We start from the raw sequence: 110942 nt of genomic DNA, 5'->3' as shown, positions 1-110942 counted from the left end.
ATCTGCTCGGCTCCTTGGGGATTCGTCAGGACGCTGGCTATCTGCTCCGAAAGCGTTTCGACCGCAAGTTTCGGTTCCGGAATGACGATGGCAGCCCCCGCCTGGGAAAGCCCCTTGGCGTTGGCGCTTTGGTGATCCTCGGCGGCCGCGGCATAAGGGATCAGGATCGCGGGCCGCCCGATCACACTGATATCGGCCACGCTCGAGGCCCCTGCACGGCTGATGACCAATTGCGCCTCGCTCATCCGGCGCGGCACGTCCCGAAAGAAGGCCGCCACATCGGCATCGATACCGTGCCCGGCATAGAAGTCCGCCACCCGCGCGCCGTCTTCTTCGCGCGCCTGATGGCTGACGCGGATATTGCGCCGCAGCGCATCGGGCAGCGCCGCGATCGCCTCAGGCACCACATCGCTGAGGATACGTGCCCCCTGACTGCCGCCGATCACCAGCACCGACATCGGATAATCTCCCGGCGGAATATAGCCCGCCGCCTGCCGCTCGAGCACCGCCGCGCGCACCGGGTTACCGACATGCACGCCCTCGACGCCTTGGGGCAAGGCGGTGGGCCATGTCCCACAGGCCACCCGGTCGACCTTTTTGGCAAACAGCCGATTGACCCGGCCCAGAACACCGTTCTGCTCATGCACCATGCGCGGTACCCTCAGCAGCCATGCCGCCCCGAGCGCCGGAATGGTCGGGTAGCCGCCAAAGCCCACCACCACGTCGGGCTTGTCGCGCAGCATCCTGAGGCTTGCCCCCAATACGCCCCCGAGAATATGGGCTGGCGCCAGAAGCTTGTTGATCACCCCGCCGCGCGCGAAGGTGGCACTGGACACCTGCTCGATCTCGACGGAATGGGGAAACCCCCCGGTATAGCGCGCCCCTCGCGCATCCGTGCTCAGCTTGACCCGCCAGCCGCGCCGCAACATCACCTCCGCCAGCGCCTGCGCGGGAAACATATGCCCCCCGGTGCCACCTGCGGCGATCACCAGCAATGGCCGCCTGTCCGTCACGTTCCCACCTCGCCCCGATGGATGCCCCGGCTCATCTGCCCCGCCCTCTCAGGATATCACCGATCTCGCCTTGCGCGCGGGTCCGCGTGAAAGCAAAGAGCATCCCGATCGCGATGCCCCCCGCGATCAGCGACGAGCCGCCATAACTCACGAAGGGCAGCGTCATGCCCTTGGCCGGCAGCAAGCGGACCGCAACGCCCATATTGATCATCGCCTGCACGCCGAACATCACCACGAGCCCCGTCCCCGCCAGCCGGATGAACGGATCGCGTTCACGCACCAGACGCAACAGGGAGCGCACGACGATAATCCCGTAAAGCGCGATGATGCACAGCACCAGCACAAGGCCGTATTCCTCGGCGGCCACGGCGATGATGAAATCCGTATGCGCATCTGGCAGCGACCATTTCACCTCGCCCTCGCCCACACCGACCCCGAAAAAGCCACCTTCGCGAATGGCATTGGTGGCAAAGCCAAGCTGCGTGTTGGGATCGACATCCGGGCTGAGAAAGCCGTCGATCCGGCGCGCGAAATGCTCGGAATTCGAATAGGCGAAACTGCCCGCCAGCACCGCGCATCCCGCCATCCCCAGAAGCAGAAGGATCGGTGCGCCCGCAACGAAATACATGACACCCCAGCCGAACAATACCAGACAGGCCTGTCCGAAATCCGGCTGCATCGCCAGAAGCGTCACGATCACCAGCGCCAGGCAAAACGACCATGTCAGCCCCGGCGGCCCGTTGATGTCCTGACTGGCCGCCATCATCCACGCCGCCACGACCACAAATCCCGGCTTGAGAAATTCCGACGGCTGAACGCTGGCAAACCCGAGGCTGAACCAACGCACCGCGCCCTTGCCGAAATCGGTGCCGAAAAACGGCAGCAGGCACAGCGCCACGAACGCGACCAGAAACCCGAGCACCGCAAGGCGCCGGACCAGATGCGGGTTCATCATCGAGGTCAGCAACATGGCGCTCAGAGCAAGTGTTCCGAACAGCGCTTGTCGCTCGACATAATGAAAGGGCGAAAACCCGTTCTTCTCGGCCAGCGGCGGCGAGGCCGCGAGCCCCAGCAAGATACCGATCCCGAAAAGAATGAGAATGCAGGACATCGACCATTTGTCGATCGTCCGCCACCATTTGGGAAGTACTGGCTCCGTTTCCCTGACCGGGATCGTGCCATAGACCATCTCTGTCATATGAACCGCCGCAACTGCCTCATGTCCGCCCCTTTCTAGGGGTCTTGGCCACTACTCTAGCAGCACAACCGCCCCGTGGGAAGCCATCTTGGCGTATCCCGGCGCTTCTTCTGGCCTCAAATATCCCCGCCGGAGGCATCCGCCATCCGCCAGACCGCATCGCAGCTGCGAAACGGATTGACCCCGCCTGCCTCATGGGCCAATGCACGGCACATGAAGGTCAAAACGCTCATTCTGGGGGCCGGCGCGGCTGGCATGATGTGCGCGGCCCATGCGGGGCCGGACACATTGGTGATCGATCACGCGAAGGCCCCGGGCGAGAAGATCCGGATTTCGGGCGGCGGGCGATGCAATTTCACCAATCTGCATGCCGGTCCGGACAATTTCCTGTCCGACAACCCGCATTTCTGCAAATCGGCGCTGAAACGCTATACGCAGTGGGATTTCCTGGATCTGGTCGCCCGCCATCGCATCGCATGGCACGAAAAAACGCTTGGCCAGCTCTTCTGCGACGGAAAATCCCTTCAGATCATCGACATGCTGCGCGCCGAGATGGACCGCGCGGGCGCGCTGCTGTGGTTGCGCAGCGCACTTGCCGATCTGTCGCATGACGGGAGCGCCTTTCACGCGCAGATCGACCATGAGGGCAGCCGCGTGATGATCGAGGCGCGCAACCTCGTGGTGGCCACGGGGGGCAAGTCAATCCCCAAGATGGGTGCGACGCGGCTGGCCTATGACATCGCCGCGCAATTCGGCCATCAGGTGACCGACACGCGGCCCGCACTGGTGCCGCTGACCTTTTCGGATCAGCGCTTTGCCGCGATCTCGGGCGTCGCCGCACCGGCGCGGGTGTCGAACGCGCGCGGCAGCTTCGACGAGGCGGTGCTGTTCACGCATCGCGGCCTGTCCGGCCCCGCGATCCTGCAAATCTCGTCCTATTGGCGCGAGGGCGAGGAGATCGTGATCGATCTGGACCCCGAGGCGCGGCTTCTGAACGATTTGCGCATGCAGCGTCAGACATCCGGGCGCCGCAGCGTCGCAAATGAATTGGCGAGACATCTGCCCACACGGCTTGTCGATCACATTGCACCGGAAGTGTTACCGAAAGGTAACCTTGCCGATCACTCCGATATGGTCCTCTCCGGGATCGTGGATCATCTGCGCCATTGGCGGCTGAAACCCACCGGTTCCGAGGGCTACCGCACCGCCGAGGTCACACTTGGCGGCGTGGCGACCGACGGGCTGTCGTCTCGCACGATGATGTCCGAGACCGTTCCGGGCCTTTATTTCATTGGCGAGGCTGTCGATGTGACCGGCTGGCTGGGGGGCTATAATTTCCAGTGGGCCTGGTCCTCGGGCTGGGCCGCGGGAACGGCGATTGCATCCCGCTGACCCGGGTCAGAGCCGCGCCCTGACCTGAGCGATGAAATCCTCGCCACGCTTTTCGAAATTGTCGTATTGGTCGAAACTGGCCGCCGCCGGAGCCAGAAGCACGGTCTCGCCCGGCTGGGCGTCGGCCATGGCACGCGCGACGGCGGTTTGCATCGTGGTGCAGGTCTCGGCCTCGGTCCCGGTCAGCTGCAGAGCGAACTGCGCCGCGTCCCGCCCGATCACATAGGCCTTGAGCACATTGCGCAGGCCCGGCTCCAGCCCTGCAAGCCCGCCTTCCTTTTGCAGACCGCCACAGATCCAGCGGATATTGGCGAATGCGTTCAAGGCCTTAAGCGCGGAATCCACGTTGGTGGCCTTGCTGTCGTTGACGAAGGTGACGCCGTCTTTCTCGGCGATCACCTGGCTGCGATGCGGCAGGCCCGCAAAGCTGTGGAAGGCCCGCTCGATCACCTTGGGCGAGAGGCCCAGGCTGCGGCAAGCGGCATAGGCGGCGCAGGCGTTCTGGTGGTTGTGCTGTCCCGGCAAGCCCTTGATATCACGCAGATCTATGGCGCCTTGCTGCTTGCCCTTGCGGTATTCGCTCAGAAACCCCTTGCGGGCAAAGACCGACCAGCCCGGCCCTGCCAGCTTGCGTTCCACCGAGATGCGGATGACCCGGTCATCGCCCGGAGCGGTGGCAAGCTGGCCTGCCATGAACAGCCCCTCAGGCTCGTCGATGCCGATCACGGCGCGATCCGGGCCGCCTTCGGCAAAGAGCCTCCGCTTGGCCGCGAAATAGCCGCCCAGACCCGCGTGCCGGTCGAGGTGATCGGGAGAAAGGTTCGTGAAAACAGCGACATCCGGTGTCAGAGCCCGGGCGAGTTCGGTCTGGTAGCTGCTGAGTTCCAGAACCACGACTCCGCCATCGCCCGGAGGGTCGATATCCAGAACGCCGCGGCCGATATTGCCGGCCAGTTGCACGTCCTTGCCCGCCTCGTGCAGGACATGGTGGATCAGGGCCGAAGTGGTTGATTTTCCATTGCTTCCCGTCACCGCGACCACGCGGGGCGCCACATCATGAACAGCCCAGTCCGCGCCGCCGAGAGAGGCGAAGAAAAGCCCGATGTCATTGTCCACGGGCACACCCGCCTGCAGCGCGTTGGCGACCGCCTTGTTGGGCTGGGGATAGAGATGCGGGATACCGGGGCTGACGATCAGGCAAGCGATGTCGTCAAACGCGCCATCGCGGGACAAGTCCTTGATCTCAAACCCTTCTTCGGCGGCCATATCGCGCGCCTCAGGGTTGTCATCCCAAGCCAGAACATGCGCGCCGCCAGCCCGCAGGGCACGGCCCGCCGACAGACCGGACCGGCCCAATCCCAGCACCGCGACGCGCTGCCCGTCATATCCAGTTACCGGTATCATGGCTGTTCCCTTGCTGTCATCGGCGCGCAGATTGCCCCCTCGGGCCGGGCTGTGCAAGCGGCTTTGGGGGCCGTTTTCGGCCTTCGGTATCACGTCGGTATAACGTCGGTATTGCGTCGGTGCGAAGGTCGGTGCGAAGGTCGGTGCGAAGGTCGGTGCGAAGGTCGGTGCCGAAGAGGCGGCACAGGACCGCATTCCACCCCGGTCAGCGCACCTTGAGGGTCGCCAGTCCGATCATCGCGAGGATCAGCGCGATGATCCAGAAGCGGATGACGATCTGCGGCTCGGCCCAGCCCTTCTTTTCGTAGTGATGATGGATCGGCGCCATCAGGAACACCCGCTTGCCGGTTCGCTTGAAATAGAGCACCTGAACGATCACGCTCAGCGCCTCGACCACGAACAGACCGCCGATGATGCCCAGAACGATCTCGTGCTTGGTGGCCACGGCAATCGCGCCGAGCGCGCCGCCAAGGGCCAGCGATCCGGTATCGCCCATGAACACCGCCGCCGGGGGGGCGTTATACCACAAAAAGCCAAGCCCGCCGCCGAACAGCCCCGCCGCGAAGATCAGGATCTCGCCGGTCCCGGGCACGTAATGCACATCGAGATATTCGGTGAAATCCACCCGGCCCACCGCATAGGCGATGATGCCGAGCGCGCCGCCGGCGATCATCACCGGCATGATGGCCAGCCCGTCCAGACCATCGGTCAGGTTCACGGCATTGGCGGAGCCGACGATCACGAACATGGCAAAGGGAATGAAGAACCAGCTAAGATTGATCAGCACATCCTTGAACACCGGCAAGGCCAGTTGATATTGCAGCTCGGGCGGGTGATACCACGCGGCCCAGACCGCAGCGACCGCCGCGATCAGGAAGCCGAGCGCCAGCCGAAGCCGCCCCGGCACGCCGGTCACATTCTGCTTGGACACCTTGGCGTAATCGTCCCAGAAGCCGATCGCGGCGAAAGACAGGGTCACGAAGAGCACGATCCAGACATAAGCGTTATCTAGCCGTGCCCATAACAGCGTGGACGTGACCAGAGCGCCCACGATCAGCAGACCGCCCATGGTGGGCGTGCCCGATTTGGCCAGATGCGTTTCGGGACCGTCGGCGCGGATCGGCTGGCCCTTGCCCTGCCGCTTGCGCAACACGTTGATCAGGGGCGGACCGAAGAGGAAGCCGAAAAACAGCGCGGTCAGGAACGCGCCGCCTGCACGGAACGTGATATAGCGGAAGAGGTTGAAGAAATCCCCGCCATCCGAAAGCTCGGTCAACCAGAAAAGCATAGTACCATCCTTACACGTCCGTGGAGGCCGAGGCACGACCCATCTTGCGGATCGCGGCAACGACCCGGGCCAATCCCATGGAAAGCGACCCCTTGGCAAGCACGACATCGCCGGCATCCAGATCACGCGCCACATTTGCAGCCATCTCGTCGGCGGTTTCGGTCCAGCGGCCACGTTTGCCGTCGGGCAGCGCCTCCCAGAGGTGGCGCATCAACGGGCCTACGCAATGCACCCGGTCAATCAGCGCCATCGCGGGATGCTCGGCCAAGGCGGCATGCAGCGCCGCTTCGGTGCGACCAAGCTCTTTCATGTCGCCCAGATAGGCGATGCGCCGTCCCTTGGAGACCCGTCCCATGTCGTTGCTGGGTACGGCGGCGGCCAGCACTTCGAGGGCGGCGCCAAGCGAGGCGGGGTTGGCGTTGTAGCTGTCGTCGATCAGTTCGACCACCACATGCGCATCGACGATGTCGAGAACGATCCGCTCGCGCGCACCGCGCCCTGATCCCGGCTGCCACTGGCCAAGCGATGTGACGACCTTGGCGCGGTCAAGGCCAAGCGCATGGGTCACCGCCAGCACGCCCATGGCGTTGACCGCGAAATGCCGCCCCGGAACCATGATCTTGAACAGCACCGGACTGCGCCACGCCCGCCCCTCGGCCACGGTGCAGGCGTTCTTGAGCGTGATGCGCGTGACGCGGTGATGCATGGCGGGGCTTTCGCCGAAGGACAGCAGATGCGCGGCATGGCGCGCGGCGGTGTCGGCGAGGATCGGGCTGACGGCAAGATCGCCATTATAGACGGCGGTCCCCCCCTCTTCGAGCCCTTCGAAGATCGAGGCCTTTTCGCGCGCGATCCCCTCGAGGCTTTCGAAGGCCGCCAGGTGGGCGGGCGCCACGGTGGTGACCATCGCCACATGCGGGCGCGCCATGCGCGACAGCGGCGCAATCTCGCCGGGGTGGTTCATGCCGATCTCGATCACCGCGAATTGGGTGTCGGCGGGCATCCGCGCCAATGTCAAAGGCACGCCCCAATGGTTGTTGTAGCTGGCTTCGGCGGCATGGGTGCGGCCATGCGACGAGAGCACGTCGCGCAGCATCTCCTTGGTCGAGGTCTTGCCGACCGAGCCGGTGATCGCGACGACGCGCGCCTGCGTGCGCGCCCGGGCGGCGCGGCCCATCGCCTCGAGCGCGGTCTGCACGTCATCGACGATCAGCAGCGGCGCGCGTGTGGCATCGACACCGGGCGGCACATGGCTGACCAAGGCCGCGGCGGCGCCGTTGTCGAGCGCCTGAGCCACGAAGTCATGCCCGTCACGCGCCGCCTTGAGCGCCACGAATAGATCACCGGGCCTGAGCGTGCGGGTGTCTATCGAGACGCCGGTTGCCTCCCAGTCGGTCGATGCGCGCCCGCCGGTGGCGCGTGCGGCCTCGGCTGCGGTCCAGAGCGTCATGCCAGCCCCCCGTCAAGCGCCGAGACCGCGACGCTGGCCTGTTCGCAATCATCGAAGGGAAAGACATCATCGCCGACGATCTGCCCGGTTTCATGGCCCTTGCCGCAGATCAGAAGCGCGTCCCCCGGCCCCAGCATGTCGACGCCACGAAGGATCGCCTCGGCGCGGTCGCCCACATCGGTCGCCCAATCAGAGCCGCCTGCGTCGCGCACGCCGGCCATGACGGCGGCGCGGATCGCGGCGGGGTCTTCGCTGCGCGGGTTGTCATCGGTCACGATGACCAGATCGGCGTTTTCAGCAGCAGCCGCCCCCATCAGCGGTCGCTTGGCGGTGTCCCGATCGCCGCCTGCGCCGATGATCGCCACAAGACGGCCCATCACATGCGGGCGCAGGGCGCTCAGGGCGGTGGAAATCGCATCCGGCGTATGGGCGTAGTCCACGAATACCGCAGCACCGTTGCGGCGGGTGGCCGCGAGTTGCATCCGGCCACGCACGGTTTTCATATGGCGCAGGGTGTCGAACACCCTGTCCGGATCAGACCCGGCCGCGATCACGAGGCCTGCGGCGAGCGCCACGTTTTCCCCCTGAAACCCGCCCATCAGGTTGAGCCGGATCTGATGGGCGCGGCCCTTCCATTCAAAGCGCAGATCCTGCCCGGTGGGGGCAAAACGCTGCGCCTGAATGTGCAGATCACTGCCCGGCTTGCGCCCGACGGTGATCAGATCCTGCCCGCGGGCGCGGGCGATCTCGGCCATGGCGGGGCCTTTGGGGTCGTCGATATTGATCACGGCCACACCGTCTTCGGGCAGGACACGGGCAAAGAGCCCGGCCTTGGCGGCGAAATACGCGTCGAAACTGGCGTGATAATCGAGGTGATCCTGACTGAAATTGCTGAAGCCCGCCGCAACCAGACGCACCCCGTCCAGCCGGCGCTGTTCCAACCCGTGCGACGACGCCTCCATCGCGGCATGGGTGATACCTGCGGCCGCGCAGTCTGCCAGAACGCGGTGCAGGGTGATCGGTTCGGGCGTGGTATGGGCCAGCGGCGCCTCATAGGCGCCTTCGACGCCGGTGGTGCCGATATTGACCGCGTGATGGCCAAGCTCGCTCCAGATCTGGCGGCAGAAGCTGGCGACCGAGGTCTTGCCGTTGGTGCCGGTCACGCCGACCATGATCTCGGGCTGCGCGCCGAACCAGAGAGCGGCGGTATAGGCCAGGGTCTGGCGAGGGTCTTCGGCAACGATCAGGGCGGCGTCGCTTTCAGCCAGCACATCGGCGGCGATCCGCGCGCCTTGCGCATCGGTCAGGATCGCGGCGGCCCCCATGCGCAAGGCATACTGGATGAATTCCGCGCCATGCACGCGGGTGCCGGGAAGGGCCGCGAAGAGCGTGCCGTCGCGCACCTGCCGGCTGTCCACGGCAAGCCCGGTGATGTCGGCGCGCCGCCCGCCCTGAGCGGTCAGGCCAAGATCCGTCAGTGATTTGCGCTGCCCCGCCACCATGTCGCCCCGCGTTCCGGCTTAATTCGATGTGAGCGTTATACCAGCCAGTTCGCCGGGTTCAATCTGCGGTCTGAGCCCCAGAAGAGGCGCCACACGACGGATGATTTCAGCCGCGACAGGCACGGCTGTCCAGCCTGCGGTGCGGCGCGGCTCGTCGCCCGAGGTCTCTACGGGTTCGTCCAGCGTGACCACGAGGACATATTCCGGGTCATGCGCCGGAAAGACGCTGGCGAAGGTGGCGAGCACCTTGTCTTCGTAATAGCCGCCGCCGCGCGCCTTGGGCTTGTCGGCGGTGCCGGTCTTGCCGCCCACCGCATAGCCGGGCACTTCGCCGAAGCTGGCGGTGCCTTCGGTGACCACCTTGCGCAGCATGTCCATCGAGACGCGCGCGGTCTGCTCCGAGATGACCTGCGGGCCGGGTTCGGTCGTGGTCCCGTGCAAGAGCGTCGGGGTGACCTTGCGCCCGCCATTGGCCAGCGTCGCATAGCCCGCCGCCAGATGCATGGGGCTGGTCGAGATGCCGTGGCCATAGGAAATCGTCATGGTCGAAAGTTCGGACCAGTTGCGCGGTAAAAGCGGCTGCGCGCCATCGGCCTCCACGATCTCGACGGGGGGCGGATCGAGAAAGCCGAGATCCTTGAGGAATGCCTTCTGACGCTCGCCGCCGATCATCTGGGCGATCCGGGCAGTGCCGATATTCGAGGATTTCACGATCACCTTGGTGACGCTCATTTCGTTGCCGTAATTCCGGAAATCGCTGATCCGGTGCTTGCCCCAGCGAAGCGGACCCTTGGTGTCGATGATGGTGTTCGCGTTGACGAGCCCCATATCGAGCGCCTGCGCCACGGTGAAGATCTTGAGCGTCGAGCCCAACTCGTAGACGCCCTGCACCGCGCGGTTGAAGAGCGGGCTGTCGGTCGGATCGCCTTCGGTGGGCGGGCGCGGCCGGTCGTTGGGATCGAAATCGGGCAGCGAGGCCACGGCGACGATTTCGCCGGTCTTGACCTCCATCAGGATCGCCGTGGCGCCCTTGGCATTCATCAGCTTCATGCCGCCATAGAGCACGCGCTCGACCGCCGCCTGCACCGACAGATCAAGCGACAGCCGCAGCGGTTCGTGGCTTTGGGCCGGGTCGCGCAGACGGGTGTCGAATTCCTTTTCGATGCCGGCCACGCCGATGACTTCGGCGGCATGCACGCCTTCACGCCCGAAACTGGCGCCGCCCAGAACATGCGAGGCCAGCCGCCCGTTGGGATAAAGCCGCATCTCGCGCGGGCCGAACAAAAGTCCCGGCTCGCCGATATCATGCACGGCCTGCTTCTGTTCGGGGCTGATTTTTCGCTTGATCCACAAGAACTTGCGCTTGCCGGTGAAGTCCTTGACCAGCCTTTCGCGATCCAGATCCGGGAAGATGCGCACCAGCTCGTCGGCCGCGCGCTCGGGATCGACGAGTTGTTCGGGTTGGGCATAAAGGCTGTGGGTTTCGAAATTGGTGGCGAGGATACGCCCCTTCCGGTCGACGATATCGGCGCGCTGCGCGACGATCTGCGCCCCCGCGACCGAGCTGCGCGGCTCGGTCGGTTCGCTATTGGCCAGAACGCCCATCCGCCCGCCGATCAGGACGAAGGACAAGGTGAAAATGATGCCCAGAACGAACAGCCGCCCCTCGGCGCGCTTGCGCGCGCGGTCGCGCATCTGTTCATGGCGGATGCGGATATTCTCGCGCTCGATCGCGTCGGGATTTTCTCCTTTCGAGCGGGCCTCCAGAATGCGGGCGAGCGGACGAAGCGGCGTGCGGATCATGGGTGGGCCTCGGTTTCGGAGACTTCGATCGGGTCAAGGATCGGCAACAGGGTGTCGTCGGGAGGGAAGGCCACCTGATCGATCCGGCCGAATTGATTGGGCTGCAGCGGCAAAAGACCCAGCCGGTCGAAATTGATCTCGGCCAGTTCGCGCAGACGATCGGGCCGGTTGAGATAGGCCCATTCGGCATTGAGAACGCGCAGGCGCTGGCGGGCATCGCTGATCTGGGTCTGTAGATCCTCGGCCTCGGACAGCGCCTCCTGGGTTTCGTAATTCTCGTGATAGGCCCAGAAGGCAAGGCCGATCACCGACAGTGCAGTCAGAATGAAATACAGGCTGCGCATCAACGTTTCCCCTTGAGCAATGGCATCCCGATAGCTTTGCGATCAGCGGGCGTGGCCGCCGCATCGGTGCGGATGGCGACCCGCAGCTTGGCGCTGCGCGAGCGCGGATTTTCCGCCAGTTCGGTCTTGTCCGGGCCGATGGCCTTGCGCTGCGAGACATCGAATTCGGCCGGTTCGGGGCGCATGGCGGGCGCGTGGCGGCTGCCGCCTCCGCCACCTGCGGATTTGGCCTGAAGAAAGCGCTTCACCATCCGGTCCTCGATCGAATGAAAGGTGACCACCGCAAGCTTGCCGCCGGGTTTGAGCGCGCGTTCGGCCGCCTCCAGCCCGGCGACCAGTTCACCGAATTCATCGTTCACCGCGATGCGCAACGCCTGAAAGCTGCGGGTGGCGGGATGGACCTGCCCGGGCTTGGGCCGCGGCAGGCAGGATTCGATGATCCGCGCCAGATGCAGCGTCGTGTCGATATCACCCGAGGCACGCTCGCGCAGGATGGCCCGCGCAATCCGGCGGCTGGCGCGCTCTTCGCCATAAAGATAAAGGATATCGGCCAATTCACCCTCATCGGCGGTATTGACCAGATCGGCGGCGGACGGCCCCTGTTGGCTCATGCGCATATCGAGCGGGCCGTCCTTCATGAAGGAAAACCCCCGCTCGGCGCGGTCAAGCTGCATCGATGAGACGCCCAGATCCAGCACCACGCCATCGACCTCGGACGCATGGGCATCCATGTTCGAGAATGTGTCCTGCACCAGCACGAGACGGTCGCCATAGGCCGCACCCCAGAGCGCGGCCATTTCAAGTGCGAGCGGATCGCGGTCCACGCCGATCACGGTTTGCGCCCCGGCCTCGAGCAGCGCGCGGGCATAGCCGCCGGCACCGAGCGTGCCGTCGATCCAGACGCCCTCGATCGGGGCCACCGCCTCGAGGAGCGGGCGCAACAGAACGGGGATATGCGGGGCGGAAGAATCGGGGGCTTGGGCAGCGGCAGCCATCCGTCACGCCCCTTGCGGACCGTCCAGGAAGGACAGCGGATCGACATCCTCGGGCAGCTCTTCGAGCCATTGTTCGGTGCGCGCCAGTTCTTCGGACTCGTAGGTCTCGGGCTTCCAGATCTGGAACGTGTCGCCCGCGGCGATGAAAAACGCCTCGGTGTCGAGCGCGATTTTCTGGCGCAGCTTGGCGGGCAGCACGAGCCGGCCCGTTTCGTCGACATTGGTGGGATAGGACTGCCCATGGAAAAGACGCTGCAGCATCCTGCGCTCCATCGAGCCGCGCGGCAGCGCGTCGATCTTGGCGTCCACCTCGGCGATCGCCTCCATCGTGTAGCATTCGAGATAATTGCGGCGGTGATCGCCATAGACGATGACCAGCTCGGGGTTCAGACCTTCGGTCCAGTTGGGGTCGGACGCTTCGAGCACACGGCGAAACGAGGCCGGGATCGACACCCTGCCCTTGCTGTCCACCTTGTGCTGGCTCTCGCCTCTGAACCTGCGAACCACTGTCCCGTCCGCCTCTCTGATGTCCCCCGAATGTCTCGCCCGGGTCTTGAAGCCCCCTGAAACGAAACGACGGATTGAGCTGCTGCCACTGCCCAATCCGCCGCCCTCGTCCCGACTTGCGGGGTGTCCGACTGCGCGCGCCACCTGGGGGGATGTCTGCTCGCCCGCGCGCCGGATCTCGTGTTTCGATGAAAGCGGGGCCTGTATGAAACCTGACTTGGGATTTTTTGTTCGGGGTCTTTTGTCCGCCCCTGATTTCCCGTCCTCATCGTGAGTTAAGGGATGCCATGGGAATTCATGGAAATCAATAACTTTTTGAGGGAAAAAGGCACATCATCTTGAGTGAGCACCCTGCCCCACTCAAGATGATGTGTCTATTTCGAGGGTTTAAACGCAGAACCTAGCTATTCCTAAGGTAATTTATACTAAATATGGTATTCGAGCTTGTGTTGAAACTTTTCCCACGATTTCCCGGAGATTCCGAAATATTTTGCAATCCGCCCCCATTGAGCGCCGCATCGCACCGCAAATCACCTGCGATTCACGCCGCAAATGCCCGTGATTCGGGGTTTACCCAAGGTTCTCCCATGATTTCCCGCAGATCAGGCCCATGGTTTCCCATGGCCCATCATCTCCCATCCTGGCCCGGATGACAGGCCCGCGCGCATGTGGTCGCCGGCCCTGTCAGGCCGGCTCACCCTCATCGAGCCACTTGTACATGACCAGCGCATCGACGAAACCGGCCTTGGGATGGGCAAACGCTCCCGGCAAACGGCCAATGGTGCGAAATCCCAGATTGTCCCACAGGCCGATCGCGGCGGTATTGGTCGCGACCACCAGATTGAACTGCATCGCGAGATAGCCCAGTTTGCGCGCCTCGGACTGGGAATGCAGACACATCGCGCGCGCCACGCCGCGCCCGCGCGCTGCCTGAGCGGTCATGTAGCCGCAATTACAGACATGCGCCCCACCGCCGGCCTGGTTCGACTTGATGTAATAGGTGCCGACGATCTCGCCGTCATGTTCGGCCACATAGCAACCGCGAGGCTGCCGGATCCACAGGTCAAGCGCGCGCTCGCGTGTCAGGCCAGGATCGATCGCATAGGTTTCGCCTGCGCGGATCACCCGGCGCAGGATCGGCCAGAGCGCGTCCTCGTCGCTGTCGCGCACAGCGCGGATCACCAGATCGTCGCCATATGTCACCGAAGGCTCCTCCCGGGCGGCTGCCCCGTCACGACCATATCCGGCAACCGCCAAAGAGCAAGCCGCGCCGGACCCGGCACCTCCCTTGCGGGACCGGGCCGTTTTCCGCTCAGCCGCGCACCACGAACACCGACACTTTGGCGTGCTCGGCGATCTTGCCGCCATTCGAAGGCCAGACATAGTCGAGGATATTGGGCATATGGCTTTGCATCACGACGATATCGGCACCCGTGTCCCTGACCGCCTTGAGCAGCACATCATCCACATCCGTGGTCGGATCATGCGCGATCACCATGTCGGCACTTGCCTCGAAGCCATGCGCCGCGCCCTGGTCCCGGGCAAACGCCTCGAGCTTATCGCGGTATTCCTCGGGTGTGTGGGCGGTCGAACTCGGGGTCGAGCTGGTCGCCCCTACGAACACGACCGATGCGCCATAATGCTTGGCCAGATCGGCCGTCACGGCCAGGGCTTTTTGCAAATCGCCCTGATGGGCCAGATCAACAGGTGTCATGATCTTCTTGAACATAAAATATCCTCCTTTCGCGCGGCTGCCGCTCGGGATGGGCCTGAATATGGCCCGCAGCGCACCGCACCGACCGGGGGCCTGCGGCGGGTCCGCAGGATGCCCCTTGGAGCAACGGTAACGTGGCGGCGGCCCGGAAATCAATCAACCGAGCCGCAAGAGGCGCCGGAAACGGCAGGACCGCCCCCGGCGCCATCCATCATCAGGCGTTCACATCGACGACCACACGGCCTTTCACCTGGCCTTTCAGGATATCGCGCCCCAATTGCGGCAGATCCGACAGCGTCGCCGGCTGGACCATCGCCTCAAGCTTGGCCATCGGCAGATCGCTGGCGATCCGCTGCCAGGCCCGCAAACGTGCCTCATAGGGCTGCATCACGCTGTCGATCCCCAGAAGATTGACCCCGCGCAGAATGAACGGCGTGATCAGCGCCCCTTCGATCGCCGCCCCACCCGCAAGGCCCACCGCCGCGACGGAACAGCCGTATTTCATCTGCTTGAGCACCCGGCCCAGCATGACGCCGGCCACCGCATCGACACAGCCGGCCCAAAGCTCGGACTCGAGCGGCTTGCGGGTCGCCTCGGCAAACTCCTCGCGTGCGACGATCTGCGTGGCGCCCAGATCCTTCAGATACCCGGCCGTCTCGGGACGTCCCGTCACCGCAGCCACCTCATACCCCAGATTGGCCAGGATCGCCGTGGCCACCGACCCGACACCGCCGGCCGCGCCTGTCACCAGAACCGGCCCGTGATCCTTGCGCAGCCCGTGATCCTCCAGCGCCATCACCGACAGCATCGCCGTCAAACCGGCGGTGCCCACCGCCATAGCCTGGCGCGTGTCCAGCCCCTCGGGCAGCGGCACCAGCCAATCGGCCAGCACGCGCGCCTTTTGCGCATAGCCGCCCCAATGCGCCTCGCCGACGCGCCAACCGGTCAGCACCACCTTGTCGCCGGGCTTGTAGCGCGCATCCGTGCTCTCTTCGACCGTGCCCGCGAAATCGATCCCCGGCACATGCGGGTATTTGCGCACCAGCCCGCCGCCCGGCCCGATGCACAAACCGTCCTTGTAATTGACCGTAGAATACTCGACCGCCACCAGCACTTCCCCATGCGGCAGATCGTTTTCGCCGATCTGCGCCACCGACGCCGATGTCTTGCCGGTGTCCTCGTCCTTCTCGACGATCAATGCATTGAACATGCTGTTCTCCCTTGCGTTGCGCAGAGGCTTCCCCCTGCTTCTTCTGGCTTCAAATATCCCGGGGAGCGCGAGGGGCTCGCCCCTCGCTCCCACGCTTGCAACCGCCGCTCAGGCCCAGAAGGCCTCGCGCACCTCCGCCTCCCGTATCCCGTCGGGCGCCTGGACCTGCAGCCGCGTGCCGGCATCCCAATGGGTCATGCGCACCATGCCGATGGCCACGTTGGTGCCGAAATCCGGGCTCCAGGCCGCCGAACTGATCCGCCCCACCGGCTTGCCCTGTGCCAGAAGCGGCCACCAGTGATCGCAGGGCGGCACTTTCGGACCGTCGATCGCCACGGCGCGGATCTGCTGCACCGGGCCTTCCTTGGCCACCCGCAACAGCGCATCCCGTCCGATACAGCCAATCGCCGTGTGGGTGTTGCAGAACCGGCCAAGCCCGCATTCATGCGGTGTGTTGTCATCGGTCATGTCATTGCCATAGCTCAGCAATCCACCCTCGATCCGCTCGATCAGGTTGGGACAGCCTGCATGCACATCCATGCCCGCCCCCGCCTCCATCAGCGCATTCCACAAGGGCATCCCGATATCCGAGCCCTCGACATAGATCTCGAAGCCACCCTGCTTGGAATAGCCCGATCGCGCGATCACCATGTCGCGGCCCTGGAAATCGAACACGCCGAAGCGGAAGAAGCGGATATCGCGCACATTGTCGCCAAAAACCGCCGCCATCAGATCATCGGCGCGCGGCCCCTGTACCGCCAGCGGCGACACGTCCGGCTCGTCCACCAGCACATCCAGCCGCCAGCCATGCGCCGTGGCGCGCACCCAATAGAGCAGATCGCTGTCGGCGATCGAGATCCACCACCGATCCTCGGCCAGCTTGACCGCCACCGGATCGTTCAGCATGCCGCCCGTCTCGTCGACGATCGGCACATAGAAACACTGTCCCGGGGTCATCCCCCGCAGATCGCGCGGCGTCAGCATCTGCATCAGCCGTCCGGCATCCGGCCCGCGCAGCTCGACCTGGCGCTCACAGGCCACATCCCAGATCTGCACCGCCTCCTTGAGATGGCGGTAATCCTCTTCGATACTGCGAAACACCGTCGGCAGCAGCATGTGGTTATAGACCGTATAGGCCTTCACGCCCGCCGCCTCGACCCCTTCGGAAAAGGGCGTGCGGCGCAACCTGCGCGACAAGGACAAAAGCGGCGCGGACATCAGTCACTCTCCTTGGGCATGACGAACGGATCACATGGCAGGCAGGGCCATCAGGCCCGGGCGGATCATCAGCGCGGGCCTTTCCAGTCGATCTGGCAGATCTCGGCGCTGCGGCCATCGAAATCCCAGACCCGGCCAAAGGCACGGACCCGACCCTTGGTGGCGGTGGCCACGGTGATGTCGGGGCCCATCCAGTATTCCGTGTTGGTCACCACGATATCCTCGCCATTATGGCCCGAGACCGGAACGACCTCGCCCTGGATCTTCTTGCCCACCATCAACCGGCGTGTCTTGCCTTCGGTTTCGAACACCACCGGCGCGCGCTCGGCGCCCAGAAACTCGCTGACCAGGATGCTGAACAGCCCCGTGGTGCCGCGCGCCTTGCCGCTGAAGATGTCGACCAGCGCGGTATAGGCGTCATCGCTGGCGCGCTCGTCGATATAGGCGGCGGCCTTCCAGTTGCCCCGCGCCATCAGCCCCGGGATCTCCAGCATCAGCCCGACATTCAGCCCCGACAGATCGGTGTCGCCATAATGCCCCTCGTCGATGCGCACCCCCGACCAGGCCTGGCAATAGCCCTCGGTCGGCGGATGCTGACCAAGCGAGACAACGCACGGGCAGAACACCGTGCAATTGCAGTTCAGGATGAGTTCCCCCTTGATCGCCCATGGCACGGTGCCATGGCCCGATTTCGGCGCACCGGGCATCCGGTTGTCGATCTTGGCGGGTGTGTCCAGTCTGTCAGCGGCCATCTGCGGCCCTCCCTTTGCTCAAATTCCGGCGCCAAGCGCCATCCAGCCCGCCGCCGCCAGCAGCACGACCCCCAAGGGGCGCGTGAGCCAGCGGCCAAGATCGGGCAGTTTCTCGATCACCATAACCACCGTCGCAAGGCCCATGAACGCGAGGTTCATGACCCCGCCCACAAAGGCCAGCGCCATCAGCGCCCAGCAACAGCCAAGACAGACCGCGCCAAGCCGCAGACCGTTGCGCCACGGTCCCTCGTCCCAATGCTGCATGAAGAACGAAAGCGGCGCGCGGCACTTGGCCAGACACGCCTCCTTCAGGGCGCTGAACTGATAGCCCCCCGCCAGCGCCAGCAGCCCCGCCGACAACCAGCCCGAGCGGCTGTCTCCGAAGGCGCTGACCAGATCCGCCCGGAACAGCGCCATCTGCGCCGCGGCCGCCACCACCGAAAAGCCCAGCCAGACCACAAGATACCCCGCGAGGAGCCTTCCGAAGCGGGTCTGGCCACTATGGCCAAGCTCGTCATATGTGGCCAGCGCCGGCAGCGCCGTGGGCGCCATCATCGCCGCCGACATCAGCGCCCACATCACGGTGATTCGCGCAAACCCCGCCGCATCGGGGGTGACCACGCACAGGCTGGCCAGAAATTCAGCGCCGTAAATGCGCCCCGCAACCCGCAGATCAGACGGCAGCGCCATCACGTAAAGCGCGCCCCAGGCCAGCAAAATCAGGCCAAAGAGCATCAGCCAATGCCCCCCTGTCATCTGCCTGATACGTGCCGAAATCATGCGCCCCCTCCGCGACTCGATGCTTGCGCCAAAATTGTCAGACATTTAAATGTAAGACAAATGAAAATTGACCCCTCCAACAAGGCCGACCTCTCGGCCCAGATTGCCGAAGCGATCCGCGACGCCATCGTCGAGGGCCGCATGATCGTGGACGAGCGTCTGCCCTCCGAGGCCGAGCTTGCCGACCAGTTCGAAGTGTCGCGCCCCACGGTGCGCGAAGCGCTCAAGCGGCTGGCGGCGCAATCGCTCATTCGCACGCAGCGCGGCGCGTTCGGCGGCGCCTTCGTCAACCGGCTCAGTTATGAAGGCGCCTACGGCCAGCATATCACCACCTCCACGCTGCTTTTGTCGATGAACGCGGTCAGCTTCGAGACCGCCTGCGAGGCGCGCTACGCGCTCGAACGCGCCTGCACACCGCTGGCCTGCGCGCGCCGCACCGCCGATCACCTGGCCACCATGCGGGCCGAAATCCACCGCCAGGCCCAGCCGGGCCTGTCGGATGAATCCTTCTGCGCCTCGGATGTGGCCTTTCACCGGGCGCTCGTGGATGCCGCCGGCAACCCGGTGCTCAGCTACCATCTGGCCGGCGCGGTCGAGGCGATGCAGCCCTTGATGAACATGATCACCTTCACCGCCCGCTCGCGTGAGGTGATCGAACATCTGCACACCCGCATCGCCGACGCGCTGCAGGCGCAGGACGCCACCGCCGCCGAAACCGCCCTGCACGAGCTCGAGGCCTATACGCTCACCCTCGGGCGCGACGTGATGGCCGCCCATGCCCGCAAATCCGCGCCTGTTTCTTCTGGCTGAAAATATCCCGGGGGGTGCGGGGGGCTGGCCCCCCGCCTCTGGCCCTCAGCGCGCAGCACTCACTCCTGCAGCGCCCGCGCCTCGTCGACCAGCAGCACCGGAATGCCGTTGCGAATGGGATAGGCAAGACCCGCCGCGGTACTGACCAGCTCTTGCTTGTCGGCATCATAGCTCAGCGTGGCCTGTGTCTGCGGGCAGATCAGCGCCTCCAGCATCCGACGGTCGAACCCCGGCCCCTCCGTCGTCCCGGTCATTGCATGATCTCCTCGTCATCGCCGCCGCGCAGGGCATATTCGATCAGCGTCACCAATGTTTCGCGGCGCGTGCTCAGCGATGGCGCCTCAAGCAGCGCCTGCTTGTCCTCGGGCTCGAACCCCAGAAGCATGGAAAGCGAGTTGATGAGCAATTCGTCATCCGCCTGCTCGAGCGACTCCCAATCCGTCTGCAACTCGCGCGACCTGAAATAGCGGTTCAGCAGATCGAGAAACCGCGCGCGGTCGAAACAGGTGTCGGGCTCCGGCGGGCTCATGTCCCGCTCGAACCCGCTCCACGAGACACGGGTCCGGCGGTAGGGCTGAAAGCCTTCGACCTCTTCGAGCACACGAAAGCGCGAAATGCCGGTCAGGGTGATCATGTATCTCCCGTCCTCGGTTTCGGAAAACTGCGTCACACGGCCGACACAGCCGATCGTATGCAGTCCCGCGCGGTCGCCATCGCGGCCCGGATTGGGTTGCACCATCCCGATCAGACGTCCCGGCGTCTTCAAGGCGTCATCGAGCATCGCCAGATAGCGCGGCTCAAACAGGTGCAGAGGCAGCCGAGAGCGCGGCAGAAGCAGCGCACCGGGCAGCGGAAAGACGGGGATCACCTCGGGAAGATCGGCCTTGTTGAACATGGGTTGGAACTAGCCCACGCCGGCGATCAGGCAAATATCATCGAGCTCAATTTTCGCCGACCGTTCAGAACAACGGGATCATTCGGTTTCAGGGCCTCGAAAATGGTGAACAACTGCTGCTTTGCGGCGGCCTCGTTCCACTCGCGATCACGGCGGAAGAGCTCCAGCAATTCGTCGACCGCCTCGGCGGTCTGACCGCTCGCCTGCAGGGCCAGCGCCAGATCGAACCGGGCCTGATGATCCTCCGGGGCGGCGTCCACACGGGCGCGCAAGTCACTGACCGGGCCGGCGTTGGCGGCCTGTCGGGCCAGTTCCAGCTGCGCATGGGCGGCTTCCAGTTCCGGCGCCTTGGAAATCTCGGCCGGTGCGCCGTTCAGGATCGCCTCGGCCTGATCCAGATCATCGAGCGCGATATAGGACCGCACCAGCCCGCCATAGGCGGCGGCGTTCTGCGCGTCTTCCTGAAGGATCGCCGCAAAGGTCTGCGCCGCATCCGCCGCGGCGCCCTGCTCGAGCATCTCTTCGGCGGCGGCCACGGCCTCGGCCAGCTCATCGCCCGGTGCCTGACCGCCCGATGCGGCGATCACACGATCGATGAAGGCCTCAAGCTCCGACGGCGGAACCGCCCCCTGGAACCCGTCGATCGGCTGGCCTTGCCAGAAGGCATAGACCGTGGGGATCGACTGCACCCTCAACTGCCCTGCGATCATCTGGTTCTCGTCGACATTGACCTTGACCATCTTCACAGCGCCGCCTGCCTTGGTCACAGCCGCCTCGAGCGCCGGGCCAAGCGTCTTGCACGGACCGCACCACGGCGCCCAGAAATCGACGATGACCGGAACGGTCCGGCTGACATCGACAACCTCGGCCATGAAATCGGCCTCCGAGACATCTTTAATCAGATCCTGTGCGGACGGCGCCTTGCCACCAAGTTCGATCATGTCGCGGACTCCAGCTTGTTGCGATCCCTATAGGGCCTAAATGGCGCAGCGAGGATGGTGTTGCAAGGGGGGACCCTCGTATCGGGGACTGCGCAACTGTCCGTGCCGCATCATCCGGACGCGACCATTGCCGCCACGCGTGCCCAGGGCGGGCAGCAATCCTACCGTGGCAGGTTTGCCGCCCTGAAGGACAAGACCCCTGGCAATCGTACACAGACAATATTTAACATTGTCCGCCCTTCTGAAACTCTTGTTGCATGGCAGGAATAAAATATAAGTATGGAAAACCTTACCTTTGGTCACCTTGTCGCGCCAGACGCGGTGTTCAGCAGTCGAATGTCGCGAAAACCGGGGCGTGATCACTGGGTTGGTCCCACCCGCGCGCGGCGCGCAACACGCGACTTGAATGAAACGCCTGCCCCAAATCTGCCGAGGCCCAGACATGATCCAGCCGCCGACCCTTGTCGGCGGCGTCCCAGTCTTTGGCGCGGTAGGACCACCAACTGTACAACTGGCCCTCGGGAATGTCGCTGCGGGTGACGTCCACCCAGCCGCCGGCCTCCTGCACATCGCCCAGATGCGCGACTTCGATGGGAGTGTGGCTGACCACCTTGAGAAGTTGCTTGTGCGACCAGACATCATCCTCGCGCGGGGCGATGTTGAGATCGCCCACGAGGATCGCCTTTTGCGGGCGCCCGTCGCGGAACCAGTCGCGCATGCCGGTCAGATAATCCAGCTTCTGGCCGAATTTCTCGTTCTTGTCGCGATCCGGGATATCACCGCCCGCAGGCACGTAGAAATTATGGATCACCACGCCGTTTTCCAAACGCCCCGCCACGTGCCGTGCATGGCCCAATGCGGCGAAATCCATGTCGCCCGCATCCTCGATCGGCAGTTTCGACAGGATCGCCACGCCGTTGTAGCCCTTCTGCCCGCGCGCCACCATGTAGGGGTAGCCAAGGGCTGCAAAGCTCTCGGCGGGGATCTTGTCGACCGGGCTTTTGCATTCCTGCAGGCACAGGATATCCGGCGCTTCCTCGCGCAAGAGCCTCGCCACCAGCCCCTCGCGCAGACGGACCGAATTGATGTTCCATGTGGCCAGCGTGAATGCCATCTGTCGCCCCTTTCGTGGTCATGTCCCGGTTGCCTTGGTCTATACCGCGGCGGGGCCGGGATGCCACCCGCATATCGCCCGGGCGCTGCCAAGGGGCACAAAAAAGGCCCCGGCGCGAAGCCGGGGCCAGTCCAACAGGGAGGTTGCATGTGATAACCCGCACATGCGACGGGATTGGGTTCAGGATGCCGCAACGCGCGACCGCCTGCATTGATCTGGGTCAATATCAATCAACCCTGCAGGTTGCGTGCCGGTGTCACATCAAAAGACGATAACCGCCCGATTCCGTGACCAGCAGACGCGCGTTCGAGGGGTCCGGCTCGATCTTCTGGCGCAGGCGGTAGATATGCGTCTCCAGCGTATGCGTCGTCACACCGGCATTGTAGCCCCACACCTCATGAAGAAGCACATCGCGTGCCACAACGCCATCCGGCGAGCGATACAGGAATTTCAGGATATTGGTTTCCTTCTCGGTCAGGCGGATCTTGCGGTCGCTTTCGTCGATGAGGATCTTCATCGCGGGCTTGAACGTATAGGGTCCAAGCTGGAAAATCGCGTCCTCGGACTGCTCGTGCTGACGCAACTGCGCACGGATCCGCGCCAGCAGAACCGGGAACTTGAAGGGCTTGGTGATATAGTCATTGGCGCCCGCATCAAGCCCGAGGATCGTGTCGGCATCCCCGTCATGGCCCGTCAGCATCATGATCGGCGCTTTCACGCCCTGCTTGCGCATGAGCCGGCACAATTCGCGGCCATCGGTATCGGGCAGACCGACATCGAGGATCACCAGATCATAAATGCCGTCGCGCGCACGGGCCATCGCATCCGCGCCGGTGCCGGCTTCGAAGACGTCGAAATCCTCGGTCATCACGAGCTGTTCGCTCAGCGCCTCGCGCAGATCCTCGTCATCGTCCACCAGAAGTATTTTCTTGAGCTGTCCCATCACAATCATCCTCGCGCTGTTTGATCACAAATGCGCCCGAAGATGCCAAAGAGCAAGATTTGCAACATCCCCTTCACGCCCACGTGTTGGGTTGCGAGGGAATATTTCATTTCGTTTCAAAAAGCCCTACATCTGTCGGGCCGAAATCTGGAAAGGCCCGCCATGACCCTTGCCCCCGACCTGATCGAAACGCTCGCCCGGGCCAGAGCCGATCTGCGCATGGGCGTGCCCGTGGTGCTGCAGAACGAGTGCGAGGCCGCGCTGGTCCTGGCTGCCGAAACGCTGGATGCGCAGCGTCTGGCCGATCTGCGCGCGCTTGGACAGCAGCCGGTTCTGGCGATCAGCGCGCGACGCGCGCAGACGCTCAAGGCGCGGGCCTATGACGGCGATCTGGCGCGGGTGATCGTGCCCCCCGATGCCAGCCTGTCATGGGTTCTGGGGGTGGCCGATCCCGCCGACGATCTGAAGACCCCTATGAAAGGCCCGCTGATGACGGCGCGCGACGGATCGGCGGATCTGCACCGTCTGGCGCTCGATCTGGTGAAATCCGCGCGCCTCTTGCCCGCGGCGCTGATGCTGGATCTGACAGCCCCCGAAGCGTTTGCCGAGGCCCACCACCTGACCCGGATCCCCGGCGTGGAAGCGGCAGCGCTCATGTCGCGGTCAAGCCCGCTCGATCCGGTGGTGAGCGCCCGGCTGCCGCTGGCCGTGTCCGAGGCGGGCCGGCTGCATATCTTCCGTCCCGAAGATGGCGGCGAGGAGCATTACGCCATCGAGATCGGCCAGCCCCGCCGCGACGCCCCGGTTCTGGCGCGGTTGCATTCGGCCTGTTTCACCGGCGACCTGATGGGCAGTCTGAAATGCGACTGCGGCCCGCAATTGCGCGGTGCCCTCGCCCAGATGGGCGCCGAGGGCGCGGGCGTACTGCTCTATCTCAATCAGGAAGGGCGCGGCATCGGCCTTGCCAACAAGATGCGCGCCTATAGCCTGCAGGATCAGGGCTTTGACACGGTCGAAGCCAATCACCGGCTGGGATTCGAGGATGACGAGCGCGATTTCCGCATCGGCGCCGACATTCTCAAGCGGATGGGCTTTTCGTCGGTCCGACTGCTGACCAACAATCCCGGCAAGATCGCCATGATGGAGCAATGCGGCGTCACCGTGTCCGAACGCGTGCCCCTGAAGGTGGGCGAGAACAGCCATAACCGCGCCTATCTGGCCACCAAGGCGGCGAAATCCGGCCACCTGCTGTAATCCTGCGGCGTGGTGCCAATCTGAGGCGGGGGCCTCCGGCGGGGATATTTGAGGCCAGAAGAAACGCCGATTGCGCCGCGCCAATCGGCCGGGGTCAGACCAGTCGCGAGGTTTCCAGCGCGGCGCGGATGAAATCCGCGAACAGCGGATGCGGCGCGAAGGGTTTGGATTTCAGCTCGGGGTGGAACTGCACGCCGATGAACCAGGGGTGATCCGACCATTCCACGATTTCGGGAAGCCGGCCATCGGGCGACATGCCGGAAAAGCACAGGCCGACCGCTTCGAGTTTTTCGCGATACTTGATATCCACCTCGTAGCGGTGGCGGTGACGCTCGTCGATCGCGGTGGTGCCATAGACCCCGGCCACGCGGCTGCCTTCTTTCAAGGTGGCATCATAGGCGCCTAGGCGCATGGTGCCGCCCTTGTCGTCCGAGACGTTGCGCTTGACCTTTTCGTTGCCCTGCACCCATTCCTTGAGGTGATAGACCACGGGGGTGAAGCGTTTCTTTCCGGCTTCATGGTCGAATTCCTCGGAGCCGGCATCGGTCAATCCGGCGAGATTGCGCGCCGCCTCGATCACCGCCATCTGCATGCCGAGGCAGATGCCGAGATAGGGGATCTTGCGCTCGCGGGCGAACTGCGCCGCCTTGATCTTGCCTTCGGTGCCGCGCTCGCCGAAGCCGCCGGGCACGAGAATCGCATGGAAGCCCTCGAGATGGGGGGCGGGATCCTCGGTATCGAAGATCTCGGCATCGACCCATTGCACGCGCACCTTGACGCGGTTGGCCATGCCGCCATGGGTCAGCGCCTCCTTGATGGATTTGTAGGCATCCTCGAGCTGGGTGTATTTGCCGACAATGGCCACCGTCACCTCGCCGTCGGTATGGTGGATGCGGTCCACCACATCGAGCCATTTGCTGAGGTCGGGCTTGGGCGCGGGAGAAATCTGGAACGCGTCGAGCACCGCCTGATCGAGCCCCTCGTGATGATAGGCAAGCGGCGCCTCGTAGATCGAGCCGAGGTCATAGGCCGGGATCACGTCGGATTTGCGCACATTGCAAAATAGCGCGATCTTCTCGCGTTCCTTGTCGGGAATGGGCTGCTCGGAGCGGCAGACAAGGATATCGGGCGCGATGCCGATGGATTGCAGCTCCTTGACCGAATGCTGGGTCGGCTTGGTCTTGAGCTCGCCACTGGCGGCAAGATAGGGCAACAGCGTCAGATGCATGTAGATGCAATTGCCACGCGGACGGTCATGGCCGAACTGGCGGATCGCCTCGAAGAAGGGCAGCCCCTCGATGTCGCCCACCGTGCCGCCGATCTCGCAGAGCATGAAATCGACCTCGTCATCGCCGATGGCGAGCCAGTCCTTGATCTCGTTGGTCACATGCGGGACGACCTGGATCGTCTTGCCCAGGTAATCGCCGCGGCGCTCTTTCTCGAGCACGTTGGAGTAGATGCGCCCCGAGCTGACCGAGTCGCTCATCCGGGCAGGCACACCCGTGAAGCGTTCGTAATGTCCCAGATCGAGATCGGTTTCCGCGCCGTCATCGGTGACGAACACCTCGCCATGTTCGAAAGGCGACATCGTGCCGGGATCGACGTTGAGATAGGGATCGAGCTTGCGCAGGCGGACAGAGAAGCCGCGCGCCTGCAACAGCGCGCCCAGTGCCGCCGAGGCCAGCCCCTTGCCGAGTGAGGAAACGACGCCGCCCGTAATGAAAATATACCGTGCCATGCGCTGGCGATCCCCCGTGAGTGTCAGCCTGATATCAGGCCAGTTCAGAGCCCTGTCCAGCCGGATTCGGCCATGGCATCACGGGACTCGACATATAATGGATTCTCGCGACATGCGCAAGCTTACCGCAAGATGCTGTTGCGGCTGTCGGCCATTCATCAAGCCATTGTGGTCAGTCGGCTGTCGGCGTGAGCGGCGCGGTATCGTCCGCAGCCGGCGGCAGCAGATCGCCGCCCGTGCCGGGCAGAACCGGATCGGCCGGCTCTTCGCGCAGCGGCGCGTCGGTGATCCGGTCGAGCACGGACGACCCGCCCGCCTTTTGCGCCGCCAGAACAGTAAGCGTCAGCGACGTGATGATGAAGGCGATCGCCAGGATCCAGGTGACCTTGCCCAGAGCCGTGGCCGCGGCCCGGCCGGTCATGGCGCCGCCACCGCCACCGCCCATGCCAAGCCCCCCGCCTTCGGAGCGCTGCAGCAGCACCACGCCGATCAGGGCGAGGGCCAGAAGGAGATGCACGGTGAGGACGACGTTTTCCATTGAGGGCGGCCTTTGTCGGATACGGGTGGTGGCGTCTGACGGGCTATCTATGCAATTCGGGCGCACCCCGCAACCCGACAATCGGCCCACACCCGCCAGACGGTGTCAATTTGCTGTTTCACGCAGCCGCGCGGCCCGCTATACCGGCGCGGGTTTCGTCCGAAGACCATCACCGAGAGGATCATCATGGCAAATGTCGTCGTCGTGGGCGCCCAGTGGGGCGACGAGGGAAAAGGCAAGATCGTCGACTGGCTCAGCCAGCGCGCCGATGTGATCGTCCGCTTTCAGGGCGGGCACAATGCCGGGCACACGCTGGTGATCGACGGCAAGGTCTACAAGCTCAACGCCCTGCCCTCGGGTGTGGTGCGGGGCGGCAAGCTGAGCGTGATCGGCAATGGCGTGGTGCTCGATCCGTGGCACCTGGTGAAAGAGATCGCGTCGATCCGCGACCAGGGCGTCGAGATCTCGCCCGAAACACTGATGATCGCCGAGAACACGCCGCTGATCCTGCCCATCCATGGCGAACTGGACCGCGCCCGCGAGGAAGCGGCCTCCAAGGGCACCAAGATCGGCACAACCGGGCGCGGGATCGGGCCGGCCTATGAGGACAAGGTGGGCCGGCGTTCGGTGCGGGTGGCCGATCTGTCGGACGAGGCGACACTGGTGGCGCGGATCGACCGGGCGCTGCAGCACCACGATCCGCTGCGGCGCGGCCTTGGCATCGCCCCGGTGGACCGCGACGCCCTGATCGCGCAGCTCAAGGAGATCGCACCACAGGTCCTGCCTTTCGCGGCGCCCGTCTGGAAGGTGCTGGGAGAACGGCGCAAGGCCGGTCAGCGCATCCTCTTCGAAGGCGCTCAGGGCGCGCTTCTGGATATCGATTTCGGCACCTATCCCTTCGTCACCTCCTCGAACGTGATCGCGGGACAGGCCGCCACCGGCGTCGGGCTGGGACCGGGATCGATCGATTACGTGCTGGGCATCGTCAAGGCCTATACCACCCGTGTGGGCGAAGGCCCCTTCCCGACCGAGCTTGAAGACGAAGACGGCACGCGGCTCGGCACGCGCGGGCATGAGTTCGGCACGGTCACCGGCCGCAAGCGCCGCTGCGGCTGGTTCGATGCGGCCCTCGTGCGCCAGACCTGTGCGACAAGCGGCGTCAACGGCATTTCCCTGACCAAGCTCGATGTGCTCGACGGGTTCGAGACGCTCAAGATCTGCGTCGCCTACGAGCTTGACGGCCAGCGGATGGACTACCTTCCGACAGCCGCCGATCAGCAGGCCCGCTGCCGCCCCATCTACGAGGAAATGCCCGGCTGGAGCGAGTCGACCGAAGGCGCGCGCAGCTGGGCCGATCTGCCCGCCAACGCGATCAAATACGTGCGCCGCGTCGAAGAGTTGATCGACTGCCCCGTTGCCCTACTTTCCACCTCACCCGAGCGCGAAGACACGATCCTCGTGACCGATCCGTTCGCCGATTGATCCGATCCACCCCGAAGCGGAGGGCATATGCAGCTGAGCTACAAGGCGCGCAAGCGCTGGTCCCTGGTGATCCTGCTGATCGGCCTGCCGCTCTATATCGTGGCAGCCGTCAACCTGGTCGATCTCTTCGACCGCCCCCCGCTCTGGGTAGAGTTCGCGATCTATGTGGGCCTCGGGTTCTTGTGGATCACGCCGTTCAAATTCATCTTCAAGGGCATCGGCCAACCCGACCCCGACGCCCCGCCCGAGGACGAGGGACGCTGACACCTGCCTGTCCCGCGCGCGTCCTGCCTTGCCGCCTGCGCGATTGGCTCATGCGTCCGTGATCTCGCATCCCGGCGCTTCTTCTGGCCTCAAATATCCCCGCCGGAGGCCCCCGCCCATGACCTGCGCGCCGCCGCAGGACGAAGACCGCGGCTCAAACCCGCACACGCCGGCAAGCGCGCGGTCCCGGGCAAGGCCTCTCCGGCTGGGACCGCTCAGCGGGGTTTGCCTGATCCGGGCGCGCGCGGAGCGTTCCATCCGCGCCAGACGCTGACGATGCGGAACCCCGCCGTCATCACCACGCCGATCGCCGCCGCCCAGCCGGGCGGAAGCGCCATCATATCTCCCGCGACCACGATGACCGCCCCGATCAGCGCCGCCAGCGCATAGACCTCTTCGCGCAGCACGCGGGGCGGCTCCGCGACCAGCATATCGCGCAGCGCGCCGCCACCCACCGCCGTCACCACGCCCAGAATGACAGCCGGCAGCGGATCAAGACCGGCCTCCAGCGCCTTGCGGCATCCGCTGACCGCAAACAGGCCCAGACCAAGCGCATCGAGCAGCATCACGGGCTTGGCGAGCCGTTCGATCACACGGTATCCGACGAACGCGGCGCCAGCCGCCAACGCGGCGGCTGCGATATAGCGCGTGTCGCTGAATGCGGCTGGCGGTGTGGCACCCAGAAAGACATCCCGGATCACGCCTCCCGCGAGGGCCGCAGCGATGGCCAGAACCAGAATGCCGAAAATGTCGAAGTCCCGGCGCACCGCCAGTGTCGCCCCGCTCAGACCGAAGACGAATGTTCCGACCAGATCGAGCATCAGACCAAGCGAAACATCATCCATCCAAGCACCTGTCATCCTCAATGCGGGGGCGCGGTACGGCGCCCGACAGGGGGCGTGCCGCGTCCTGAATGCAGCATCGTCGCCTCACTCGCGCCTTGGACAAAAGGATACGCCGAAGGCTGCAGCGCCAGCAACCGGCATCCGCAGGGCGGCACATGTTTGCTCGGCGCCGCCCGCCCCTTTGGGTGGCGCACAGGCAATGGCGGCCAGCGTCAGGAAAACGCTGGCCGCCGCAATCATCACCGAAAGGCCATTGCCCATCGCGTGCGATCAGTTGGACCCGACGATGTTATGCTCGGGACCGAAGGGAAACCCGGTGATATTCTCCGCCCCATCCTCGCCGATCACGAGGATATCATGCTCTCGGTAGCCGCCCGCGCCGGGCACCCTTCGGGGATCATGACCATCGGCTCCATGGACACGACCATGCCGGGCTTGAGCACGGTGTCGATATCCTCGCGCAGTTCGACCCCGGCCTCGCGCCCGTAATAGTGACTGAGCACGCCAAAGCTGTGGCCATAGCCGAACGAGCGGTATTTCAGCAGGTCCCATTCGCGATACATCTCGTTCAGTTCGATCGCGATATCCATGCAGCGCGCACCCGGCTTCATAAGCTTGAGTCCGCGACGATGCACCGCCACGTTCTTTTCCCAGACATCCAGGCTCGCATCATCCACCGAGTCGCAAAACAGCGTCCGCTCCAGCGCGGTGTAATAGCCGAAGATCATCGGAAAGGTGTTGAGGCTGAGGATATCGCCCGATTGCACCACCGTAATCCTGTCGGACGCCGAATATGTGCAACAGCTCAATGCCGCAGGCTATATCGAGCCGCTCGATGCCGCCGATTACGCCTTTGACGATTTCTTCCCCGAATTTCAGAAATTCCCCGGCCATTGGCAGGGCGACACGCTCTATTCGGTGATCACGCGCTTCGGCTTTCTGGGTGTCGCGCATAATATCGATGTTCTCAGCGAAAAGGACGCCGCCAGCTATTCGGTCTTCGCCGACCAGCGTGTGACCGGCAAGGTCGGCCATTTCGACTGGCATCTGCCCAATCTCGGGCAAATGAGCCTCGCCGCCGGCAATACGTCCGCCTATGACATCGACGATGCCGGCTGGGACAAACTGCAAGAGGCCACGATGGCCATGCGCGGTCAGGTCGGCGGGTTCTTCGACTATGGCGGCACGTTCTCATTGCTCAATGACGGGCAGATGCTGGCCTTTGCCGGGATCGGCGACTGGATCACCGGCGTGCTGGAAAAGAACGGTGCCAAGGTCCGCACCACCATCCCCGAAGAAGGCGGCCTGCAATGGACCGAGTCCTTCTCGATCGGCAAGGGCACGGCCAATTACGAGATGGCCCGCAAATGGATCCAGTGGATCACCTCGGCCGAAGGACAGGCGAAATCAGCCGACATGGCCGCCTATCCCGCATTGGTGCCCAACAAGAAGGGCTGGGAGATGCTCAACGCCGACAACCTCGCCGAAGCCAAGCGCCAGAACATGGTTCTGGGTACCCGCAACGCCATGGACATGATTCGCGAGGGTCGCATCCAGTATCGCCAACTGCCCGTGCAACAAAGCCTCGAGGACTGGAACGACTTCTGGTCCGACTACAAGGGCGCCTGACCCGAGTGATGCCGGGCGCCCGTCTCGCGGCGTCCGGCGGCCTCGTCCCTGCCCCAGTGAAAGCCCGAACACATGACCCGATCCCGCCCCAGCCTGTTTTCGCTCGTGTTGTCCTTGCCGCTGCTGATCTGGCAACTGGCCTTCTTCGCCTTTCCGCTGCTGTTCCTGATCGCCATAAGCTTCTGGAGCGTGCGTAATTTCCAGATGACGCCGGATCTGAATTTCGGCAACTGGGAGCGCATTCTGACACGGGGCACCTTCTGGGACGCCTATGCGCGCTCGGCGATGCTGGCCACGGCAAGCGCCGTGCTGACAGTCGCCTTCGCCGCCATCAGCTTTGCCTACAAGGAGCGTGGAAAATGACCGGCAACCGAAACCGTCTCATCAATGCAGGTCTCAAGCTTTATATCCTGGTCTGCGTGCTCTTCATCTTCGCGCCGATCCTTGGAAGCTTCGTCTTTTCTCTCAACTCGGATCGTTTTCCCTCGCTCCCACTCGGGGAAGTCTCGACCGAGTGGTATCGGCTGATCTGGGAAGATCCCTTCGTCTGGGCCGGGTTCTTCAATACCGTGATCGTCGGCCTGATCGTGGCGGTGATCGCCACGGTGCTGGGCTTCGGCGGAGCCTATACCGATTTTCGCTACAACTTTCTCGGCAAGAAGGTCTATCTCGCCCTCTCCCTTCTGCCGCCCACGATCCCGGTGGTCATCTTGGGGCTTGCGATGCTGGCCTTTCTTTCGCGGGTCAACCTTTCGGACAGCACCGTTTCCGTCATCATCGCGCATGGCGTCATGTGCAGCCCCTTCGCCATGGCGATCATCCGCCTCCGCCTGTCGCAGATGGACCGCGACCTCGAAGCGGCGTCGTGGAATCTCGGCGGCAATGAATGGGCCACGCTGCGCCATGTCATCATCCCCTTCACCAAGCCCGCGATCCTTGCCGCGCTGTTCATCACGATGGCAGTGTCCTTCGATGAATTCGCGGTAGCCTGGTTCGTTTCCGGTCTGAACGAAACGCTGCCCGTGAAAATCCTCGGCTTTCTTCAGGGTCAGGTCAGCCCGCGTATCAACGCGATCGGATCGCTGGCGTTTCTCAGCTCGATCACCCTCATCATCCTGGCGCAGATGCTGTTGCGCAATGCTTCAAAGGACAGGCCATGAACATGCGTTCCATCATTCAATCCGACGCCATCGTGAAGCTTGAAGGCGTGGTCAAGAAATTCGGCGACTTCACCGCCGTCGAGCGGGCCGACTTCGAGATCGGGCGCGGCGAATTTCTGGCGATCATGGGCTCGTCAGGCTGCGGCAAGACCACGACCTTGCGGATGCTGGCCGGTCTCGAGGACCCCACCCAAGGCAATATCTATCTTGATGGGGTGCGCGTGAACGGCAAGGCCACATGGGACCGCGACACGCCGATGGTCTGGCAAAGCCTGGCGCTCTTTCCGTTCCTGACGGTGCAGGAAAACGTCGAATTCAGCCTCAAGATGCGCGGCGTCGCCAAGGCCGAGCGCGTCACCCGCGCCCGCAAATGGCTGGACAGGATGCAGATCCTGGAATTCGCGGACCGCAACATCGCCCAGCTTTCCGGCGCCCATCATCCCGCAATGTGCCGCGTTCTTTGCGGTCAAGCCCACCACAGGCGTTCGGCATTTCGCCTTTCACCTGCGGCGGTGGGGTCGGTGCGGCCGACATGATGCTCGACCGGATCGAAGCCGATTACGGCCGAAGCTTTGCCGATGTGGTCGCCGACATGTGCCTGCACACGCAACGCCGCGCCCAACGCGCCCCGCAGCGCGCCTCGATCAGCAATGCACTCGACAGCCGCAACCCGCTGCTTGTGCGCGCGATCAAGGCGATGCAGGCCAATATCGAAACACCCGTGAGCATGGATGACCTGGCGGAGGCCGCAGGCTGTTCGCGCCGACAGATGGAACGCCTGTTCGTCAAATACCTGCATCAAACGCCCTACCGCTATTTCCGCGATCTGCGTCTGGATCATGCGCGCGGCCTGATGCGCGAAACCGATCTCAGCGTGACCGAAATCGCCGTGGCGTCGGGCTTCACCTCTCCGGTGGTGTTCACCAAAAGCTTTCGGGCGCGTTTCGGTTATTCACCAGCCAAAGGGCGCAAGGCTGTCTGACCTTTCATCCGGGGCGCGCGGACACGCGCCCCCTCACCGATCCCCGGATTTGAACCGCAAGAATCGGCGTGGCACGCCAAGATCCATCACCGGGCTCAAAAGATCGCGCCACAGGCTCGGATCGGAATTGTAGCTGGCGGTCTCGGTCACACGATCAAGCCGCAGCGTATCATCCAGAAGCGTGCTCAGAATCTTCTCGTCCAGCACATAACGGCCCTGCCGCCCCTCCAGCCGATCCGCCTCCTGATAGGTCAGCCATTTCGCCAGCGTCTTGCGGCTGGCCACGTCCCGGCCCGGATCCACCAGGTAATACCCGCTGTTCACCCGGCGCACGATATTGTCCAGCAAGACCGCAACAGGCTGATATTCCTTGGAAACCTGCCGCTTCGGGATATAGTTGAAGCGCTCGGGGTCGCCATTGAAGAACGCCGTGAGCGCCGATCCCAGATCAATGCAGGCCTGCGCCATGACCCATCCCATGACAGCTTCGGGATACATCGACCAGTCATACCGCCGCGCCAGATCGCGCAGCTGCGCGGGGCTCGCCTGCCAGGCCATGGCAAGGTGCTCGTCCTCTGACCCTGTAAGCCAGTCGAACTCCTCAAAATTCTGCATGAAACCGCTCCGCAAGCTATAATGCCATGTCACCCGGTGACAGTCGCGTTTAGATTGTCCCCGGATATCGCAATTTCTTGGGAGCAATTGTGTCCGTTCTGAGGCCATTCCGAAACAAGCGTAATATTGCCGGTTTTCTCGCCATGCTGGCGCTGGCGGGCCCAGCCCGGGCAGATGCGGCCCTGATAAACACGGCTTATGCCCTTCTCGAAGTCGAGCTTGACGCCAAACTTGATTTCGAGACCCTTCCGCGCCGCGCCGAGCCGGGCATCCGGCTGGATGCTCCCATGCGCGAGGGCCTTGTTTGGCTGGGCGAACGGCTTGCAGGCCAGCAGGTCACAGGCGCGCCGCATGACATCTTGCAGGGTCCCCCGACAGCGCCGCTTGCGATCGCCGCGGGCCTGCCGGGTGCCGCGCTTTCGGTTTCGCATCACCGCGGATTTGGCTCCAACGCTCTGTTTCCACTCGGCCCCGCCGGGTTTCCCGCGCTCGCCGCGCGCGGCGAAGGATCGGTGGCACTTCTCTTCGATCACGGCCAGCGCGCCATCGGCCTGCGCATTCACAGCGATTACGCCGCCCCGCTTGGCGCCGCGCAACCACAAGGCACACTCACCCTCGCCTTTTACCGGCGCGACGGCGCACTGATCGGACAGGTCCGCCGCCGGCTGGAAACCGGCATCACCGAGCTGGGCTTTCGGCGAGGCGACGGTATGGCCGATATCGCCGCGATCACCGTCACGAATGACGATCCGGGCGGGATTGCCTTGGACGATATCCTCTATCAAACTGCGCCCATGGCGTTTTGACAAAAAGGGATTTTTCATGCCGAAAGGATATTGGGTCGCGCATGTCGATGTGGACGACCCGCAAGCTTACGAGACCTACAAAGCCGCCAATGCCGCGCCCTTCGCAGAATACGGCGCGCGCTTTCTGGTGCGTGGCGGCCCCTGCGAAACCCGTGAGGGGCAGGTCCGCGCCCGGACCGTGGTGATTGAATTTCCCAGCTATGCCGCCGCATTGGCCTGCTACGACTCACCGGGGTACCAGGCCGCCAAAGCCCTGCGCGACCCGGTCTCGACTGGCGATCTGGTGATCGTCGAGGGCTACGGGGAGTGACATCTTGAACCGATTGCTGGCCGCCCTGCTCGCCCCCAAGCCGCAACCCCTGCCGGAACCGGACGCCAAGCTGGCGCTCGGCGCGCTGATGGTCCGCGTCGCGAAATCCGATCATCTCTACCGGTTCGAGGAAATCCGCCGCATCGACCGTTTGCTGTCCCGCGTCAACGCGATCGGCCCGATCGAGGCGGCCAAGATGCGCGCCACCTGCGAAAAGCTGGAACATGCGTTTCCCGATACCGGGGCGCTGGCGCATCTCATCCGCGAAGCCGTGCCCCACGAGGCGCGGATCGACGCGCTCGAGGCCCTGTGGGAGGTGGTTCTGTCCGACGATGTCGGCCAGGACGAGGAAATCGCCGTCATCCAGACCGCACAAGAGGCTCTGGGCCTGTCCGAGGCCGACAGCGACGCCGCCCGCGCCCGTGCGCTCGACGAAACCCGATAGCCCTTTTCGCCCCCGACACGAAAGCCTATATTCCCCCCATGTTCGCAGATCTTCTCAAAAAGCTCGTCCAGCCCGAACCCGAACCGCTTGACGACGCCGACGCGCGCCGCGCCCTGACCGCCCTTCTGGTGCGTCTGGCGCGGTCCGACAGCCATTACGCCGCCTCCGAGATCATCCGCATCGACCGGATCATCTCGGCCCGGTATCATCTGGACAAATCCGCCGCCGCCGCCCTGCGCGCCGAAGCCGAGCAACTGGAATCCGAAGCGCCGGACACCGTGCGCTTCACCCGCGCCATCAAGGACGCCGTGCCCTATGACGAGCGTGTCGGCGTGATCGAGGCGCTGTGGGAAGTCGCTCTGGCCGACGGAGCGCGCGATCAGGACGAAGACGCCCTCGTGCGGCTCGTGGCCAACCTCTTGGGTGTGAACGACCGCGACAGCGCCCTGGCCCGCCGCCGGGTGGATCAGCGCCCCTGATCACAGCCTCGGCCATGCCGAACCGCCCCCGGACGGTGGCAGCAGATGACCCGTGCGCCGTGGCGATCGGATCGGCCCAAAGGCGAATTGCGGACTCGTACGAAATCGCCTGCATGTTCGTACGAACCGTCCTCATCCCGCCCAATCGCACGCCGTCACCGCCCGAAGCGGCATGACCCAACGTCAAAACGGTGCCCAATCGGGCATATCTTTCGTTTTGCAAGTTGCAACATGCAGTTTTTTCTTTCTACTTTCGGAATGACGCGGCCCAAACGACGGACCCAGCATTTGACCAAAGACACGCCTGTCATAGAAATCCGCAACCTTCACAAGGCCTACGGGGCGCTTGAAGTGATCAAGGGCGTTGATATCACCGCCCACCGCGGCGACGTTGTCTCGCTGATCGGATCTTCGGGGTCCGGGAAATCCACCATCCTGCGCTGTGCAAACCTGCTCGAGGACAGCCAGCAGGGCGATATCCTGTTCAAGGGCGAACCGGTCAAGTGGGCGGGTCAGGGCCTTGATCGCCATCCTGCTGATTTCAATCAGGTTCTTCGCATCCGCACGAACCTGTCGATGGTCTTTCAGCAGTTCAATCTCTGGGCGCATATGACGATCCTGCAGAACGTGATGGAAGCCCCGGTGACCGTGCTGGGCCGTGACCGCGCCGAAGTCGAACAGGCCGCGCGCGCCTATCTCGACAAGGTGGGCATCAGCGACAAATGCGACGCCTACCCGGCGCAGCTATCGGGCGGCCAGCAACAGCGCGCCGCGATCGCCCGCGCGCTCTGCATGGAGCCCGAGGCGCTGCTCTTCGACGAACCCACCAGCGCGCTCGATCCGGAACTCGAACAGGAAGTGGTTCGCGTCATCAAGGATCTGGCCTCGGAAGGCCGGACCATGATGATCGTCACCCATGACATGAAGATGGCGGCGGATGTGTCTGATCACGTTGTCTTTTTACATCAAGGCCTGATCGAGGAAGAAGGCGCGCCCGATATCCTGTTCAAGGCCCCAAAATCCGAACGCCTGCGGCAGTTTCTCAACTCGACAATGGCCGCGTAAAACATCAAGAAACGGGAGTAACCATATGAAAAAAATCATCCTTTCCACTGCAGCACTGGCCTTTTCGGCCAATCTCGCGATGGCTCAGGACGTCGTTCGCCTCGGCACCGAGGGCGCCTATCCTCCGTGGAACTTTCTCAATGACGCGGGACAGGTTGACGGCTTCGAGCGCGAGTTGGGGGACGAGCTGTGCGTGCGCGCCCAGCTGACCTGCGAATGGGTCACAAATGATTGGGACAGCATCATTCCCAACCTCGTCTCGGGCAACTACGATGCGATCATCGCCGGCATGTCGATCACCGACGAGCGTGATCAGGTCATCGACTTCACCCAGAACTACACGCCGCCCGATCCCTCGGCCTATCTGGCAATGTCGGAAGATGTCGACCTGACAGGCGGTGTGATCGCCGCGCAATCCGGCACGATCCAGGCCGCCTATATCGCCGAGCAGGGCGCCACGCTGGTCGAATTCGCCACGCCCGAGGAAACCATCGCCGCCGTGCGCAACGGCGAGGCGGACGCGGTTCTGGCCGACAAGTCGTTCCTCACACCCATCGCCGAGGAAGACGCCGAGCTGATGATCGTCGGCCCCGATGTGCCCCTTGGCGGTGGCGTCGGCATGGGCATCCGGGAATCGGATGCCGAATTGCGCGACACGTTCGATGCCGCCATCCAGTCGATGAAGGACGATGGAAGCCTGAACGAATTGATCACCAAATGGGACGTCTCCTCGACGTTCTGATCCTCTGATGGGCCGGGCATAGCACCCGGCCCTCCCTCGTCCCGCTCCTCAGACCGGGGCCGACCCCTGCAGGATGCACCGGCATGTTTTCCTACTGCACAGACCCCCAAACGCTGTCAGGGCTCACATGGCTGTCGTGCTACCTCACGACCGGCAAGCACATGCAGTTCTATATCTCCTTCGGGGTTGTGCTTTTGCTGCTGGCGATCACCGCACCCACGGCGCTGCTGTTCGGCTTCGGCGGAGCCGCGGCGGCACGGTCGCGGATCTGGCCGGTCAGCTGGCTGGGCAAGGGCTATATCGCCATCGTGCGCGGCGTGCCCGACATCGCCTTCTTCATGTTCTTCGTGATCGCACTGGATCAGGGCTTCGAATGGATGCGCCACCAATTGCTCTGCCCCGATTGGGATCAGCCGATCCGACAGGGCAGTGATTTCGTGGTCTGCACCCAGGCCAAGCTGCCGCTCGGCAATGCACCGCAATGGATCCATGAAATATACGGTTTCTCGCTCGCCGTGCTGACCTTTGCTATCGTGTTCGGCGCCTTCGCGGCCAATGTGCTCTACGGCGCCATGCGCGCCGTGCCCCAGGCCCAGCTTGAAACCGCCGCAGCCTACGGGATGACGCGCCGCCAGATCTTCTGGCGTATCCTGGTGCCGCAGATGTGGGTCTATGCACTTCCCGGTCTGGGCAACCTTTGGATGGTGCTGATCAAGGCAACGCCGCTGCTTTTCCTTCTGGGAATCGAGGATATCGTCTACTGGGCGCGCGAACTGGGCGGCACGGCCAATCCGCGCTTCACCGACTATCCGCATGGCGACTGGCGCGTTTGGTATTTCCTTGCACTTCTGGTGTTCTATCTCGGCTTTACCCGGATTTCCGAGGTGTTTCTCGAACGCCTCATGCAGAAACTGACCCATGGGCAGGCCACCACCGGCGGCGACGCGCAGCGAAAGGCCGCCGCATGAGCTGCTGGCAGACCATTCAGGATTACGGCCTGCGCAGCCTCGGCATCGGCGAACGTCTGCTGCCCCGCGAAGACTTCACCCTTTGCGAGCAAGTCACCCTGATCGGCTCGGGCCTGTTGTGGAACATCTATTTCGGCACGCTGGCGCTGCTTGCGGGGTTCTTTCTGGCAACCGCGCTGGCAATCGGCAAGGGCGCGCGCAACCGCGCAATACGTGTCGCCAGCACATGGTTCATCTTCATCTTCCGTGGCTCGCCACTCTTCATCCAGTTCTTCTTTGCCTATTTCGCGTTTCTGTCGCTCAAATCCGTGAGCCCGATCTTCGATCCTTTCACCTCGGCCTGGGCCGGCGCGCTGATCGTGCTGTTTTTCAACACCGCCGCCTATTCCGGCGAGATCTTTTACGGCGCGCTGCGCTCAATCCCCAAAGGCGATGTGGACGCCGCCGACGCCTATGGCTTTTCCGGCTGGGCGCGCTTTCGTCGGATCATCTGGCCTACCATGCTGCGCCTTGCCTGGCCCGCCTATACCAACGAGGCGATCTTTCTCTTTCACGCCACGACACTGGTCTTCTTCTCGGGTTTTCCCGCCTGGCAGCAACGCGGCGACGCGCTTTATTACGCCAATTACTTCGCGGACAAGACGTTCAACCCCTTCGTGCCCTACCCGATCCTCGCCGGCTACTTCATCCTGCTTACCCTGGTTATCCTCGGCCTGTTCGGCCTGATCAATAGCCGTCTGAACCGGCATCTCCCCAAAGAAGCGCGGCGACGACTCAAGCTCCGGGTCAACATCATCCGCTAACGTGGCATTGGGGGCTCTGCCCCCAAACCCCCGGGATATTTCCGGCCAGAAGAAACGCGCGCGCGGCGCGTCTTTCATCGTTCCCCAAATACTCCTGCCGGGGGGTATTTTTCTTGTGTCATAGGTTCTCAAGGGGTGACGGTGGATTTTATATTCGTTTAAAATCAATATTTTAAACCAAAATAGCAGCTCAGAACGAACCGGGCAGTGCCAAGCCAGAACGTTTACACCACGGAGGATATTTTCATGGCAAAATCATATGCATTTACAGTCGCTCAACTCAAGTCTCTGCCGTTAGACCAGCATTGCGATAGGGAGGGTCTTTGGGATCATTAGCGGGCCGATAGCGGAGTACAAAGGATCTTTCGCTTCAATCTGTGGGGCCGATCAAAGGTTGGACTGCGAAGAGGGAAAAATTCTCTGGTCACCTGACCCGGGACAAGACGGTTTCACGAACATTTCCTGTGAGTTCGAACGGTACCGGCCGCTTGGTCTTGCTCTGGATCAACAAGCGCTCTCAATGATCACTCTGCGAGGTGGAAGCCCCGGAATTCTTTTACCGTCGACAGGCAAAGCAATGTCTTCATCTGAGCCACTGAGGGGATCAGTGTCAGCCTGTCACGATACAACTTCTCGTAGTCTTCTGTATTGCGAGCCGCTACCCGGATAAGGTAGTCGAACTCGCCCGAAATCAGATGACATTCAAGAACCTCTGGCATTTCATGAATGGCCTCCTCAAACGCCTGAATGTCCTCACGTCGCTGACCGACCAGCTTTGCCTCGATAAAGACCTGAATTTCCAACCCCACGAGCTTGCGGTTGAGGCGCGCAGCATAGTGCGAGATCTTTCCATCGGCCTCAAGCATCTTGACCCGCCTGTGACAGGCTGAGAGCGACAATCCAACCTGTTCGGAGAGGCGCGCCATCGAGATTTGCCCGTCTCTCTGAAGAATGGAAAGAATGCGCATATCCAATCGATCCATGAGAAAATTTCTCTCTACACTCATTATCATTAACAATATTTCCAGAAAATTTCCGAACTCGCAAGAAATAAAGGAACCTTTATCGCCCCCACCCGGCTACCCTGAAGATGTCCTTAAAACAGACAAAACAACCAAAAGGGAGGGAACAGATGTCCCATAAAATCGTCGTCGGATACGACGGCAGCGACAGCGCCAAGGCCGCGTTGTCATTCGCTGCGGACCTGACCAGGGCACAGGGCGGCAGCATTGTCGTTGCCCACGTGCTGGAATGGTCTCCGTATTCATTTCTGACGCCAACCGAGCTGGAAGAACGGCACAAACGCCGTCGCGAGGAACTGGAGCGCGCCGAAGCCGCGATACTCGCCCCTGCTGTCGAGGGCCTCAAAGAAAGTGGCTTGGAAATTGAAACCGCGCTGAAATACGGCGGCATCGCCGCAACGCTCATCCACATCGCCAAGGACAGCGGCGCCGATCAAATTGTCATCGGTCGTAACGGGGAACCCGGTCTGACATCTCGTGTGTTCGGCTCAGTTGCCATCAGTCTGGCACAGGCCGCACCTGTGCCTGTCACCATCGTGCCGTAAGCGGACAGGACATATCATGAAAAACCTATTCAAGCCGGCAGCGCTTGCTGCTCTGACTTTGCTGGTCGCATCCGCTCCGGCAATGGCTCAATCACTGGACCAAACCATCAATGAAGGCTTTGCCAACGCGACCGGTTGGTTCGTCAACTTCATCTTCAGCCCGTTCCCCGGAACCACATTCCCGTGGATCGTTATGTGGTTGGTGATCGCGGCGACGGTCTTTACGCTCTATTTCGGCTTCATCCAGTTCCGCGCCTTCCCGCATTCGATCTCGCTGGTCAAAGGCGATTACTCCGACCCCAACGACGCTGGCGAGGTCAGCCATTTTCAGGCGTTGGCAACCGCACTCTCGGGCACCGTCGGCCTTGGCAACATCGCCGGTGTGGCGGTCGCTGTCGGCATCGGTGGTCCGGGGGCGACGTTCTGGATGATCCTTGCCGGCCTGATGGGCATGGCATCGAAGTTTACCGAATGTACGCTAGGCGTGAAATATCGCAACGAATATGAGGATGGCACCGTTTCAGGTGGCCCGATGTATTACATGACGAAGGGCTTTGCGGAGCGCGGAGTGCCTGCGGGCAAGTTCATGGCGATCTTGTTCTCCGTGTTCTGTATTCTTGGTGCTCTTGGTGGTGGCAATATGTTCCAGGCCAATCAGGCCCATGCCCAGATCACAAATGTTGTTGGTGACTACCCGGGCTGGATCACAGGTATCGTCTTTGCCGGCATCGTTTTTGCGGTCATCGTCGGTGGTCTGAAATCCATCGCAAGCGTGACCGAGAAAGTCGTACCATTCATGGGCGTGCTTTATGTTCTGACGGCTTTGGTCATTCTTCTCATGAACGCGGACATGATTGGTTGGGCCTTCGGAGAAATCATAACTGGCGCGTTCACTGGCGCAGGCGTCGCAGGCGGAATGGTCGGCGCGCTGATCCAAGGCTTCAAGCGGGCCGCATTCTCAAACGAGGCCGGTGTTGGTTCGGCGGCAATCGCGCACTCTGCCGTAAGAACAAAGGAGCCGATCACTGAAGGTTTCGTTTCCTTACTTGAGCCCTTTATCGATACGGTCGTGATCTGCACGATGACAGCACTTGTGATCATCATCACCGGCCAGCTGATCAGTGATCCGAACACAGGCCTGTACCTGCTCGACGAAGGCGCTTCGACCATTCAGACAGTCGACGGCAACAAAGGCGTAGCCCTCACTTCGGCAGCCTTCTCTTCGGCCATCCCGTTCTTCAAGTATATCTTGGCGATCGCGGTCATCCTGTTTGCCTTCTCGACAATGATCAGCTGGTCATACTATGGCCTCAAGGCATGGACATTCCTCTTTGGCGAGGGACAGGGCAAGGAGCTCGTGTTCAAGGTCATCTTCTGCATCTTCGTTGTGATCGGTGCCTCGGCAAGCCTCGGACCGGTCATCGACTTCTCAGATGCCGCGATCTTTGCCATGGCCGTGGTCAACATTGTCGCGCTCTACGTCCTGATGCCTGTCGTCAAGCGCGAGCTTGACAGCTACCTGTCGCGCCTCAAGTCCGGCGAAATCAAGAAATTCCACTAGGTGCGACACTTGCCTTAATACCGGGCGTGAAAATGACTAAGCCGCCGAACGTCTCGGCGGCTTAGTTTCGTTTCGGTGTCTTGTGAAACCTGTCATGTCTCGAGAGCCAATGGATGCCAGGTGTGACGAAGTCATTGGGATATGTGATCTGCAGGGTGTGCGATTAGTGCCAATCACGCACCCCGCCGAAGAACGTCACTCAGGAGACGGTTTCAGCGTCAGTGGCTTTGGGCGGCTCCAACGTCACGAAAAGCGAAGCAATCATAGCCACTCCCACTGCGACAATGCCAAACAGCGCGATCGTGCCAACAAAGGCAAATCCCAAGCCAACCATGAAAAGGCCGATGGCGAACAGGGTCGCGTTTAACAAAGCAGTTTTGGTTTTTGCAATCAGGGTCGTCATTTCGCTGTCTCCAGTGTCATCTAGTGTTTCGATGACCAAGAGATAGGGGACCTGTCTTGCCCGTGCCTGACGGACATCTTACATTTGTGTAAAGTTGAGCGTGACCCTCAACCCATGTGGATTGTGCATTGCCAAATTCAGCTTTGCGCCATGTCGGTCCGCCACAGCCTTTACCAGCGCCAGCCCAAGCCCTGATCCCGGTGTACCGCGCGCCGCGTCAAGGCGCACCATGGGTTCAATGATCTTTGAAAATTGAGCGGGCTCAACACCCGCACCATTATCAGCCACGCCAAGGCTATACCCATCGACAAAGACGGTGATCTGCTCTCCGCCATGGACCAGCGCGTTTTGAATAAGATTGGCCAAGGCCTGCACCAACATCGCGCGGTCGGCCTGAACCGTGGCAGATGACGCAATTTCCAAATTCAACGTCTTCCCTTCGTCTTCCACAACCGGACCAAAGGTTTCAGCCATGTCTTGCGCCAATTCGTCCAGCGATACGTGTTCAAAGCCTTCCCGGCCTTGCCCCGCTTCGATCCGCGCAACCCGCATGATGGTGTCAAATATATCGGACAGCCGGCTGGCCTCTTCCAGGGCGGCGGCACGCCCGTCCCCCTCTGGCAGCATTTCCAACTGTGCGCGAAGTCGCGCCAAAGGGGTCCGTAGATCGTGCGCGATGCTTGCGCTCAGGCGACGGGTCTGGCTGACAAGGCGTTCCAATTCTGACGCCGTTTGGTTGAGGTTGTGCGACATATCATCAAGGTCATCCTTGGCCTGCGAATGCACTGTTCGCGCCGACAAATCCCCCGCGGCCAATTGGCCTAGGGTTCTGTTGATCCGCGCCAGACGCCGTTGGGCCAACAATCCCATCCAAACCCCGATTGCGAGCGTAAGGGCAATGACGATCCCAGCCGTCGTCCACAGAATGCTTGCCAACAACTCCTGTGCGTCAGCGCTGTCCTCAACCGAGACCGCAACCATGGTTGGCCGACCATCATTGTCGGATGCAACCATCACCCGCCATTTATCAGACCCCATCAGATCATCGTCCAGGTCCAGTGTCCCGCCACCGCGTTCAACCGCGCGGCGGAAAGGCTCTGGCAGCCCCGCCAGATCGTGCACAGGACGACGGATCATCCCGGCACCATCGACGCGCGTCTGTGCGACCCCGGAACCTTGCGCAAGAACTGTCAGGGTTGCGTCAACACGCTGCTCCAGAGCCCTTTGGCCCAGGGTCAACGCCACGAAGATCGCCACCACAAAGCCAAGCGCAAATATGGCAGACAAAAGTGCCGCAAGGCGCAAGGTTGAGGAACGAAGCAGCCACTCGAATTGCAGGAGCCACTTACGCACCAAAGACATAACCCTCGCCGCGTCGCGTGCGCAGCAAGGCCTTTTCAAAGGGCTTGTCGATTTTGGCGCGCAGGCGGCTGATATGGGTTTCGACGACACTGGTCGTGGGGTCGAAACTCATGTCCCAGACTTGTTCAAGAAGCATCGTGCGGGTCACCAACCGACCTGGTCGGCGCATCAGATATTCCAGCAGTTTGATTTCCTTGGCCATCAACTCGATCGGTTGACCTTTTCGCTCGCATTTGCGCGACAACAGGTCGAGGGTGAGGTCGGCGTAGCGGAGGGTTGTTTCCGCAGGTCGCGGCCCATACCCAACTTCTCGCCTACGCCCCAATGCGCCAACGCGTGCAGATAACTCGGCAAACGCGAAGGGCTTGGTAAGGTAATCATCGCCCCCTGCCTCAAATCCCTCAACGCGCGCATCCACCTCTCCCAGCGCCGTCAAGAACAATGCGGGGGTGCTGTTGTTAGAGGCGCGCAGGGATTTGAGAACAGCCAAACCATCCAAACCCGGAACCATACGATCCAGGATCAGCAGGTCAAATTCCTGTCCCACCGCCGCGACCAGTGCATCCTTACCGTCGACGAAATGATCAACAACATGACCTTCCTCGCGCAGCCCTCCCGCGATCCATGGTCCAAGTTGTTTGTCATCTTCCAAAAGCAAAATGCGCATTGTGTCCCCAGAGCAGAATGGAAAACGATAGGCCACCCCGGCGGGCAGCCTATCGCGCTTATATGCGTGACGAAACGATTTTCAGTCAGCTGTCATCATCATGATCGTCATCGTCTTTGCCGTAGTCCTCTTGGTCGTCGTCATCTTCAGCTTCAACCTTCAAGACTTCGCCCGTTTCGGCCGCGATTTCGATTTCCATCTCGACGCCATCTTCGCCAAGAATTTCAATCTCATAGATTTGCTGACCAAGATAGCGTTCCAGTTCGACCTCGGTCACCTCACCGGGCACTTCCGCAAGAGCAATCTCAATGATCTGCTCTTTGGTCAGTCCCGTCGCGTCCGCTGCCGATTGTGCCGAGAGCATTCCGGCAAAGCCACCAGCCAAAACCAGACCTGTCAGCGCGCCGCCTGCAATGAGTTTCGTGTTCATGTGGTATCTCCTTTTTCATGTTGGGGAGGGCTGTCGTGCCGTCCGATGAAACAGAGATAGAAAGCCAGTCTTACCAGCGCCGGTCGCCAGTCTTACAAGTTCGTAAGCTTGGCGATTTCAGCTTTCGTTGAGATTATACCGGCCATTCGCTCGCTAAACCTGGTCTGGAACCAAACCGGGTCGTCGATCCTCAAGATCAAGCACGTTTGGGAGATCAGGGTTCGGCTTAAACTGGCCGAGAGCCATCGCAACCTGGAACAGTTTAATCTGGCCATCCACAGCATGCTGCGCGGTCATGATCTGGTGAAGATGAAGGTCATTGATCTCATGCCTTTGGTCAGATCAAGAAGCGCGCATTCGATGCAGCGCACAAAGGTCACGCAGATTTACATGAAGCCTGGCAAGCTGCGCGCTGTAGAGTTGCTGCTCGGACAGACAAAGGTGGACAGCACTGTCACATATCTGCGGGCGGAATTTGAAGGCGCTTTGGCCATCGCTGACGCCATCTAGATTTCCTTCATCTGGGCCGCTTTCGCACCCGTCAACAGAGCCCCGATCACGCTGACAAAATCGGAGGACACCACCCGCCTGTCACCCTGATCGAGGCCGAAAAACTCTGCCTTCAGACGGACCAACACAACAACGGGCACCGGTTCCGGCTGGATAAACGTTCAGTGCCAGGTCAGTTGGAGACGGCATATGGATAAGAATGGGGATTGCCCGGCAGCGACTTTACGTAGGTGCATACAAAAATTGTATTTTTACGTTTGATAATACTCCCGCCTGAGGCATCCGGCCCCCAAGCGTGGGCCGCTTGCCGAAACGCGCAGCGATGCGCAAACCGGCAAGCGGCAGTCTTCAGGTCAAGCGCCCCTTGGGCTCAGCCGAACATGTCTTCGGTAATCCCGGCATACCACCCGATGCTTTCCTCATAGGTCGCCTTGCGCAGGGCCGCATCCTCGCCCGTGTCGCTGATGAAACCATCGACCTTGGCGATCTTCTCATCCGTCGCCTCGTAAGAGGCGCCGACTTTCACGCCGTCATCCGTGTCGATCAGGCTCCAGCAGGTGTTTGAGAACTTGGCCGGGAAGACTTTCGAGCCGGTCAACGCCCCGCGCACCGCCATCGCCGCAACCTTGGCCTGGCTATTGGCCGAGTAGCCGGATTTCGGCATGTCGCCCTGATTGGTGGCATCTCCCAGAACGTGGATATTCTCGTCCATGCGGCTTTGCATCGTGGCCGGCACGATGGGCGCCCAATTGCCTTCGGTGATCTGGGCCATGTCACAGATGCGACCGGCTTTCTGGGCCGGGATCACATTGCAGACATCCACCTTTTCCACCGCACCATCGATATCGACGGTCATCTGGTCGGGGTTCACGCTGACGTTTGCGCCACCGAAATCCGGCCCGATCCAGTCGATCATGCCGCCGTAATGCTTCTGCCAGCCCTCTTGGAACAGCGCCATCTTCGAGAATTTCTCTTTGGGGTCGACGACAAGGATCTTGGCGGTCGGATTGATCTGCTTGAGCAGATGCGCCACCATGCTGACCCGTTCATACGGTCCCGGCGGGCAGCGGAACGGGTTGGGCGGGGCCACCATGGCAAAAAGCCCGCCTTCCGGCATCGCCTCGATCTGCGCTTTGAGAAGTTCGGTCTGGCTGCCGGCCTTGTAGGCATGGGGCATCTTGTTCTGCTGCGCCACGCTCCAGCCCGGCACGGCATCATCTACGAAATCGATGCCCGGGCTCAGGATCAGCCGGTCATAGGGCAGCACCGCGCCCCCCGCCAGCGACACGGTCTTGGCATCGCGGTCGATCCCCACGGCCCAGTCATGCACCACGTTGATCCCGTAATCGGTGGCCAGCGTGCCATAGCTGTGGCCGATCGAGCTCAGATCCCGGAAACCGCCGATATAGAGGTTCGAGAAAAAGCAGGTGTAATAGGCGCGCGTCGGCTCGACCAGCGTGACGTCGATCGCGCCATCGCTATCCTTGGCGATATAGCGCGCCGCCGTGGCGCCACCGGCGCCACCGCCCACCACAACCACGCGCGGCTTGCCCTGCGCGCCCAGCATGGGCGCCGAGAGCAGTGCCGCCGCCGCGGCCCCGGTGCCGATAAAGGCCCGTCTGTTAAGTGTCATCTTGGTCTCCTCCCTGGTAACGACCGGCTGTCCCGGTCTACTGTATATCCGCGAAATAAGCCGCAAGCGCCGCGATCTCCTCATCGCTCAGGCGCCCCGCCATCATCTGCATCACCGGATGCGGCCTCAGCTTGCGCTTGTAGGCATGCATGGCGACCACGAAATCCTCTTCAGGCCAGTTGGTGATCGAGGGGATGCCGTCATCATTACCATCGGACTGATGGCAGGTCTTGCATTCGCTCGACAGGTATTCGCCGTATTCCGGATCACCCGCCAGCGCCAACACCTCGGGGGGCAACGCCACCTCGGGGGCCAGAGCAGTCGGATCCGCCTCGGGGATGTTCTGCGGGTTGTCGGAATAAAGCCGCAGATAGGCCAGCACATCCGCCCGGTCCTGAGGCTTTTTCATGCCGCGAAAACTCATCCTCGTGCCGCTGACCAGCGCCTTGGGGTTTTCAAGATAGGCGTCAAGCGTTTCCAGATGCCACTCCAGCCCATCCGCCCCGGCCCGTTGCAAGCCATCAGAGTAGCGATACGCGCCCTCGACACCGCCAGCTTTGCGCCCGAAAATACGGTTGAGATGCGGCCCGATACCATTTTCAGCGCCCCGGCCCACCTCGTGACAGCCCGAACACATGCTGAACAATTCCTTGCCGCGCTCTGCATCGCCGATCTCATCGGCTTGTGCCGCACCGGCGGCGAGCATGGCGGCTCCCAGCCCCACCACGAGTCTCGTGGTCATGCCAGAGTGCTCCCTGTCGCCACATGTTTGCGCGGTAGGCAGCACAAGCGGCGTGAAACGGCTGTCCGATTCCCACGAAACCGGCGCCGCCACATCATGGATGCGGGGTGCGTTGTCATACTGAGTCCTCCTCCCAAAGGATCACCTGCACTGTAAAACAGCTTGCCCCTCCAAGGCAAAGCAAACAGGGCCGGCGAAACGCCGGCCCTGTCGATTTTATCTCATTGCGAGTAGGACTTGAGGTATTCAACCACCGCAGCGATGTCGTCGTCGCTCCTCAGGCCGTTGAAGGACATCTTTGTTCCCTTCACATAGCCCCTTGGATCGGCGAGGAATTCCGCCAGTGTCTCGGCGTTCCAGACCATGCCGTCGGCGCCCATGCCCTCCAATGTCTTGGAGTAGCGGAACCCGTCCACCGCACCCATCTGCTGACCCACGATACCGTTCAGATGCGGCCCCACACGGTTCGTGGCACCGTCTCCGACCTGATGGCAGGCCGCACATTTCTTGAAGACGTTTTCCCCCTTCTCAACCAGCGCCATGTCCAGCGCCGCCTGATCCGACGCAGGTGCTTCGGCAGCCGGCGTTTCGGTGGACGCTGACGCCACTTGCTCGATCTTTTCATCGGCGGCGGTATCGGCGTTGGTCTCTTTCATCGCCTCTTCCGCCGCAGCCGCGCCATCGTCCTCGGGCGTCACGTCCAGAACTGCAGCGCGCATGGTGATTTCCACGCTCTCCTTGCAGTTTTCCATGCAGGCCGGTTCGCTGAACAGCGGATACTCGGTTTCGGCACGGTCATCGACGATGAACCCGTCGGCATTGGGCATCTCGACCTCGAGGAAGTTCTCGTTCGACAGAACGAACTCATCATCCACGAGGAAGTTGGAATACAGGATATACGCCGTGATCGCATAGGTCTCATCGACCGTCAGCGTCTGTGCGGCGCCGAACGGCATCGAGCGATGCACGTAATCCCAGGCGGTCGACAGATACGGCCAGTAGGACCCGACGGTCTTGACCGGATCCTTGTCCGCCAGCGTGCCGTCACCACCGGCAAGCTTGGGCCAGTTGCCCACGCCTTCGGCGAAATCCCCGTGGCAGACGGCGCAATAAGCGATGAACGCCTCTTCACCCTCGGCCACCGATCCCGATCCGGGCGGCAATCCGGTGCCGTCGGGGCGCACATCGACGTTCCATGCCGCGATTTCCTCGGGCAGCGCCTCGCGGCCCAGACCGATGCGCTTGGCGTCGGCCGCGGCTTCGGCGCGTGCGGCGGCGATGAACATCATGTCAGGAGAGCCCGCATCCGCGGGCATGACCTTTGCGACATCCGGCATCGGTGTGACGTTGCGGTCGGCGAAATTATAGGCCGCCGTCAGCATCGCAGCGGCACTGACCGCCGTGAAACCGTAAAGCTTAAGAGACTTCGACATTCTCTGCCTCCCCGTTTTCCTTCACCCACCATGTCTGGATGCAGTTGTTGTGATAGATCGAGTTCTCGCCGCGAATTTCGCGCAGCTGGTCCTTGGTGGGCTGGACATACCCGGTCTCGTCATGGGCGCGCGACTGGAGCAGCATTTCGCTGCCGTCCCAATCGATCTCAAGGTAAAAGCGCGACAGCGCCTTGGTCTGGCCCTCGGCGGCCAGACGCGCCTGCGTCCAGTTCTTGCCGCCATCAATGGAGACATCCACGCGCGTGATCGCACCGTGACCCGACCAGGCGAGGCCGGTGATGACCAGCGGACCGGGGCCATGGGTGATCGGCGATTGCGGGCTTGGGCTGGTGACCACCGATTTGGCGTCCATCACCCAGGTCCACTTGCGGCTCGTGCCATCGGCCAGCGTGTCGGTGTATTTGCTGGTCTCTTCGCGGCTTTCCACGGGGCCATCCATGACCTCGATGCGGCGCAGCCACTTGACCCACATGTTGCCTTCCCAGCCCGGCACGACCAGACGCACGGGATAGCCGTGTTCCTTGCGCAGCGCCTCGCCATTGGCCTTGAAGGCCACCAGAACATCGTCCAGCGCCTTGTCCATCGGGATCGAGCGACCGTTCGACGATGCGTCCGCACCCTCGACATACACCCACTTGTCCGACAGATCGCCCGTAGTTTCCATGCCCGCTTCGGTCAGCAGCGTGCGCAACGATACCCCGGAATATTCCATGTTGTGAATCATGCCATGGGTGAATTGCGCGCCGTTCAGCTGCGCGCCGGCCCATTCCATGCCGGTATTGGCGGCACATTCGCAGAAATACACGTGGTTTTCGCGCGGGAAGCGTTCCAGATCGGCATAGGTGAAGATCATCGGCTTATCGACAAGCCCGTTGATCATCAGCCGGTAATCTTCCTTCTTGAGTTCGATCGCGCCGGAATGGTGCCGCTCGAAGGCGCAGCCCTGCGGGGTGATCGTGCCATCCAGCGCGTGGATCGGCGTGAAGTTGATCGAGCTGATCGTATCCGCCGTCAGCCATTCCACATTGCGGCGCACCACATCGCTCTCGAATCGGATCGGCAGGCCGTAAGGCGTGGCGTCGACGCCCTCACCCAAGCCGCTGGCCCATTCCTGAACTTCGGTAATCAGCGGGTCCGGCTCGGCGGCGCGGGCCATGCCGGCCCCGGCCACCGCACTTCCGGCGGCAACCGCGCCCTTCAGGAACGCGCGGCGCGAGGCGCCCTTCTTGTCGTTGTCGGCTGTCATCTGTCCTAAGCCTCCTCTTCCAACATCATATTCATCTACGTGAATGTGATGAATACAGGATATCTGTCAAAAGGTCGCGGCGCGCTCAGACGCCGCTCACCTTCACGCTCGTGTTGGGCTCCAGCGACACGGTGCCCTTCTTGCGGATATGGCTTTCGACCACATCCCAGATCTGCGGACCTTCGGTGTTCTCGTTCACGCTGGCCCATCCGGCGACCACATAGCTGCGCGCGGGATCGATCGGCTCTCCGGTGCTCAGCAGGGTCATGTCGGAAATCCGCTCACCCTGGGGCTTGGACACGTCGATCGAATAGCCCATGCCGCCGATCCGCACCATGTCGCCGCCCTGCTGGTAATAGGGGTCCGGGTTGAAGATGTTGTCGCCCACATCCTCGAGGATCACCTTGATGAATTCGCCCGTCATCTCGCTGCGATAGGCTTTGCCATAGGTCATCGAGGTGACGTTCCAGATATCTTCGCGGGTGATATTGTCGCCGGGGATCAGGCTCGGACCCCACCGCACGCCGGGGCTCATGGCGATCTCGGCATCGCGCTCGCTGAGCAGCGCGTCGCAGATCAGATCGTCCCACGAGCCGTTGAAATTGCCGCGGCGATAGAGCAGCGTATCGGTCTGGCCGATCACCTCGTCCAGCTCGGCCTGATAGGGCGCGCGCTGTTCGTCGATCAAGGCGGCCATTTCGGCATCCGGCTCGATCACGTCGCTGAAGATCGGGATCAGCTTGTGGCGGAAGCCCATCATCTGCCCGTCGCGCACATCCAGATCCACGCGGCTGACGAATTTTCCATTCGATCCCGACGCGATGATGATCGTGTCGCCCACCAGAACCGGCTCGGGCAGCGCGTCATGGGTATGACCCGACAGGATCACGTCGATCCCGCTGACGACGCTGGCCATCTTCTTGTCCACGTCAAAACCGTTATGGCTCAGGCAAACAACCAGCTCGGCACCCTCTGCGCGCACCTCGTCGACCATCTGCTGCATGTGCTCGTCGCGGATGCCAAAGCTGTAATCCGGGAACATCCAGCCCGGATTGGCAATCGGCATATAGGGGAAGGCCTGACCGATCACCGCGATCTTCACCCCGCCGCGTTCGTAGAATTCATAGGGTTTGAACTCCTGCGCGGGCTCGTCCCATGTGGCGTCGAAAATGTTCTGGCCAAGCGCATCGAAGGGCAGCCCCTCGACAAGCTCGCGCACCCGGTCCTGACCAAGCGTGAATTCCCAGTGGAAGGTCATCGCGTCGGGCTTGAGCGCGTTCATCACGTTGACCATGTCCTGCCCATTGGTGTGATAGCAGGTATACGAACCATGCCACGTATCACCGCCATCCAGCAGCAGCGCATCGGGGCGCGCGGCGCGGATCGCCTTGACCACCGTGGCCACCCGGTCCAGCCCGCCGACCCGACCATATTCCTTGGCCAGCGCGGAGAAATCATTATAGGTCAACGCGTAATGGCTGGGGCTGCCATCGTCGATCCCATAGAGCTTGCGGAAATCGGCGCCGGTGACATGCGGCACCTCGCCCTTGTTCGGCCCTACCCCGATATTGATCTCCGGCTCGCGGAAATAGATCGGCTTCAGCTGCGCGTGAATGTCGGTGACATGGATCAGGCTGACATTGCCGAACGTGTCGAATTCCAGCAGCTGATCCTGGGTCAGCGCCTGTTGCGCAGCAAGTTTCGCCCAGTTGCCGAAACCGCTTGCGCCATAAAGCGCCGAGGCCGCCATGCTGACCTGAAGAAAATCGCGACGAGAGATCATTTGCGTCTCCGAGTGGTTATAGTTCTACTGTTCCGCCCCGGCGATCCGGCAGCGGCTCTGGCCGAAACGCCAGGAATTTCAATGTCATGCAGGCAGCTTGGCGACCGGGGCGATCACGCCGCCCCGGCCCGGATCACATCAGTTGCGGACCGAGGGTCCCTCGACCGACAGGCCGTTGCCGCGGCTGGCCACATACAGTTCCAATGCGACGAATTCCTCGCTGCCCGGGTTGAACGTATGCGCGCGCGTATCGCGGATGCAGCCCTTGAAACGGCCATGCACGGTATTCAGCTTGGCGTTTTTCAGACGATAGGTCGGAAACCCGTTGATCTGCCCCTGGCTCAGGTGGTCGGCGCGGATCATGTTGCCGTAGTTGTCTTCGTGGCAATTGGCGCAGCTGAGTTCCAGCTGTCCATAACGGGTATAGTACATTTCCTTACCCTTGGCCCAAGCGTCGGCCGCCGGTCCGTCGATCGCCACATTGACGGGCATGCCGCGCGACTGCAGTGTGATCAGCGCTTCCATGTTCACCATGGGGCCGCTGTCATACTTGTAGGGCTCGGCACCCATATTGGCCTCGCGGCAATCGTTGATCTGCATGGCGAGGGTCTGCACTTCGCCGGCCTTTTCGTCCCACTTGGGATAGACCGCCCGCACACCCTTCATGCTCGACGGATCCTCGTGGCAACTGGCGCAGGAATTGCCCTTGCTGCCTTCGACGGTGTTCCACTGCTCCAGACCGGCATCAACGAAGATCATGCCCGGATTGTCGAAATCGTCCATTTCCAGGGCTTGCGTTTCGTCCGAACGGAAATGCCAACCGGACATGATCTGGTCCATATTGGCATCTTCCATATGCGCGGGCAGCGGTGCCTTGGTCACAATCTCGGTTTCACCATTGATGATGAGCGTGTCATCATCCGGATCCGCGAGGCTGACGCCCGGCAGGGTCAGCATCAGGGCCGCCACTGCTGTCATTGACTTGAAATTCATGCGTTTCCTCCCTTGAGCGGCCCTGCCAGACCCATTCCCGGGCATGGCAGGACGCCCATCATATTCTTGGTCGATCAGGCGACGGATACCGCCTGCTTGTCTTCATAGACCGAGCCGTCATCGTCATACCAAGTGAAGACGAATTCACCGGCTTGCGGGACGGTTGCCTCGAACTCGAAATAGGGGTTGGTCGAGATCGCCGGCTCCATCGTGACGTCGACCACCATCTCACCGCCGAATTCGCAGGTGAAACGATTGATGATCGAGCGCGGAATGGGGTTGCCGTCGCTGTCCTTGCGCTGGCCCGATTCCATCTTGTGGCTGATCAGGGTCTTGAGAACCACAACCTCACCAGCCGACGCCGATTTCGGAGCCTTCACGCGGGGGCGTACACCTTCTGCCATCTGTCTGTCTCCTTCTCGAGTTCGCTCAGCCGCCGCAGCCGCCGATGGTGACTTTCACGTTCTTCTGCGACTTGGCAAAGCTGCCATCAGCCATCTTCGCCACGGCGATCACGTCCTGCGTGCCGGCCAGACGAATACGCGTCTTGGCCGTCTGCGATCCGGCCAGAGGGCCGAAATTGAACGTCGCCACGCCGGGCGTGGGGTTGCCGGCTGCCAGAACCATGATCGCCGTCGCGCCTTCGGCGCTGACTTCGATCGGCACCGTGTTGCCGTTTTCCGCAATCTCGGGTGCGTCCAGTGTGACGCCGGAATCGCCGACAGCAGCGCCACCGGTGAATGCGTTGATTGCGTCATCCACGGCCGAGGCCATGGCCTGCATCGGAAGGGCGACGGCAACCGCCGTTGCGCCACCGATGACCAGGGTTTCGCGTCGTGTGAAATCCATATTCATCTCCTTGGATAAAAGGTCACTGGTCCTTGAGGGTCACAAGGAACGCGACCACATCTTCGATCTGCTGGGCCGTCAGCAACGGATCCAGCGGGCCTTCTGCCGCCTTGCCTGTAAAGGCATTGCCCGGACGGACGTAATCATCGACCCGGTAGTAGGACGGCATCATCGTGCCGGGATAGGTCTTCTTGGCGTCGCTCACGATGCCGCGAAGTTCGGCCTCGTTCCAGCGGTCGCCGACACCATCGAGCATCGGACCGATATTGCCCTGGAAGGGGACATCCGGCAGCGCCGACACCTGATGGCAAGCCACGCAGTTGCCAAGCGAACGCTTGCTCAGCACCTCGGCGCCCTTGGCAGGATCGCCAGGCTGACCTGTCAGCGATTCGGCCACCGCTCCGTAGTCGTCGAACTGGACATCACTCGGTGCAACCGGTTCAGCCAGCGCCGACCCCGCGGCCAATACGCTCAGGGTCAAAAGTGTAGTTGAAAGCTTCATGTCTCCTCCCATGGCTATCATATTCTTCGCTTGGATAGCTCGGTATACAATAGGCCACCACCCGCCCGTCACGCAACAACAAATTCACAATTGTGAATTTTTAGCCTCCGAACCATGCCCGCGCCAACCAACGCGCTCAGTTCTGCCCCGCGGCCCGTTCCTGAATGCGGCGGGCGTGATAACGCTGAAAATCTTCGTCGTTTTCCAGCGCATAGCGCTTTTCGTTGACCCAGGTGTACATATCGAGCGTGGTGCCCTTCTGGAACGCTCCCGGCATGATCGCCACCGCCGCATCCTTGGCCGACGTCCCCTCGGGCACCTCTTCCGGCAGGAAAATCACGGTCGGCGTGAACAGGATCCCCCATTTGCGCAGCATGTCTTTTTCGGACAGCGATTCTCCGTCGAAATCGGTCACCTCGCGGTCACCATGCAGATTGAGCTGCACCACCACGTAGTTCTCGGAAATGTAGTTCGAGATTTCGGGAATCGGATACACCTCCTCGTGCATCTTCTTGCAATAGATGCAGCCCCGCTGCTCGATCATCACCGCCATGCGCTTGCCCTCGGCGGTCACCTCCTCCAGATCGTCCCGCAGATAGAGGAAGGTGTCGCGCATCCACGCGGCCTTGTGCAGCCCGTCATCGCCCACTTCGGCAGCCGATACCGGCGCTGCCAGACCGCTCAACGCCAAGACCAGCGCCAGTGCGTAGTGTTTCATTCCGTCCTCCCTTGGTTGCGTAAATGTCCCGTCAGCCCAGTGACTGAAAACTCGGGAACCACTCGATCATGAAATTTGCAATGATGTTCACGGCGTTGGTGGCGATCAGGATCGCGAACACGATCAGCATGGCGCCCATCACCTTTTCCACATAGGCCATGTATTTCCGCTTGCTCTGGATCCACGCCAGAAACGGCCGCGCGAAAAACGCCGCGACCACGAAAGGCGCGGTCATCGCCAGCCCGTAGACCATGAGCAGCGCCGCCCCTTCCGTCAGGCTGCCCATGCCGCTCGCCACCATCAGGATCGCCGCCAGCGCCGGCCCCACGCAGGGTGTCCAGCCGAACCCGAAGGCCAGCCCCATGACATAGGCACCGATCACCGTCGTCGGCTCGGCGGTACTTTCCATGCGCGCTTCGCGATAGAGAAGCGGTATCCGCACCACTCCCAGAAAATGCAGCCCGAAGAGCGCCAGAACCCCCGCCGCCACATAGCTCAGCGGATCGCGCCATTGCGCAAAGGCCTGCCCGAGCGCCGTGGCCCCCATTCCCAGCAGTACGAAAATCGTCGTCACGCCCAGCGCGAACATCACCGCCGAGATCACCAGCCGTTTCTGCGCGCCCGGAGCAATCGCGCCATCGCCGCGCAATTCGGTCATCGACAGGCCCGCCATATAACACAGGTAGAACGGCACCATCGGCAGGATACAAGGCGTGAAGAAAGACAAAAGCCCCGCAAGTGCTGCGCCTGCATAGGAAATATCAAGCATCCGCGAAGCCTCTTGTTGAAATGACATATTCAAATTAAGTTGTATATGCATACAACGTCAATCGGTGTTCACAATGATCGCTCGCCTCGCCGCAACTATTCTTGCCTGCCTATGGCTTGTGCAGGCAGCCGCAGCGCAGACGATCGAGCTGGTGATGGTGGAGCAAGCCGGTTGCTATCACTGCACCGAATGGAAAAAAACCATCGGTCCGATCTATCCCAAAACACCCGAAGGCGCCTATGCGCCGCTGCGCATGGTGTCACGCGCCGACGCGCCGCCCCCGGACGTGACATTCGCCCGCCCCGTCAACTTCACCCCGACCTTCATCCTTGTCGAGAACGGGCAGGAACTGGCCCGCATCGAAGGCCATCCCGGAGAAGATTTCTTCTGGGGCCTGCTCGACATGATGCTGCGTCAAAATACCGATTTTGCAGACCCGGTGAAAACGAACTAGATAACGCCCAGCGCGCAGGGCTGGTTGCCCGTTAAAGAGAATGGAACCCCGAACGATGGCTCTTCCGGTGTTTGACAACTCCCTCAGCGAAGCGGAAATGGACCGCATGGTCGAGAATGCGACCAACGCCTCCAACTTCCTCAAGGCAATCAGTCACGAAGGCCGGCTCATGATCCTGTGCCATCTGGTGACGGGCGAAAAATCGGTGACCGAACTCGAAGACCTGCTGTCGGCGCGTCAGGCCGCCGTATCGCAGCAATTGTCCCGCTTGCGCCTCGAAGGGCTGGTGGTGCCCCGGCGCGACGGCAAGGCGATCTATTACCGTCTCGCCGACGAGCGTCCTCGCCGTGTACTTGAACTCGTCTATGAGTTATTCTGTGCTCAGGATGCGGGGTCCGCGCGGCCTTGACGGGAAGGCACGCTTCCGCATCGGGAGGAACGCGCCATGTATCAATTTCTAGGTGACAACACGCTTGTGGCCCTGTTCGGGCTTGCCTCGGGTATCCTGCTCGGCCTTGCCGCGCGGCTCGGGCGATTCTGCACGATGGGAGCGATCGAGGACATGCTCTATGGCGGCTCATCGCTGCGCATGCGCATGTGGATCCTTGCCATAGGCATCGCGGTCATGGGCACTTTCGCGCTGTCGGGCGCGGGGATGATGGAGACCGAACGCTCGTTCTATCTCTCGATCCAGTGGATGCCGCTCGCCTCGATCCTCGGCGGGCTGATGTTCGGCTACGGCATGGCTCTGGCCGGCAATTGCGGCTATGGCTGCATCGCCCGGCTTGGCGGTGGCGATTTCCGGGCCTTCGTGATCGTCGTGGTGATGGGCATATCGGCCTATGTGGTGCTGCATGGGCCGCTGGCCTATCTGCGCAACTGGGCCTTCATGCAACAGGATGTGACCGGGCTGCCCCCGGGTCTGGTGCATCTGCTCTCCTCTCAGACAGGCCTGCCGCTCGCACCGCTCGGCATCGCCATCGGTGCGCTCATCACGCTTGGCGCCCTGTCGTCCCGAGACCTCATCAGCGCGCCGAAATCGATCTTCTGGGCCTGCATCGTCGGGCTGGCGATCACCGGCGGATGGGCTGGCAGCTATTGGGTGGCGACCACCGGCTTCACGGCCATGCCCGTCGTCTCGCACAGCTTCTCGGCCCCCGTGGGGGAAACGCTGCTCTACTTCATGACCGCTTCGGCCCGGGCACCGTCCTTTGCCGTAGGCTCTGTGGCGGGCGTGGCCACGGGCGCCTTCATCGGCTCGCTCATCAAGGGCCATTTCCGGTGGGAGGCCTGCGAGGACCCGCGCGAATTGCGCCGCCAGATGACCGGGGCCGCGATCATGGGCGCGGGCGCGGTGCTGGCGATGGGCTGCACGGTGGGTCAGGGACTGTCGGCGTTTTCCGTTCTGGCCTACTCGGCGCCGGTCACGTTCCTTGCGATCATCGCAGGCGCAGCCCTTGGCCTGCGCCAACTGATCGAAGGCTTCCAGCCCGCCGAGTGACACGCCGCCCAGCGCGTCAGCCCGTCAAGGGCTGACCAGCTGCGCCATCGGCTCAGACCTTTTCCTGCGTGTAGGCGCGCAGCTCGGCCCGCGCCACCTGCCGCCGATGCACCGCATCCGGGCCATCCGCCAGACGCAGGGTGCGCAGATGCGTCCACATCGTGGACAGCGGCACATCCTGACTGATACCTTGCGCACCGAACATCTGCACCGCCTCGTCCACCACCTTGAGCGCCATGCGCGGGGCGACAACCTTGATCTGGTGGATCCAGGGCGCCGCCGCCCGCGCATCGCCCTGATCCATCATCCATGCCGCCTTGAGGCACAACAGCCGCGCCTGTTCGATCTCCATGCGGCACTCCGCGATGATGTCGTAATTCGCCCCAAGCTGCGCCAGCGGCTTGCCGAAGGCCTCGCGCGCCAGCGCCCGGCGGCACATCAATTCAAGTGCCGCCTCCGCCTGCCCGATCGCGCGCATGCAATGATGGATGCGCCCCGGTCCAAGCCGCCCCTGCGCGATCTCGAAGCCGCGCCCCTCGCCCAGCAACAGGTTCTCCGCCGGCACGCGGACATTCGTGAAGCGGATATGCATATGCCCATGCGGCGCGTCGTCATGGCCATAAACCTGCATCGGGCGCAGCTTTTCGATACCGGGGCTGTCGGCGGGCACCACGATCATCGAATGGCGCTGATGCCTCGGCGCGCTGTCATCGCCGCTGCGCACCATGACGATATAGACCGCACAGCGCGGATCACCCGCCCCTGTCGCCCACCATTTCTCGCCATTGAGGACATAGCCATCGCCGTCCTGCACACAGGACATCGCGATATTGGTGGCATCCGAACTGGCGACATCCGGCTCGGTCATGAGGTAAGCCGACCGGATCTCCCCCTCCAGCAGCGGCGCCAGCCAGCGCGCTTTCATCTCTTCGGTGCCATACCGCTCGAACACCTCCATATTGCCGGTATCGGGCGCATTGCAGTTGAACACTTCCGCCCCCATCGGCGTGCGGCCCATCTCTTCGGCGAAATAGGCATATTCCACCGTGCTCAGCCCATGGCCCTTGTCGCTGCCCGTCAGCCAGAAGTTCCACAGCCCGCGCGTCTTGGCCTTGGCCTTCAACCCTTCGAGGATCTCCGCCTGCCGCGCGGTATACTGCCAGCGATCCCCCTTGCCGATCTCGGCAGCATACTCCGCCTCCAGCGGCATGATCTCGTCGCGCACCATGGCGCGCACCTGCTCCAGCAGCGCGCGGGTCTCGTCCCGCATCCCGAGGTTCATCTCCATGCCCTGCATCCTCCCTCATGTGCAGCGCAGCGCGCCGCGTTCCGCCAAGGGATAGCCGCCCCTTGCGTCAAGCGCCAGCCCTGCTCCCGGTTTCGCCCCCTTCCCTGCGCGCCTCCGAGCGCTAGACTGAGCGCCATGAACGCACCCCTTTTCATCGGCTCCGAGATCTATCGCGGCTCCAGCTATGGGGCACGCCATCCGCTGTCGATCCCCCGGGTGCCCACGGTGATCGACCTCAGCCGCGCGATGGGTTGGCTGCCGCCAGCGCAATACCGCACCAGTCCCCGCGCGCGCCCCGCCGCCCTGACCGCGTTTCACACCACCGCCTATGTCGCGGCCCTGCAAGAGGCCGAGAGGACAGGCCGCGTCAGCCCCGCGATCCGCGCGCGCCACGGTCTTGACACCCTGTCCAACCCGATCTTCCCCGAGATGTTCCGCCGCCCCGCTACCGCCGCCGGCGGCTCGCTTCTGGCGACCGAGCTTCTGGCCAATGGCGGCGCTGTCTATAATCCCGGCGGCGGCACCCATCACGGGATGGCCGACCGGGCCTCGGGCTTTTGCTATCTCAACGACCCCGTTCTGGCGCTCAAGGCGCTCTTTGCCCAAGGTCTGACCCGCATCGCCTATGTCGATATCGACGCGCATCACTCCGACGGGGTCGAGGCGGCCATGTCCGGTACACCGGGGCTTCTGATGATCTCCACCCATGAGGAAAATCGCTGGCCCTTCACCGGCGCGCTGCACGACACGGCCCAAGGCACCGGCTTCAACCTGCCGCTGCCGCGCGGCAGCCATGACGACGACGCCGCCTTCGCCCTGCACGAACTGATCCTGCCCGCGCTCTGCGCCCACCGCCCTGAGGCCATTGTCCTGCAATGCGGCGCCGATGCGGTGCTCGAGGATCCTCTCTCTCGGCTGGCATGGTCCAACAACGCCCATTTCGACGCCTTGCGCCACATCGCCCCGCTCAGCCCCCGGCTTCTGCTGCTCGGGGGCGGCGGCTACAACCCGTGGAGCGTCGGGCGCCTCTGGACCGGTCTCTGGGCGACGCTCAACGGCCATGCGATCCCCGATCATCTGCCCGATCCGGCGCGCGATGTGCTGTCTGCCCTCAGCTGGTCGCGCAAGGGCAGCACCCCGCGCCCGGCGCATTGGACCACGACCATACGCGATACGCCCCGCCCCGGCCCCGTGCATGATGCCGTCCGCACCGGCGTGCGGACATTGCGGGCGCGTATGGCAGCGCATGTCTGACACCCCCGCCTGACACACGGGCCTGCCCCCTTGCAATCCACCCCAATCCGGGCGACCTCTAGGGTCCAGACCGCCTTTGCCACAACACGGACCCCGCCATGTCCTCCAGTACACCGCCCTCCAACGATCCTTTCGCCATTCCCGCCGACACGCTCGGGATGGACCCTGCCACGATGCGGCGTCTGGGTCACAAGGTGGTGGACATGGTCGTCGACCGGCTGGAGCGCCGCAACACCGAGGCGGTGATCACCACCGGCAAGGCCGACGATCTGACGGCGCGCCTCGGCGGGCCGGTGCCCGATGCGCCATCGGACCCCGACGCGGCTCTGGATCTGTTGGCCGAGGTGGCGCTGACCAACATGCAGCATGGCGATCACCCGCGCTATTTCGCCCGCGTCCCCGGCCCCGCTGCCTTCGCCGCCACGCTTGGCGACTGGCTCGGCACCGGCTTCAACACGATCTGCGCCAGCTGGGGCGGCGGCTCGGGTCCGGCGGTGGTGGAAACAACCGTCTGCGCTTGGGTGGCCGAGATGCTGGGCCTGCCCGCCCGCACCGAAGGCGTGCTGTTGTCGGGCGGCTCGATGGCCAATTTCACCGGCTTTTGCGTCGCCCGCTCCGAAATCGGCGCAGGCGTGGCGTATCTCACCGATCAGACCCACGCCTCGCTGCCGCGCAATCTGCGCCAGATGGGCCTTTCGTCCGAGCAGATCCGCATCCTGCCCTCGGATGATGCCCTGCGCATGAGCGCCGAGACCCTAGCCCACGCCATCGCCGAGGATATCGCCGCTGGCCGCCGCCCGATGATGGTGGTCGCCACCGCCGGCAGCACCAACACCGGCGCGACCGATCCGCTGGATGCCATCGCCGATATCTGCGCCGCCCACGACATCTGGATGCATGTCGACGGCGCTTACGGCGCGCCCGCCGCGATCACGGACCGGGGCCGCGCCACGCTGTCCGGACTCGAGCGCGCGGATTCGGTCGTGCTCGACCCGCATAAATGGTTCTTCCAGCCCTATGATCTGGGTCTGTGCCTTGTCACCCGCCCCGGCGCCCTTGAGCGGTGCTTTTCCATGAACCCCGAATATCTGCGCGACGTGCAAGCCATCTCGGGCGAGGTGAATTACGGCAATCGCAGCCTCGAACTCAGCCGCCGGTCGCGTGCGCTCAAACTGTGGATGTCGCTGCGCACCCACGGCGCGCAGGCGTTCCGCGACGCAGTCCTGCGCGGCATCGAACTGGCCGAATTCACCGAAGATCACCTGCGCCGGACCCCCTCCCGGTGGGAGATCATCACCCCCGCCCAGCTTGGCATCGTCTGCTTCGCCCATCGCGGCTCGGACGCGGCCGACCATGCCGCCCGCGCCGCGCGCGTCTCGGCCTCGGGCTTTGCCACGCTGTCATCGACGATGCTCAAAGACCGCTCGGCGCTTCGGCTGTGCACGATCAATCCCTTGACCACCGAAGACGACATCACCCGCACGCTCGAGATGCTGGCAGCACCGAACTGAGGCCGTCAGCCCCGACATCTCGTTTCCAAAAAACAGGTCAATAAAGCCCAAAAATTCGGACTGTTTCCCAAAATCGGGCTAACCGGTGAGAAACCCACAGAGCTCTTGCCGCGACCGCGTCCGGCGGTCTGCCCCTTTTGGCAGCAGGTCCGGGCCTGATGGGCGTCGCGGGCCAGCGCCGAAAGGCCAGAAAAGGCTCAGCGAAAATCCTATGACATCGCTTGGGCCGGCCTTGCGCCCGCCCTTTGCGTCAAGGGCGCGGTCACGCTGTCCACCCATGTCCTCAATGCAGCGGTTTCAGGGGCCAACGGGATGGCCAGGCCCTCGGTGAAACGCTCGAATGCCTCACGGTTAAGAGCATTGAGGCCGACAAGCACGGGAATGTCCATCGCCAGAGCCTCGGCGATCACGTCACGAAACCCGCGCCCCTCGGCCTCGTGCTTGCCGAACTTGTTCACGATCAACAGATCCGCGCCCTGCGCCAGCCGCTCGGCCACCAGACCCACCGCCGTCTCCAGCACGTTCGGGTCCAACCGGCAGCCACGCGCCGATGGCCCCAGATCCTGACTGATGCGCAGCACCGGACCCTCTGGCAGAACGCGCACATTCATGTCGCACGGTCCTGCCGTACCATAGGCGGGGTTCACGGTGTTGATCTGGACGGTGCCACAGCACCGAAGGCCAGCGGCCTCCAGCTCCGCTGCCAGCGATGCGAGGATCAGATCCATATCGCCGCGCCCCGGCGCCATCGTGTAGGCAATGTTCATCTGTCATCTCCTCAGGCATGGCAAAGGGTTGGAATTCCACCCGCCCCGTCGAAATCCCGTCCTTGGTCATACCAAGTTCGGCCTGCGCCGCCAATGCCGCCAGTTGCCGCGCCAGCGCTTCGGGATCGTCGGCGCCACGGGCGGTTCTCACACGCAAGGCCACGCACAGAGACGGGCGCCCCATTGCCGTCTCAAGGCGCGTGACCTGCAGGGCTGGCGCCGGTGCCCCGCCCGTTGACAGCCTCCGATCCCGGCGGCATGACCCTCCGGGGATCTTTTTTCGCCGACACAGGAACATCAGGACCAGACGATGCGCGACCTTCCGGAACAGATTGAAGGCTACGGCGCCGTGCGCGCCCATGACGACGGCACAGGCCCGGCCCCGTGCCGGTCCAAGCTGCTCGCTGATCTCGATGCCGCCATCGCCGCCTGCGAGCTGTCCGACGGCGCGACCGTGTCGTTCCACCACCATCTTCGCAACGGCGACGCGGTGCTGAACATGGTGCTCGATCGTCTGGCGGCGCGTGGTCTCAAGAACCTGCATGTCGCCGCGACCTCGATTTTCCCGGTCCATGCTCCGCTGGTGGGGCATATCCGCGCCGGCACCGTCACGCGCCTGTCCGCCAGCTTCATTTCCGGCCCCGTGGGCGAGGCGATCAGCCATGGCCTCGTGCCGCATCCCGTGGTGCTGCGCACCCATGGCGGGCGGGCGCGGGCGCTCGACATGGGCGAATTGCAGGTCGATGCGGCCTTCGTGGCCGCCCCTGCCGCCGACGAGATGGGCAATCTCTCGGGCCGCGTCGGCCCGACCGCCTGCGGCACGCTCGGCTATCCGCTCACCGATGTCGAGGTAGCCCGCCGCGTGATCGCCGTGACCGATACGCTGGTGCCCTTCCCCGCCCCTGCCATAGACATCCCGCAAGGCAAGGTGCATCACGTCGTGGCCGTGGACCGGATCGGCGACCCGACGGGGATCGCCTCGGGCACCACGACCCCCGCAACCGACCCCGTCAGCACCCGCATCGGAGACACCGCCGCAGCCGTGATCGCCGCCAGTGGCCTCTTGGCCGATGGCTTCTCGTTCCAGACCGGCGCGGGCGGCATCTCGCTCTGCACCGCCGCCGCCGTGGGACGCCTGATGACGGATCAAGGCGTCACCGGCAGTTTCTGCGCCGGCGGCATCACCGGATTTCACGTCGACATGCTGAATGCAGGCCTCTTCCGGGCGCTGATGGATGTGCAATGCTTCGATCTCGCGGCGGTGCGCTCGTACCAATCCGATCCCCGTCACCAGATGATGAGCGCGGCCACCTATGCCGCCCCCCATATCGGCGGGGCCGTGGTGGACAGGGTGGATGCCGTGGTTCTGGGCGCCGCCGAGGTGGACCTTGCCTTCAACGTCAACGTGACCACCAAGGCGGGCGGCATCGTGATCGGCGGCTCCGGCGGGCATGCCGACACCGCCGCGGGCGCGCGCCTGACCATCTTGACGACGCGCCTGACCGCTGCGGGCTTTCCCAAGATCGTGCCGCATGTGGGCACCCTGACCACACCCGGCGCAACGGTTGACGTGGTGGTCACCGATCATGGCATCGCGGTCAACCCGCTGCGCCCCGCGCTGACCGAGCGGTTGCACGCCGCCGGGCTTGCGCTCTGCGGCATCGAGACCCTCTGCGATCAGGCCGCCCGCCTTGCCACGCGCCCCGCACCGCCCAACCCCTCGGGGCGTATCGTGGCGGTGTCGGAATATCGGGACGGCAGCGTGACCGACGTGATCCGCCAGATCGAGGATGGCCATACAAACGCCTGACCCGCAGCGCGCCGCATCATTGCCTTGGACCCGCACCGCGCTAAGCCCATGAGCAAGACGCAAGGAGCCCTTATGCCTCGCCCTCACCCCGCCGCCTTCGCCATACCCGGAGACCTGTCCAGTCCCACGGGCGGCTATCACTATGACCGCCGCCTTTTGTGCGCCCTGCGCGACGCGGGCCGCGAGGTGGCCCATATCCGCCTGCCCGACGGCTTCCCCCACCCGTCCGAGGCGCAGATGTCCGAAGCCTGCGACCAACTGGCCAAGGTTCCCTGCGACCACATCCTGATCGTCGATGGTCTGGCCTTCGGCGCGCTGCCCACAGAGGCGCTTGACCACATCACCGCGCCGATCGTGGCGCTTGTCCATCACCCGCTCGCCCATGAAAGCGGCCTGCCCCACCCCGAGGCCGCGCGCCTTCGGGCGCTGGAAAAGGCCAACCTCACCCGCGCCGCGCATATCCTCGTGCCAAGCCCTCATATAAGGGATGTCTTGCTGGCCGATTACGCCGTTGATCCAGGCCGCATCACGGTGATCCGCCCCGGTCGGCCCGATCTCTCGCCGCAGCCGGTGCCAGCACCCGCCACACCCGATCCCGATGCGCCGCCCTTGATCCTCTCGGTCGGCCTTCTGCATCCCCGCAAGGGCCATGACATCCTGATCGACGCGCTGTCGCGGATCGCTGATCAAGCGTGGCGCGCGGTGATCGTCGGTGCGCCATGGGCACCGGGACATGCCGACGCCCTGATCCAGCAGATCGACCGCGCGGGCCTGTCGGGCCGTGTGCATCTCGCCGGCCGGGTGGAGCGTGCCACGCTCGACCGTCTTTATACCGAGGCCTACGCCTTCGCGCTGGCCACCCGCTACGAAGGCTACGGCATCGTGTTCGACGAGGCTCTGATCCACGGAGTGCCCATCGTCTCGACCACGGCAGGCGCGGTGCCCGGCACGGTGCCCGCCGCCGCTGGCACTCTGATCGCCCCCGAGGATGCCAAGGGCTTTGCCGCCGCCCTCAGCGCCCTTCTGCAGGACAGAACCCTGCATGCAGCCCAATCCGCCGCAGCACTCAAGGCCGGTGCGGCCCTTCCCCTCTGGTCCGACGCCGCAGACCTTGTGGGCACGATCCTCGACCAGATCGCAGGTCACGGCACATGAGCGCCGCTGACCTCTCGCTCGCCGTGACCCTTGCGCAGCAGGCGGGCGACATTCTCTTGCGCCACTGGCAGACCCGCGACAGCCTCGCCATCAGCACCAAACGCGCGGGCGACTTCATGTCCCGCGCCGATCTCGATGCCGAAACCTTTCTGCGTGACGCATTGCGCGCCGCCCGCCCCTCCGACGGCTGGCTGGGCGAGGAAACCGGTGCGGACGGAAACTCCGAGCGTGTCTGGATCGTCGATCCGCTGGACGGCACCACCAACTTCCTGCGCGGCATCCCGCATTGGGCCGTCTCCATCGCCCTGCGCGAGGCGGGCAGGCTCACCCTCGGCGTGATCCACGACCCGATCAAATCCGAGACCTTCGCCGCGCGATGCGGCGCCCCGGCTACCCTGAACGGCCAACCGATCCGTACCGCCCGGACCCAAACCCTCGAGCCTGCCCTTTTCGGTACAGGCATTCCTTTCGGCGGCATGGCCCATATCGACGATCACGCCGCCGATATCGCGCGGCTGATGCCGCTCTGCGCGGGTGTGCGCCGGATGGGGGCCGCTTCGCTTGATCTGGCATATGTCGCCGCAGGGCGGCTCGATGGCTTCTGGGAACGCCGCCTGCAGCCTTGGGACATTGCCGCAGGCCTCGTGATCTTGCAACAATCGGGCGCACGGACCGAAGGCTGGCACAGCACCGAAAACCCTCAGGATAGCGGCACGGTCATCGCCGCAGCACCCGCCCTGTTCGACGCCTTCGCCCGCGTCCTTCGCGCGGGCTGAACCACGCGGATCACACGCCATCACTCCGACAGGCGCGCAAACAGATCACCCGAGCTCGCATCCCCCCGCAACCCGTCCAGCCATTCCCTCGCCGCCGCCGCATCGCGCCAGTCCGGCCACAAGAAGCCGCCCGTCTCACCCTGCACCGGGTTGAACCAGTAATCCCCCAGCTCCGTCAACCGATCGATCACCGCATGGGTCAGATGCGGAAATCCCGGCAGAAACTCGACCGAGATGAGCGGCACCGGCTGCGACAGCCCCGCCAGAACGTCAATCTCGAACCCCTCGACATCGATCTTGATGTAACGCGGCACGCCATATCCCGCGATCAGCCCGTCCAGCGTGACCATCCGCACGCGCTGCCTGCGATCCCATTGCACATGGCCGAAACCGGGCGCGTCCCGCGCGCCCTCGACGAAATCGCGGCGCAAGGACGACACGGTGGGATGACGGGACGACACCGCCATCTCGGCCTCGGTCTCAACGGCGCCCGCCGCTGCCTCGATCAGGGTGATGTCGCGCGGCAATGTGAGGCGCAGAAACCCTGCAAACGGATGTTGCGGCTCCAATGCCAAGACCCGCGCGCCCGCCGCCCGCATCGCCCGTGCCCTCGTGCCCACATGCGCGCCCACATCGATCACCAGATCGCCGGGCTCCAGAAGACCGTGATAGAACCGCCGCCAGGCCCGCCTCGACACGGGATTGTGATAGATCACCAGCGATCGAAGAAACCCCATCCAAAGCGCCATTGCCCCGCCTTTCCGCAGTCTGATAACATCCAGATAGCGCGCCTTCGCGGCTGTCCAGCGCCCCGATCGGCAAAGCTTTGCACATTTTTCGCAAGCCACTTGTCTTGGGCTGTGGTGGCCTACCTAATCATGGACAGGACACGGATATCGGACCCGCGACAATGCACAGTCGACCCACCAGCGCTCAGCGCCGCCAGTCCGCCCGCTTCGCGGGTCGCAGTCGCGTGTCCGGGGCATCCGTCCTGATCCCGCAGGTTCCGGCATGACCGCAACCGCGCTGTGGTGTATCGCACCCCACACGGTCGATCTGCGACCGGCCCAACTGGGCGAGGGGATCGGCGTCGAGACGCTGTTCACCGCGATCAGCCGCGGCACCGAACGTCTTGTTTTCGAAGGCCGCGTGCCCACAAGCGAGGCGCAGACCATGCGCGCCCCCGCTCAGGAAGGCGCCTTCCCCTTTCCGGTCAAATACGGCTATTGCGCCGTTGGACGCGTGTCCGATGGCGATCTGCGCGGGCGCGCCGTCTTTGCCCTGCATCCGCACCAGACCCGCTTTCGCATGGACCGCGCGATGCTGACCCCCCTGCCCGAAGACCTTCCCCCCGAACGTGCCGTGCTGGGGGCCAATATGGAAACCGCGTTGAATATCCTGTGGGACAGCGGCGCTGCGGCGGGCGACAGGATCGCCGTGATCGGCGCGGGCGTCGTGGGCGCTCTTACCGGATATCTCGCCTCCCGCCTGCCCGGCGCCGATGTCACCCTGATCGACACCGCCCCCGGTCGCGCCGCTCTGGCTGACGCGCTCGGCTGCGCCTTTGCCGCACCGGACATGGCCCCCGAAGGCTGCGACGTGGTCATCCATGCCACCGCCAGCGCCGCGGGCCTTGCCACCGCGATCGACTGCGCCGGCGCGGGCGCCACCATCGTCGAGGCAAGCTGGCATGGCGAGGGGTCCACGCCCGTTCCACTTGGCGGCGCCTTCCACAGCCGCCGCCTGCGCCTTGTCAGCAGTCAGGTGGGACACTTGCCCCCGGCCCGCACCCCGCGCTGGACCCATGCACGCCGCATGGCCAAGGCGCTGGATCTGCTGCGCGATCCGGCGCTCGATGCGCTGATCTCGGGCGAAACCCCGTTCGAGGATCTGCCCGCGCACTACGCCCGGATCCTCACCGATCCCGACACGCTGTGTCACCGCATCCGCTACACAACACCCACCTGAGGAGAGCCAATGTTCGCCGTCGAAGTCCGTGACCATATCATGATCGCCCATTCCCTGCCCTCGCCCGTCTTCGGCCCGGCCCAGGGCATGCACGGCGCAACCTTCACTGTCGACGCAGCCTTTTATACGGCCGATATCGACGCGCACGGGCTGGTCGTGGATATCGGCCTCGCGACCGAGGCGCTGACCGATACACTGGCGCCGCTTCGCTACAAGAACCTTGACGAAATCCCTGAATTCGCAGGCAAATTCACGACAACCGAATTCCTGTGCAAACATATCTTCGACCGCATGGCCGAGGCGGTCCGCGACGGGCGCCTCAAGGATGACGGGCGCGTGCGCAAGCTGCGCATCCAGCTGCACGAAAGCCATGTCGCCCGCGCCTGGTACGAGGGTGACATCTGACATGGCCTTCACCGCCGACTGGCTGGCCCTTCGCGAACCCGCCGACCATGCCGCGCGGGATGGCGCTCTGCTGCGCCGCGCAGCGCAGTCGGCGGGGGCCGCGCCGGTCATTCTGGATCTCGGCTGCGGCACCGGCTCGACCGTGCGCGCGATGGCGCCGCATCTGCCGGCGGGCACAACTTGGCGGCTGGTGGACAATGACCCCGCCTTGCTGGCACTGGCCGCCAAGGCCGCAGGCCCCGAGACAAGAACATATTCCCTCGATCTGGCCGATCCCGGCGCGCTGCCTCTCGACGGGGTGACGCTCGTGACCGCCTCGGCGCTGCTTGACCTCATGCCGCGCGACTGGGTCGCGGCGCTGGCCGCGCGGCTCACGGTGCCGTTTTATGCCGCGCTCTCATATGACGGGCATATGTCCTGGGATCCCGCCGATCCCCTGGATGCGCCTGTCACCGAAGCCTTCAACCACCACCAGCTTGGCGACAAGGGGATTGGCCCCGCCCTTGGCCCCGGCGCCGTCACCGCAAGCGCAGCCGTCTTCGACGCGGCGGGCTTTGACGTGGCGCAGGCCGACAGCCCTTGGGTCCTTGGCCCCGACACCGCGGCACTTCATGCCAGCCTGCTCGAGGGCATCGCCACCGCTGCCGCCGAAACCGGCTTGGCCGAGGCTCTGGACTGGGGCCAAAGACGCCGCGACCGCGTCGTGCAGACAATCTGCACCATCGGGCACGGCGACATTCTGGCCCTGCCCCGCTCACTCTCCACGGAGACCACCCATGCAGCCGATTGATGTCAATTCCCGCGTCTGGGACCGGCTTCTGGCCGTGCGTCAGGGCTTATCCTGCACCTGTTGCGGCCGTTGGAGCCAAAACGAAAACGCCGCCCTGGCACTCTACGGCCCTCTGGCGCGGCGCGACCTCGGACCGATCACCGTGGCCCAGATCGGCCAGTCTCTGGACGGGCGCATCGCCACCGTCACGGGCGACGCGCGCGACGTCTCCGGCCCCGACGGGCTGGCGCATCTGCACCGGATGCGGGCGCTGGTCGATGGCGTGGTCATCGGCGTGCGCACCGCGCTGCATGACAGCCCTCGCCTGACCGTTCGGCTGTGCAAGGGTCCGAACCCGGCACGCATCGTCATCGACCCGCGCGGACGCCTGCCCGATGACGCCCCCCTGCTGCGCGCCGACGGCACCCGCCGGATCGTCATTCAGGCCGTGGACCGTCCCCGCCCCGCCGGGGTCGAGGTGATCCGCCTGAACGACCGCGAAAGCCTGCTCGACCCGGCTCAGATCCTCTCGGCGCTGCGGGCCAAGGGCCTCTCGACCCTGATGATCGAAGGGGGTGGGATCACCATCTCGCGCTTTCTCGAAGCGCGGCGTCTCACCCGGTTGCAAGTGGCCGTGGCCCCGCTTCTGATCGGCGCCGGGCCTCAGGGGCTGACCATGCCCTCGCCCACCGAGAAACTCTCGGACGCAATCCGCCCGCAGACCCGCGCCTTTTCGCTGGGATCGGATGTGGTGTTCGATTGCGCCCTCGATGACACCGCACTGGCCGCAGGCGTGCCGCTGCATGCGCGACCCGCCCGGCTCGCGCGGCCCTGATCAACCCGGCATCACCGGCGCGCGGCGCCGCTTGAGCACGATCGCAACCCCCGGCAGCACCGAAACCAGCAACATCAGGCCAAAGGCGACACTGGCGGCCAGCCCGCCCGCCGCCGAGGCACCGGCCACCGGAAACAGCACCGCCGCCGCCCCCTCTCGCAGCCCCCAGCCGCCGATCGTCAGCGGCACCAGCATCATCAGCAGGATCAGCGGCACGAAGGCCGCCACGGCGGCCACCGACAGGGGATGCCCCACCGCCTGCGCACAAAAGCCGAACGCCGCCAGATTGCAGATCGTGGTCGCAAGGCTGAGCGCGATCTGCGGGCCGATCACCCCCGGCGCGAAAAGGCACCGCACCATCCCCTGCCAGACCGGCGCCACCGCGCGCCCGATCCGGCCCCGCATACGGGCCAGCACCGCGCCACACACCGGTAAAGCCAGCCCGCAGGCCAAGCCCAGCACCACGGGCCAGATCAGCCAGTCGGGCCAGACAACGCCCCCCGGCACCGCGACCGTCAGCCCGAACGCCAGCGCCGTGACCGCGAAAAGCCCCATCTGCCCCGCAAGACGCTCGAACACCACCGCCTGACCGGATGCCAGCAACCCCGCCTGCCCCCGCGCGCGGATCGCGCGGCCCGCATCCCCGATCACGCCCCCGGGCAGCGATTGGTTCACCACTTGCGACAGATAATATTCCCGCACCGCCTCGGCGATGCTCAGATGGATGCCCAAGGGCGCCGCCGTCACCCGCCAGCGCAGCGCCGAAAGCACCGTCTGCAGGCTCAGCGCAACAAGTGCAGCGGCCAGCCAGCGCATATCCGCCCCCGCCAGACTGCGCGCCGCCTCCTCTCCGCCAGCGACCCGCCACAACAAGACCAGCAGCCCCACCGCCAGCACCCCTTGCCCCGCGCGGATCGCCACCCCCCGGATGCCTCTGCGCATCACTGCGTGACCCGGACTGAACCGGCCTCTCGCGCGACCGGGCTCGAATAGGCCTCGATCAGCAGGTCGCGCATCTCCTGCATCCCGCGGATCGGCCTGTCCGGGTCGGGGATCAGACCCTCGCTCCAGCCCCAGCTCTCGATCCGCGCCACCAGATGCGGCGGCCCGATCACATGCACCGGCACCTCCGCGCGCGTATCCAGCGCCACGAAATCCGCCGCCTGATGATCCCCCAGCACGATCATCAGCGGCGGGGTGCCCGCATGCCGCTCGGCATAGGCGAAGACCACCGACAGCGCATAATCCACCGCATCGCGATACTGCTCGCGCACCCGGTCCCGATCGCGCCAGACCTCTTCCGGCGTGGGACCGGACGTCGCCATCTCGTTGAACACCTGCCCATCGCCGATGCTGTCCCAGTCCACCAGTTCCGGCACCGGCACCCATGGCGCATGCGACGAGCCAAGCGCCATCTGCACAAAGGACGGCCCATCCGCCTGCCCGTTGCGCACCAGCCGGTCCAGCGCCGCAAAGGTGAATTGATCGGGCATCGTCACCCAGTTGAACGGCGCGCCCTGATATCCCAGATCCGCCGCCGCCAGCACCGTGTCAAAGCCCATCACCGCCGATTCCGGCCAGTCGAGCGTGATCTGCGGCATCACCGCCGCCGTGTGAAACCCCGACCGTGCCGCGATATGAAACAGCGTCTCGCGCCCCGAGGCCAGCACCGCGCCATAGCGCGTCTGATCATTGACCAGAAGACCATTGGCAAAAGTCGCATGCGACAGCCAGCTTTGCCCGCCGCGCGTCGGCGCGCGCACCAGCCCCGACACCATCGACAGCCCCAGATCGCGCAGCACCGCCTCGTTGCGCTCCAGCGTCTCGCGATGCAGGCCCGCATAAAAGGGCGTGTCCAGACTGGTGCGGCCATAGCTTTCGACGAACACCACCAGCACATCGCGGTCGATCCCGTCCAGCAGGCCAGTCGCCCCGGCAAAGGGATCTTGCCGCGCCGCGATGCGAAACGCCCTGAGATCGCGCAGCGTGTCGCCCACCATGACCACCCGCTCGACACCCACGCGCGCGGTGAAGGCCGCACCGGGCGGGCTTACCCCAAGGCTCCAGCGGCCCATGGTCTGCCCGATCTCGGCCACCGCCACCACCGCCGACAGCACCGCCCCCGTGCCCGCGATCCATGCGGTGACCTTTGGTGCGGCAAGCGCCGCCCAAACCCCCGTCGCCCACCAGATCGCCCAACCGATCCCGATTGCCGCCGCAACAGCCGCCAGACCGACCAGAGCCGCGGGCACCACGCCGATGGATCCCGCCAGCAAACGCAAGCCCGCCTCGATCAGCATGACATCCGCCACCGGGTTGAACCCCCGCGCCAGCGCCGTGAACATCGCGAAATCAGCTGTCTTGAGGATAACCAGAATCGTCAGCGCCGCGCTCAGCACGATCCGCAGCACAAGCACAGCCCGCCCTCTCAGGGCCACAAGCCCAAGCAGCAGGGCCGGCAATTCCAGCGGCACCAGCACCAGCGCCCGCCAGGTCATCGCCGCCGGATGATTGGGCTGGATCAGCACCAGATGCAGCACCAGCGCCGCCACCAGCAGCCGGATCAGCCCGCCACGGCCCGGCACGCTCAAGCGCGCCTCCTCCATAACCACAGGATGTCGCGTCCGAAGGACCAGCACAGCGCCGCCGCCGCTACCGCGATCGCCGCATTGGCCAGCGGCACCGGCAGACCCGGCACCTGCAGGCCGATCAGAACCCCGATCTGGATCACGCAGACCCATTTGCGCCCGATCCGGTCAGGCAACGGCGCGCCCAGCCACGGCAAAACCCGGCCCGCGGCGGCAAAGACATAGCGCGGCATCCCAAGCGCAAGCACCGCCGCCCCGGCACTTCCCGCCGCAAAGGCGCTCACCGCCAGCACCAGCCCCAGCCCCGCATCCACCTCCATGTCGAAGCGCGCGCCGAAGTGCGACACCAGATGCTGCCGCCGCGCAAGCCAGCCATCCACCCCGTCAAGCGCCAGCGCAACCGCCGCCACCATAAGGACACCCCATTGCGCCCCGCTTCCCGACACAAGCGGCGCAACCAGCGCCGAGGTCAGCGCGAGGCGCAACAGCGTCACCAGATTGCACAGGCCCAGCGCGCGATGCGGATAGCTGCGCGCCATCACCCACCCCACCAGCACAACCGCCGCGACATAGACGCCGAGGGCCGCGCCCACCGGCAGCCACCCTTGCGCCTTCAGCCCGAATCCAAGCCCCACGACCACCACAGCCCCCAGACCAGCCGCCGCCGCGAACCGCCGAAGCGGAACCAGCCGGCCACCCGGGTCGGGCGCATGGGGCACAGGCCGTGCCATATCGGGATAGGCGATGCTCATTCCTCTTAGTTTAGCGCAGCGCGGCCACGGTCAAGCCCTCCCTTGCATGCCCGGACCTTGCTGCGCGCCCATCCGCTCAAGCACTTGAACCCGCCCCTCTCGACGCTACCTGAAGGCGAAACGAGGCCCCGCATCATGGATCACACAGCACCGCATTACACGACGTTCGCCCGGCTCCTGCACTGGATCATGGCCGTGCTGGTGCTCGCGATGATCGCCGCGGGCTTTTTGATGGTGCAGGACGGGCTTGGCCGCTCGCTCCAGAACGCGCTCTTCATCTTTCACAAGAATGTCGGTGTTCTGGTGCTGCTCCTGATGGTCCTGCGCATCGCCTATCGCCTGATCCAGCCGCCGCCACCCCTGCCCGCGGATCTGCCCTCCTGGCAGGCTCGCGCCGCCGGCGCGAGCCATCTGGCGCTTTATATCCTGCTCGTGGTGATGCCCGTTGCGGGCTATGTCCGGGTCAAGTCCGGTGGCTTCCCGATCGAGGCTCTGGATGCACTTGGCGTCCCCTCGCTCGTGCCGCGCTCCGAGGGGCTGGCCGATCTTGCGAAGGCCGTTCACCATTGTGGCGCATTTGTGATCGCCGGGATCGTGCTTGTGCATGTTTCCGCCGCTTTCTACCACGGAATGCTACGTCGCGACGGCGTCTTTTCGCGCATGTGGCCACCCGTGATCCGTTCCGCGAAATAGCCTCTTGTCGGGCCGAAAGCGCACCATATGTGTTGGCGCTAACTGACCCTGGAATCAACGACATCAGCCCTTTTTTCAACGGATGAAATCCCACTGCCATGGCCCTATCCGAACATCTTCTTCGACCGGCGGGAACGCCGGCCGCTTCATGGCTCCCCTCGCCCGGCGCGGGCACGGCATTTGCCGCGCTCACACTGGCCCTCGCAACGCTCATCACCGGGGCCTTCGCCCTGTCGATCAGCCATTGGTCACCGCTTGCCATAGCCGCGCTGGCGCTGCTCGCGCTCAACGCGGCCTGGGTCTCGGGGGGGGCGGCCACCGCCCTGATCGGGCTTCTGGCACCCGCCCGGCCCATGCCTTCCGCCCCCGATCACTGGACCCCGTCCAGCCGCACCGCGATCCTCGTGCTCCTGTGCAAGGAAGACCCCGACGCTCTGGCGGCCTATCTGCGTGATCTCGGCGCCCGCCTGCAGCGGTGCGGGCTCGATCGGGCGACAGCCATTTTCGTGCTGTCGGACACTTCGGGCGAGGCGCTTGTCGCCCGCGAAGAGGCCGCGATGCGCGCTCTCATAGCCGACGGCACGGTCACCTATCGCCGCCGCGCGCTCAATACCGGGCGCAAACCCGGCAATATCGCCGACTGGCTGGACGCTCAGGGCGCAGGCTTCGACCATATGCTGATCCTCGACGCCGACAGCCGCATGTCCTGCACGCGCATCCGCCGCCTCATTCACCAGATCGAGACGCGCCCCCGCACCGGCCTCATTCAGGCCGGCATGGCCCTGATCCCGGCGCAAAGCCGCTTCGGCCAGCTTCAGCGCAACGCCGTGCGCCTGATGTCGGCCAATTTCGGGCGTGGCATGGCGGCATGGACAGGCCGTAACGGCAATTACTGGGGACATAACGCGATCATCCGCATCGCCGCCTTCCGCAATGCCGCGCGCCTGCCCCATCTGCCGGGCCGCGCCCCCTTCGGTGGTCCCCTGCTCAGCCATGATTTCATCGAAGCCGCCTTCCTGCGCCGGGATGGCTGGTCGGTCGAGCTTGACCCCGATCTGACCGGCAGCGCCGAGGATGCCCCCCAGACCCTCGACGCCTTCCACCGCCGTGACCGCCGCTGGTGTCAGGGCAACCTGCAGCATCTCCTCATGCTCACCGCCCCCGGATTGCACCCGGTCAGCCGGTTTCACCTCGCCTCGGGCGTGGTCAGCTATCTCGCCGCGCCGATCTGGCTGCTGCTGGTGATCCTGATGGCCTCGGGCGCGGTGCCGGTGTCCAGCGCCCTGCCCTTCGCGCTCATTGCCGCCGTGCTGCTCCTGCCCAAGCTCTGCGCTCTTGTCGGCAGGATCGCGCGGGATCGCACCGCGCGCCGCCGATGGATCAGCCTGCGCGCCTGGACCGCCGAACTGATCCTCTCGAGCCTCGTCGCCCCGATCATGATGATCCGTCAGACAGGGTCGGTGCTCTCGGTGGTCTCGGGCCGTGACTGCGGCTGGAAATCCGCGCGCGCGCCTCGTTGGCAGCCCCCGCGCGGCCTGCCCGAAAGCAGCGCGGGCCTTGCCATCGCAGCCCTGGCCTCGGTCTCCGAGGCGGGCGCGACGCTCTGGCTTTTGCCGCTGATCCTGCCGCTTCTGGCCGCCCCCCTGCTTGTGCGCCTGCTGGACGCGCCCGCCCGATGAAGCGCCGCGCCTTTCTCGCCGGGGCCTCGGCCCTGCTGGCCGCCCCCCGCACCCTGTCGGCCGGCACAGCCGTGCCCGCCGATCTTCTCGGATTGGCGCGCAGCATGGCCCGCCAGGCCTACAGGCCCAATGAAACACCCCTGCCGCCGCCCTTCGCCGGGCTGGACTATGACGCCTATCGCGGCATCCGCCCCCTTGCGGGGCGGGCCGCGCAACTGCCGGTCGGTCCGGGCTACAGCGTGGACCTCCTGCCGCCGGGGCTCTATTTTCCCGATCCCGTGCAGATCGAACTGCCCCATCCGGATGGTGTGCACGAGGTGCCCTTCTCGCCCGATCTCTTCAGTTTCGAGCCGCGCTATTTCGGCGACATCCCCGACACCGCCCCCGGCGCGGGTTTCTCGGGCCTGCGTCTGCGCCACCCGCTCAACAGCCCCGACGTGCTGGACGAGGTGATGGTCCTGCAGGGCGCCAGCTATTTCCGCGCCATCGGTCAGGCCATGGCCTATGGCCTCTCGGCGCGCGCCGTGGCGCTTGGCACCGGCGGCCCCACGCCCGAGGAATTTCCCCGCTTTACCCATCTGCGCCTGCACCCGCCCCAGGACGGCAAGATCAGGCTGGAAGGCGTGATCGACAGCCCGTCGCTTGCCGGTCACATCGACATGACCCTGCATCCCGGCACGGACACGCGCATGCAGATCGCGACCACCCTTCTGCCCCGCCGCGAGATCGCGGATATCGGCGTCGCTCCCCTGACCTCGATGTATCTCAAGGGACCGATGCGCGCGGCGGTGTCCGACGATTTCCGCCCCCGCGTGCATGACAGCGACGTGCTGGCGATCACCAATGGCGCGGGCGAACATCTGTGGCGCCCCATCGCCAATCCCGCCACCCTGCAAGCGTCGGCCTTCGTCGATAACGGCCCCTCGGCCTTCGGTCTGTTCCAGATCCCCCGCCGCTATGCCGATTACGAGGATACCGAGGCCCGTTACCACGACCGCCCCTCTGCCATGGTGCGCCCCACCGGCAATTGGGGGCGCGGCGCCGTGGTACTGGTGGAGATTCCCACCGACACCGAATTCATGGACAATATCGTGGCCTTCTGGCGCCCCGAGGCGCCGCTCCAGCCCGGCAGCGAACACAGCTTCCGCTACAGCCTTGACTGGACGCTCGGCCTCCCCGATCAGACACCGCCGATGCGCATCCTGCAAAGCCGGTCTGGCCGCGAACACGACCAACCCGGCACGCGGCGTTTCGTGATCGACCTCTCCGGCGCCCCCGACGGGCTCAGCCCAGATATCTCGGTCAACGGCCCCGCCGAGATCCGCGGCATCGGCGCCTTCGCCCTGCCTGAGGGGCTTGGCACCCGCGTCACCTTCCTCCTGACCCCCAAGGACACCAGCGCGCTTGAGCTGCGCATGGTGATGCGCGACGACGCCTCGGGCCAGCCGGCAAGCCCCATCTGGCTGCACCGCTGGACCCCGGCCCGTGACGGAGGGGTGTGACGGCGGGGTGTGACCCGGCAGATCACCGGCGCCCTGCGGCTTGGACATCCGCCTTCGCACAGCAATCCGGCGTGACACCCGGCGGCGACGCATTCGGCGCCGGTATCGGCAAGGTCGTCCAGCACGGCACCGCATCGCCGACACAGGCGAACCGCATGACGATTGCAGGCCATCCCACCTTCCGATCCCGCACGCCGAAATTAATGCAAAGCAAAAACAATGGCTTGCAATCCATAGTTGATACAATTCATCAACAACACATCCAGCGTTGATCGAAACAAACTCTTGGGGCAAACTCAACGGACGTTTGCCACGGGCCCTCTGCGACACTCTGGCCCGCACCACTTCGGGACGAACCGGCGACAGGGTCAATATCCTGTTACATTCGCTCGCTACGCCCGGCTGACAGATGTACTCAAAGGGGGAACCCATGAAACTCACGACGACGCTGACCGCACTTCTCGCCTTGACCGTGGCGCTGCCCGCGCAGGCCGAATTCAAACTGGGCGACCGCTACACCGACGCAGATGGCGACATGATCGCCGACATTCCCGCCGATGCGTCCGAGTGGATCGATCCCGACACGCTGATCTTCGCCTACACGCCCGTCGAAGACCCGGCCGTCTATGCCGAAGTCTGGCAGGGATTTCTTGACCACATGTCCGAGGTGACCGGCAAGCGGGTGCAGTTCTTCCCCGTGCAGTCGAACGCCGCCCAGATCGAAGCGATGCGCGCGGGCCGCCTGCATGTCGCAGGCTTCAACACCGGCTCCAACCCTCTTGCCGTGGCCTGCGCGGGCTTCCGCCCCTTCGCGATGATGGCCGCCGCCGATGGCTCGTTCGGCTATGAGATGGAAATCATCACCTACCCCGATTCGGGCGTCACGCAGGTCGAGGATCTCAAGGGCAAGCAACTGGCCTTCACCTCGGAAACCTCCAACTCGGGCTTCAAGGCCCCGTCCGCGATCCTCAAGGCCGAATTCGGCATGGTCGCCGGCACGGATTTCGAAGCCGTCTTCTCGGGCGCGCATGACAATTCGATCCTCGGCGTCGCCAACAAGGACTATATCGCCGCCTCGATCGCCAACTCGGTCAAGGCCCGCATGCTCGACCGTCAGGTGGTTTCCGACGATCAGCTGGTCACGATCTACACCTCGCAGACCTTCCCGACCACCGGCTACGGCACCGTCTACAACCTCGCCCCCGAGCTGCAGGACAAGATCCGCGAGGCGTTCTTCAGCTACGAGTGGGAAGGCACCGCCCTGGCCGAGGAATTCGGCCGCAACGGCGAGGACCAGTTCATCGAGATCACCTTCAAGGACGAATGGTCGGTGATCCGCACCATCGACGAGGCCAACGACGTCGTCTACGAATGTAACTGACCCAGTCCACGCTATTGTTCCCTGCGGGCGGTCCCTGACCGCCCGCATGTCTTGTCGAAAGGGCCACCCATGCTGCATCTCGAACAACTGTCCAAGACCTACAAGACAGGTGAGACCGCACTCCACGACGTGACCCTTGATGTGCCCAAAGGTCAGATCCTCGGGCTCATCGGCCCCTCCGGCGCTGGCAAATCTACGCTGATCCGCTGCATCAACCGCCTGGTCGAACCCAGTTCGGGCAAGGTGCTTCTGGGCGATGTCGATCTGGCCAAATTGGGCAAGGCCGATCTGCGCCGGCAACGCCGCCGGATCGGGATGATCTTTCAGGAATACGCCCTCGTCGAACGCCTGACCGTGATGGAAAACGTGCTCTCGGGGCGCTTGGGCTATGTGCCCTTCTGGCGCAGCTTCCTGCGCAAATATCCCCCCGCCGACATTCAGCGCGCTTACGCCCTGCTGGATCGTGTGGGGCTTATCGACCATGCCGACAAGCGCGCCGACGCCCTTTCGGGTGGCCAGCGTCAACGCGTCGGCATCGCCCGTGCGCTTGCACAGGATCCCGAATTGCTGCTGGTGGACGAACCCACCGCCAGCCTCGATCCCAAGACCAGCCGCCAGATCATGCGCCTTCTCACCGAGATTTGCACCGAACGCGGCCTGCCCGCCATCGTCAACATCCATGACGTGCCGCTGGCCCAGCAATTCATGCAGCGCATCGTCGGCCTGCGCGCGGGGCGCGTTGTGTTCGACGGCGCTCCCGACGCCTTGACCGAAGCCGCCCTGACCCAGATCTACGGCGAGGAAGACTGGAACGCCATGCGCGCCGGCGACGCCGAACAGGCCGCCGCCGAAGCAGACGCCCGCGACCGCATCGCGGCGCTTGCCAAATGACCGCCCCCTCCTATCCCACCACGTGGCGCCGCCCTCCGCAGATCGTCAAGGATCGGCGCTGGCGGCTGGCGCTCCAGATCGGCATCCTCGTCTATCTGGTGCTCGCCATCGGCTCGGTCGAGGTGAACTGGGCGCGCGTCTATGACGGGCTGGAACGCGGCCAGCGCTTCATCATGGGCTTCCTGCAACCCGATTTCTCCAGCCGCTGGCGCGACATCAGCCAGGGCCTCGTCGAAAGCCTGACGATGACGCTCACCTCCACGGTAGTGGGCGTGGCGATATCGGTGCCCATCGGCATCGGCGCCGCGCGCAACCTGGCGCCGCGCTGGATCTATTACATCTGCCGCAGCATCATCGCCGTCAGCCGCGCCCTGCAGGAAATCATCATCGCGATCTTCTTCGTGGCAATGTTCGGCTTCGGCCCCTTCGCGGGTTTCCTGACCCTCAGCTTCGCCACCATCGGCTTCATCGCCAAGCTCTTGGCCGACGATATCGAGGAAATCAACGAATCCCAGGCCGAGGCGATCCGCTCCACCGGCGCCTCGTGGTGGCAGGTGGTCAACTACGCCATCCAGCCACAGGTCATGCCCCGCCTGATCGGCCTGTCGCTCTACCGGCTCGACATCAATTTCCGCGAAAGCGCGGTGATCGGCATCGTCGGCGCGGGCGGCATCGGTGCCACGCTGAACACCGCCATCGACCGCTATGAATATGACAGCGCCGGCGCGGTGCTGCTCATCATCATCGCCATCGTGATGGTCGCGGAATACGGCTCCAGCTATCTGCGAAAGTTCCTGCAATGACCGAGATCACCCATCACAGCCAGGTCTGGACCTACCGCACACCCAAGGCCCGCCTCCTGCTCTGGGGCGGGTGGCTGGCGCTGGTGGCGCTTTTCGTGTGGTGCTGGCAGGTCATGACCCGCGACACGATCTGGTTTTTCGTGGCCGATGCCCCCCGTCAGGCCGCCGATATCGGCAGCCGCATGCTCCCGCCGCGCTGGTCCTATATGTCCGAACTCTGGCTGCCGCTCTGGGACACGATCAACATCGCGACCCTCGGCACCATCGGCGGCGTCATCATGGCGGTCCCCGTGGCCTTCATGGCCGCCCGCAACACCACGCCCTCGGCCCGCATCCTGCGCCCCATAGCACTTTTCATCATCGTGGCCTCGCGCTCGATCAACTCGCTGATCTGGGCGCTTTTGCTGGTGGCGATCATCGGCCCCGGCCTTCTCGCCGGGATCGTCGCCATCGCGCTGCGCTCGATCGGCTTTGTCGGCAAGCTGCTCTACGAGGCGATCGAGGAAACCGACGCCCGCCAGATCGAAGCGATCGAGGCGACCGGCGCCGGCGGCGCACAGGTGCTCAGCTACGGGATCGTGCCACAGATCATGCCGGCCTTCTGGGGCATCTCGGTGTTTCGCTGGGATATCAACATCCGCGAAAGCACCATCCTCGGGCTGGTCGGCGCGGGCGGCATCGGGCTCAAGCTGCAGGCGTCGCTCAATGTCCTCGCCTGGAGTCAGGTCTCGGTGATCCTGCTTCTCATCCTTGCCACCGTCGTACTCAGCGAATGGGTCTCGGCCCGGATGCGCCACGCCATCATCTGACCCTTGCCGCCGCTCTTGCCCCGGCGTGTTCCCGGCTCACCCGGCGGCAAGGATCGGGCCGTCCAGCAACCGCATCAGATCGCCGAAATATCCCTCCGACCGTGCCGGGCGCGTCGGGTCCGAGGTGATCGCCACCGCCAGACCACGGTCACGATGCGCCGCGATGATCTGCCCGCCATAGCCCCGCCCCAGAACATAACCCGAGGGCGACAGGAACCAGCCATAGCCATAAGAGAGCCCCGACCAGGGCGATCTTGCCCTCGGCTCGACCGATGCCGCCATGAACGCCTCCGAGACAACCTGCTGCCCACCGAACGCTCCGTTGTCGCGCAGCATGCGCGCGATCTTCAGCATCGCTGTCGGACGAAGCGCCATTTCATTGCCGCCCAGGTAATATCCCTGCGGATCGCGCGTCCAGGCCGGGATCTCGATACCCAGCGGCCCGCCAAGCCGGTCGCGCGCCAGCCGCAAAAGGCTCTGCCCCGTGGCCTCGCTCAGCGCCGCCCCCAGAATATGGGTTGATCCGGTCGAATACAGCATCCTCGTGCCGGGCCGCGCCACCATCGGCCGGCGCAAGGCATCCGCCAGCCAATTCGGCGATTGCACCCATTCCCCGTAATTCGCCCCCGATGTCCGCTCGAGCCCCGCGCGCAGCGTCACCAGATCCTCCATGGTGATCTCGCCCGCCCCCGGCGTCGCATCGCGCGGCAAAAGCCCCGGCGCCACCTCGGCCAATGTGGCGCTCACCCCGGCAATCTCACCCCGATCCAGCGCCGTGCCCAGCAGCAGCGCCACAAGGCTTTTCGAACAGGATTTGATATTCGCCAGACGGTCAAGCCCCGGACCTCTGGGCGCATCGGCAAAGATCACCTCATTGCCCCGGTCGATCTGCAGCGAATGGAGCTGCGGCATGCCCTCCAACGCCACGCGCAACTCGGCCTCCCACGACCCCGCCTGCGCACGCGCCACGCCCGGCGCCGTCAACGCCGCTCCAAGACCCGTGCAAAAGCTCCGACGTTTCATCATGCCCCGACCATGCCAGCACAGCCCGCCCCCGTCCAGCAGCCCGCCCAACTTCAGCCCCTGGCGTGTTTTCGGGTTTCGTCCCCTAACCCAAAGCGGTATCGTCCCTCTATAGTTGCAGGTATGACGCCCGCCCTCTGCCATATCGGGCCAGGTTGAGATTTCACCCATTCATTATTTTGGAAGGAAGCCATCATGCGTGCTTTCGCAAAACCCCTTTCCCTGGCCGGCTCGGCCCTGATTCTCGCCCAGATGGCCGACATGGCCAGCGCATCCGATGCCGCCGCGCGCCTGACCGTCACCGAACAGCGCAACGCGCTCGTCGAATGCAAGGGCGATCTCGGCCGTCGCGGCTGGCCCCGGCTGCAGGCGACCTATGTGGAAACGCCCTGGGGCGGACAGACCGTCATGCGCCTGTTGCCCCATGGCAGCGTGTCGGTCGAGGATGCCGCCTGGATCAACGCCTGCGCCGATGAGCGTCTTGGCCGCGGCGGCCCTGCAGGGGCAGCACCCGCACAAGCCTTTCGCGGCGCCTGCCCGGCACATGCGCCGGTGATCTATGGTGGGGCGATCTACTGCTTCCGCAACTGACGACGCCCGGATATAGAGGCAGGAAACCCCTTCAAGATCAAACGCTTGAAGGGGTTTCTTCAGGCGTTCAGCCGCCCGACTTTGCCCTCACCCCCTCGATCACCGTGTCCAGCAGGGCGGTCTCTCCCGCTCCGGGTCCGGTCGGCTCGAAATAGATCTCGATCACCCCGTCATCATCGGCATCGCGATAGATCAGCTGCCTCGGCAGGCGTATCGTCACCGGCTCAGCCGCATCCGCCTCACTCCAGCGCAGGTCGGTCTGCACGCAATTGGCCATCGCCCCGGCATAGCTGTCCGCAGGCGCCACTTCGTTCATGAAGAGCAACCCACGCACCGCAGCCCGATCCCCAATATACACGCTGCCCGATCCCAGAACCCTCGCCTCGGCCCCCTTGCTCAGCACACTTTGCTGCAGGCTTTGCGCCCAGACGCCACAGACGACCGCCAGACCATTGCGCTCGCGCACATCCGCCGCCACGGTCAGACCGCCGCCGCTCTCATAGCTGCCCCCGCCAAGCACCGGCGCATTGCCCAGCCTTGCAACACCTGCATCCTGCACGCTCGTGCATCCGGTCAGCACCAGTGCCGCAACAAGTCCAAATGTGGTCCGCATGTAAATCACTCCTTCAAACCCGCGCGGCCATGTCGGCCGTCTCTTTGCGCAATTCAGGATACCACCGCTCGATCGCCGGCAGGAACAGCTCCCGCACCCGGGCCACCTGCGCCGGCGTCATATCCTCGCGCCATGCTCCGGCCTGCCCCTTGGCAAAGAACTGTGCCATACCTGCGGGCCTTTCCGCAAATCCAAGCTTTTCTTCCTGACGCCGCATCGCCTCGAAACTGGTGCTCTTGATCGCATAGGCAAGCTTCGGTTGATCCACCTTGACCCTCAGAAACCGCTCCAGCAGCTTTCGCATGGTCGGCCCCGGCTTGGTCAGCAGATCCTCGTAGCGCACCACATGCACCGACAGGCCCTGCGCATTCGCCCATGTGTCGATATGATCGTCCCACCGTCCCAGCACGTCATAGGTATGGTTGGGCGAACTCATCACATTGTCGGGCGCGCCCATCCGCTCGATCGCCGTATCGAGATCCGAACTGGTATGGCGCGCATAACTCAGCGCCACATCGAAGGGATTGCGCAGAATATAGATCGCCGCCGCCGTCACATCGTTCGGGATCAGCGGCTCGCCCAGAAATTCGATGGCCTGACAATGCGTCTTGACGAAATGATGGTTCGGCTTGCTCGCCGCGATCAGACGCAGCGCCTTCGGCCTGACCCTCAGCCAATCCTCGATGCCTTGCGCCTTGTAGGTGCCGCCATCCGCCGCCGCAAAGAAATCCGCCCGGCTGTCGCCGGTGGTGAACTGCCGCAGGTTGTTGATATCCGGCGCCGCCCCCTTGGGCATGAAGTAATGCGCCAGCAGGCTGCGCATCCAGGTGTTGCCCGATTTGGGGTAACTCGCCAGCCAGATGATGCGGTGAAGGTCAGTCATTCCAATACCCGTATTGCTTCATCATGCGCTTGTTCGACTGGCGGATGGTCCGGGCCAATTCGGGGTCCAGCTCGGTCCGCCAATGCCCCGCCTGCCCTTTCGAAAAGAACCGGTCGGAATGTTCGGACTTCTCGATGAAGCCGGACTTTTCTTCCTGTTTGCGCAACTCGTCGAAACTGCAATGCCGGATGGCCCGCTCCAGACGCTCCTGATCGACCGTCATTCCGAAATGCTCCACCACCTTGCCAAAGGCCTCTGCCGGTTTGGCCAGCATATCCTCATAGCGTAGCACCAGAACCGGATAGGGCAAAGGCTGTGTCCAGCTTTTCACATGATCCGACCAAGACCCGAGAAAGGTTGCCACGTTCTTCTCGTAAGGGGCTGTGCCGTTATGGGGATGGCAAATATCCTGCGCGGCCTTTTCGATCGTCTGGCCGGTATGCTTGGCATAGCTCAACACCATGTCCAGCGGGTTGCGCATCACATAGATCGCCGAGCGGGTGACCTCCGCCGGGATCAGTTGCACACCATAGATATCGCGATTGATGTTATGCGTCTTGACCAGGTTCACATCGGCATTGTTCGCCACAATCGCCGCCAGAACCCTTGGCCGCAACCTGACCGACGCCTCCACATCGTTCAGATCGACGGGACCCGTCGCGACCCGGCGATACATCTGCGTGATGTTGTCGCCCAGACCGAACTTGTGCACCTCGTTGATCGGAACGGGGCTGGCCGCATTCACCAGATAATTGGCCAGAAAGGACCGCAACCAGGTGTTGCCGGATTTGGGATAGCTGGCCAGCCAGACTATGCTTTTCTTCATGGGGTCACATCTTCAGCCGGATGGTCATTCGGGGCGGCGCGCAAGCCGTTTACACCTATAGCCGCAGACCGCGATTTTCCAGCCGATAAAAAAGAAAAGAGCGGGCTTTTGCCCGCTCTTCCCTTAGGTCTGCGTGATCTTCAATTAGAAGGTCAGGCGGATACCGGTACCCACGGTGGTCGACTTGGTTGTCTGCTTGACCGTGAAGGGGGTCGCCGAAGACGTTTCCGAGTCGATCGCGTAGATGCGCCATGCAACGCCGTTGCCCAGCGAACGCTCTGCACCGATCTGGTACGCAACGTACTCGCTCTTCTCACGACCGAAGGCCGCCAGAGCACCTTTGCGCTCACCCTGGTAGGTGTCGAAACCGATGCGCCACGGACCTGCCATGTCGTAGGTCACACCCAGGCTGAAGCCTTCGGTGTCGCCGACGCCGAACAGAGCACCAGTGGTGTTCTCGGCATAGCTACCACCAAAGGTGAAGCCTGCGGTCGAGAACTGTGCGCCAACGGCCCAGGTTTCCGGATCGCCCGGCTGAACCAGCGCCGGTGTCAGGATGTCGTCCGCGGTGCCGACGACGCCGTCGAGACCAGGTGCGATCGCTGCGAAGTTTTTGCCGCCGTCGCCTGTGCCCCAGCGTGCCGACAGGGTCATGTCAACGGTGCCGAAGGACTGGCTGTAGTTGACGCCGATGTCGAAGATGTCGCTCAGACCGCCATTGCGGTTAACCAGACCCGAGTTTGCGGTGTTGGTGTTGCCCGGTGCATAGCTCACACCCAGGGTCAGACCGTTGAAGCTCGGCGTGTAGTAGCTGATGCGCGCGGTGTCGTTGTTGCCGGCGACTTCAGTTGCCGACGAACCCATGGCGTTACGGCCGAGGGGGAACGCGCCTGCGGGCGGCAGGAACGCGGTCGGGTGATAGGCCGACGGCGACGGCGAGTTGATGCCGAAGCCAACCGACGGTGCGCCGACGCTCAGCTTGTAGCCGGCCGAGTTCTCGGAACCGACTTCAACGCGACCCATCGTGTCGCTCGAGATGAACATGTACGACTCGTCGATACCGTCAGCACCGCCACCGGCGTTTGCTGCTTCCATTTCGACGACGACGCCGAAGGTCATGCCGTTGTCCAGCGTCACCGACGGGGTGAAGTGGATTTCACCGTTCTGGTGGATGTTGATGCCGTCCAGATCAGCCGCGGCAGCAACCTGGTTGCCGCTGGCGTCGTTGTACAGGACGTCCATGTTGTAGTACCCACCCCAGTCCAGGTTCCAGTCCTGAGCCGAAGCTGCGCCGCCGACCATCGTGATGGCTGCGGTCGTTGCGAGAAGATGCTTTTTCAAGGTGTCCCTCCATAAAGCAGAGTGTTTCAAGTTCCACCGCGTCCCGGAGTGGAAACGGCTTGGAAAATGAAATGAGGCAAACACCCCCTAAGTGTCAACGAACCCGCCGAGCCCCGGCCGGTTGTTGTCCGGTCTGTGACGTTTAAACCACACACTCGCCACGCCTTGGGCTGGAAACCGCCCAAATCAGCTGTTTTTCTCTTTTCCTTCAAAGCGCAGGACCCCTTTCGCTTGCACATGCCGCCCCCCGGCTACTCTGGCGTGTCCAGCCGCCCGTCGCGCCCCGAAGCCCCGAGTCGTACGCGTCCGATCCCCTGCCGCCCTCAGCCCTCGTCCAGCACCTTGCGCGCCACCCGGAAACATTCCAGCGCCTGCGGCACCCCGCAATAGATCCCGATCACATGGCAGATCGCCCGGATCTGCTCACGGCTCACCCCGTTGGTCAGCGCGCCCCGGCAATGGATTTCCCATTCATGCATCTTCCCCAAGGCCCCGATCATGGCGAGGTTCATCATCGAGCGCGTCTTGGCGTCGATCACTTCATCGCCCCAGCCGAATCCCCAGCACCACGCCGTCATCGCCTCCTGGAAGGGCCGCGTGAACTCGTCCGCAGCCGCAAGGTTCTTCTCCACATACTCCGCCCCCAGCGTCGCCTTGCGCTGCTCGAGCCCTTTCAGGAACAGGTCCTCATCGAATATCGCCATGCTCAGTCGCCTTTCTGTCCGGTGCTACATGTCTATGGGTCGCATCGCGTGCAGATCTTCCGCCGCGACGCGGATCTTGTCGTGATCGTAAAGGCCCGTCCGCCATGCCGCCGGAATACCCGACAGCCCATGCAAGCGCCCTGCCAATTGCCCGGTGATGGCGCCCGCGCGCGCCGCCTCTCCGCCCAGATTGACCGCCGCCAGCACCTGACCCGCGAAATCATCCGCCTGTCCCAGCGCCCAGAACGCCGCGTGCAACAGGCTCGTCACCTCGTCGGTCACCTCATGGGGCGGCGCATCCGGGCGCGGCAGAGGCGAAAAATCCCCGCTCACCATCACCTGCGCCAGATTGGCCGCCGCCTGCAGCGCCTTGGGCGCGGCATGGGTCATGCGGCTTTGCAATTGCGCCACCGCCTGCGCGGGCGCCACCTCGGCCCCATAGGCCAGCACCACCGGCGCCAGCCGCATGATCCCTCCGCCGCCCTCTCCCTCGGGCGCGCCCTGCCCCGAATACGGGTTGCCCGTCGCCTCATACCCCCGCAGCGCCGCGACGCTCGCCGCATCCATCCCGAAGCACCGCCGCGTCGCCGACAGGTACCCGTGATCGCGCCAGTTGAGATAGCGCCGCATCGCATCCTCCGCGTCCCAGCCATTGGCCGAGCGCAACATCTGCGCCAGACACATCGCCATCGCCGTGGCGGCCCCCCATTGCCCCGGCGCCAGATCGTGCCGCCCGCCGCCGCGCAGCCCGGTGACCGGCTCCAGCTCGGCGCGCGCCACGCCATCGGCCCCCGCGCCCAGCGCATCGCCCACCGCAAGCCCCACCAGCATTCCGCAGGCCGCATCCTCGTCAAAGCGTTTGGCGATCATGCCGCGCCTCGCCCCGTCTGGTCCGCCCTCATCCGTCCGATCCTTTCCCGAGTCACCTCACCCCGTTCTCTCCACAATCCTGAGGCAGTCGGCAGCTCTTGACCAGTGGCCCCTGCCGCCCGGCCTCAGCCCGCCTGCGCCCCACACCACAGGGCCGACGAGAAAACCGGCTCTTCCCGCCTCTCCGGGCCCTTTGGGTAGTCATTTGATTTTTCAGGAAAATATTTTCACCTTAGTGAATAATCCCCAAAGATCATTCCCTTACGCATCTTTTATAGCCGCTAAAGATTAAAAAATAGTCGGAAAAAGAACGAATGTGGGTTAACATCGGTTCTGCCAGTGAACCAAAACTGGCCCAACCAGAGCGGGGATAACCCCGCCCACCCCAACAAAAGCAGTCCAACGGGAGGACAATTGAATGGACACCGATATCGGCGCGCTGACGGTGATCTTCACCGAGTTCTATTACTGGGTGACGATCCCCCTGATGTTCCTGATCCATGTCGGCTTCTGCATGTACGAAGTCGGCGCCACACGGCACAAGAACCACATCCATACCCTGATGAAGAACACCATGCTCATCCCACTGGTGACCGTGACGTTCTTCTTCTTCGGCTGGTGGATCTATTTCGCCTTCCCCAACGGTCCCGGCATCACCGGCGGCCTCACGCAATCCGACCATGCCGTGCCGTGGTCCGAACTGATGGGCACGCATCTCGGTGGCCCCGGACCGGCCCTTGAATCGGCCCAAGGCTATGGCGCCGATCTCGGCAACGGCTTCTGGTCGCGCCTCAACGGTGTGTTCTGGGCAGCCTTCCTGCTCTTTTCATGGACTGCGGCCTCGATCGTGTCGGGTGCCACGATCGAACGGATCCGCCCCACCGCCTTCTGGATCCTCGCGGTGGTCATCGGCTCCTTCACCTGGATCATCGACGCGGCCTGGGGCTGGCATCCCGATGGCTGGATGGTCACGCAACTGGGCTATCACGATGCCTATGCCTCGGGTGTGATCCATGCCATCGCGGGCGGCTTCGCGCTTGGCGTGATCTGCGTGCTCGGCCCCCGGATCGGCAAATTCGCCCCCGACGGGACACCCCGCAACATCAACCCGCACAACAAGTGGCTGGTGACCATCGGTCTGTTCATGATCTATTGCGGCTTCTGGGGCTTCTATGTCGCCTGCAACGTGCCGATCATCGGCTCGGGCGCAATCGGTGCTGCCGAAGGCACCTTCACCGCAACCACCATTTACCTCACGCCCACCACCCTGTCGGCGATCGTCTTCAACTTCCTGATGTCGCTCTCGGGCGGAATGCTTGCAGGCTATGTCGTCTCGCGCGGCGAAGCGTTCTGGACCTATTCCTGCGGTCTGGCGGGGATCATCACCGCCTCTGCGGGCAATGACCTCTATCACCCGATCCAGGCCATGCTGATCGGCGGCGTCGGCGCCGTTTGTGCCTACAAGCTGCATTTCTGGGTCGAACGCCGGTTCAAGATCGACGATCCGGTGGGCGCGGTCGCGGTGCATGGCTATGCGGGCTTCATTGGCCTCGTGATCTGCGGTTTCGTGCTCTGGGGTCACCCGGCCACGGCGGGCTACCATGCCGAGGTCGCCACCATCAATCCGGTGGGCCAATTCCTTGGCGCCTGCATCATGTTCATCGTGCTGGGCTTCATCCCTGCCTTCATCGTCTCCAAGATCCTGTCGATGATGGGCATCCTGCGCGTGCCGCCAGCGGTCGAGCTGGTGGGCCTCGATATGTCCGAGGAACTGCGTGAAGAGATGGACGCCATCGAAGTATCCGAAGCCGACATCGCCGAGGCGCGTCGCCTTGGCCTGCTGACCTGAGGAGAGACCCCATGTCCACAACACTCGTCGAAAGCTGGTCCGGCGCGGACCTGTCGCAACTCGGACCGATCTACCCGATGGTGGGAACGGAATTCATCCTTTTCGTCATCGGGGTGGCCTTCTGGCTCGGCTTCCACATCCTGCAAGCCCGCATCGAGAAACGCGAGATGCAGGAAGACGAGGCCGCAGCCCGCAGCCCCGAACGCCTCAAACGGGTCTTCGAACGCGAAGCGCAGGAATAACCCTCCCGCCACCAGGCCCGTAAACCCTAAGCCCCCCGGATCGCTCCGGGGGGCTTTTCTTCAACCTGTGCGCTGCATCCTTGCCGCTAGCCCCTACTCCCGCCGGGACGAGGCATAGGCCTCCGAGGTCTCGTAATACGCATCGAACCCGATCCGGTGGCGCAATTCCTTGAAATCCATCTGTCCGGGCCGTTCATCCCGGCGCATCCCCCGCAGCGACGTGACCATCGCCTGCATCGCCGCCGCCATCAGCGACAGCGGATAGGCCGCAATCGAAAACCCGATATCGCGCAGCTCGTCCACCGGCAGATCCGGCGTCTCGCCCCCTTCGACGATATTGGCCATCTTCGGCCCCGGCAGGTTGTCGCAGACCTGCCGCATCTCCTCGACGGTCTTGGGCGCCTCGACAAACAGGATATCCGCGCCCAGCTCGGCAAACTGCGTCGCCCGGTCGATCGCTTCGGACAGCCCGTGTTCATGCCGCGCATCGGTCCGGGCGAGGATCAGGATATCGCCCCCCTGCGCGCGCAGCAGCTCGCGCTCATCGGCAGCCGCCCGGATCCGGTCGAACGCCTCCTGCCGCCCGACCACCGCCTTGCCCGGCGTATGCCCGCAGCGTTTCGGCGCCAGTTGATCCTCGATCATGATCGCCCCGCAGCCCGCCCGTGCGAACCCCGCCACCGTCCGGCGCACATTCATCGCGTTGCCATAGCCCGTATCGCCATCGGCAATCAGCGGAATGGGGATCGCATCGGCGATGTTGCGCGCCTGATCCACCACCTCGCCATAGCTCATCAACCCCAGATCGGGCGCCCCGATCCGGCTCGCCGAGGCGGCAAAGCCCGACATGAACGTCAGATCATACCCCTCCTGCGCAATCAGCTTGGCCGACAGCGCATCAAAGCAGCAGGGCATCACGTGGCATATGTCTTGCGCCAAGAGGCGGCGCAGCGTTTCGGCCTTGGTCATCGCATCACCATTGGAAAGGAATATAAAGCGCCAGTCCCGGCACCAGATAGAGGATCACCACCGTCAGCAGCATCAGCAAAAGAAACGGCAGCACCCCGCGCGACACATCCGCCAGCGTCGCCCGCGCGACCGACTGGATCACATACAGGTTCAACCCCACAGGCGGCGTGACAAGCGCGCATTCCACCATGATCACCATGAAGATCCCGAACCAGATCGGATCGAATCCCAGCCCCATCGCCGCCGGCAACAGAACCGGCGTCATGATGAGAATCATCGACAGCGCCTCGAACACCAGCCCCATCAGCAGCAGCACACAGCACACCACCAGCAGGAACATGATCGGCCCGTCAATCGCCGAGGCGATGAACCCCGAGATCTCCTGCGGAATGCGGTAAAGCGCGATCGCCTTGCCGAACACCTTGGCCCCCGCCACGATCAACAGGATCGCCGCCGTAGTGATCGCCGATTCCCGGATCGCACTCCACAGCGCCTCCCATGTCAGGGTCCGCAACCAAAACGCCGTGATCGCCAATGCGGCGGCGAAACCGATGGCCGCCGCCTCGGTCGGCGTGAACGCCCCCGAATACAGCCCCACCACCACCAGCGCCGCCAGCGCCACCGACGGCAGCGCCCGGAACGACGCCTCCCACCGCTCGGCCCAAGTCGCCTTCTCCATCGGCACATAGGACGAGGTGAAGCGCGCATGCAGCATCGCAAAGATCACGAACAGCGTGACCAGCACGATCCCCGGCCCGATCCCGGCAAGAAACAGCGCGATCACCGATTGCTCGGTGACAAAGCCGTAAACGATCATCGGGATCGACGGCGGAATCAGGATGCCCAGCGTGCCCCCGGCCGCCAGCAACCCATAGACGAACCGCTTCTCATAGCCGCGCTTGATCATCTCGGGGATCGCCACCGTGCCGATCGTCGCCGCCGTGGCCACCGATGATCCCGAAATCGCCGCGAACAGCCCGCAACTCAGGATCGTCGCCACCGCCAGCCCTCCGGGCCAATGCCCGACCCAGGCTTGCACCGCTGTGAAAAGATCGCGCCCCACCCCGCCTTTCAGCAGAACATTCGACATCAGCAGGAACAGCGGCACCGCCAACAGGATGAACCCGTCGAGCGTCGCCAGAATCGCCTGCGGCGCCATCAGCGGCGAAAAGCCCCCTGCCAGCAGCATCCCAAGACCGATGCCGCCAAGCGCAAAAGCCACGGGCACACCCAGCAGCAACAGCAGGAAAAGCGAGCCAAGGATGAAAAGGATCGTCATTCGTGTGAACTCCCCAGTCCGGGATGGCTATCGCCCGGCAGGCGAACAAGCTCCACCACCGACTGCGCCGCCAACAAGGCGAAGCCGACCGGCACCGACAGCTCGGTGATCCAGATCGGCAAATTCATCAACGACCCCGTCGTGCGGCCCCTGACGAAACTGTCATGGAAAATGTCCCAGCCCCAATAGGCCACAATGACCGAAAAGACGATCACCGCAATCAGCGCCAGCGCGGCGCAGATCTTCTGCAGCTTCACACTCAACAGGTTGGTCACCGCATTGACCGTGATGTGCCGCCGCAGGGTCAGCACTTGCGCCATCGCCAGAAAGCACCCCCAGATCAGACACATCTGACTAAGCTCGGCAGCCCAGATCGTCGGCTTGATGAAGAAATAGCGCGCCACGACCTCATAGGTCAGCATCGCGCCGGTCGCCGCCATCAGAAGGGCGCCAACAACCCCGGCCGCGAGCGAGATTCGGGTGATGATATTCATGAAACCTTTATCCGCACGAGAGCGCGGACGGCCCATGCGGGCCGCCCGACCACCCTTGCCACGTTATGGATCAGGAGCCGCCGGCTCCGACCGAGTCGAGGATCTTCTTGCCCGCTTCACCGGCGGCAGCCAGATACGAATCATAGACCGGCTGTGCGACAGCCTTCCATGCAGCCAGATCCTCATCCGTCAGCTGCACGATGGTCATGCCGTTCTCTTCCGCAGCGGCAAAAGCGTCCGCTTCGATCTGCGACATGCGGTTGCGCACATCTTCCTGCGCCACGGCGGCGGCATCGCGGATATGGCCCTGGATCTCGGGCGACAGCCCGCTGAACCACTCCGTGTTGACGACGACGACGAACTCGATATCGGCGTGGTTGGTCACGGTGATCGTATCCATCACCTCCCACAGCTTGCGCGACTTCACGCCCGAGACGCCGGTCATGCCGACATCGACCGTGCCGCGCTGATAGGCCAGGTACTGTTCCGACCCCGAAATCAGCGTCGGCGCACCGCCCGCCGCGGTGACGAAATCACCCAGCGTCTTGCCGAACACCCGGACCTTCTTGCCCTTCAGATCGTCAGGGTTACGGATCGGCCCGCCATTCGACAGCATCACCGCGCCGCCATAGGCCTGCCAGAACAGGATCTCCCCTCCGGTCTTGGCGACCTCTTCCTCGATCACGGTGCGCACGACCGACCCTTCGGCCACGGCGGCACGCACCTTGTCCTCGGTGTTGAACAGGAACGGCATGTAGAACACATCGACCACCGGCGCATCGCCCACATATTGCGTGAGCGACGCAACGCCCGCCTCGATCGATCCCGAGCCGACCGCCGCAGGCACTTCCTTGTCGCGGTAAAGCGTGGCGCTGTCATAGATCTCCACGTCGATCGCGCCTCCCGTACGCGCCTCGACCTCCTTCTCGAACAGCACCAGGTTTTCGCCCAGATGGCTGGTCAGCGGCAATTGCAGAGAAATCCGCATCTTTTCCGCCGCAACCGCCGATGTGGACAGAGCCGCAATCGCAACTGCCGTGCAGACAACCTTGTTGAACATGGTAACCTCCCTTATTTTTGTTCGGGAACCATACCCCACAAAATCGGTCAGGCAATCGCCTAAATTTCGCAACAGGCGGAAAATGCGGAAAACGTGCCCCCTGCCCGCCGGATCACCCGACACCCCGGCGGTTGCTCAGTTTTTCCCGGCGCGGACCCGTGCCGCCGTGCGCCGGCACATCACCGTGAAAAACGCGATATTCAGCAACGGCGCCGCCACCAGCGCCCAAGGCCGCACTGTCTCCGGCAACCCGGTCAGCAGCAGCGACCAAGGCAGCCCCAGCGGCAACAGGAACACGCCCGCCAGCGGATTGGGCGCCTGCCCGAAAAGGCCGTAGGTGCCGATCACGAAATACGCCAGCGCGAAAAGGTAAAGCGCGGTGATCCCGATCACCACCATCCTGCATATGGTCACCGCCATGGCTGTCTGTCCCCCCGTTGACGAGATTCTTTTCCGGCATGATGGCGGCGAATGTCGGGCCTGTCACCTTTTGCCGCCGGGGCTGTCGGACCCGTCGCATGGGCCGGTTTCGGGAGTTGTGGACACAATTTCGCGGATTTGCTCCATGTTTCGTCCTGAACGCGTGGTGGTTTCGTACGGGTTGTACTCAACGCGCTTGCCAGTTTTCCACCCGGTCGACCCAATGCCGATAGTAAAGATCAGCCGCCTTCAGGAAATGCGGTTTCTGGAACTGGTGCAGAAAATGCTTTTTGAACAAGGTGTTGGCATAAGCCGTCTCGGCGCGCGCATCACCCATCGCCAAATAGGCCGCCTTCGCCCCCAGATAAGGCGCCATCACCGTCCCCGACCCGGAATACCCCATTGCGTAAAATATCCCGTTCTGTTCTCCGACTTGAGGCATGTGGTTAAAGCTGTATCCGGTAAACCCATACCACGCATGGGAAATTTTCGTGTCGCGCAGCTCGGGCCAGATGCCCGACATGGTCTCGTGCAGCCGTTCTGCGGCCGTTTTGATGGGCAGATCCCGCATCGACGCCCGCCCCCCGAACAGCACCCTTTTGCCATCCGGTGAAATCCTGAAATAGCTGTGCCTCGCCCTCGTCTCAACCATCATCCGCCGCCCCGGCGCCAGGTGACCGATCAGGTTCGAGGGCAATTCTTCTGTTGAAATCAAATAGCTAGGAAGCGGGAACACCCGCTGTACATGCCATCCGAAGGGCTTTGTCGTGTAGCCGTTCGTGCCCAGAATGACCTTCTCGGCCTGCAGCTCTCCCTTCGCCGTCTTCACCCGGAACCGCCCCGCCCCCTCCCTGCGCAGATCCGTAACCCCCGCATGAGCCACCACCGGCACCCCCCTACGCCTCACCGCCTCGAGAAGCCCGCGGTGGAATTTGGCCGGATGGATCGCGCCGTGCTCGGGGAACACAATCGCCCCGTGATATTTATCGGTCGAAATTTCCTTATTCAGATCAGCACGTTGCACAAGGTGCACGGCAACGTCGCTCTTGTCCTGAACGCTTTTCGCGAGCCGCTTCTGGTTCTCGAAATGTCCCGGCGTCCATGCCAGTTGGATGCGTCCGGTCTGCTGAAAATCGCAGTCGATCCCCTCGGCCTCGATCAGCCCGCGGGTCCACTCCAACGCCGGCTTCGCCTCGGCAAACAAGGCATCCGCCGTCGCAGCGCCGAACTTGCGCTCCAATTCGCTCCAACCCAACCTCGGATGCGCCCCGAACATCCCGCCATTGCGGCTCGATGCGCCCTGCCCCGGCACCCCTGCGTCGACCACCACGACCTGCGCGCCGCAGTCATGCGCGGCGATGGCGGCAGATAGCCCCGTATAGCCCGCTCCGATGACCAGAACATCGCAAGTCTTTGGAAGATCATCAGAATCCGGGACAGGCGGGGCTGCCTCCCACCACCAGGGGTGTCCAGGTTCAGCCTCGCCTGTCCAATGTGCCATCGCAGTATTACCTTTCAGCCCTGCCCGGTCAGACCCATCTGATCAACCGGGTCATCCGAAGGACAATCTGCGAGAAGAGTATGAAGAGCACAAGTGAAACAATAGGCGCAGCACGCCAAGTCCGATGTGTTGTTTGATCCGACGCGTATGGGGCAAGTCCCCATGTCGGAGACCAACCCTATACGCTCAGAACATTCTCAACCTGTCAGAGAAGATCTCGTGGCGTTTTTCCTGCAAAAAACGCATCCAGATTGTCCAATGCACGAAAGCCCATGGCGTCCCGTGTCTGCCGCGTCGCACTGCCGATATGGGGCAGCATGAAGACATTTTCATACTTGGAAAACAAGGGGTTGCCGCCCGGCTCCACCTTGAAGCAGTCAAGCCCCGCAGCCGCCACCTTGCCTGTGTCCAAAGCCGCCATCAAGGCATCTTCATCCACCAAGGCACCCCGCGCGGTGTTCACGATCACAGCCCCATCGGGCAACATCGCAAAGCGCTCTGCGTTCATCAGGTCGGTCGTTTCGGGCGTGGCCGGACAATGCAGGGACAGGAAATCCGAAACCTCCAACAAGCTTTCGACCGTTTCATGATAGGTCGCGCCTTGGGCCTGACCGTCTGTCAGGCGGGTTCGGTTGAAATAATGCACATCCATATCGAAGCCACGCGCCTTGGCCGCAAAGGCACGGCCGACGCGGCCCATCCCGATGATCCCAAGACGCGCGCCAGTCACCTGTTTACCGACCATGAAGGCAGGCGACCAGCTGTCCCATGCCCCGGTCCGTACGATCCGGTCACCGGCAACAGCATGCCGGGCCGCACCCAGCATCAGCAGCATGGCCAATTCCGCCGTTGCATCAGACAATACATCCGGCGTGTTCGTCACCACGATTCCGCGCTCCTTGAGAGCGGGCAAATTGCAGTGGTCGACACCGACTGAATGGTTGGCCACAATCTGCAAACGGTCTGCAAATTGAGCGACAACATCCGCTGTGAAATGTTCCGAGTGACACGGAATGATCGCATCGAACTCGGCGCTCGCCGCGATCAGGTCCTCGGCGGTTCCTGGTGTGTCCGCATGGTTGATCACGACATCATAATCGCGTGCGGCACGCTCCAGCGTCGCGTCGGAGAGGCGGCGGGTAATCCAGAGGCGTTTCTTGGTCATTTCTTGCGAACACACTCGTCCCAGAAATCATACACCGCCATGGCGCAGATGAAGATGGCGATCAACATAAAGGGCAAGCCGCCCATGAAACCCGCGAACCCCGAAGAGATACTTTGCGACAGGCCACCGACAAACACGCAAAGCAGCGCCGTGCCGATCAGTCCCACCACCAATTTCACCGTGTATGACATGTCAGTTCCTCCCTATTCCGCTTCCTCAGAAAGATGTTTCTGAAGCCAGCGCGCAGTGCGCAGTAGACGGTCATCTTTTTCAGCGGGGCCAATCAGTTGCACCCCGATAGGCAGCCCGTGTTCACCGACCAGCAAAGGTAGGCTGACACATGGTAGCCCCGCCAATGTCCAGAGCGTGCAGAAAATCGGATCGCCCGTGCCTTCCCCGAACAAAGGCGCTTCTCCAGCGGCGGAGGGCGCGATTATTGCATCGTAATCGAGGAAGAAATTGGCGAAAAACGCTTCGGCCGAGGCTTTCACGGCCAGCGCATCTTCGTACTCGTCTTTGGAGATCTGCCGAGCACGCGTGATGATCGGCTGGAGCGTTGGGCTTATCTGATCCCAATGCGCATCAAAAACGTCTGCTTGATGTTTCGCAATCTCGTATTCATGGATACGCGCTTGCACGGCAACGAGGTTGGACAGCGTATCGGCCGGCTCCATTCTCGTCACTTTAGGCCCGAGAATGTCAAGAACGGCTTCGAGGCCCTCGCGCGCATCACCCGACAGCCTGTCATTGAACGGCAGCTCGAACCAGGCAAACTCGGGCTCCACCAATACATCGGCTCGAGCACCCGCCAACATATCAGGCCGCGGACGCGGATAGCTGACAGGATCGGTTTGATCGTAGCACCCGATCGCATCCGTCAGCAGTGCTACATCATCCAGGCTGCGACCGAAACAGCCCACCTGATCGAGCGAAACCGAAGTTTGCAGCAGTCCCGCGCGCGAGATCACGCCGCGGGTCGGTTTGAACCCGAATGCTCCGCAAAACGACGCCGGCCGGATGACAGATCCGTTGGTCTGCGTGCCGACCGACAAGGGCACATGGCACGCGGCCACGGCGGCAGCCGATCCACTGGATGACCCACCGGGGCTGCGTTCTGCATCATGCGGATTGCGCGTTTCATTTGCATGCACGAACGCCATTTCCGCGGTCACGGTCTTGCCCATGATCACGGCACCCGCGTCGCGCAACCGCTCGACCAACCGGGCGGAATTGTCGGTTTGGCGTCCGGCAAAGATCGGGGTGCCGCGCTGCGTCGGCATGTCTGCGGTGTCGATGATATCTTTCAACCCCACAGGGATACCGTGCAGCGGGCCTGTCGCCAGACCCGCCTTGCGAACCCGATCACATTCCGCAGCCTGTGCGAGGGCCATATCGGCATCAAGAAACGCCCAAGCCTTGATCGTGCTGTCCGTCGCTTCAATCTGCGCAAGACAGGACTTCACAAGCTCAACGGAACTCAGGCGTCCAGAAGCGATAGCGGCCAACGCATCGGTCGCAGTCAGTTTGTAGCTGTCGCGGATCATGGAATATACGGGCCAAACAGGTAGTCCGGGAACCAAAGCGCGATGCCGGGGAAGATATACATCAAGACCATCGTCAAGATCACAATGCCAAGATACGGCATGATCCCGGCAAAGATCTCCATCAGTTCGATCTTGTTCTTGAGCACCCCTTTCAAATAGTAGGCCGACATGGCCATGGGGGGCGTCAGGAATGACGTCTGAAGGTTAAGCGCAATAAGCATCGCGAAGAAATACGGGTTCACCCCGAACACTTCGAGAAGCGGCAGGAAGATCGGCACGAAGATGATAAGGATCTCGGACCATTCCAGCGGCCAGCCAAGCAGGAAGATGATGACCTGGGCGAGGATCAGGAACTGCCAGGGCTCGAGATCCATGCCGCCAACCCAATGCGCGATCACATCATGTCCACCGAGATACGAGAACACCGACGCGAACGTCCACGAGCCAACGAACAGCCAGCAGACCATGGCCGTGGACTTGGCAGTCAGGAACACGCTTTCCTTGAGTTTCACCCACGTCATCGACCGGTAGAGGATCGCCAGAACGATTCCGCCCAAGGCCCCCATCGCAGCCGCTTCGGCCGGGGTTGCCAGGCCTCCCAGGATGGACCCGAGAACCAAGGCGATCAGGACGGTCAGCGGCACGAAGCTGACCAACAGGTCCTTGTAGATCTCGCTCGGCGGCGGGGGATCGTCCATTGTCGGCTTGGGTGCCAGCGCAGGATTGAGCCAGACACGGAAAATCACATAGACGATGTAGAGACCGGCCAATAGCATGCCCGGGAACAGGGCCGCCGCATAAAGCCGCAATGGTGACAGGTCGGCAATCGCGGCATAGACGATCAGCATGATGGAGGGCGGGATCAGGATGCCCAATGTACCCCCCGCGCAGATCACGCCGGACGCAAAGCTTTTGTTGTAGTTCGCATTGGCCATCGCCGGGAAGGCCAGCAGGCCCATCAAGGTCACCACGGCCCCCACGATCCCCGACGCCGTCGAGAACACCGCACAGGTCAACAGCGCCGCGATCGCCAGGCTGCCCGGCAGATTACGCGCCGCCATGTAAAGCGAGAAGAACAGCTTGTCGATGATATTGGCGCGCTCGACGATATACCCCATGAACAAGAACAGAGGGATGGCGACCAGGATCGGGTTTTCCATCACCGAATAGGTGTTCTGGTTCAGCAGATAGAAGATATTGTTGTTGAAGATATCGCTGAACGTATCGACCGACCCACTCTGGTGGTAGGCATAGTATCCAAACGCCACACCCATAGCGAGGAGCGTGAAGGCAATCGGAAATCCAAGAAGAACCAGGATAATAAACAGCCCAAGCATGAGCAGGGCGACTTCGGGATTTGTCATCTTTTTATCTCTCTAGAAGCGCTTGAGGCGGTTTATTTGTCAGACGGGCGGAAGGCGCTGATGACTTCCAGGTCGGCGTCGGTCAGCAAATCTTCGGTCTCTTTCACATCGACAAGTCTCTCGGGCCAAGCCCCGGTACGCATCGCCATCACGCAACGTACCAATTCGGCCAAGCCTTGAATGGCCAGCAGGCAACCAGCCAACGGGATCAGGGACTTGAAGAAGTAGATCTGGATGCTGGCGGGGCTGTTGAAGCTCACTTCTTTATAGCGCCAGCTGTCGGAGGCGATCTCGTAGCCATACCAGGCCAGGGCCAGAATGCCCGGGAAGAAGAACAGGAAATACAGAAAGAAATCCAGGGTTGCCTGCACCTTGACCGGCAACAAGCGGTACACGACGTCGGCGCGAACATGTGTGTCCTGAGCCAGCGCATAAGCGCCGCACATCAAGAACAGCGCACCATACATCTGGATCATCATGTCGAAGGCCCAGACCGTGGGTGCGTTGAGTACGTAACGTACGAAAACCTCGTACGAAACCGAAAGCGTAAGTATCAGGATGCACCAACCAAAGGCGCGACCTACCCAGAGGCTTAGCCCCTCAATGGCGTGAACGAATTTCATGAGGCTCATGCTCCCTAGCGGATCGACTGTCATCTCTGTGCAAGGCGCCCTAGCACAGAAATGTCCGAGCGTCGTAAGGACGCCCGGACATCTTATTCAGCGTATTGCTATCAACCGAAGTAGTGGTTGTAAGCCAGCTTGTAGTCAGGCTGGTTGAGGTTCAGGTAGTTCATAACATCCTTGGCATAGGCCTTCTGCGACTCCATCACCTTGGCGAAGAACGGGTCTTCTTCCGCGATACGGTTCGCAACGACGTCCCACGCCTCGAGCTGAGCTGCCAGAACCGAGTCGGGTGTGCGGTAGACATTCACGCCATCGGCTTCCTGCAGCTTGATCAGGTCATCCGAATAGCGCTTCGTGTTGCCCCAGTAGAAACCGGAGTTTTCAGCCATCGATGCGTTACGGATGATCGCCTGATGCTCAGGCGACAGTGCGTTGAACTTGTCCTTGTTGAACGTCACCTCGAAGCATTCCTGGCTCTGGTGATACGAGGCCAGGTGATAATGCTTGGACACGTCCTGCATACCGAAGTCACGGTCGGACGTGGGGTTGTTGAATTCCGCAGCGTCGATCAGGCCGGATTTCATCGCCGGCTGGATTTCGCCACCGGGCAGCTGAACAACGGACATACCCATTTCCAGAAGAACGTCAGCGGCAAGGCCAACCGTACGGTACTTCAGGCCATTCATCTGGCTTGCGTCGGTGATCTGCTCCTGGAACCAACCCAGAGGCTGTGCCGGCATCGGAGAGTTGAAGAACGACACGATGTTCAGCTGAAGGTTTTCCATCAGCTCATCGAACAGTTCCTGACCACCGCCTGCGTGGATCCAGCCCAGCATTTCCTGGCTCGACCAGCCAAAGCAGGGGCCGGTGCCGAACAGCGATGCGGACTTGGATTTGCCATACCAGTAGGCCGACACATAGTGCGCGGCATCAAGAACGCCGCGGTGAACAGCGTCTTGCATCTGGCTGGTCTTGACCACCGAGTCCACCGACAGCACTTCAATGACAAGCGAGCCGCCCGACATTTCGTTGACGCGGTTTGCGAAGGACTGGGCATTCTCAAGGAAGATGCCACCGCCCCATGCGGCCTGCATTTTCAGCGTCGTCGCGTCATTCGCCGCGATCGCGGGGGTTGCCAGCGCAGCGGCACCAGCGACTGCACTGCCGCGCAGGAATTTTCTACGATTGATAGTATTTGTCATGTTTCCTCCCAATATTTGTAGTTGTCGTCTCACGCCCTTGAAGGGTCTGACACTGTGGTCTGTTTTTGAGCCACGAGCAAGTGGCATGAGTGGCTGAAACTCCCAAGTCAGCCGCGCATGACATCTCCTCCCGCGATCAGACGTAGTTTTAGAAGAATTGCGCAGGCAAACAAGCGTTTCATTCGAGATAAAATTCCACCATGTGAAATAAATGGAAACAGGCAGACCCGAAAATCAACGCATTCTTTCCAGGCTCAAACCAAGCCCCCAGAAGAAAGAACCTTAATTAAGATATATATTACAATACGTTATATCTATTCACACATAGGCGATGCGCAAAACGCCGTGCCCCTGTGAAACCGACAGCGCCAAAATCGGCGCCTGAGCAAAACCAATATTTTCACGAAGACAGATCACGCCGGACATCGACACAGGGCACCTCAAGCTGCAGATGGATCCCAAGTTACCCGATAAGCGGGTACATAATGCAGATGTGCCGCGACACGCGAAAGCCCTTCCTTGATCGTGGCAATACAGATCGGAACGAAATCATTTCGCGCAGCGCGTGCCTGCAAGACCTCGATCATGAGCAAGGCCAACTCTTCCGTGAACAGATCATGCAACTGAGCCCGAACAACGCGGAACAGGCTTATTGCGTCCGCTTCACTAAATCGTGCGCGCTTTTGGACATTTAACGAGGTGAATGGTGCCCCCACACGGCATGATAACTCTACATCTTGGGGTACCCCGAAACACCACATACCCAACAAAATAAGGAAGATATACATACTTTCTATTTCATAGTGTTTCATTTCGCCCCAGCAGACCCCATATTTAGAGGGGGACCAAAAGGGGGACTGTAAATGGCGCGCACAATGCACCGGCTGTCCGCAGCCAGCTTGAGGGGCAAACCGGCAGGCAAGTATGCAGATGGAAATGGCTTGTGGCTCTACAAACGCCACGATGACGGTGCGCAATGGGTATTGCGCTACACCATCTTTTCTCGACGCCATGAAATGGGCCTTGGACGATTCCCAGACGTATCTTTGAAAGAAGCTCGCGAGGAAGCCGAGAAATGGCGCGCGGTTGTGCGGCAAGGCAAAGATGCCATAAAAGAACGAGAACGCGAAAGGCGCGAGGCCGAACGCAATATGCACTTGCTTGCCGACGTCGCACTTGATGCCTTCGAAAGCCGGAAAGCCGAATTGAAAGGCGACGGGAAAGCGGGCCGGTGGTATTCGCCGCTAGAATTGCATGTACTGCCCAAGCTCGGCCGCATGCCTGTTTCCCAGATCGACCAGCGCGATATCCGCGATACACTTGCCCCTATCTGGCACACTAAGGCCGATACCGCGCGCAAGGCTATGAACCGCCTAGGTATCTGCATGCGTCATGCGGCGGCGCTCGGCTTAGATGTAGATTTGCAAGCGACGGAAAAAGCCAAGGCGCTGCTAGGTCAGCAAAGACATAACGCGCAGAATATCCCCGCCCTGCCTTGGAAGGAGGTCCCCGAATTCTATCGGTCTTTATCGGGCGGCACGATTACCGAACTGGCGCTGAAGTTGCTCATCCTCACAGCGGTGCGCTCGTACCCTCTGCGCCACATCCGACTTGACCAGATCGAAGGCGATGTCTGGACCATCCCCGCAGAGGCCATGAAAGGCCGCGTGGGGGCGACCAAGGACTTTCGGGTGCCATTATCGCAAGAGGCGCAGAACGTGATTGCAGCGGCCAAACCCTTCGCGCGTGACGGTTATCTGTTTCCGGGCGTCCGCAAGGGCGTGATTTCCGACGCCACAATGGGGAAATTCATGGACCGTCGCGGGATGAAGGAACGCCCACACGGCTTTCGCTCGTCTTTTCGCGACTGGTTAGCTGAAACGACCAATGCGCCGCATGATGTCGCAGAAATGTGCCTAGGCCACGTGACAGGCGGTTCCGTCGAGCGGGCATATCGGAGAACGGACTTTCTTGAACAGAGGCGTGCGTTGCTGGAGCAGTGGTCGTCCAATGTAGTTGAGCTGTCAGCAACGGATGCAAAAGTGGTTGGAATCCTAGCGCATTCTGCTTCTGATAGTTGATGCACCTTTAAACATAAGTGGACTGTATAAGTGTTTTGCCCCCCTCATTATCTTCCCTATTCACAGGTAAGCATATGGCTCTCAGAATGGGTGGAGCATTTGATTGTAGCAAGTATTGAGCTTGGTGACCCACTAGGCGTTTCTGATGAAGAAAATAGAAAAAAAGTCCTTCATCCTCACAGGATGAACCGAGCGCATCTCGGGTTTTTGGAACAATGCGAATCCACGGCCATCTGCGGCCCAGATGGAACAATTCTTAAAGTGGATTCACTCTATTTTTTTGAAAGCCCTGTACTTTACTGGACAACAGATTGGTTTCCGCCCGAATTAATCGGCCACGAACTCTACTTCTTTTTCTTGAATGCTAACACTTTCATGGTGGACCTTGAAAACTGGCATTCAGCCTTTTCCGACCTTTTCAGGGAATTTAATCCAGATGATTGGCCCTACTTAAATCATACCGCTGAAATGATATCTCACTTTCAAGGGTGGGCATTTTGCATCTCGGAAGAAGACGACGCGCAGATGCTAGAATATATCATCAAGAGTTACGAATTACCTCCCGAATTACTGGACAAAGTAACATCAGAAAACACTCCTGACAGGAAAGGGCGCACGATAGGTCGCCCACCTTTAGAAAAGGCAAAAGCTGCATTCGCAGAAATGGGGTTCAAAAAGGGCAATCGTTCTTGGGAAGAATTGGCGCGACATTTAGAAAGAAAAACTGGGCAAAAACCGGCACCAAAAACTATGCGAAGCTGGGTCTCGGATGCCAAGGCCAAGCAGCCCCCTAGGGCATTGCAGGGGGAAATTAAGGGGAAATAATCCAAGCTTTCCCCCCAGTTTTCAGAGTTATGCTCTTGTGCGTAACTGGGCCTCATCAAACAGCAATGAGGTCCAATATGAAATTTTTAACCTTCCAAGACCTTCAAGCAAAGCTTGGCGGCAGAAGCCGCAGCTCTATTTACCGCGACCTAGAAATCGGTCGTTTGCCTAAGCCGATGAAATTCGGCGCGCGCCTCTATTGGAACGAGGCCGAGATCGACGCCACGCTGGAGGCAATGTCCAAATGAGCATTGCCCAGCGAAACCACCACGAAACCTCTGACAGCTATGCGGGCGTTATCGCCCGCCTCTGCCCTCGTCACCGGGTGATTATCTGCCGCGACGGCATTCAGTTGATCACGCAGCGACGCAAGAATGGTGGCGCGGAGCGACCTTGGCGGTCCCTCAGGTACTTCCGCACCCGTGAGGCCCTGATGCGCTTCTGCGCCACCTTGTGTGAGCGCGTGGACCCCGCCGCCTGGGCCGCGCTCGCCACTCTTCCAGACATCATAGGAGGTTCGTCATGAGCCAGAAATGGAAAAGCCCCGGCAATGCGTTGCAGCGCACCACCGGGGCATCAGTAGATGGTCATTGGGGAATGACAATTGCACCTATGGCGCAAACATACGCCAATTGCCGCGATCTGCAAACTCGTCATTTGCAGCGCAGGTTTGGCCTCGATGCCCGCACCGCCCGGCTGATGGCGGGCCTTTGCTTTGGGGAGGATCGGTAATGGACATGATCACACCAGACACTCGTTTGCGCCTGGGATGGGCGGAGGCCGCCGTCTTCGCTCTGGAGCATTGCCGCCTGTCGCATGCAAATGCGATCTGCGCGGCCTGGCTCGAGGCGGCAGAGATCGGCGGTCCGCGCCACGATCCGTTCGGGATGGTCTACTCAGACGCCCGGTTCTGGGCACTATCGGCCCCGCAGCACGAACTTGTGGCTTACACCTTGGCAGGGCTGGAGCGCCTCCCCAGTGCACTTTTACCACTTCCAATGCGAAAGGTGGCCTTCAAGGCGATCTGGCGGAGCTTTCCCGACCAGGAGCGTATCGCCTTCCTGAAGCATGTGAAGGGAGGTCGGGCATGATGGATGGATACGATTGGAATGATCTGCCGAGGGTCGAAGACGTCACGCATGCCGATGCGCAAGCAGAGGTTCAAAGGTTGGCGGGGCTAGACCCCGCCACCTATGAGACCGAGCGGAAGGGTGCGGCTGCCCGCTTGGGCTGGCGTGCGTCAGTTCTGGATCTTGAGGTCAAGAACGCCCGACCTCGCGCGGTTGGTAAGGACGACGGTGGCCAGACCGCCGTGGTCGAAGACCTCGAGACCTGGGATTACCCGGTCGAGGGGGCGTCGCTTGCAGAAGAGATCCGCGACCGGCTTCGCGCGCACGTAGTGTTTGGTGCGGATGCTGATGTGGACTGCGCCACATTGTGGGTGATCGGCACATACCTGATGGACACGTGGCGGCTCTGGCCACGCTTGTTGATCACCAGCCCCACGAAGGCCTGTGGCAAGTCAACATTTTTGGAGGTGATTGATGCGATGGCCCATCGCGGCTTCATCGTTTCGAATGCAAGTCCGGCAGCCATCTTCCGGACGATAGAGGCGTGGAAGCCAACCCTGTTGCTTGATGAGGCCGACACCTGGATGCGGCAGAACGAGGATCTGGCCGGCATCTTGAACTCCGGCCATACCCGCCGGACGGCCCGGGTGATCCGGGTCCAGGAGGTCAATGGAGAGCACGTCCCAACCCCCTTCTCAACCTGGTGTCCAATGGCGATTGCCGGGATCGGCAGCCAGCGCGATACGCTGATGAGCCGGAGTATCGTCATTGGTCTGCGCCGCAAGTTGCCAGAAGAAACCGTCGCGCGCCTGCCTTTCGAACTGCATGGGCAAATGCTGCGTGTCCGTCGCCAGGTGGCCCGGTGGGCTGAAGACAATGCCATCAGGATCGGCGAGATGAAAGATGAGCCACCAGCGTGTGGTAATGACCGCATGCAGGACAACTTCACGCCGCTCTGGCGGATTGCCACTGTTCTCGGTGGACCCTGGCCTGATCGAATTGCCAGCGCCTATGCGGCACAAGCGCAGGCCCAGGACGAAGATGACGACCCGGCCGGCGTCATGCTGCTGCGCGACATTGCGGATCTGTTCGCAACGCGGACCGGGCAGCCAGACCGCATCGCATCGTCGGAACTTGTTGCGGATCTCATCACGATGGAGGATCGGCCCTGGGCTGAGTGGCGGCACGGCAAACCGCTTACCACGACCACCATCGCGAAGCTCATGAAGCCGTTTGGCATCAAGGCCATGGTGCGAAAGCTGCATGGCACCTCGGCAAGAGTTTATCTGCGCAGCGAGGTGAAGGCCGCCGCGGCGCGGTACTGTCTGCCAAAGTGTAACCGCGTAACCCTTGAACAAAATCAAGAGGTTAGCCCTGATTCAAAGTGTAACCTGAATGATAAGGTTACACCTCAGGATCCGTCTAACCCATTGAAAACGAAAGAAGGTTACGCGGTTACACTTTCAGACACCGGATCGGCGGATGCCGCGCCCGCGGGCGATCCGCACGATCCGGAGGCGTGGGGGTGATTGAGCGAAGGCGCCACGGTAAACCCATCACCATGGCAATCCAGCGACGTCAGGCCGCCCTCAGGTGGGTGGCCTGAGTTAATTCGGGCTCCGAAGGCCTGACGACAGCGACGATAAATGTCATCGGTTGAAAGAACCGCGTATGGCCGGGCAGCCCAAAGCTGACTTTAAAGCGGAGCGCAGCATTCGACACGATGGGCGGAAAGCCGCAGTTCGCTGCGTTGTGCATCAAGGTCTGCTTTGCCGGCATTCGCCACGAAGCTTTAATACCAAAAACAATGAAGCGATCCGCCCCGGGATTTGACAGAGCGCAAAGTCGGACCTGATTTTCCGGACTAGCCTTCTGTCATCGTGAAGAGGGAGGTTTGGGCTTGAAGCTGGCGTGTCTGGTTTGTGGTCAGGGCAACAGGGTTCCCCGGGAAAAGCTCGGCGCAGGGCCCAAATGTGGCAGCTGCGGCGCGCCTCTTTTGAGCGGAGAGCCGCGGGACGTGTCATTCGAGATCCTGCAAAAGGCGGCACGTATAGATGATCTACCGCTCATTGTCGATTTCTGGGCGTCGTGGTGCGGGCCCTGCAGGGTGATGGCGCCGGAATTTGCCAAAGCAGCAAGCCTGCTGAAGGGGCAAGCCCGCTGCGCCAAGCTGGACACGGAAGCCTATCCGCAAGCGGGGCAGGTCTATGGTATTCGGAGCATTCCGTTGCTGATCGCGTTCCAAGGCGGGCGCGAGGTTCAACGGCAGGCCGGCGCGATGGCGGCACAAGATATCGTGGCTTGGGTCCGGCAGGGCCGTGCGGCATGACATGGCAAGGCGTCCTTTCCTGCCGCCGGTGGCAGATGAGCGCACAAGGCATTTTCCGCGCTCGGTGGCAGGGCAGTATCGCCACGCCGCATAACGGGAGGGCGCGTGATGACGGATGATCCATACAAGGTTCTGGGCGTGGACAAGGGCGCCAAGCAGGACGAGATCAAGAAGGCCTATCGCAAGCTGGCCAAGAAGCTGCACCCGGATCTTCACCCCGGCGACCCCGGGAAAAAGTCGGAATTCCAGGCCGTTTCCGCGGCCTACGATTTGCTGGGCGATCCCGAGAAGCGCAGGCGCTTCGATGCAGGTGAAATCGATGCACAGGGCCACGAGCGCCCCGAGCGTCAATTCTATCACGACTATGCGAGCCACCCGGGCGCCAAGCGCTATGAACCGGGCGGGGATGCGGGCGAGTATGAGGATATGTCGGACCTGTTCTCGGATATATTCGGCACACGGCAGCGCGGCGGCGGGGCGACCCATGAGCACGGCTTCCACGCCCGTGGGCGCGATATGCACTATCATCTAGAGGTGGATTTCATGGATGCCGCCCGCGGTGCGAAACGGGCCATTACGATGCCCGACGGCAAGATGATCGAGGTGTCGATCCCGGCCGGGCTTGAGGACGGCCAGACGCTGCGCCTGCGCGGCAAGGGGGCTGCGGGGATCGGCCAGGGTCCGCCCGGTGACGCGCTGATCACGGTTGGCGTGCGGCCGCACCCGGTGTTCACCCGCAACGGCAGCAATATCGAAATGGAGCTGCCCATCACCTTCGACGAGGCCGTTCTGGGTGCGAAAGTGGATGTGCCGACGATTTCGGGCAGGGTTGCCGTGACGATCCCCAAGGGTGTCTCATCGGGCCGTCAGCTGCGCCTGAAGGGCAAGGGCTTTCCGGTGGGCAAGGCCGCATATGGCGATCTGATCCTGCGGCTCAAGATCGTGCTGCCGCAGAAGATTGATGAAGAGATGGAGGAGATCGCGAAGCGCTGGCGCAGCCATCAAAGCTACGATCCGCGCGAGACATTGCGGAGGGCGATATGACTTACGATGAACGCAGCGTCGTGGCGAGGGTCGAGCGCCTGACCATGAGGGAATTGCGCAGCTGGGTGCGCGAAGGCTGGGTGCGGCCCGCGCAGGGCGAGGACGGCCCGTTCTTCGACGAACTGGATATCGCGCGCGTCCGCCTGTTATGCGACCTGCGCAAGGACATGGCGATTTCGGGGGATACGATCCCGATGATCCTGTCGCTGATCGACCGCTTGCACAAGTCGCAGCGCGAGTTGCGGATGTTGCGGCAGGCGATCGATGAACAGCCCGAGGATCTTCGGCTTGAGGTGCTGGAACGGTATGCAAGAATACGAAAACCGTGACGACGGGCGCGCCCGTGCTGACCCGTGGGGCGGTTTCGTGGTATTGTCTTGGTTGAGGAGTGCAACTATCGGGGAGGAGATGATGCACAACGATCTGAACCTGCGTCGGCGCGTTCTCACAATGAGCTACCTGCGCTATGTCGAGGCGGACCTGTCCTGGCGGCGCGCCTGCGCAGCTGCGCGGGGGTGGTTCCCCGATGGTGACCGACCGCCACGCCGGACGATTGGGGCGCCGAAATCCCCCGTGCGGCAGGTTTATGACCGGCGGCAGCGTGCTCTGGCGCAGTTCATCGCCGCGCGACTCAAGATGTCGCAGGCAAAGGCAAGACTGGACCGCAAAGGGCCCGAGATCCTCTTGCTGGAGCTTTACGGCGCCTAGCCGCGTCGCTCCTTCAGTGTCGCGCCGCGCCCCCTGCGCGTGGCCTGAAAGCCCGCCAGAAGCGAAGGCCCCGCTGAAGGATCAATCCCCGACCCGGTATTCGGGCGGTATGGTCAGTGAGACGTGCCCGGACATGGACAC

The 110942-nt window shown here is 62.9% G+C and carries 120 protein-coding genes and 3 pseudogenes (1 of these 123 running past the window's edge); 55 read left to right on the top strand and 68 right to left on the bottom strand.

The genetic code is table 11. The features are described from left to right. Positions 1-1013, bottom strand: the 5' portion of a protein-coding gene (gene murG, locus F3H35_RS04800) for an undecaprenyldiphospho-muramoylpentapeptide beta-N-acetylglucosaminyltransferase (protein WP_149778497.1). 91 nt of this gene lie to the left of the window's left edge; 1013 of the gene's 1104 nt are visible here — the first part of the coding sequence; the start codon lies at positions 1011-1013; the stop codon falls past the left edge of the window. A gap of 31 nt (positions 1014-1044) precedes the next feature. Next, the gene (ftsW, locus tag F3H35_RS04795) at positions 1045-2211 is read right to left on the bottom strand and encodes a putative lipid II flippase FtsW (RefSeq protein WP_149778496.1); all 1167 of its coding nucleotides are present in this window, start codon (positions 2209-2211) and stop codon (positions 1045-1047) included. A gap of 213 nt (positions 2212-2424) precedes the next feature. Between ftsW and F3H35_RS04790 the strand changes: the two genes are divergently transcribed. After that, positions 2425-3603 (top strand): BaiN/RdsA family NAD(P)/FAD-dependent oxidoreductase, encoded by a 1179-nt coding sequence (locus F3H35_RS04790; RefSeq protein WP_149778495.1) that lies wholly within the window; start codon positions 2425-2427, stop codon positions 3601-3603. A 6-nt stretch (positions 3604-3609) separates the two neighbouring features. Here the strand turns inward: F3H35_RS04790 and murD are convergent, their stop codons facing one another. The 14 genes from murD to F3H35_RS04715 all read right to left on the bottom strand — a co-directional run bounded on the left by murD (position 3610) and on the right by F3H35_RS04715 (position 18570). Next, on the bottom strand, positions 3610-5007 hold the full coding sequence (murD, locus tag F3H35_RS04785; protein ID WP_149778794.1) for a UDP-N-acetylmuramoyl-L-alanine--D-glutamate ligase: 1398 nt from the start codon (positions 5005-5007) through the stop codon (positions 3610-3612). A 205-nt stretch (positions 5008-5212) separates the two neighbouring features. Beyond that, positions 5213-6295 (bottom strand): phospho-N-acetylmuramoyl-pentapeptide-transferase, encoded by a 1083-nt coding sequence (gene mraY / locus F3H35_RS04780; RefSeq protein WP_149778494.1) that lies wholly within the window; start codon positions 6293-6295, stop codon positions 5213-5215. Positions 6296-6305: 10 nt separating this feature from the next. Beyond that, the gene (locus tag F3H35_RS04775) at positions 6306-7745 is read right to left on the bottom strand and encodes a UDP-N-acetylmuramoyl-tripeptide--D-alanyl-D-alanine ligase (RefSeq protein ID WP_149778493.1); all 1440 of its coding nucleotides are present in this window, start codon (positions 7743-7745) and stop codon (positions 6306-6308) included. Beyond that, entirely contained in the window at positions 7742-9247 is a 1506-nt protein-coding gene (locus F3H35_RS04770; protein WP_188129866.1) for a UDP-N-acetylmuramoyl-L-alanyl-D-glutamate--2,6-diaminopimelate ligase, read from the bottom strand. Before F3H35_RS04770 ends, F3H35_RS04775 begins: the two co-directional genes overlap by 4 nt. Before the next feature lie 18 nt (positions 9248-9265). Beyond that, entirely contained in the window at positions 9266-11050 is a 1785-nt protein-coding gene (locus F3H35_RS04765; RefSeq protein WP_149778492.1) for a peptidoglycan D,D-transpeptidase FtsI family protein, read from the bottom strand. Continuing rightward, on the bottom strand, positions 11047-11394 hold the full coding sequence (gene ftsL / locus F3H35_RS04760) for a cell division protein FtsL (protein ID WP_149778491.1): 348 nt from the start codon (positions 11392-11394) through the stop codon (positions 11047-11049). Before ftsL ends, F3H35_RS04765 begins: the two co-directional genes overlap by 4 nt. Beyond that, positions 11394-12389, bottom strand: coding sequence for a 16S rRNA (cytosine(1402)-N(4))-methyltransferase RsmH (rsmH, locus tag F3H35_RS04755; protein WP_149778490.1), 996 nt, complete (start codon positions 12387-12389; stop codon positions 11394-11396). The genes ftsL and rsmH overlap by 1 nt, the downstream gene beginning before the upstream one ends. Positions 12390-12392: 3 nt before the next feature. After that, the gene (gene mraZ, locus F3H35_RS04750; RefSeq protein WP_149778489.1) at positions 12393-12896 is read right to left on the bottom strand and encodes a division/cell wall cluster transcriptional repressor MraZ; all 504 of its coding nucleotides are present in this window, start codon (positions 12894-12896) and stop codon (positions 12393-12395) included. A gap of 684 nt (positions 12897-13580) precedes the next feature. Further along, the gene (locus tag F3H35_RS04740) at positions 13581-14099 is read right to left on the bottom strand and encodes a GNAT family N-acetyltransferase (RefSeq protein WP_149778488.1); all 519 of its coding nucleotides are present in this window, start codon (positions 14097-14099) and stop codon (positions 13581-13583) included. A gap of 109 nt (positions 14100-14208) precedes the next feature. Then, complete coding sequence (locus F3H35_RS04735) at positions 14209-14625, bottom strand: universal stress protein (protein WP_149778487.1); 417 nt, start codon at positions 14623-14625, stop codon at positions 14209-14211. A gap of 199 nt (positions 14626-14824) precedes the next feature. Next, positions 14825-15820, bottom strand: a complete 996-nt coding sequence (gene acuI / locus F3H35_RS04730; RefSeq protein WP_149778486.1) for an acryloyl-CoA reductase — start codon at positions 15818-15820, stop codon at positions 14825-14827. Positions 15821-15928: 108 nt separating this feature from the next. After that, positions 15929-17038, bottom strand: coding sequence for a dimethylsulfoniopropionate demethylase (locus F3H35_RS04725; protein ID WP_149778485.1), 1110 nt, complete (start codon positions 17036-17038; stop codon positions 15929-15931). Between the two features lie 68 nt (positions 17039-17106). After that, complete coding sequence (locus F3H35_RS04720) at positions 17107-17745, bottom strand: DUF1326 domain-containing protein (RefSeq protein WP_149778792.1); 639 nt, start codon at positions 17743-17745, stop codon at positions 17107-17109. Between the two features lie 63 nt (positions 17746-17808). After that, on the bottom strand, positions 17809-18570 hold the full coding sequence (locus tag F3H35_RS04715; RefSeq protein ID WP_188129865.1) for a DUF2182 domain-containing protein: 762 nt from the start codon (positions 18568-18570) through the stop codon (positions 17809-17811). A 60-nt stretch (positions 18571-18630) separates the two neighbouring features. Here F3H35_RS04715 and F3H35_RS04710 point away from each other — a divergent pair, with 60 nt between their 5' ends. Next, a complete protein-coding gene (locus F3H35_RS04710; RefSeq protein WP_149778484.1) occupies positions 18631-19380 on the top strand; it encodes a FadR/GntR family transcriptional regulator in 750 nt (249 codons plus the stop codon). A 59-nt stretch (positions 19381-19439) separates the two neighbouring features. Here the strand turns inward: F3H35_RS04710 and F3H35_RS04705 are convergent, their stop codons facing one another. The 5 genes from F3H35_RS04705 to F3H35_RS04685 all read right to left on the bottom strand — a co-directional run bounded on the left by F3H35_RS04705 (position 19440) and on the right by F3H35_RS04685 (position 23273). Continuing rightward, a complete protein-coding gene (locus tag F3H35_RS04705) occupies positions 19440-19634 on the bottom strand; it encodes a Trm112 family protein (RefSeq protein WP_149778483.1) in 195 nt (64 codons plus the stop codon). Continuing rightward, a complete protein-coding gene (locus F3H35_RS04700) occupies positions 19631-20275 on the bottom strand; it encodes an LON peptidase substrate-binding domain-containing protein (RefSeq protein WP_007814757.1) in 645 nt (214 codons plus the stop codon). Before F3H35_RS04700 ends, F3H35_RS04705 begins: the two co-directional genes overlap by 4 nt. Before the next feature lie 26 nt (positions 20276-20301). Beyond that, entirely contained in the window at positions 20302-21216 is a 915-nt protein-coding gene (locus F3H35_RS04695) for a thioredoxin family protein (protein ID WP_149778482.1), read from the bottom strand. A 325-nt stretch (positions 21217-21541) separates the two neighbouring features. Further along, complete coding sequence (locus tag F3H35_RS04690; RefSeq protein WP_149778481.1) at positions 21542-22330, bottom strand: exodeoxyribonuclease III; 789 nt, start codon at positions 22328-22330, stop codon at positions 21542-21544. A gap of 256 nt (positions 22331-22586) precedes the next feature. Beyond that, positions 22587-23273 carry a response regulator transcription factor gene (locus F3H35_RS04685; protein ID WP_149778480.1) on the bottom strand — a complete coding sequence of 229 codons (687 nt, stop codon included), beginning with the start codon at positions 23271-23273 and terminating at the stop codon, positions 22587-22589. Between the two features lie 162 nt (positions 23274-23435). Between F3H35_RS04685 and ribA the strand changes: the two genes are divergently transcribed. After that, a complete protein-coding gene (gene ribA, locus F3H35_RS04680) occupies positions 23436-24527 on the top strand; it encodes a GTP cyclohydrolase II (RefSeq protein WP_149778479.1) in 1092 nt (363 codons plus the stop codon). A gap of 94 nt (positions 24528-24621) precedes the next feature. On the opposite strand, the gene F3H35_RS04675 is transcribed toward ribA, so the two are convergent. Together F3H35_RS04675 and secG are read right to left on the bottom strand one after the other, a co-directional pair. After that, complete coding sequence (locus F3H35_RS04675) at positions 24622-26265, bottom strand: CTP synthase (RefSeq protein WP_007814745.1); 1644 nt, start codon at positions 26263-26265, stop codon at positions 24622-24624. Between the two features lie 172 nt (positions 26266-26437). Continuing rightward, positions 26438-26803 (bottom strand): preprotein translocase subunit SecG, encoded by a 366-nt coding sequence (gene secG, locus F3H35_RS04670; RefSeq protein ID WP_149778478.1) that lies wholly within the window; start codon positions 26801-26803, stop codon positions 26438-26440. Positions 26804-26989: 186 nt separating this feature from the next. Between secG and F3H35_RS04665 the strand changes: the two genes are divergently transcribed. Together F3H35_RS04665 and F3H35_RS04660 are read left to right on the top strand one after the other, a co-directional pair. Next, positions 26990-28285: an adenylosuccinate synthase gene (locus F3H35_RS04665; RefSeq protein ID WP_149778477.1), complete on the top strand. Its 1296-nt coding sequence runs from the start codon at positions 26990-26992 to the stop codon at positions 28283-28285. Positions 28286-28312: 27 nt separating this feature from the next. Continuing rightward, positions 28313-28549, top strand: coding sequence for a DUF2842 domain-containing protein (locus tag F3H35_RS04660; RefSeq protein ID WP_149778476.1), 237 nt, complete (start codon positions 28313-28315; stop codon positions 28547-28549). A 215-nt stretch (positions 28550-28764) separates the two neighbouring features. Here the strand turns inward: F3H35_RS04660 and F3H35_RS04655 are convergent, their stop codons facing one another. Then, positions 28765-29394: a trimeric intracellular cation channel family protein gene (locus F3H35_RS04655; RefSeq protein ID WP_188129864.1), complete on the bottom strand. Its 630-nt coding sequence runs from the start codon at positions 29392-29394 to the stop codon at positions 28765-28767. A 270-nt stretch (positions 29395-29664) separates the two neighbouring features. Further along, a pseudogene (locus tag F3H35_RS04650) lies at positions 29665-30161 on the bottom strand (M24 family metallopeptidase); the annotation flags it as partial. Here F3H35_RS04650 and F3H35_RS04645 point away from each other — a divergent pair. The 5 genes and pseudogenes from F3H35_RS04645 (at position 30133) to F3H35_RS04625 (ending at position 33165) form a co-directional block, all read left to right on the top strand. Next, the gene (locus F3H35_RS04645) at positions 30133-31023 is read left to right on the top strand and encodes an extracellular solute-binding protein (protein ID WP_223228311.1); all 891 of its coding nucleotides are present in this window, start codon (positions 30133-30135) and stop codon (positions 31021-31023) included. The pseudogene F3H35_RS04650 and the gene F3H35_RS04645 overlap by 29 nt on opposite strands. Before the next feature lie 72 nt (positions 31024-31095). Then, positions 31096-31386, top strand: a complete 291-nt coding sequence (locus F3H35_RS04640) for a hypothetical protein (protein ID WP_223228310.1) — start codon at positions 31096-31098, stop codon at positions 31384-31386. Then, positions 31383-32183 carry an ABC transporter permease gene (locus tag F3H35_RS04635; protein WP_149778474.1) on the top strand — a complete coding sequence of 267 codons (801 nt, stop codon included), beginning with the start codon at positions 31383-31385 and terminating at the stop codon, positions 32181-32183. The genes F3H35_RS04640 and F3H35_RS04635 overlap by 4 nt, the downstream gene beginning before the upstream one ends. Further along, a pseudogene (locus tag F3H35_RS04630) lies at positions 32180-32614 on the top strand (ABC transporter ATP-binding protein); the annotation flags it as partial. The gene F3H35_RS04635 and the pseudogene F3H35_RS04630, both read left to right, overlap by 4 nt. 101 nt (positions 32615-32715) lie before the next feature. Continuing rightward, positions 32716-33165 carry a helix-turn-helix domain-containing protein gene (locus F3H35_RS04625; protein WP_223228309.1) on the top strand — a complete coding sequence of 150 codons (450 nt, stop codon included), beginning with the start codon at positions 32716-32718 and terminating at the stop codon, positions 33163-33165. Between the two features lie 33 nt (positions 33166-33198). On the opposite strand, the gene F3H35_RS04620 is transcribed toward F3H35_RS04625, so the two are convergent. Next, complete coding sequence (locus F3H35_RS04620; protein ID WP_149778473.1) at positions 33199-33780, bottom strand: hypothetical protein; 582 nt, start codon at positions 33778-33780, stop codon at positions 33199-33201. 143 nt (positions 33781-33923) lie between these two features. Here F3H35_RS04620 and F3H35_RS04615 point away from each other — a divergent pair, with 143 nt between their 5' ends. The 8 genes from F3H35_RS04615 (at position 33924) to F3H35_RS04580 (ending at position 39398) form a co-directional block, all read left to right on the top strand. Next, positions 33924-34586: a hypothetical protein gene (locus F3H35_RS04615; protein WP_149778472.1), complete on the top strand. Its 663-nt coding sequence runs from the start codon at positions 33924-33926 to the stop codon at positions 34584-34586. A 16-nt stretch (positions 34587-34602) separates the two neighbouring features. Next, entirely contained in the window at positions 34603-34896 is a 294-nt protein-coding gene (locus F3H35_RS04610) for a DUF1330 domain-containing protein (RefSeq protein WP_149778471.1), read from the top strand. A 4-nt stretch (positions 34897-34900) separates the two neighbouring features. Beyond that, on the top strand, positions 34901-35341 hold the full coding sequence (locus F3H35_RS04605) for a tellurite resistance TerB family protein (protein WP_149778470.1): 441 nt from the start codon (positions 34901-34903) through the stop codon (positions 35339-35341). 38 nt (positions 35342-35379) lie between these two features. Continuing rightward, complete coding sequence (locus tag F3H35_RS04600; RefSeq protein ID WP_149778469.1) at positions 35380-35820, top strand: tellurite resistance TerB family protein; 441 nt, start codon at positions 35380-35382, stop codon at positions 35818-35820. A 288-nt stretch (positions 35821-36108) separates the two neighbouring features. After that, positions 36109-36885, top strand: coding sequence for an ABC transporter ATP-binding protein (locus tag F3H35_RS04595; protein WP_149778468.1), 777 nt, complete (start codon positions 36109-36111; stop codon positions 36883-36885). Positions 36886-36910: 25 nt separating this feature from the next. After that, positions 36911-37627, top strand: coding sequence for a transporter substrate-binding domain-containing protein (locus F3H35_RS04590; RefSeq protein ID WP_149778467.1), 717 nt, complete (start codon positions 36911-36913; stop codon positions 37625-37627). A gap of 83 nt (positions 37628-37710) precedes the next feature. Continuing rightward, positions 37711-38595 carry an ABC transporter permease gene (locus F3H35_RS04585; protein ID WP_149778466.1) on the top strand — a complete coding sequence of 295 codons (885 nt, stop codon included), beginning with the start codon at positions 37711-37713 and terminating at the stop codon, positions 38593-38595. Beyond that, entirely contained in the window at positions 38592-39398 is an 807-nt protein-coding gene (locus F3H35_RS04580; protein ID WP_149778465.1) for an ABC transporter permease, read from the top strand. The genes F3H35_RS04585 and F3H35_RS04580 overlap by 4 nt, the downstream gene beginning before the upstream one ends. A 524-nt stretch (positions 39399-39922) precedes the next feature. On the opposite strand, the gene F3H35_RS04570 is transcribed toward F3H35_RS04580, so the two are convergent. Then, the gene (locus F3H35_RS04570; RefSeq protein WP_149778464.1) at positions 39923-40381 is read right to left on the bottom strand and encodes an Lrp/AsnC family transcriptional regulator; all 459 of its coding nucleotides are present in this window, start codon (positions 40379-40381) and stop codon (positions 39923-39925) included. 149 nt (positions 40382-40530) lie between these two features. Between F3H35_RS04570 and F3H35_RS04565 the strand changes: the two genes are divergently transcribed. Together F3H35_RS04565 and F3H35_RS04560 are read left to right on the top strand one after the other, a co-directional pair. Continuing rightward, on the top strand, positions 40531-40965 hold the full coding sequence (locus tag F3H35_RS04565; RefSeq protein WP_149778463.1) for a universal stress protein: 435 nt from the start codon (positions 40531-40533) through the stop codon (positions 40963-40965). A 16-nt stretch (positions 40966-40981) separates the two neighbouring features. Next, positions 40982-42526, top strand: a complete 1545-nt coding sequence (locus tag F3H35_RS04560) for an alanine/glycine:cation symporter family protein (protein ID WP_149778462.1) — start codon at positions 40982-40984, stop codon at positions 42524-42526. 199 nt (positions 42527-42725) lie between these two features. Here F3H35_RS04560 and F3H35_RS04555 read toward each other — a convergent pair whose 3' ends face one another. The 4 genes from F3H35_RS04555 to F3H35_RS04540 form a co-directional block, all read right to left on the bottom strand. Further along, positions 42726-42929, bottom strand: a complete 204-nt coding sequence (locus F3H35_RS04555; protein WP_149778461.1) for a hypothetical protein — start codon at positions 42927-42929, stop codon at positions 42726-42728. Between the two features lie 78 nt (positions 42930-43007). Continuing rightward, complete coding sequence (locus F3H35_RS04550; protein WP_149778460.1) at positions 43008-44291, bottom strand: sensor histidine kinase; 1284 nt, start codon at positions 44289-44291, stop codon at positions 43008-43010. Next, positions 44275-44958 carry a winged helix-turn-helix domain-containing protein gene (locus F3H35_RS04545; RefSeq protein ID WP_149778459.1) on the bottom strand — a complete coding sequence of 228 codons (684 nt, stop codon included), beginning with the start codon at positions 44956-44958 and terminating at the stop codon, positions 44275-44277. The genes F3H35_RS04550 and F3H35_RS04545 overlap by 17 nt, the downstream gene beginning before the upstream one ends. 85 nt (positions 44959-45043) lie before the next feature. Beyond that, positions 45044-45388, bottom strand: a complete 345-nt coding sequence (locus F3H35_RS04540) for a PepSY domain-containing protein (RefSeq protein WP_149778458.1) — start codon at positions 45386-45388, stop codon at positions 45044-45046. 108 nt (positions 45389-45496) lie between these two features. Here F3H35_RS04540 and F3H35_RS18775 point away from each other — a divergent pair, with 108 nt between their 5' ends. Further along, entirely contained in the window at positions 45497-45898 is a 402-nt protein-coding gene (locus tag F3H35_RS18775; protein ID WP_317510550.1) for a site-specific integrase, read from the top strand. A gap of 370 nt (positions 45899-46268) precedes the next feature. Here F3H35_RS18775 and F3H35_RS04530 read toward each other — a convergent pair whose 3' ends face one another. The 11 genes from F3H35_RS04530 to F3H35_RS04480 form a co-directional block, all read right to left on the bottom strand. Next, on the bottom strand, positions 46269-47531 hold the full coding sequence (locus F3H35_RS04530; protein WP_149778457.1) for an NAD(P)/FAD-dependent oxidoreductase: 1263 nt from the start codon (positions 47529-47531) through the stop codon (positions 46269-46271). A gap of 37 nt (positions 47532-47568) precedes the next feature. Beyond that, the gene (locus F3H35_RS04525) at positions 47569-48273 is read right to left on the bottom strand and encodes a c-type cytochrome (RefSeq protein ID WP_149778456.1); all 705 of its coding nucleotides are present in this window, start codon (positions 48271-48273) and stop codon (positions 47569-47571) included. A 221-nt stretch (positions 48274-48494) separates the two neighbouring features. Next, positions 48495-49706 (bottom strand): c-type cytochrome, encoded by a 1212-nt coding sequence (locus tag F3H35_RS04520; RefSeq protein WP_149778455.1) that lies wholly within the window; start codon positions 49704-49706, stop codon positions 48495-48497. After that, entirely contained in the window at positions 49690-50973 is a 1284-nt protein-coding gene (gene soxC / locus F3H35_RS04515; RefSeq protein ID WP_149778454.1) for a sulfite dehydrogenase, read from the bottom strand. Before soxC ends, F3H35_RS04520 begins: the two co-directional genes overlap by 17 nt. Positions 50974-51058: 85 nt before the next feature. Beyond that, positions 51059-52756 carry a thiosulfohydrolase SoxB gene (gene soxB / locus F3H35_RS04510; RefSeq protein ID WP_149778453.1) on the bottom strand — a complete coding sequence of 566 codons (1698 nt, stop codon included), beginning with the start codon at positions 52754-52756 and terminating at the stop codon, positions 51059-51061. A 138-nt stretch (positions 52757-52894) separates the two neighbouring features. Beyond that, entirely contained in the window at positions 52895-53749 is an 855-nt protein-coding gene (gene soxA, locus F3H35_RS04505; RefSeq protein ID WP_149778452.1) for a sulfur oxidation c-type cytochrome SoxA, read from the bottom strand. A gap of 74 nt (positions 53750-53823) precedes the next feature. Then, entirely contained in the window at positions 53824-54153 is a 330-nt protein-coding gene (gene soxZ, locus F3H35_RS04500) for a thiosulfate oxidation carrier complex protein SoxZ (RefSeq protein ID WP_007818254.1), read from the bottom strand. Between the two features lie 25 nt (positions 54154-54178). Continuing rightward, positions 54179-54598: a thiosulfate oxidation carrier protein SoxY gene (gene soxY / locus F3H35_RS04495; protein ID WP_007818253.1), complete on the bottom strand. Its 420-nt coding sequence runs from the start codon at positions 54596-54598 to the stop codon at positions 54179-54181. A gap of 22 nt (positions 54599-54620) precedes the next feature. Continuing rightward, positions 54621-55100 (bottom strand): sulfur oxidation c-type cytochrome SoxX, encoded by a 480-nt coding sequence (soxX, locus tag F3H35_RS04490; RefSeq protein ID WP_149778451.1) that lies wholly within the window; start codon positions 55098-55100, stop codon positions 54621-54623. Between the two features lie 136 nt (positions 55101-55236). Next, a complete protein-coding gene (locus tag F3H35_RS04485) occupies positions 55237-55818 on the bottom strand; it encodes a thioredoxin family protein (RefSeq protein ID WP_149778450.1) in 582 nt (193 codons plus the stop codon). Between the two features lie 31 nt (positions 55819-55849). Next, positions 55850-56587 (bottom strand): cytochrome c biogenesis CcdA family protein, encoded by a 738-nt coding sequence (locus F3H35_RS04480; RefSeq protein ID WP_149778789.1) that lies wholly within the window; start codon positions 56585-56587, stop codon positions 55850-55852. A gap of 73 nt (positions 56588-56660) precedes the next feature. Between F3H35_RS04480 and F3H35_RS04475 the strand changes: the two genes are divergently transcribed. The 3 genes from F3H35_RS04475 to F3H35_RS04465 are packed head-to-tail and all read left to right on the top strand — an operon-like array spanning position 56661 to position 58542. Beyond that, positions 56661-57041 carry a thioredoxin family protein gene (locus F3H35_RS04475; protein WP_149778449.1) on the top strand — a complete coding sequence of 127 codons (381 nt, stop codon included), beginning with the start codon at positions 56661-56663 and terminating at the stop codon, positions 57039-57041. Between the two features lie 55 nt (positions 57042-57096). After that, entirely contained in the window at positions 57097-57450 is a 354-nt protein-coding gene (locus tag F3H35_RS04470; RefSeq protein ID WP_007818245.1) for an ArsR/SmtB family transcription factor, read from the top strand. A gap of 36 nt (positions 57451-57486) precedes the next feature. Then, positions 57487-58542, top strand: coding sequence for a YeeE/YedE family protein (locus tag F3H35_RS04465; RefSeq protein ID WP_149778448.1), 1056 nt, complete (start codon positions 57487-57489; stop codon positions 58540-58542). Between the two features lie 52 nt (positions 58543-58594). Here the strand turns inward: F3H35_RS04465 and F3H35_RS04460 are convergent, their stop codons facing one another. Further along, on the bottom strand, positions 58595-59830 hold the full coding sequence (locus tag F3H35_RS04460; protein WP_149778447.1) for an acyl-CoA dehydrogenase family protein: 1236 nt from the start codon (positions 59828-59830) through the stop codon (positions 58595-58597). A gap of 135 nt (positions 59831-59965) precedes the next feature. Here F3H35_RS04460 and F3H35_RS04455 point away from each other — a divergent pair, with 135 nt between their 5' ends. Further along, complete coding sequence (locus F3H35_RS04455; protein WP_149778446.1) at positions 59966-61084, top strand: arginase family protein; 1119 nt, start codon at positions 59966-59968, stop codon at positions 61082-61084. A gap of 98 nt (positions 61085-61182) precedes the next feature. Beyond that, the gene (locus F3H35_RS04450; protein ID WP_149778445.1) at positions 61183-62595 is read left to right on the top strand and encodes a pyridoxal phosphate-dependent decarboxylase family protein; all 1413 of its coding nucleotides are present in this window, start codon (positions 61183-61185) and stop codon (positions 62593-62595) included. A 209-nt stretch (positions 62596-62804) separates the two neighbouring features. Here the strand turns inward: F3H35_RS04450 and F3H35_RS04445 are convergent, their stop codons facing one another. Then, complete coding sequence (locus F3H35_RS04445) at positions 62805-63362, bottom strand: DUF2478 domain-containing protein (protein WP_149778444.1); 558 nt, start codon at positions 63360-63362, stop codon at positions 62805-62807. Positions 63363-63672: 310 nt separating this feature from the next. Between F3H35_RS04445 and citF the strand changes: the two genes are divergently transcribed. The 3 genes from citF (at position 63673) to F3H35_RS04430 (ending at position 67103) form a co-directional block, all read left to right on the top strand. Next, entirely contained in the window at positions 63673-65172 is a 1500-nt protein-coding gene (gene citF, locus F3H35_RS04440; RefSeq protein WP_149778443.1) for a citrate lyase subunit alpha, read from the top strand. Positions 65173-65244: 72 nt separating this feature from the next. After that, complete coding sequence (locus tag F3H35_RS04435; protein ID WP_149778442.1) at positions 65245-66327, top strand: glycosyltransferase family 4 protein; 1083 nt, start codon at positions 65245-65247, stop codon at positions 66325-66327. Further along, a complete protein-coding gene (locus F3H35_RS04430) occupies positions 66324-67103 on the top strand; it encodes an inositol monophosphatase family protein (protein ID WP_149778441.1) in 780 nt (259 codons plus the stop codon). The genes F3H35_RS04435 and F3H35_RS04430 overlap by 4 nt, the downstream gene beginning before the upstream one ends. A 20-nt stretch (positions 67104-67123) precedes the next feature. Here F3H35_RS04430 and F3H35_RS04425 read toward each other — a convergent pair whose 3' ends face one another. Beyond that, entirely contained in the window at positions 67124-67840 is a 717-nt protein-coding gene (locus F3H35_RS04425; RefSeq protein WP_223228308.1) for an FkbM family methyltransferase, read from the bottom strand. Between the two features lie 274 nt (positions 67841-68114). On the opposite strand from F3H35_RS04425, the gene F3H35_RS04420 reads away from it, so the two are divergent. The 4 genes from F3H35_RS04420 to F3H35_RS04405 are packed head-to-tail and all read left to right on the top strand — an operon-like array spanning position 68115 to position 71080. Further along, complete coding sequence (locus tag F3H35_RS04420; RefSeq protein ID WP_149778439.1) at positions 68115-69071, top strand: zinc-dependent alcohol dehydrogenase; 957 nt, start codon at positions 68115-68117, stop codon at positions 69069-69071. A 9-nt stretch (positions 69072-69080) separates the two neighbouring features. Beyond that, entirely contained in the window at positions 69081-69476 is a 396-nt protein-coding gene (locus tag F3H35_RS04415; RefSeq protein WP_007818225.1) for a 6-pyruvoyl trahydropterin synthase family protein, read from the top strand. 1 nt (position 69477) lies between these two features. Then, complete coding sequence (locus F3H35_RS04410) at positions 69478-70266, top strand: methyltransferase domain-containing protein (RefSeq protein WP_149778438.1); 789 nt, start codon at positions 69478-69480, stop codon at positions 70264-70266. Then, positions 70253-71080, top strand: coding sequence for a RibD family protein (locus F3H35_RS04405; RefSeq protein WP_007818221.1), 828 nt, complete (start codon positions 70253-70255; stop codon positions 71078-71080). Before F3H35_RS04410 ends, F3H35_RS04405 begins: the two co-directional genes overlap by 14 nt. On the opposite strand, the gene F3H35_RS04400 is transcribed toward F3H35_RS04405, so the two are convergent. Genes F3H35_RS04400 through F3H35_RS04390 form a run of 3 tightly spaced genes read right to left on the bottom strand, consistent with a single transcriptional unit; the run spans position 71081 to position 74420 of the window. Continuing rightward, positions 71081-72022, bottom strand: coding sequence for a lysylphosphatidylglycerol synthase transmembrane domain-containing protein (locus F3H35_RS04400; RefSeq protein ID WP_149778437.1), 942 nt, complete (start codon positions 72020-72022; stop codon positions 71081-71083). It abuts the gene before it with no gap. Then, positions 72022-73665, bottom strand: coding sequence for a sulfatase-like hydrolase/transferase (locus F3H35_RS04395; protein WP_223228329.1), 1644 nt, complete (start codon positions 73663-73665; stop codon positions 72022-72024). The genes F3H35_RS04400 and F3H35_RS04395 overlap by 1 nt, the downstream gene beginning before the upstream one ends. A 2-nt stretch (positions 73666-73667) precedes the next feature. Continuing rightward, positions 73668-74420, bottom strand: coding sequence for a CDP-alcohol phosphatidyltransferase family protein (locus tag F3H35_RS04390; RefSeq protein ID WP_149778435.1), 753 nt, complete (start codon positions 74418-74420; stop codon positions 73668-73670). A 135-nt stretch (positions 74421-74555) separates the two neighbouring features. Between F3H35_RS04390 and F3H35_RS04385 the strand changes: the two genes are divergently transcribed. The 8 genes from F3H35_RS04385 (at position 74556) to phnE (F3H35_RS04350) (ending at position 82178) form a co-directional block, all read left to right on the top strand. Then, a complete protein-coding gene (locus F3H35_RS04385) occupies positions 74556-75113 on the top strand; it encodes a cytochrome b (protein WP_188129863.1) in 558 nt (185 codons plus the stop codon). 98 nt (positions 75114-75211) lie between these two features. Continuing rightward, positions 75212-76792 carry a glucans biosynthesis glucosyltransferase MdoH gene (gene mdoH / locus F3H35_RS04380; RefSeq protein WP_149778434.1) on the top strand — a complete coding sequence of 527 codons (1581 nt, stop codon included), beginning with the start codon at positions 75212-75214 and terminating at the stop codon, positions 76790-76792. Next, a complete protein-coding gene (locus F3H35_RS04375) occupies positions 76789-78294 on the top strand; it encodes a glucan biosynthesis protein (protein WP_149778433.1) in 1506 nt (501 codons plus the stop codon). The genes mdoH and F3H35_RS04375 overlap by 4 nt, the downstream gene beginning before the upstream one ends. Before the next feature lie 71 nt (positions 78295-78365). Further along, positions 78366-78566, top strand: a complete 201-nt coding sequence (locus tag F3H35_RS04370; protein ID WP_149778432.1) for a hypothetical protein — start codon at positions 78366-78368, stop codon at positions 78564-78566. Between the two features lie 158 nt (positions 78567-78724). Continuing rightward, a complete protein-coding gene (phnD, locus tag F3H35_RS04365; protein WP_149778431.1) occupies positions 78725-79675 on the top strand; it encodes a phosphate/phosphite/phosphonate ABC transporter substrate-binding protein in 951 nt (316 codons plus the stop codon). 69 nt (positions 79676-79744) lie between these two features. After that, positions 79745-80566 (top strand): phosphonate ABC transporter ATP-binding protein, encoded by an 822-nt coding sequence (gene phnC / locus F3H35_RS04360; protein WP_149778430.1) that lies wholly within the window; start codon positions 79745-79747, stop codon positions 80564-80566. Beyond that, positions 80563-81369, top strand: coding sequence for a phosphonate ABC transporter, permease protein PhnE (gene phnE / locus F3H35_RS04355; protein ID WP_149778429.1), 807 nt, complete (start codon positions 80563-80565; stop codon positions 81367-81369). Before phnC ends, phnE (F3H35_RS04355) begins: the two co-directional genes overlap by 4 nt. Then, on the top strand, positions 81366-82178 hold the full coding sequence (gene phnE, locus F3H35_RS04350; RefSeq protein WP_149778428.1) for a phosphonate ABC transporter, permease protein PhnE: 813 nt from the start codon (positions 81366-81368) through the stop codon (positions 82176-82178). The genes phnE (F3H35_RS04355) and phnE (F3H35_RS04350) overlap by 4 nt, the downstream gene beginning before the upstream one ends. 36 nt (positions 82179-82214) lie before the next feature. On the opposite strand, the gene F3H35_RS04345 is transcribed toward phnE (F3H35_RS04350), so the two are convergent. After that, positions 82215-83204: a serine hydrolase domain-containing protein gene (locus F3H35_RS04345; RefSeq protein ID WP_149778427.1), complete on the bottom strand. Its 990-nt coding sequence runs from the start codon at positions 83202-83204 to the stop codon at positions 82215-82217. A gap of 192 nt (positions 83205-83396) precedes the next feature. Between F3H35_RS04345 and F3H35_RS04340 the strand changes: the two genes are divergently transcribed. Further along, on the top strand, positions 83397-83792 hold the full coding sequence (locus F3H35_RS04340; protein ID WP_149778426.1) for a hypothetical protein: 396 nt from the start codon (positions 83397-83399) through the stop codon (positions 83790-83792). Between the two features lie 67 nt (positions 83793-83859). Here the strand turns inward: F3H35_RS04340 and F3H35_RS04335 are convergent, their stop codons facing one another. From F3H35_RS04335 to F3H35_RS04310, 6 genes are all read right to left on the bottom strand, one after another. Further along, complete coding sequence (locus F3H35_RS04335) at positions 83860-84405, bottom strand: hypothetical protein (RefSeq protein ID WP_149778425.1); 546 nt, start codon at positions 84403-84405, stop codon at positions 83860-83862. A 13-nt stretch (positions 84406-84418) separates the two neighbouring features. Further along, the gene (locus tag F3H35_RS04330) at positions 84419-85288 is read right to left on the bottom strand and encodes a sulfotransferase domain-containing protein (RefSeq protein WP_149778424.1); all 870 of its coding nucleotides are present in this window, start codon (positions 85286-85288) and stop codon (positions 84419-84421) included. Continuing rightward, positions 85281-86114 (bottom strand): sulfotransferase domain-containing protein, encoded by an 834-nt coding sequence (locus F3H35_RS04325; RefSeq protein ID WP_149778423.1) that lies wholly within the window; start codon positions 86112-86114, stop codon positions 85281-85283. The genes F3H35_RS04330 and F3H35_RS04325 overlap by 8 nt, the downstream gene beginning before the upstream one ends. Positions 86115-86258: 144 nt before the next feature. After that, on the bottom strand, positions 86259-87455 hold the full coding sequence (locus F3H35_RS04320; protein ID WP_223228307.1) for a porin: 1197 nt from the start codon (positions 87453-87455) through the stop codon (positions 86259-86261). A gap of 323 nt (positions 87456-87778) precedes the next feature. Further along, positions 87779-88159 (bottom strand): carboxymuconolactone decarboxylase family protein, encoded by a 381-nt coding sequence (locus F3H35_RS04315; RefSeq protein ID WP_149778422.1) that lies wholly within the window; start codon positions 88157-88159, stop codon positions 87779-87781. Between the two features lie 24 nt (positions 88160-88183). Next, the gene (locus tag F3H35_RS04310; RefSeq protein WP_149778421.1) at positions 88184-89029 is read right to left on the bottom strand and encodes an ADP-ribosylglycohydrolase family protein; all 846 of its coding nucleotides are present in this window, start codon (positions 89027-89029) and stop codon (positions 88184-88186) included. A gap of 418 nt (positions 89030-89447) precedes the next feature. On the opposite strand from F3H35_RS04310, the gene F3H35_RS04305 reads away from it, so the two are divergent. After that, entirely contained in the window at positions 89448-90878 is a 1431-nt protein-coding gene (locus F3H35_RS04305) for an ammonium transporter (protein ID WP_149778420.1), read from the top strand. Positions 90879-90889: 11 nt separating this feature from the next. Then, positions 90890-91120, top strand: a complete 231-nt coding sequence (locus F3H35_RS04300) for a hypothetical protein (protein ID WP_149778419.1) — start codon at positions 90890-90892, stop codon at positions 91118-91120. A 93-nt stretch (positions 91121-91213) separates the two neighbouring features. Here F3H35_RS04300 and F3H35_RS04295 read toward each other — a convergent pair whose 3' ends face one another. From F3H35_RS04295 to F3H35_RS04235, 13 genes are all read right to left on the bottom strand, one after another. Next, entirely contained in the window at positions 91214-92089 is an 876-nt protein-coding gene (locus F3H35_RS04295) for an isocitrate lyase/PEP mutase family protein (RefSeq protein WP_149778418.1), read from the bottom strand. A 4-nt stretch (positions 92090-92093) separates the two neighbouring features. Next, a complete protein-coding gene (locus F3H35_RS04290) occupies positions 92094-93368 on the bottom strand; it encodes a TRAP transporter large permease (RefSeq protein WP_149778417.1) in 1275 nt (424 codons plus the stop codon). Then, positions 93365-93862 (bottom strand): TRAP transporter small permease, encoded by a 498-nt coding sequence (locus F3H35_RS04285; protein ID WP_149778416.1) that lies wholly within the window; start codon positions 93860-93862, stop codon positions 93365-93367. Before F3H35_RS04285 ends, F3H35_RS04290 begins: the two co-directional genes overlap by 4 nt. 70 nt (positions 93863-93932) lie before the next feature. Beyond that, the gene (locus F3H35_RS04280; protein ID WP_149778415.1) at positions 93933-94922 is read right to left on the bottom strand and encodes a TRAP transporter substrate-binding protein; all 990 of its coding nucleotides are present in this window, start codon (positions 94920-94922) and stop codon (positions 93933-93935) included. A 135-nt stretch (positions 94923-95057) separates the two neighbouring features. Next, positions 95058-95342 (bottom strand): hypothetical protein, encoded by a 285-nt coding sequence (locus tag F3H35_RS04275; RefSeq protein WP_007818315.1) that lies wholly within the window; start codon positions 95340-95342, stop codon positions 95058-95060. A gap of 187 nt (positions 95343-95529) precedes the next feature. Continuing rightward, positions 95530-96843 carry an NAD(P)/FAD-dependent oxidoreductase gene (locus F3H35_RS04270; RefSeq protein ID WP_223228306.1) on the bottom strand — a complete coding sequence of 438 codons (1314 nt, stop codon included), beginning with the start codon at positions 96841-96843 and terminating at the stop codon, positions 95530-95532. Between the two features lie 205 nt (positions 96844-97048). Further along, positions 97049-98008: a 2-hydroxyacid dehydrogenase gene (locus tag F3H35_RS04265; protein WP_149778414.1), complete on the bottom strand. Its 960-nt coding sequence runs from the start codon at positions 98006-98008 to the stop codon at positions 97049-97051. Beyond that, a complete protein-coding gene (locus F3H35_RS04260; protein WP_149778413.1) occupies positions 98005-98199 on the bottom strand; it encodes a hypothetical protein in 195 nt (64 codons plus the stop codon). The genes F3H35_RS04265 and F3H35_RS04260 overlap by 4 nt, the downstream gene beginning before the upstream one ends. A gap of 12 nt (positions 98200-98211) precedes the next feature. Next, positions 98212-99552 carry an amidase gene (locus F3H35_RS04255; RefSeq protein WP_149778412.1) on the bottom strand — a complete coding sequence of 447 codons (1341 nt, stop codon included), beginning with the start codon at positions 99550-99552 and terminating at the stop codon, positions 98212-98214. Beyond that, positions 99549-100916 (bottom strand): TRAP transporter large permease, encoded by a 1368-nt coding sequence (locus F3H35_RS04250; RefSeq protein ID WP_149778411.1) that lies wholly within the window; start codon positions 100914-100916, stop codon positions 99549-99551. The genes F3H35_RS04255 and F3H35_RS04250 overlap by 4 nt, the downstream gene beginning before the upstream one ends. 32 nt (positions 100917-100948) lie before the next feature. After that, positions 100949-101539, bottom strand: a complete 591-nt coding sequence (locus F3H35_RS04245; RefSeq protein WP_188129889.1) for a TRAP transporter small permease subunit — start codon at positions 101537-101539, stop codon at positions 100949-100951. Between the two features lie 110 nt (positions 101540-101649). Further along, the gene (locus F3H35_RS04240) at positions 101650-102744 is read right to left on the bottom strand and encodes a TRAP transporter substrate-binding protein (protein WP_149778409.1); all 1095 of its coding nucleotides are present in this window, start codon (positions 102742-102744) and stop codon (positions 101650-101652) included. Between the two features lie 440 nt (positions 102745-103184). Next, a complete protein-coding gene (locus tag F3H35_RS04235; protein WP_149778408.1) occupies positions 103185-103556 on the bottom strand; it encodes a hypothetical protein in 372 nt (123 codons plus the stop codon). Between the two features lie 51 nt (positions 103557-103607). Between F3H35_RS04235 and F3H35_RS04230 the strand changes: the two genes are divergently transcribed. The 11 genes and pseudogenes from F3H35_RS04230 to F3H35_RS04190 all read left to right on the top strand — a co-directional run bounded on the left by F3H35_RS04230 (position 103608) and on the right by F3H35_RS04190 (position 110801). Further along, entirely contained in the window at positions 103608-104825 is a 1218-nt protein-coding gene (locus F3H35_RS04230) for a tyrosine-type recombinase/integrase (RefSeq protein WP_149778407.1), read from the top strand. A gap of 90 nt (positions 104826-104915) precedes the next feature. Continuing rightward, on the top strand, positions 104916-105650 hold the full coding sequence (locus tag F3H35_RS04225; RefSeq protein WP_149778406.1) for a hypothetical protein: 735 nt from the start codon (positions 104916-104918) through the stop codon (positions 105648-105650). Positions 105651-105727: 77 nt separating this feature from the next. Next, entirely contained in the window at positions 105728-105898 is a 171-nt protein-coding gene (locus F3H35_RS04220; RefSeq protein ID WP_149778405.1) for a helix-turn-helix transcriptional regulator, read from the top strand. Positions 105899-106172: 274 nt separating this feature from the next. After that, positions 106173-106382 carry a hypothetical protein gene (locus F3H35_RS04215; RefSeq protein ID WP_149778404.1) on the top strand — a complete coding sequence of 70 codons (210 nt, stop codon included), beginning with the start codon at positions 106173-106175 and terminating at the stop codon, positions 106380-106382. Further along, positions 106382-106741, top strand: a complete 360-nt coding sequence (locus F3H35_RS18770) for a hypothetical protein (RefSeq protein WP_188129862.1) — start codon at positions 106382-106384, stop codon at positions 106739-106741. Before F3H35_RS04215 ends, F3H35_RS18770 begins: the two co-directional genes overlap by 1 nt. Further along, on the top strand, positions 106738-108249 hold the full coding sequence (locus tag F3H35_RS04210) for a DUF3631 domain-containing protein (protein ID WP_188129861.1): 1512 nt from the start codon (positions 106738-106740) through the stop codon (positions 108247-108249). Before F3H35_RS18770 ends, F3H35_RS04210 begins: the two co-directional genes overlap by 4 nt. Before the next feature lie 365 nt (positions 108250-108614). After that, a pseudogene (locus tag F3H35_RS19200) lies at positions 108615-108698 on the top strand (thiol reductase thioredoxin); the annotation flags it as partial. A 39-nt stretch (positions 108699-108737) separates the two neighbouring features. Continuing rightward, a complete protein-coding gene (locus F3H35_RS04205) occupies positions 108738-109049 on the top strand; it encodes a thioredoxin family protein (protein WP_317510549.1) in 312 nt (103 codons plus the stop codon). A gap of 108 nt (positions 109050-109157) precedes the next feature. After that, positions 109158-110093 (top strand): DnaJ C-terminal domain-containing protein, encoded by a 936-nt coding sequence (locus tag F3H35_RS04200; RefSeq protein WP_149778401.1) that lies wholly within the window; start codon positions 109158-109160, stop codon positions 110091-110093. After that, entirely contained in the window at positions 110090-110422 is a 333-nt protein-coding gene (locus tag F3H35_RS04195) for a chaperone modulator CbpM (protein WP_149778400.1), read from the top strand. Before F3H35_RS04200 ends, F3H35_RS04195 begins: the two co-directional genes overlap by 4 nt. 82 nt (positions 110423-110504) lie before the next feature. Next, on the top strand, positions 110505-110801 hold the full coding sequence (locus tag F3H35_RS04190; protein WP_188129859.1) for a hypothetical protein: 297 nt from the start codon (positions 110505-110507) through the stop codon (positions 110799-110801). The last annotated feature ends 141 nt before the right edge of the window (positions 110802-110942 follow it).

The sequence above is a fragment of the Roseovarius litoreus genome (genome assembly GCF_900142765.1).
Lineage (GTDB): Bacteria > Pseudomonadota > Alphaproteobacteria > Rhodobacterales > Rhodobacteraceae > Roseovarius > Roseovarius litoreus.
The sequence above is the reverse complement of the archived record's forward strand: the minus strand, read 5'-3'. Positions and strand labels throughout refer to the sequence as shown.

Coding starts and splice junctions, on each gene's coding strand:
- F3H35_RS04710 (WP_149778484.1), top strand. CDS start 18,631: ATGAAAATTGACCCCTCCAACAAGGCCGACCTCTCGGCCCAGATTGCC.
- F3H35_RS04545 (WP_149778459.1), bottom strand. CDS start 44,958: ATGCGCATTTTGCTTTTGGAAGATGACAAACAACTTGGACCATGGATC.
- F3H35_RS04520 (WP_149778455.1), bottom strand. CDS start 49,706: ATGTCGAAGTCTCTTAAGCTTTACGGTTTCACGGCGGTCAGTGCCGCT.
- ftsL (WP_149778491.1), bottom strand. CDS start 11,394: ATGCGCAGCCTGTATTTCATTCTGACTGCACTGTCGGTGATCGGCCTT.
- F3H35_RS04635 (WP_149778474.1), top strand. CDS start 31,383: ATGACCGGCAACCGAAACCGTCTCATCAATGCAGGTCTCAAGCTTTAT.
- soxX (WP_149778451.1), bottom strand. CDS start 55,100: ATGAAGCTTTCAACTACACTTTTGACCCTGAGCGTATTGGCCGCGGGG.
- F3H35_RS04700 (WP_007814757.1), bottom strand. CDS start 20,275: ATGTTCAACAAGGCCGATCTTCCCGAGGTGATCCCCGTCTTTCCGCTG.
- F3H35_RS04720 (WP_149778792.1), bottom strand. CDS start 17,745: ATGCCCGGTGCGCCGAAATCGGGCCATGGCACCGTGCCATGGGCGATC.
- F3H35_RS04460 (WP_149778447.1), bottom strand. CDS start 59,830: ATGGAGATGAACCTCGGGATGCGGGACGAGACCCGCGCGCTGCTGGAG.
- F3H35_RS04430 (WP_149778441.1), top strand. CDS start 66,324: ATGAGCGCCGCTGACCTCTCGCTCGCCGTGACCCTTGCGCAGCAGGCG.
- F3H35_RS04705 (WP_149778483.1), bottom strand. CDS start 19,634: ATGACCGGGACGACGGAGGGGCCGGGGTTCGACCGTCGGATGCTGGAG.
- F3H35_RS04715 (WP_188129865.1), bottom strand. CDS start 18,570: ATGATTTCGGCACGTATCAGGCAGATGACAGGGGGGCATTGGCTGATG.
- F3H35_RS04195 (WP_149778400.1), top strand. CDS start 110,090: ATGACTTACGATGAACGCAGCGTCGTGGCGAGGGTCGAGCGCCTGACC.
- F3H35_RS04560 (WP_149778462.1), top strand. CDS start 40,982: ATGAAAAACCTATTCAAGCCGGCAGCGCTTGCTGCTCTGACTTTGCTG.
- F3H35_RS04295 (WP_149778418.1), bottom strand. CDS start 92,089: ATGACCAAGGCCGAAACGCTGCGCCGCCTCTTGGCGCAAGACATATGC.
- F3H35_RS04285 (WP_149778416.1), bottom strand. CDS start 93,862: ATGAATATCATCACCCGAATCTCGCTCGCGGCCGGGGTTGTTGGCGCC.
- F3H35_RS04405 (WP_007818221.1), top strand. CDS start 70,253: ATGCAGCCGATTGATGTCAATTCCCGCGTCTGGGACCGGCTTCTGGCC.
- F3H35_RS04375 (WP_149778433.1), top strand. CDS start 76,789: ATGAAGCGCCGCGCCTTTCTCGCCGGGGCCTCGGCCCTGCTGGCCGCC.
- F3H35_RS04695 (WP_149778482.1), bottom strand. CDS start 21,216: ATGATCGAACTTGGTGGCAAGGCGCCGTCCGCACAGGATCTGATTAAA.
- F3H35_RS04660 (WP_149778476.1), top strand. CDS start 28,313: ATGCAGCTGAGCTACAAGGCGCGCAAGCGCTGGTCCCTGGTGATCCTG.
- F3H35_RS04310 (WP_149778421.1), bottom strand. CDS start 89,029: ATGATCGCCAAACGCTTTGACGAGGATGCGGCCTGCGGAATGCTGGTG.
- acuI (WP_149778486.1), bottom strand. CDS start 15,820: ATGTTCAATGCATTGATCGTCGAGAAGGACGAGGACACCGGCAAGACA.
- F3H35_RS04425 (WP_223228308.1), bottom strand. CDS start 67,840: ATGGGGTTTCTTCGATCGCTGGTGATCTATCACAATCCCGTGTCGAGG.
- F3H35_RS04335 (WP_149778425.1), bottom strand. CDS start 84,405: ATGCGGACCACATTTGGACTTGTTGCGGCACTGGTGCTGACCGGATGC.
- F3H35_RS04725 (WP_149778485.1), bottom strand. CDS start 17,038: ATGTCCGCGCCGCTTTTGTCCTTGTCGCGCAGGTTGCGCCGCACGCCC.
- F3H35_RS04765 (WP_149778492.1), bottom strand. CDS start 11,050: ATGATCCGCACGCCGCTTCGTCCGCTCGCCCGCATTCTGGAGGCCCGC.
- F3H35_RS04600 (WP_149778469.1), top strand. CDS start 35,380: ATGTTCGCAGATCTTCTCAAAAAGCTCGTCCAGCCCGAACCCGAACCG.
- soxC (WP_149778454.1), bottom strand. CDS start 50,973: ATGACAGCCGACAACGACAAGAAGGGCGCCTCGCGCCGCGCGTTCCTG.
- F3H35_RS04775 (WP_149778493.1), bottom strand. CDS start 7,745: ATGACGCTCTGGACCGCAGCCGAGGCCGCACGCGCCACCGGCGGGCGC.
- F3H35_RS04455 (WP_149778446.1), top strand. CDS start 59,966: ATGAACGCACCCCTTTTCATCGGCTCCGAGATCTATCGCGGCTCCAGC.
- F3H35_RS04450 (WP_149778445.1), top strand. CDS start 61,183: ATGTCCTCCAGTACACCGCCCTCCAACGATCCTTTCGCCATTCCCGCC.
- F3H35_RS04585 (WP_149778466.1), top strand. CDS start 37,711: ATGTTTTCCTACTGCACAGACCCCCAAACGCTGTCAGGGCTCACATGG.
- citF (WP_149778443.1), top strand. CDS start 63,673: ATGCGCGACCTTCCGGAACAGATTGAAGGCTACGGCGCCGTGCGCGCC.
- F3H35_RS04590 (WP_149778467.1), top strand. CDS start 36,911: ATGAAAAAAATCATCCTTTCCACTGCAGCACTGGCCTTTTCGGCCAAT.
- F3H35_RS04475 (WP_149778449.1), top strand. CDS start 56,661: ATGATCGCTCGCCTCGCCGCAACTATTCTTGCCTGCCTATGGCTTGTG.
- F3H35_RS04190 (WP_188129859.1), top strand. CDS start 110,505: ATGCACAACGATCTGAACCTGCGTCGGCGCGTTCTCACAATGAGCTAC.
- F3H35_RS04265 (WP_149778414.1), bottom strand. CDS start 98,008: ATGACCAAGAAACGCCTCTGGATTACCCGCCGCCTCTCCGACGCGACG.
- F3H35_RS04415 (WP_007818225.1), top strand. CDS start 69,081: ATGTTCGCCGTCGAAGTCCGTGACCATATCATGATCGCCCATTCCCTG.
- F3H35_RS04255 (WP_149778412.1), bottom strand. CDS start 99,552: ATGATCCGCGACAGCTACAAACTGACTGCGACCGATGCGTTGGCCGCT.
- F3H35_RS04465 (WP_149778448.1), top strand. CDS start 57,487: ATGTATCAATTTCTAGGTGACAACACGCTTGTGGCCCTGTTCGGGCTT.
- F3H35_RS04770 (WP_188129866.1), bottom strand. CDS start 9,247: ATGGTGGCGGGGCAGCGCAAATCACTGACGGATCTTGGCCTGACCGCT.
- murD (WP_149778794.1), bottom strand. CDS start 5,007: ATGATACCGGTAACTGGATATGACGGGCAGCGCGTCGCGGTGCTGGGA.
- F3H35_RS04655 (WP_188129864.1), bottom strand. CDS start 29,394: ATGGATGATGTTTCGCTTGGTCTGATGCTCGATCTGGTCGGAACATTC.
- F3H35_RS04240 (WP_149778409.1), bottom strand. CDS start 102,744: ATGACAAATACTATCAATCGTAGAAAATTCCTGCGCGGCAGTGCAGTC.
- F3H35_RS04280 (WP_149778415.1), bottom strand. CDS start 94,922: ATGTTCAACAAGGTTGTCTGCACGGCAGTTGCGATTGCGGCTCTGTCC.
- F3H35_RS04640 (WP_223228310.1), top strand. CDS start 31,096: ATGACCCGATCCCGCCCCAGCCTGTTTTCGCTCGTGTTGTCCTTGCCG.
- F3H35_RS04305 (WP_149778420.1), top strand. CDS start 89,448: ATGGACACCGATATCGGCGCGCTGACGGTGATCTTCACCGAGTTCTAT.
- phnE (WP_149778428.1), top strand. CDS start 81,366: ATGACCGAGATCACCCATCACAGCCAGGTCTGGACCTACCGCACACCC.
- F3H35_RS04400 (WP_149778437.1), bottom strand. CDS start 72,022: ATGCGCAGAGGCATCCGGGGGGTGGCGATCCGCGCGGGGCAAGGGGTG.
- F3H35_RS04210 (WP_188129861.1), top strand. CDS start 106,738: ATGATGGATGGATACGATTGGAATGATCTGCCGAGGGTCGAAGACGTC.
- phnE (WP_149778429.1), top strand. CDS start 80,563: ATGACCGCCCCCTCCTATCCCACCACGTGGCGCCGCCCTCCGCAGATC.
- F3H35_RS04685 (WP_149778480.1), bottom strand. CDS start 23,273: ATGGGACAGCTCAAGAAAATACTTCTGGTGGACGATGACGAGGATCTG.
- F3H35_RS04235 (WP_149778408.1), bottom strand. CDS start 103,556: ATGAAACACTATGAAATAGAAAGTATGTATATCTTCCTTATTTTGTTG.
- F3H35_RS04270 (WP_223228306.1), bottom strand. CDS start 96,843: ATGGCACATTGGACAGGCGAGGCTGAACCTGGACACCCCTGGTGGTGG.
- soxB (WP_149778453.1), bottom strand. CDS start 52,756: ATGATCTCTCGTCGCGATTTTCTTCAGGTCAGCATGGCGGCCTCGGCG.
- F3H35_RS04525 (WP_149778456.1), bottom strand. CDS start 48,273: ATGACCACGAGACTCGTGGTGGGGCTGGGAGCCGCCATGCTCGCCGCC.
- F3H35_RS04250 (WP_149778411.1), bottom strand. CDS start 100,916: ATGACAAATCCCGAAGTCGCCCTGCTCATGCTTGGGCTGTTTATTATC.
- F3H35_RS04735 (WP_149778487.1), bottom strand. CDS start 14,625: ATGTTCAAGAAGATCATGACACCTGTTGATCTGGCCCATCAGGGCGAT.
- F3H35_RS04690 (WP_149778481.1), bottom strand. CDS start 22,330: ATGGCATTCACGCTGGCCACATGGAACATCAATTCGGTCCGTCTGCGC.
- F3H35_RS04220 (WP_149778405.1), top strand. CDS start 105,728: ATGAAATTTTTAACCTTCCAAGACCTTCAAGCAAAGCTTGGCGGCAGA.
- rsmH (WP_149778490.1), bottom strand. CDS start 12,389: ATGGCTGCCGCTGCCCAAGCCCCCGATTCTTCCGCCCCGCATATCCCC.
- soxZ (WP_007818254.1), bottom strand. CDS start 54,153: ATGGCAGAAGGTGTACGCCCCCGCGTGAAGGCTCCGAAATCGGCGTCG.
- F3H35_RS04390 (WP_149778435.1), bottom strand. CDS start 74,420: ATGAGCATCGCCTATCCCGATATGGCACGGCCTGTGCCCCATGCGCCC.
- F3H35_RS04620 (WP_149778473.1), bottom strand. CDS start 33,780: ATGCAGAATTTTGAGGAGTTCGACTGGCTTACAGGGTCAGAGGACGAG.
- F3H35_RS04530 (WP_149778457.1), bottom strand. CDS start 47,531: ATGACACTTAACAGACGGGCCTTTATCGGCACCGGGGCCGCGGCGGCG.
- F3H35_RS04245 (WP_188129889.1), bottom strand. CDS start 101,539: ATGAAATTCGTTCACGCCATTGAGGGGCTAAGCCTCTGGGTAGGTCGC.
- mdoH (WP_149778434.1), top strand. CDS start 75,212: ATGGCCCTATCCGAACATCTTCTTCGACCGGCGGGAACGCCGGCCGCT.
- F3H35_RS04615 (WP_149778472.1), top strand. CDS start 33,924: ATGCTGGCGCTGGCGGGCCCAGCCCGGGCAGATGCGGCCCTGATAAAC.
- secG (WP_149778478.1), bottom strand. CDS start 26,803: ATGGAAAACGTCGTCCTCACCGTGCATCTCCTTCTGGCCCTCGCCCTG.
- F3H35_RS04570 (WP_149778464.1), bottom strand. CDS start 40,381: ATGGATCGATTGGATATGCGCATTCTTTCCATTCTTCAGAGAGACGGG.
- F3H35_RS04410 (WP_149778438.1), top strand. CDS start 69,478: ATGGCCTTCACCGCCGACTGGCTGGCCCTTCGCGAACCCGCCGACCAT.
- F3H35_RS04325 (WP_149778423.1), bottom strand. CDS start 86,114: ATGAAGAAAAGCATAGTCTGGCTGGCCAGCTATCCCAAATCCGGCAAC.
- F3H35_RS04790 (WP_149778495.1), top strand. CDS start 2,425: ATGAAGGTCAAAACGCTCATTCTGGGGGCCGGCGCGGCTGGCATGATG.
- soxY (WP_007818253.1), bottom strand. CDS start 54,598: ATGGATTTCACACGACGCGAAACCCTGGTCATCGGTGGCGCAACGGCG.
- F3H35_RS04215 (WP_149778404.1), top strand. CDS start 106,173: ATGAGCCAGAAATGGAAAAGCCCCGGCAATGCGTTGCAGCGCACCACC.
- F3H35_RS04445 (WP_149778444.1), bottom strand. CDS start 63,362: ATGAACATTGCCTACACGATGGCGCCGGGGCGCGGCGATATGGATCTG.
- ftsW (WP_149778496.1), bottom strand. CDS start 2,211: ATGACAGAGATGGTCTATGGCACGATCCCGGTCAGGGAAACGGAGCCA.
- phnD (WP_149778431.1), top strand. CDS start 78,725: ATGAAACTCACGACGACGCTGACCGCACTTCTCGCCTTGACCGTGGCG.
- F3H35_RS04610 (WP_149778471.1), top strand. CDS start 34,603: ATGCCGAAAGGATATTGGGTCGCGCATGTCGATGTGGACGACCCGCAA.
- F3H35_RS04480 (WP_149778789.1), bottom strand. CDS start 56,587: ATGCTTGATATTTCCTATGCAGGCGCAGCACTTGCGGGGCTTTTGTCT.
- F3H35_RS04275 (WP_007818315.1), bottom strand. CDS start 95,342: ATGGCGGTGACCATATGCAGGATGGTGGTGATCGGGATCACCGCGCTT.
- mraY (WP_149778494.1), bottom strand. CDS start 6,295: ATGCTTTTCTGGTTGACCGAGCTTTCGGATGGCGGGGATTTCTTCAAC.
- ribA (WP_149778479.1), top strand. CDS start 23,436: ATGACCCTTGCCCCCGACCTGATCGAAACGCTCGCCCGGGCCAGAGCC.
- F3H35_RS04675 (WP_007814745.1), bottom strand. CDS start 26,265: ATGGCACGGTATATTTTCATTACGGGCGGCGTCGTTTCCTCACTCGGC.
- F3H35_RS04315 (WP_149778422.1), bottom strand. CDS start 88,159: ATGGCGATATTCGATGAGGACCTGTTCCTGAAAGGGCTCGAGCAGCGC.
- soxA (WP_149778452.1), bottom strand. CDS start 53,749: ATGAATTTCAAGTCAATGACAGCAGTGGCGGCCCTGATGCTGACCCTG.
- F3H35_RS04230 (WP_149778407.1), top strand. CDS start 103,608: ATGGCGCGCACAATGCACCGGCTGTCCGCAGCCAGCTTGAGGGGCAAA.
- F3H35_RS04290 (WP_149778417.1), bottom strand. CDS start 93,368: ATGACGATCCTTTTCATCCTTGGCTCGCTTTTCCTGCTGTTGCTGCTG.
- F3H35_RS04330 (WP_149778424.1), bottom strand. CDS start 85,288: ATGACTGACCTTCACCGCATCATCTGGCTGGCGAGTTACCCCAAATCG.
- F3H35_RS04555 (WP_149778461.1), bottom strand. CDS start 42,929: ATGACGACCCTGATTGCAAAAACCAAAACTGCTTTGTTAAACGCGACC.
- F3H35_RS04540 (WP_149778458.1), bottom strand. CDS start 45,388: ATGAACACGAAACTCATTGCAGGCGGCGCGCTGACAGGTCTGGTTTTG.
- F3H35_RS04385 (WP_188129863.1), top strand. CDS start 74,556: ATGGATCACACAGCACCGCATTACACGACGTTCGCCCGGCTCCTGCAC.
- F3H35_RS04485 (WP_149778450.1), bottom strand. CDS start 55,818: ATGAAACACTACGCACTGGCGCTGGTCTTGGCGTTGAGCGGTCTGGCA.
- phnC (WP_149778430.1), top strand. CDS start 79,745: ATGCTGCATCTCGAACAACTGTCCAAGACCTACAAGACAGGTGAGACC.
- F3H35_RS04435 (WP_149778442.1), top strand. CDS start 65,245: ATGCCTCGCCCTCACCCCGCCGCCTTCGCCATACCCGGAGACCTGTCC.
- F3H35_RS04260 (WP_149778413.1), bottom strand. CDS start 98,199: ATGTCATACACGGTGAAATTGGTGGTGGGACTGATCGGCACGGCGCTG.
- F3H35_RS04665 (WP_149778477.1), top strand. CDS start 26,990: ATGGCAAATGTCGTCGTCGTGGGCGCCCAGTGGGGCGACGAGGGAAAA.
- F3H35_RS04550 (WP_149778460.1), bottom strand. CDS start 44,291: ATGTCTTTGGTGCGTAAGTGGCTCCTGCAATTCGAGTGGCTGCTTCGT.
- F3H35_RS04625 (WP_223228309.1), top strand. CDS start 32,716: ATGATGCTCGACCGGATCGAAGCCGATTACGGCCGAAGCTTTGCCGAT.
- F3H35_RS04345 (WP_149778427.1), bottom strand. CDS start 83,204: ATGATGAAACGTCGGAGCTTTTGCACGGGTCTTGGAGCGGCGTTGACG.
- F3H35_RS04340 (WP_149778426.1), top strand. CDS start 83,397: ATGCGTGCTTTCGCAAAACCCCTTTCCCTGGCCGGCTCGGCCCTGATT.
- F3H35_RS04580 (WP_149778465.1), top strand. CDS start 38,592: ATGAGCTGCTGGCAGACCATTCAGGATTACGGCCTGCGCAGCCTCGGC.
- F3H35_RS04420 (WP_149778439.1), top strand. CDS start 68,115: ATGACCGCAACCGCGCTGTGGTGTATCGCACCCCACACGGTCGATCTG.
- F3H35_RS04470 (WP_007818245.1), top strand. CDS start 57,097: ATGGCTCTTCCGGTGTTTGACAACTCCCTCAGCGAAGCGGAAATGGAC.
- F3H35_RS18770 (WP_188129862.1), top strand. CDS start 106,382: ATGGACATGATCACACCAGACACTCGTTTGCGCCTGGGATGGGCGGAG.
- F3H35_RS04200 (WP_149778401.1), top strand. CDS start 109,158: ATGACGGATGATCCATACAAGGTTCTGGGCGTGGACAAGGGCGCCAAG.
- F3H35_RS04300 (WP_149778419.1), top strand. CDS start 90,890: ATGTCCACAACACTCGTCGAAAGCTGGTCCGGCGCGGACCTGTCGCAA.
- F3H35_RS04565 (WP_149778463.1), top strand. CDS start 40,531: ATGTCCCATAAAATCGTCGTCGGATACGACGGCAGCGACAGCGCCAAG.